Source organism: Telluria sp. AIW5, assembly GCF_056680575.1.
In genome coordinates this window covers 5,375,009-5,485,496 of the sequence record NZ_CM155289.1, presented here as the reverse complement: position 1 = coordinate 5,485,496, position 110,488 = coordinate 5,375,009, and the positions used below count along the sequence as shown (strand labels likewise).

At 64.0% G+C, this 110,488-nt stretch carries 111 protein-coding genes and 1 pseudogene (2 of these 112 cut by a window edge); 68 read left to right on the top strand and 44 right to left on the bottom strand.

Annotation, left to right across the window (positions count from 1 at the left end):
• Both AC1MEM_RS24170 and AC1MEM_RS24165 read left to right on the top strand, forming a co-directional pair.
• On the top strand, window positions 1-136 hold the 3' portion of the coding sequence (locus tag AC1MEM_RS24170; RefSeq protein ID WP_499474626.1) for a hypothetical protein. The gene continues 50 nt to the left of window position 1, outside the view; only the last 136 of its 186 coding nucleotides appear in the window; its start codon lies beyond the left edge, outside the window; its stop codon occupies window positions 134-136.
• 169 nt (window positions 137-305) lie between these two features.
• Window positions 306-497, top strand: coding sequence for a hypothetical protein (locus AC1MEM_RS24165; RefSeq protein ID WP_499474625.1), 192 nt, complete (start codon window positions 306-308; stop codon window positions 495-497).
• Between the two features lie 32 nt (window positions 498-529).
• On the opposite strand, the gene AC1MEM_RS24160 is transcribed toward AC1MEM_RS24165, so the two are convergent.
• On the bottom strand, window positions 530-1,411 hold the full coding sequence (locus tag AC1MEM_RS24160) for a LysR family transcriptional regulator (protein ID WP_499474624.1): 882 nt from the start codon (window positions 1,409-1,411) through the stop codon (window positions 530-532).
• A gap of 123 nt (window positions 1,412-1,534) precedes the next feature.
• On the opposite strand from AC1MEM_RS24160, the gene AC1MEM_RS24155 reads away from it, so the two are divergent.
• The 4 genes from AC1MEM_RS24155 to AC1MEM_RS24140 all read left to right on the top strand — a co-directional run bounded on the left by AC1MEM_RS24155 (window position 1,535) and on the right by AC1MEM_RS24140 (window position 4,530).
• The gene (locus AC1MEM_RS24155; RefSeq protein ID WP_499474623.1) at window positions 1,535-2,656 is read left to right on the top strand and encodes an NADH:flavin oxidoreductase; all 1,122 of its coding nucleotides are present in this window, start codon (window positions 1,535-1,537) and stop codon (window positions 2,654-2,656) included.
• Between the two features lie 48 nt (window positions 2,657-2,704).
• The gene (locus AC1MEM_RS24150; RefSeq protein ID WP_499474622.1) at window positions 2,705-3,379 is read left to right on the top strand and encodes a cupin domain-containing protein; all 675 of its coding nucleotides are present in this window, start codon (window positions 2,705-2,707) and stop codon (window positions 3,377-3,379) included.
• A 54-nt stretch (window positions 3,380-3,433) separates the two neighbouring features.
• Window positions 3,434-4,072: an FMN-binding negative transcriptional regulator gene (locus AC1MEM_RS24145; protein WP_499474621.1), complete on the top strand. Its 639-nt coding sequence runs from the start codon at window positions 3,434-3,436 to the stop codon at window positions 4,070-4,072.
• A 65-nt stretch (window positions 4,073-4,137) separates the two neighbouring features.
• A complete protein-coding gene (locus AC1MEM_RS24140; RefSeq protein WP_499474620.1) occupies window positions 4,138-4,530 on the top strand; it encodes a VOC family protein in 393 nt (130 codons plus the stop codon).
• A gap of 6 nt (window positions 4,531-4,536) precedes the next feature.
• On the opposite strand, the gene AC1MEM_RS24135 is transcribed toward AC1MEM_RS24140, so the two are convergent.
• The gene (locus tag AC1MEM_RS24135; protein ID WP_499474619.1) at window positions 4,537-5,274 is read right to left on the bottom strand and encodes an SDR family NAD(P)-dependent oxidoreductase; all 738 of its coding nucleotides are present in this window, start codon (window positions 5,272-5,274) and stop codon (window positions 4,537-4,539) included.
• A gap of 14 nt (window positions 5,275-5,288) precedes the next feature.
• The gene (locus AC1MEM_RS24130) at window positions 5,289-6,596 is read right to left on the bottom strand and encodes a family 1 glycosylhydrolase (protein WP_499474618.1); all 1,308 of its coding nucleotides are present in this window, start codon (window positions 6,594-6,596) and stop codon (window positions 5,289-5,291) included.
• 265 nt (window positions 6,597-6,861) lie between these two features.
• Here AC1MEM_RS24130 and AC1MEM_RS24125 point away from each other — a divergent pair, with 265 nt between their 5' ends.
• Entirely contained in the window at window positions 6,862-7,806 is a 945-nt protein-coding gene (locus AC1MEM_RS24125) for a hypothetical protein (RefSeq protein ID WP_499474617.1), read from the top strand.
• On the opposite strand, the gene AC1MEM_RS24120 is transcribed toward AC1MEM_RS24125, so the two are convergent.
• Window positions 7,803-8,720 (bottom strand): LysR substrate-binding domain-containing protein, encoded by a 918-nt coding sequence (locus AC1MEM_RS24120; RefSeq protein ID WP_499474616.1) that lies wholly within the window; start codon window positions 8,718-8,720, stop codon window positions 7,803-7,805. The two genes, AC1MEM_RS24125 and AC1MEM_RS24120, sit on opposite strands and share 4 nt — an antisense overlap.
• Before the next feature lie 96 nt (window positions 8,721-8,816).
• Here AC1MEM_RS24120 and AC1MEM_RS24115 point away from each other — a divergent pair, with 96 nt between their 5' ends.
• Window positions 8,817-9,905, top strand: a complete 1,089-nt coding sequence (locus AC1MEM_RS24115) for a tartrate dehydrogenase (RefSeq protein WP_499474615.1) — start codon at window positions 8,817-8,819, stop codon at window positions 9,903-9,905.
• Between the two features lie 137 nt (window positions 9,906-10,042).
• The gene (locus AC1MEM_RS24110; protein ID WP_499474614.1) at window positions 10,043-10,681 is read left to right on the top strand and encodes a head GIN domain-containing protein; all 639 of its coding nucleotides are present in this window, start codon (window positions 10,043-10,045) and stop codon (window positions 10,679-10,681) included.
• A gap of 167 nt (window positions 10,682-10,848) precedes the next feature.
• Here AC1MEM_RS24110 and AC1MEM_RS24105 read toward each other — a convergent pair whose 3' ends face one another.
• Window positions 10,849-11,358: a hypothetical protein gene (locus AC1MEM_RS24105; protein ID WP_499474613.1), complete on the bottom strand. Its 510-nt coding sequence runs from the start codon at window positions 11,356-11,358 to the stop codon at window positions 10,849-10,851.
• Between the two features lie 174 nt (window positions 11,359-11,532).
• Between AC1MEM_RS24105 and AC1MEM_RS24100 the strand changes: the two genes are divergently transcribed.
• Complete coding sequence (locus AC1MEM_RS24100; protein ID WP_499474612.1) at window positions 11,533-12,417, top strand: dienelactone hydrolase family protein; 885 nt, start codon at window positions 11,533-11,535, stop codon at window positions 12,415-12,417.
• Between the two features lie 182 nt (window positions 12,418-12,599).
• Window positions 12,600-13,274, top strand: coding sequence for a ZIP family metal transporter (locus AC1MEM_RS24095; RefSeq protein ID WP_499474611.1), 675 nt, complete (start codon window positions 12,600-12,602; stop codon window positions 13,272-13,274).
• 695 nt (window positions 13,275-13,969) lie between these two features.
• Here the strand turns inward: AC1MEM_RS24095 and AC1MEM_RS24090 are convergent.
• The 4 genes from AC1MEM_RS24090 to AC1MEM_RS24075 are packed head-to-tail and all read right to left on the bottom strand — an operon-like array spanning window position 13,970 to window position 17,782.
• Entirely contained in the window at window positions 13,970-14,836 is an 867-nt protein-coding gene (locus tag AC1MEM_RS24090) for a sulfurtransferase (RefSeq protein ID WP_499474610.1), read from the bottom strand.
• Between the two features lie 13 nt (window positions 14,837-14,849).
• Complete coding sequence (locus AC1MEM_RS24085) at window positions 14,850-15,773, bottom strand: DMT family transporter (RefSeq protein ID WP_499474609.1); 924 nt, start codon at window positions 15,771-15,773, stop codon at window positions 14,850-14,852.
• A gap of 7 nt (window positions 15,774-15,780) precedes the next feature.
• Window positions 15,781-16,665, bottom strand: a complete 885-nt coding sequence (locus AC1MEM_RS24080) for a DMT family transporter (RefSeq protein ID WP_499474608.1) — start codon at window positions 16,663-16,665, stop codon at window positions 15,781-15,783.
• A gap of 16 nt (window positions 16,666-16,681) precedes the next feature.
• A complete protein-coding gene (locus tag AC1MEM_RS24075) occupies window positions 16,682-17,782 on the bottom strand; it encodes an aromatic ring-hydroxylating oxygenase subunit alpha (protein ID WP_499474607.1) in 1,101 nt (366 codons plus the stop codon).
• 156 nt (window positions 17,783-17,938) lie between these two features.
• Between AC1MEM_RS24075 and AC1MEM_RS24070 the strand changes: the two genes are divergently transcribed.
• The 5 genes from AC1MEM_RS24070 (at window position 17,939) to pepA (AC1MEM_RS24050) (ending at window position 22,292) form a co-directional block, all read left to right on the top strand.
• Entirely contained in the window at window positions 17,939-18,145 is a 207-nt protein-coding gene (locus AC1MEM_RS24070; RefSeq protein WP_499474606.1) for a hypothetical protein, read from the top strand.
• A complete protein-coding gene (locus AC1MEM_RS24065; RefSeq protein ID WP_499474605.1) occupies window positions 18,135-18,395 on the top strand; it encodes an exodeoxyribonuclease VII small subunit in 261 nt (86 codons plus the stop codon). The genes AC1MEM_RS24070 and AC1MEM_RS24065 overlap by 11 nt, the downstream gene beginning before the upstream one ends.
• Window positions 18,395-19,297, top strand: coding sequence for a polyprenyl synthetase family protein (locus AC1MEM_RS24060; protein WP_499474604.1), 903 nt, complete (start codon window positions 18,395-18,397; stop codon window positions 19,295-19,297). The genes AC1MEM_RS24065 and AC1MEM_RS24060 overlap by 1 nt, the downstream gene beginning before the upstream one ends.
• Complete coding sequence (gene dxs, locus AC1MEM_RS24055; RefSeq protein ID WP_499474603.1) at window positions 19,298-21,172, top strand: 1-deoxy-D-xylulose-5-phosphate synthase; 1,875 nt, start codon at window positions 19,298-19,300, stop codon at window positions 21,170-21,172. It begins immediately after the preceding gene.
• A 262-nt stretch (window positions 21,173-21,434) separates the two neighbouring features.
• On the top strand, window positions 21,435-22,292 hold the full coding sequence (gene pepA / locus AC1MEM_RS24050) for a flocculation-associated PEP-CTERM protein PepA (RefSeq protein ID WP_499474602.1): 858 nt from the start codon (window positions 21,435-21,437) through the stop codon (window positions 22,290-22,292).
• A gap of 71 nt (window positions 22,293-22,363) precedes the next feature.
• On the opposite strand, the gene AC1MEM_RS24045 is transcribed toward pepA (AC1MEM_RS24050), so the two are convergent.
• Window positions 22,364-23,068, bottom strand: coding sequence for a 2OG-Fe(II) oxygenase (locus AC1MEM_RS24045; RefSeq protein ID WP_499474601.1), 705 nt, complete (start codon window positions 23,066-23,068; stop codon window positions 22,364-22,366).
• A 143-nt stretch (window positions 23,069-23,211) separates the two neighbouring features.
• On the opposite strand from AC1MEM_RS24045, the gene AC1MEM_RS24040 reads away from it, so the two are divergent.
• Window positions 23,212-27,342: a DUF3857 domain-containing protein gene (locus AC1MEM_RS24040; RefSeq protein ID WP_499474600.1), complete on the top strand. Its 4,131-nt coding sequence runs from the start codon at window positions 23,212-23,214 to the stop codon at window positions 27,340-27,342.
• A 47-nt stretch (window positions 27,343-27,389) separates the two neighbouring features.
• Here the strand turns inward: AC1MEM_RS24040 and AC1MEM_RS24035 are convergent, their stop codons facing one another.
• The gene (locus tag AC1MEM_RS24035) at window positions 27,390-28,286 is read right to left on the bottom strand and encodes a DMT family transporter (protein WP_499474599.1); all 897 of its coding nucleotides are present in this window, start codon (window positions 28,284-28,286) and stop codon (window positions 27,390-27,392) included.
• 96 nt (window positions 28,287-28,382) lie between these two features.
• Here AC1MEM_RS24035 and AC1MEM_RS24030 point away from each other — a divergent pair, with 96 nt between their 5' ends.
• Window positions 28,383-29,327 (top strand): LysR family transcriptional regulator, encoded by a 945-nt coding sequence (locus AC1MEM_RS24030; protein WP_499474598.1) that lies wholly within the window; start codon window positions 28,383-28,385, stop codon window positions 29,325-29,327.
• On the opposite strand, the gene AC1MEM_RS24025 is transcribed toward AC1MEM_RS24030, so the two are convergent.
• Window positions 29,314-30,813 (bottom strand): CitMHS family transporter, encoded by a 1,500-nt coding sequence (locus AC1MEM_RS24025; RefSeq protein ID WP_499477755.1) that lies wholly within the window; start codon window positions 30,811-30,813, stop codon window positions 29,314-29,316. The two genes, AC1MEM_RS24030 and AC1MEM_RS24025, sit on opposite strands and share 14 nt — an antisense overlap.
• Before the next feature lie 238 nt (window positions 30,814-31,051).
• Here AC1MEM_RS24025 and AC1MEM_RS24020 point away from each other — a divergent pair, with 238 nt between their 5' ends.
• On the top strand, window positions 31,052-32,038 hold the full coding sequence (locus tag AC1MEM_RS24020; protein ID WP_499474597.1) for a tripartite tricarboxylate transporter substrate binding protein: 987 nt from the start codon (window positions 31,052-31,054) through the stop codon (window positions 32,036-32,038).
• A gap of 48 nt (window positions 32,039-32,086) precedes the next feature.
• On the opposite strand, the gene AC1MEM_RS24015 is transcribed toward AC1MEM_RS24020, so the two are convergent.
• Window positions 32,087-32,833: a CPBP family intramembrane glutamic endopeptidase gene (locus AC1MEM_RS24015; RefSeq protein WP_499474596.1), complete on the bottom strand. Its 747-nt coding sequence runs from the start codon at window positions 32,831-32,833 to the stop codon at window positions 32,087-32,089.
• A 706-nt stretch (window positions 32,834-33,539) separates the two neighbouring features.
• Here AC1MEM_RS24015 and AC1MEM_RS24010 point away from each other — a divergent pair.
• From AC1MEM_RS24010 to AC1MEM_RS23975, 8 genes are read left to right on the top strand one after another with little or no spacing between them, the layout of a single operon-like run.
• A complete protein-coding gene (locus AC1MEM_RS24010; protein ID WP_499474595.1) occupies window positions 33,540-35,210 on the top strand; it encodes a methanol/ethanol family PQQ-dependent dehydrogenase in 1,671 nt (556 codons plus the stop codon).
• Window positions 35,191-36,207, top strand: coding sequence for a quinoprotein dehydrogenase-associated putative ABC transporter substrate-binding protein (locus AC1MEM_RS24005; protein WP_499474594.1), 1,017 nt, complete (start codon window positions 35,191-35,193; stop codon window positions 36,205-36,207). The genes AC1MEM_RS24010 and AC1MEM_RS24005 overlap by 20 nt, the downstream gene beginning before the upstream one ends.
• A complete protein-coding gene (locus AC1MEM_RS24000; RefSeq protein ID WP_499474593.1) occupies window positions 36,152-36,550 on the top strand; it encodes a c-type cytochrome in 399 nt (132 codons plus the stop codon). Before AC1MEM_RS24005 ends, AC1MEM_RS24000 begins: the two co-directional genes overlap by 56 nt.
• Window positions 36,551-36,552: 2 nt before the next feature.
• The gene (gene coxB, locus AC1MEM_RS23995; RefSeq protein ID WP_499474592.1) at window positions 36,553-37,572 is read left to right on the top strand and encodes a cytochrome c oxidase subunit II; all 1,020 of its coding nucleotides are present in this window, start codon (window positions 36,553-36,555) and stop codon (window positions 37,570-37,572) included.
• On the top strand, window positions 37,569-39,473 hold the full coding sequence (ctaD, locus tag AC1MEM_RS23990) for a cytochrome c oxidase subunit I (RefSeq protein ID WP_499474591.1): 1,905 nt from the start codon (window positions 37,569-37,571) through the stop codon (window positions 39,471-39,473). The genes coxB (AC1MEM_RS23995) and ctaD (AC1MEM_RS23990) overlap by 4 nt, the downstream gene beginning before the upstream one ends.
• Window positions 39,470-40,084, top strand: a complete 615-nt coding sequence (locus AC1MEM_RS23985; protein ID WP_499474590.1) for a cytochrome c oxidase subunit 3 — start codon at window positions 39,470-39,472, stop codon at window positions 40,082-40,084. Before ctaD (AC1MEM_RS23990) ends, AC1MEM_RS23985 begins: the two co-directional genes overlap by 4 nt.
• A gap of 18 nt (window positions 40,085-40,102) precedes the next feature.
• Complete coding sequence (locus AC1MEM_RS23980) at window positions 40,103-40,444, top strand: hypothetical protein (RefSeq protein WP_499474589.1); 342 nt, start codon at window positions 40,103-40,105, stop codon at window positions 40,442-40,444.
• The gene (locus AC1MEM_RS23975; RefSeq protein WP_499474588.1) at window positions 40,432-41,340 is read left to right on the top strand and encodes a cytochrome c oxidase assembly protein; all 909 of its coding nucleotides are present in this window, start codon (window positions 40,432-40,434) and stop codon (window positions 41,338-41,340) included. The genes AC1MEM_RS23980 and AC1MEM_RS23975 overlap by 13 nt, the downstream gene beginning before the upstream one ends.
• Window positions 41,341-41,504: 164 nt before the next feature.
• On the opposite strand, the gene AC1MEM_RS23970 is transcribed toward AC1MEM_RS23975, so the two are convergent.
• Complete coding sequence (locus AC1MEM_RS23970) at window positions 41,505-42,488, bottom strand: tripartite tricarboxylate transporter substrate binding protein (RefSeq protein ID WP_499474587.1); 984 nt, start codon at window positions 42,486-42,488, stop codon at window positions 41,505-41,507.
• Window positions 42,489-42,561: 73 nt separating this feature from the next.
• Complete coding sequence (locus AC1MEM_RS23965) at window positions 42,562-43,431, bottom strand: fumarylacetoacetate hydrolase family protein (protein ID WP_499474586.1); 870 nt, start codon at window positions 43,429-43,431, stop codon at window positions 42,562-42,564.
• A 122-nt stretch (window positions 43,432-43,553) separates the two neighbouring features.
• Here AC1MEM_RS23965 and AC1MEM_RS23960 point away from each other — a divergent pair, with 122 nt between their 5' ends.
• The 4 genes from AC1MEM_RS23960 (at window position 43,554) to AC1MEM_RS23945 (ending at window position 49,198) form a co-directional block, all read left to right on the top strand.
• The gene (locus AC1MEM_RS23960; RefSeq protein ID WP_499474585.1) at window positions 43,554-44,234 is read left to right on the top strand and encodes a FadR/GntR family transcriptional regulator; all 681 of its coding nucleotides are present in this window, start codon (window positions 43,554-43,556) and stop codon (window positions 44,232-44,234) included.
• Window positions 44,235-44,320: 86 nt separating this feature from the next.
• Window positions 44,321-44,872 (top strand): cytochrome b, encoded by a 552-nt coding sequence (locus tag AC1MEM_RS23955; protein WP_499474584.1) that lies wholly within the window; start codon window positions 44,321-44,323, stop codon window positions 44,870-44,872.
• 216 nt (window positions 44,873-45,088) lie between these two features.
• Window positions 45,089-47,497, top strand: coding sequence for a TonB-dependent receptor plug domain-containing protein (locus AC1MEM_RS23950; protein WP_499474583.1), 2,409 nt, complete (start codon window positions 45,089-45,091; stop codon window positions 47,495-47,497).
• Between the two features lie 171 nt (window positions 47,498-47,668).
• On the top strand, window positions 47,669-49,198 hold the full coding sequence (locus tag AC1MEM_RS23945; RefSeq protein ID WP_499474582.1) for a dienelactone hydrolase family protein: 1,530 nt from the start codon (window positions 47,669-47,671) through the stop codon (window positions 49,196-49,198).
• An 11-nt stretch (window positions 49,199-49,209) separates the two neighbouring features.
• On the opposite strand, the gene AC1MEM_RS23940 is transcribed toward AC1MEM_RS23945, so the two are convergent.
• The 4 genes from AC1MEM_RS23940 to AC1MEM_RS23925 form a co-directional block, all read right to left on the bottom strand.
• Window positions 49,210-49,830, bottom strand: a complete 621-nt coding sequence (locus AC1MEM_RS23940) for a TMEM175 family protein (RefSeq protein ID WP_499474581.1) — start codon at window positions 49,828-49,830, stop codon at window positions 49,210-49,212.
• The gene (locus AC1MEM_RS23935; RefSeq protein WP_499474580.1) at window positions 49,827-50,507 is read right to left on the bottom strand and encodes a YoaK family protein; all 681 of its coding nucleotides are present in this window, start codon (window positions 50,505-50,507) and stop codon (window positions 49,827-49,829) included. Before AC1MEM_RS23935 ends, AC1MEM_RS23940 begins: the two co-directional genes overlap by 4 nt.
• Before the next feature lie 2 nt (window positions 50,508-50,509).
• Window positions 50,510-52,387, bottom strand: a complete 1,878-nt coding sequence (locus AC1MEM_RS23930) for an amidohydrolase (protein WP_499474579.1) — start codon at window positions 52,385-52,387, stop codon at window positions 50,510-50,512.
• A gap of 97 nt (window positions 52,388-52,484) precedes the next feature.
• The gene (locus AC1MEM_RS23925) at window positions 52,485-53,177 is read right to left on the bottom strand and encodes a hydrolase (RefSeq protein WP_499474578.1); all 693 of its coding nucleotides are present in this window, start codon (window positions 53,175-53,177) and stop codon (window positions 52,485-52,487) included.
• Here AC1MEM_RS23925 and AC1MEM_RS23920 point away from each other — a divergent pair.
• From AC1MEM_RS23920 to pepA (AC1MEM_RS23910), 3 genes are all read left to right on the top strand, one after another.
• Window positions 53,170-53,448, top strand: coding sequence for a hypothetical protein (locus AC1MEM_RS23920; protein ID WP_499474577.1), 279 nt, complete (start codon window positions 53,170-53,172; stop codon window positions 53,446-53,448). The genes AC1MEM_RS23925 and AC1MEM_RS23920 overlap by 8 nt on opposite strands.
• A 166-nt stretch (window positions 53,449-53,614) precedes the next feature.
• On the top strand, window positions 53,615-54,475 hold the full coding sequence (gene pepA / locus AC1MEM_RS23915; RefSeq protein ID WP_499474576.1) for a flocculation-associated PEP-CTERM protein PepA: 861 nt from the start codon (window positions 53,615-53,617) through the stop codon (window positions 54,473-54,475).
• Window positions 54,476-54,672: 197 nt separating this feature from the next.
• Window positions 54,673-55,533 (top strand): flocculation-associated PEP-CTERM protein PepA, encoded by an 861-nt coding sequence (gene pepA / locus AC1MEM_RS23910; RefSeq protein WP_499474575.1) that lies wholly within the window; start codon window positions 54,673-54,675, stop codon window positions 55,531-55,533.
• 271 nt (window positions 55,534-55,804) lie between these two features.
• Here the strand turns inward: pepA (AC1MEM_RS23910) and AC1MEM_RS23905 are convergent, their stop codons facing one another.
• Window positions 55,805-56,866, bottom strand: a complete 1,062-nt coding sequence (locus tag AC1MEM_RS23905; protein ID WP_499474574.1) for a rhomboid family intramembrane serine protease — start codon at window positions 56,864-56,866, stop codon at window positions 55,805-55,807.
• A 4-nt stretch (window positions 56,867-56,870) separates the two neighbouring features.
• A complete protein-coding gene (locus tag AC1MEM_RS23900; protein WP_499474573.1) occupies window positions 56,871-57,425 on the bottom strand; it encodes a cob(I)yrinic acid a,c-diamide adenosyltransferase in 555 nt (184 codons plus the stop codon).
• 75 nt (window positions 57,426-57,500) lie between these two features.
• On the opposite strand from AC1MEM_RS23900, the gene AC1MEM_RS23895 reads away from it, so the two are divergent.
• The 5 genes from AC1MEM_RS23895 (at window position 57,501) to AC1MEM_RS23875 (ending at window position 63,105) form a co-directional block, all read left to right on the top strand.
• The gene (locus tag AC1MEM_RS23895) at window positions 57,501-58,982 is read left to right on the top strand and encodes an FAD-linked oxidase C-terminal domain-containing protein (RefSeq protein WP_499474572.1); all 1,482 of its coding nucleotides are present in this window, start codon (window positions 57,501-57,503) and stop codon (window positions 58,980-58,982) included.
• Between the two features lie 4 nt (window positions 58,983-58,986).
• Window positions 58,987-60,036 (top strand): glycolate oxidase subunit GlcE, encoded by a 1,050-nt coding sequence (gene glcE / locus AC1MEM_RS23890; RefSeq protein WP_499474571.1) that lies wholly within the window; start codon window positions 58,987-58,989, stop codon window positions 60,034-60,036.
• Between the two features lie 173 nt (window positions 60,037-60,209).
• Window positions 60,210-61,439: a glycolate oxidase subunit GlcF gene (gene glcF / locus AC1MEM_RS23885; RefSeq protein ID WP_499474570.1), complete on the top strand. Its 1,230-nt coding sequence runs from the start codon at window positions 60,210-60,212 to the stop codon at window positions 61,437-61,439.
• 642 nt (window positions 61,440-62,081) lie between these two features.
• Window positions 62,082-62,396, top strand: coding sequence for a hypothetical protein (locus tag AC1MEM_RS23880; protein WP_499474569.1), 315 nt, complete (start codon window positions 62,082-62,084; stop codon window positions 62,394-62,396).
• A gap of 22 nt (window positions 62,397-62,418) precedes the next feature.
• Entirely contained in the window at window positions 62,419-63,105 is a 687-nt protein-coding gene (locus AC1MEM_RS23875; protein WP_499474568.1) for a pentapeptide repeat-containing protein, read from the top strand.
• 25 nt (window positions 63,106-63,130) lie between these two features.
• On the opposite strand, the gene AC1MEM_RS23870 is transcribed toward AC1MEM_RS23875, so the two are convergent.
• The 4 genes from AC1MEM_RS23870 to AC1MEM_RS23855 form a co-directional block, all read right to left on the bottom strand.
• Window positions 63,131-64,129 carry a Bug family tripartite tricarboxylate transporter substrate binding protein gene (locus AC1MEM_RS23870; protein WP_499474567.1) on the bottom strand — a complete coding sequence of 333 codons (999 nt, stop codon included), beginning with the start codon at window positions 64,127-64,129 and terminating at the stop codon, window positions 63,131-63,133.
• 70 nt (window positions 64,130-64,199) lie between these two features.
• Window positions 64,200-65,177: a hydroxymethylglutaryl-CoA lyase gene (locus AC1MEM_RS23865; protein ID WP_499474566.1), complete on the bottom strand. Its 978-nt coding sequence runs from the start codon at window positions 65,175-65,177 to the stop codon at window positions 64,200-64,202.
• Window positions 65,174-66,385, bottom strand: a complete 1,212-nt coding sequence (locus AC1MEM_RS23860; RefSeq protein ID WP_499474565.1) for a CaiB/BaiF CoA transferase family protein — start codon at window positions 66,383-66,385, stop codon at window positions 65,174-65,176. The genes AC1MEM_RS23865 and AC1MEM_RS23860 overlap by 4 nt, the downstream gene beginning before the upstream one ends.
• Window positions 66,386-66,662: 277 nt before the next feature.
• The gene (locus tag AC1MEM_RS23855; RefSeq protein WP_499474564.1) at window positions 66,663-67,565 is read right to left on the bottom strand and encodes a LysR substrate-binding domain-containing protein; all 903 of its coding nucleotides are present in this window, start codon (window positions 67,563-67,565) and stop codon (window positions 66,663-66,665) included.
• A gap of 171 nt (window positions 67,566-67,736) precedes the next feature.
• On the opposite strand from AC1MEM_RS23855, the gene AC1MEM_RS23850 reads away from it, so the two are divergent.
• Both AC1MEM_RS23850 and AC1MEM_RS23845 read left to right on the top strand, forming a co-directional pair.
• Window positions 67,737-68,108 carry a hypothetical protein gene (locus AC1MEM_RS23850; RefSeq protein WP_499474563.1) on the top strand — a complete coding sequence of 124 codons (372 nt, stop codon included), beginning with the start codon at window positions 67,737-67,739 and terminating at the stop codon, window positions 68,106-68,108.
• Between the two features lie 207 nt (window positions 68,109-68,315).
• Window positions 68,316-68,864: a hypothetical protein gene (locus AC1MEM_RS23845; protein WP_499474562.1), complete on the top strand. Its 549-nt coding sequence runs from the start codon at window positions 68,316-68,318 to the stop codon at window positions 68,862-68,864.
• Between the two features lie 411 nt (window positions 68,865-69,275).
• On the opposite strand, the gene AC1MEM_RS23840 is transcribed toward AC1MEM_RS23845, so the two are convergent.
• Genes AC1MEM_RS23840 through AC1MEM_RS23830 form a run of 3 tightly spaced genes read right to left on the bottom strand, consistent with a single transcriptional unit; the run spans window position 69,276 to window position 71,990 of the window.
• Window positions 69,276-69,758: a glutathione peroxidase gene (locus AC1MEM_RS23840; RefSeq protein WP_499474561.1), complete on the bottom strand. Its 483-nt coding sequence runs from the start codon at window positions 69,756-69,758 to the stop codon at window positions 69,276-69,278.
• A gap of 33 nt (window positions 69,759-69,791) precedes the next feature.
• Window positions 69,792-70,928, bottom strand: a complete 1,137-nt coding sequence (locus tag AC1MEM_RS23835) for a PilT/PilU family type 4a pilus ATPase (protein WP_499474560.1) — start codon at window positions 70,926-70,928, stop codon at window positions 69,792-69,794.
• An 18-nt stretch (window positions 70,929-70,946) separates the two neighbouring features.
• Window positions 70,947-71,990: a type IV pilus twitching motility protein PilT gene (locus AC1MEM_RS23830; RefSeq protein WP_499474559.1), complete on the bottom strand. Its 1,044-nt coding sequence runs from the start codon at window positions 71,988-71,990 to the stop codon at window positions 70,947-70,949.
• 89 nt (window positions 71,991-72,079) lie between these two features.
• Between AC1MEM_RS23830 and AC1MEM_RS23825 the strand changes: the two genes are divergently transcribed.
• Window positions 72,080-72,781: a YggS family pyridoxal phosphate-dependent enzyme gene (locus tag AC1MEM_RS23825; RefSeq protein ID WP_499474558.1), complete on the top strand. Its 702-nt coding sequence runs from the start codon at window positions 72,080-72,082 to the stop codon at window positions 72,779-72,781.
• A gap of 9 nt (window positions 72,782-72,790) precedes the next feature.
• Window positions 72,791-73,606: a pyrroline-5-carboxylate reductase gene (gene proC, locus AC1MEM_RS23820; protein ID WP_499474557.1), complete on the top strand. Its 816-nt coding sequence runs from the start codon at window positions 72,791-72,793 to the stop codon at window positions 73,604-73,606.
• Between the two features lie 196 nt (window positions 73,607-73,802).
• Here the strand turns inward: proC and AC1MEM_RS23815 are convergent, their stop codons facing one another.
• From AC1MEM_RS23815 to AC1MEM_RS23795, 5 genes are all read right to left on the bottom strand, one after another.
• A complete protein-coding gene (locus AC1MEM_RS23815; protein WP_499474556.1) occupies window positions 73,803-74,132 on the bottom strand; it encodes a YqjK family protein in 330 nt (109 codons plus the stop codon).
• Window positions 74,125-74,502 (bottom strand): phage holin family protein, encoded by a 378-nt coding sequence (locus tag AC1MEM_RS23810; protein WP_499474555.1) that lies wholly within the window; start codon window positions 74,500-74,502, stop codon window positions 74,125-74,127. Before AC1MEM_RS23810 ends, AC1MEM_RS23815 begins: the two co-directional genes overlap by 8 nt.
• Window positions 74,503-74,511: 9 nt before the next feature.
• Window positions 74,512-74,826: an ElaB/YgaM/YqjD family protein gene (locus AC1MEM_RS23805; protein ID WP_499474554.1), complete on the bottom strand. Its 315-nt coding sequence runs from the start codon at window positions 74,824-74,826 to the stop codon at window positions 74,512-74,514.
• Between the two features lie 71 nt (window positions 74,827-74,897).
• On the bottom strand, window positions 74,898-75,752 hold the full coding sequence (gene ubiA / locus AC1MEM_RS23800) for a 4-hydroxybenzoate octaprenyltransferase (protein ID WP_499474553.1): 855 nt from the start codon (window positions 75,750-75,752) through the stop codon (window positions 74,898-74,900).
• 228 nt (window positions 75,753-75,980) lie between these two features.
• A complete protein-coding gene (locus AC1MEM_RS23795) occupies window positions 75,981-76,922 on the bottom strand; it encodes a hydrogen peroxide-inducible genes activator (RefSeq protein ID WP_499474552.1) in 942 nt (313 codons plus the stop codon).
• A 172-nt stretch (window positions 76,923-77,094) separates the two neighbouring features.
• Between AC1MEM_RS23795 and AC1MEM_RS23790 the strand changes: the two genes are divergently transcribed.
• From AC1MEM_RS23790 to AC1MEM_RS23765, 6 genes are all read left to right on the top strand, one after another.
• A complete protein-coding gene (locus AC1MEM_RS23790) occupies window positions 77,095-78,279 on the top strand; it encodes a PilT/PilU family type 4a pilus ATPase (protein ID WP_499474551.1) in 1,185 nt (394 codons plus the stop codon).
• 16 nt (window positions 78,280-78,295) lie between these two features.
• Window positions 78,296-78,772: an adenylyltransferase/cytidyltransferase family protein gene (locus AC1MEM_RS23785; protein ID WP_499474550.1), complete on the top strand. Its 477-nt coding sequence runs from the start codon at window positions 78,296-78,298 to the stop codon at window positions 78,770-78,772.
• A gap of 212 nt (window positions 78,773-78,984) precedes the next feature.
• Window positions 78,985-79,176: a hypothetical protein gene (locus tag AC1MEM_RS23780; protein ID WP_499474549.1), complete on the top strand. Its 192-nt coding sequence runs from the start codon at window positions 78,985-78,987 to the stop codon at window positions 79,174-79,176.
• A 359-nt stretch (window positions 79,177-79,535) separates the two neighbouring features.
• Entirely contained in the window at window positions 79,536-80,957 is a 1,422-nt protein-coding gene (locus tag AC1MEM_RS23775) for an oxygenase MpaB family protein (RefSeq protein ID WP_499474548.1), read from the top strand.
• Window positions 80,951-81,106, top strand: a complete 156-nt coding sequence (locus AC1MEM_RS23770; RefSeq protein WP_499474547.1) for a hypothetical protein — start codon at window positions 80,951-80,953, stop codon at window positions 81,104-81,106. Before AC1MEM_RS23775 ends, AC1MEM_RS23770 begins: the two co-directional genes overlap by 7 nt.
• Window positions 81,103-82,026: a diguanylate cyclase gene (locus AC1MEM_RS23765; RefSeq protein ID WP_499474546.1), complete on the top strand. Its 924-nt coding sequence runs from the start codon at window positions 81,103-81,105 to the stop codon at window positions 82,024-82,026. The genes AC1MEM_RS23770 and AC1MEM_RS23765 overlap by 4 nt, the downstream gene beginning before the upstream one ends.
• A 181-nt stretch (window positions 82,027-82,207) precedes the next feature.
• Here the strand turns inward: AC1MEM_RS23765 and AC1MEM_RS23760 are convergent, their stop codons facing one another.
• The 3 genes from AC1MEM_RS23760 to AC1MEM_RS23750 are packed head-to-tail and all read right to left on the bottom strand — an operon-like array spanning window position 82,208 to window position 84,312.
• The gene (locus AC1MEM_RS23760; RefSeq protein ID WP_499474545.1) at window positions 82,208-83,023 is read right to left on the bottom strand and encodes an alpha/beta hydrolase; all 816 of its coding nucleotides are present in this window, start codon (window positions 83,021-83,023) and stop codon (window positions 82,208-82,210) included.
• Between the two features lie 57 nt (window positions 83,024-83,080).
• Complete coding sequence (gene trmL, locus AC1MEM_RS23755) at window positions 83,081-83,551, bottom strand: tRNA (uridine(34)/cytosine(34)/5-carboxymethylaminomethyluridine(34)-2'-O)-methyltransferase TrmL (RefSeq protein ID WP_499474544.1); 471 nt, start codon at window positions 83,549-83,551, stop codon at window positions 83,081-83,083.
• A 14-nt stretch (window positions 83,552-83,565) separates the two neighbouring features.
• Window positions 83,566-84,312 carry a ComF family protein gene (locus AC1MEM_RS23750; RefSeq protein ID WP_499474543.1) on the bottom strand — a complete coding sequence of 249 codons (747 nt, stop codon included), beginning with the start codon at window positions 84,310-84,312 and terminating at the stop codon, window positions 83,566-83,568.
• Window positions 84,313-84,425: 113 nt separating this feature from the next.
• Here AC1MEM_RS23750 and AC1MEM_RS23745 point away from each other — a divergent pair, with 113 nt between their 5' ends.
• The 7 genes from AC1MEM_RS23745 (at window position 84,426) to AC1MEM_RS23715 (ending at window position 90,476) form a co-directional block, all read left to right on the top strand.
• Complete coding sequence (locus tag AC1MEM_RS23745) at window positions 84,426-85,316, top strand: methyltransferase domain-containing protein (protein ID WP_499474542.1); 891 nt, start codon at window positions 84,426-84,428, stop codon at window positions 85,314-85,316.
• 499 nt (window positions 85,317-85,815) lie between these two features.
• Window positions 85,816-87,003, top strand: coding sequence for a cytochrome c oxidase subunit II (gene coxB / locus AC1MEM_RS23740; protein ID WP_499474541.1), 1,188 nt, complete (start codon window positions 85,816-85,818; stop codon window positions 87,001-87,003).
• A 44-nt stretch (window positions 87,004-87,047) separates the two neighbouring features.
• Complete coding sequence (gene ctaD, locus AC1MEM_RS23735; RefSeq protein WP_499474540.1) at window positions 87,048-88,649, top strand: cytochrome c oxidase subunit I; 1,602 nt, start codon at window positions 87,048-87,050, stop codon at window positions 88,647-88,649.
• Window positions 88,649-88,753, top strand: coding sequence for a cytochrome oxidase small assembly protein (locus AC1MEM_RS23730; RefSeq protein ID WP_499474539.1), 105 nt, complete (start codon window positions 88,649-88,651; stop codon window positions 88,751-88,753). Before ctaD (AC1MEM_RS23735) ends, AC1MEM_RS23730 begins: the two co-directional genes overlap by 1 nt.
• An 87-nt stretch (window positions 88,754-88,840) precedes the next feature.
• On the top strand, window positions 88,841-89,323 hold the full coding sequence (locus AC1MEM_RS23725) for a cytochrome c oxidase assembly protein (protein WP_499477754.1): 483 nt from the start codon (window positions 88,841-88,843) through the stop codon (window positions 89,321-89,323).
• Window positions 89,324-89,548: a DUF2970 domain-containing protein gene (locus tag AC1MEM_RS23720; protein WP_499474538.1), complete on the top strand. Its 225-nt coding sequence runs from the start codon at window positions 89,324-89,326 to the stop codon at window positions 89,546-89,548.
• 70 nt (window positions 89,549-89,618) lie between these two features.
• Window positions 89,619-90,476, top strand: a complete 858-nt coding sequence (locus AC1MEM_RS23715; RefSeq protein WP_499474537.1) for a cytochrome c oxidase subunit 3 — start codon at window positions 89,619-89,621, stop codon at window positions 90,474-90,476.
• Window positions 90,477-90,543: 67 nt separating this feature from the next.
• Here AC1MEM_RS23715 and AC1MEM_RS23710 read toward each other — a convergent pair whose 3' ends face one another.
• Complete coding sequence (locus tag AC1MEM_RS23710; protein WP_499474536.1) at window positions 90,544-90,744, bottom strand: twin transmembrane helix small protein; 201 nt, start codon at window positions 90,742-90,744, stop codon at window positions 90,544-90,546.
• A gap of 36 nt (window positions 90,745-90,780) precedes the next feature.
• Between AC1MEM_RS23710 and AC1MEM_RS23705 the strand changes: the two genes are divergently transcribed.
• The 6 genes from AC1MEM_RS23705 to AC1MEM_RS23680 are packed head-to-tail and all read left to right on the top strand — an operon-like array spanning window position 90,781 to window position 95,968.
• Complete coding sequence (locus tag AC1MEM_RS23705) at window positions 90,781-91,581, top strand: SURF1 family protein (RefSeq protein WP_499474535.1); 801 nt, start codon at window positions 90,781-90,783, stop codon at window positions 91,579-91,581.
• Window positions 91,574-92,173 (top strand): SCO family protein, encoded by a 600-nt coding sequence (locus AC1MEM_RS23700; RefSeq protein ID WP_499474534.1) that lies wholly within the window; start codon window positions 91,574-91,576, stop codon window positions 92,171-92,173. Before AC1MEM_RS23705 ends, AC1MEM_RS23700 begins: the two co-directional genes overlap by 8 nt.
• 48 nt (window positions 92,174-92,221) lie before the next feature.
• Entirely contained in the window at window positions 92,222-93,337 is a 1,116-nt protein-coding gene (locus AC1MEM_RS23695; protein WP_499477753.1) for a COX15/CtaA family protein, read from the top strand.
• On the top strand, window positions 93,334-94,224 hold the full coding sequence (cyoE, locus tag AC1MEM_RS23690; RefSeq protein WP_499474533.1) for a heme o synthase: 891 nt from the start codon (window positions 93,334-93,336) through the stop codon (window positions 94,222-94,224). Before AC1MEM_RS23695 ends, cyoE begins: the two co-directional genes overlap by 4 nt.
• 15 nt (window positions 94,225-94,239) lie before the next feature.
• A complete protein-coding gene (locus AC1MEM_RS23685; protein ID WP_499474532.1) occupies window positions 94,240-94,839 on the top strand; it encodes an SCO family protein in 600 nt (199 codons plus the stop codon).
• A 58-nt stretch (window positions 94,840-94,897) separates the two neighbouring features.
• Window positions 94,898-95,968, top strand: coding sequence for an AI-2E family transporter (locus AC1MEM_RS23680; RefSeq protein ID WP_499474531.1), 1,071 nt, complete (start codon window positions 94,898-94,900; stop codon window positions 95,966-95,968).
• Window positions 95,969-97,025: 1,057 nt separating this feature from the next.
• Here AC1MEM_RS23680 and AC1MEM_RS23675 read toward each other — a convergent pair.
• The 4 genes from AC1MEM_RS23675 to nhaR all read right to left on the bottom strand — a co-directional run bounded on the left by AC1MEM_RS23675 (window position 97,026) and on the right by nhaR (window position 101,838).
• Complete coding sequence (locus tag AC1MEM_RS23675) at window positions 97,026-98,606, bottom strand: hybrid sensor histidine kinase/response regulator (protein ID WP_499474530.1); 1,581 nt, start codon at window positions 98,604-98,606, stop codon at window positions 97,026-97,028.
• Window positions 98,603-99,418, bottom strand: coding sequence for an alpha/beta fold hydrolase (locus AC1MEM_RS23670; protein WP_499474529.1), 816 nt, complete (start codon window positions 99,416-99,418; stop codon window positions 98,603-98,605). The genes AC1MEM_RS23675 and AC1MEM_RS23670 overlap by 4 nt, the downstream gene beginning before the upstream one ends.
• A 92-nt stretch (window positions 99,419-99,510) precedes the next feature.
• Window positions 99,511-100,860 (bottom strand): hemolysin family protein, encoded by a 1,350-nt coding sequence (locus AC1MEM_RS23665; protein WP_499474528.1) that lies wholly within the window; start codon window positions 100,858-100,860, stop codon window positions 99,511-99,513.
• A gap of 69 nt (window positions 100,861-100,929) precedes the next feature.
• The gene (gene nhaR / locus AC1MEM_RS23660) at window positions 100,930-101,838 is read right to left on the bottom strand and encodes a transcriptional activator NhaR (RefSeq protein WP_499474527.1); all 909 of its coding nucleotides are present in this window, start codon (window positions 101,836-101,838) and stop codon (window positions 100,930-100,932) included.
• A gap of 116 nt (window positions 101,839-101,954) precedes the next feature.
• On the opposite strand from nhaR, the gene AC1MEM_RS23655 reads away from it, so the two are divergent.
• The 4 genes from AC1MEM_RS23655 to AC1MEM_RS23640 all read left to right on the top strand — a co-directional run bounded on the left by AC1MEM_RS23655 (window position 101,955) and on the right by AC1MEM_RS23640 (window position 105,226).
• Complete coding sequence (locus tag AC1MEM_RS23655) at window positions 101,955-103,022, top strand: DUF475 domain-containing protein (RefSeq protein WP_499474526.1); 1,068 nt, start codon at window positions 101,955-101,957, stop codon at window positions 103,020-103,022.
• Window positions 103,023-103,297: 275 nt separating this feature from the next.
• A complete protein-coding gene (locus AC1MEM_RS23650) occupies window positions 103,298-103,873 on the top strand; it encodes a TerD family protein (protein WP_499474525.1) in 576 nt (191 codons plus the stop codon).
• A gap of 52 nt (window positions 103,874-103,925) precedes the next feature.
• Window positions 103,926-104,621, top strand: coding sequence for a TIGR00266 family protein (locus AC1MEM_RS23645; RefSeq protein WP_499474524.1), 696 nt, complete (start codon window positions 103,926-103,928; stop codon window positions 104,619-104,621).
• 23 nt (window positions 104,622-104,644) lie between these two features.
• Window positions 104,645-105,226: a TerD family protein gene (locus AC1MEM_RS23640; protein WP_499474523.1), complete on the top strand. Its 582-nt coding sequence runs from the start codon at window positions 104,645-104,647 to the stop codon at window positions 105,224-105,226.
• Between the two features lie 733 nt (window positions 105,227-105,959).
• On the opposite strand, the gene AC1MEM_RS23635 is transcribed toward AC1MEM_RS23640, so the two are convergent.
• Window positions 105,960-106,667, bottom strand: coding sequence for a DUF2059 domain-containing protein (locus AC1MEM_RS23635; RefSeq protein ID WP_499474522.1), 708 nt, complete (start codon window positions 106,665-106,667; stop codon window positions 105,960-105,962).
• A 481-nt stretch (window positions 106,668-107,148) separates the two neighbouring features.
• Window positions 107,149-108,576 (bottom strand): annotated as a pseudogene (locus AC1MEM_RS23630) (IS1182 family transposase); the annotation flags it as partial.
• A 353-nt stretch (window positions 108,577-108,929) separates the two neighbouring features.
• On the opposite strand from AC1MEM_RS23630, the gene AC1MEM_RS23625 reads away from it, so the two are divergent.
• The gene (locus tag AC1MEM_RS23625) at window positions 108,930-109,340 is read left to right on the top strand and encodes a hypothetical protein (RefSeq protein WP_499474521.1); all 411 of its coding nucleotides are present in this window, start codon (window positions 108,930-108,932) and stop codon (window positions 109,338-109,340) included.
• Between the two features lie 348 nt (window positions 109,341-109,688).
• Entirely contained in the window at window positions 109,689-110,069 is a 381-nt protein-coding gene (locus tag AC1MEM_RS23620) for a hypothetical protein (protein ID WP_499474520.1), read from the top strand.
• Between the two features lie 222 nt (window positions 110,070-110,291).
• On the opposite strand, the gene AC1MEM_RS23615 is transcribed toward AC1MEM_RS23620, so the two are convergent.
• Window positions 110,292-110,488: the 3' end of a hypothetical protein gene (locus AC1MEM_RS23615; RefSeq protein ID WP_499474519.1), read on the bottom strand. The gene runs 2,071 nt beyond the window's last position; the window shows 197 of its 2,268 coding nt (coding positions 2,072-2,268); its start codon lies off the right edge, out of view; its stop codon occupies window positions 110,292-110,294.

The following is a 110,488-nucleotide window of genomic DNA, read 5'->3' as shown; positions in this document are numbered from 1 at the left end:
CGCCGCCCTGCGCTCGCAGGGCATGTATGCCGCAGCGCGCATGCTGTGCGAACAGGGCGTGCCGCTCGAGACCGCCCAACGGGTGCTGCGCCAGCCGGGCGAGCGGCGCACCTACGGCGACGCCGTCATCCACTGACGCTCTGCTGCAAACCGTTCATATCCCCGCTTTGTGCGCTTCATCGCGTGTTTTCCGCACTTCGTCGCAAGCCGGTGGAGAAGCGCGGACACGATTGCTAAAGTACTCCCATCGAAAGCCCGAACGCAGCAGCGACCGGGCTAAAGCACACCACCGAAGGGAGCCTGAAATGAACGTCCTCAAACACATGGAATCGCTGTTCCTGGTCGCCGCACTCGTCGTCGGCGTCAGCACTTACGCCAGCGCCGAGAGCTACAAGGCGCAGGTGCGCGCCGATTCGATGGTCTCGGTCGGCAGCGAAAAAATGGCAACCGTGAAGGTCGTCGGCAAGCGCCTCCCGGCCGCCACCAAGTTCGCCTGATCCGCCATCGGTGCTGGCGGCCGCATAGGGTCTTACTGCCGCCGCGCCAGCTCCCGTTCCAGCGCATCGAGGAAGATTTTTACGCGCGCCGGTGCGTAGCGCCGCGTCGGGGTAAGCGCCCAGATCGACAGGTCTTCCATCGCGGCGTCTTCCAGCACAACGCTGACCAGGTCGCCATTGCGCAACTGCTCGTGCACGTCCCAGTAGGTCAGCATGGCCAGGCCCAGCCCTTGCAGGGTGGCGGTGCGTACGGCATCGACATTGCTGGTCGTGAAGCGCGCATCCACCCGCCGTCTCTGCAGCGCGCCGCCCACGATCAAGGGCCAGCGCGGCACGCTGTGCAGCACGATGCAGCGATGGTCATCCAGGTCCGCCAGCCGCGCCGGCACCCCATGACGCGCCAGGTAATGCGGCGCGGCGCAGATAATGCGCGGATTGCCGGCGATGCGCCGGGCAACCAGTTCCGAGTCTTCGAGGGTCGCGATGCGCAGCGCCAGGTCCAGGCCCTGGCCGACGATATCGAGTACCCGGTCCGACAGGTCGAGATCGATCCGCAGGTCAGGATGCTGTTCCAGCAGCGCCGGCAGGAAGGGCAGGATGATGGTCTGGCCGAATACGCTGGGGGCGGTGAGTTTCAGCGTGCCGGACGCGGCGGCGTGCGATGGGCCCAGGGCGCCGCGTGCGCTTTCCTCGGCTTCCGCCATCGTGTTCGCATATGGAAAAAACGCCTCGCCTTCGGCCGTCAGCGACACCGAGCGCGTGGTCCGGTGGAGCAACCGCACGCCGAGTTCCTGCTCGAGGACGGCGATCCGGCGCGATACCTGCATCGGCCCGACATTGAGCTGCCGCGCGGCGGCGGACAGACTGCCGGCGGCCGCCACCGTCAGGAAAATCCGTAGGTCTGCAGTCTGCATTCTTAACCTTTTTTGATAAAGCGGCTTCACGCGAGCGGAGCTGGTCCCGGCACGCCGTGCCCGGTAGGATGGTATCTGAAGCGCCCCAGTTCAGGGGTGCAAGCAGACGAAAGAGAGTCCCGCATGAACGATTTCCGCTCCGTGATTTTATCCAAACACGATATGAAGAACTTCAGCACCCGCAACCGCCTGGCCGTGGCGCCGATGACGCGGGTGACGGCCACGCCGGACGGCGTGCCGACGGCCGCCATGCGCGACTATTACGCCGGCTTCGCCCAGGGCGGTTTCGGCCTGGTGATTACCGAGGGCCTGTACACCGACAAGGCTTTTGCGCAAGGCTACCGGAACCAGCCCGGCATCGCCGACGACGAGCAGGCCCGCGCCTGGGCCGGCATCACCGCCGCGATCCACGCCCATGGCGCGTTGGCCTTCGCACAGCTCATGCATGCGGGCGCGCTCAGCCAGGATAATCCCTTCCGTTCCCATACCGCCGGGCCGTCCGCGGTGCAGCCGGCCGGCGAACAGATGGGCTTTTATCACGGCGCGGGCGCGTACCCGGTGCCGGTGCAGATGACGGAACAGGATATCGCCGAGGCGATCGATGGCTTTGTCCATTCGGCGCTGCGCGCGATGCGCGTGGCCGGCTTCGACGGCATCGAAATCCACGGCGCCAATGGCTACCTGCTGGACCAGTTCCTGACCGCCCACACCAACCTGCGCGAGGACCGCTGGGGCGGCGACGTGCATGGACGCGTGCGCCTGTTGGTGGAGGTGCTGCGGGCCGTCAAGGCGGCGGTCGGCAACGAGGTGCCGGTCGGGATTCGCATCTCGCAAGGCAAAGTCAACGACTTCAGGGCCAAGTGGCCGGGGCGCGAGCAGGACGCCGAAGTGATTTTCTCCACGCTGGCACGGGAAGGCGCCGATTTCATCCACGTCACCGAGTTCGAAGCCTGGCAACCCGCGTTCGATGGCGGTAGCGACAGCTTGCTCGCACTGGCGCGCCGCCACGCGCCGGGCGTGGCGATCATCGCCAACGGTTCGCTGCACTCGATCGAACGTAGCGCCGAAGCATTGGAACTGGGCGCGGACCTCGTCGCACTCGGCCGCGGCGCGCTGGCCAACCCGGACATGCCGAGGCTGTTCGAGCAGGGCGCCGCGCCGCGCGCCTTCGACGGTGCTATCCTTGGGCCGATTGCCGATATCAAGGACAGCGAGCTGGCATTGCGGGCCGCTGCCGCACAATAACCGTCACGGGGACCACGCTGCCATCCCCTGGCATCCGGAGCAAGGTTTATGCTGGTTAACGCCGATTTCGCGCGCGCCGTCGTCATCGTCCCGCACCAGTACGAATGGGTCGCGTCTCCGCAAGCCGGTGTCGAGCGCGTCATGCTCGACCGGGTCGGCGCCGAGCAGGCGCGCGCCACCAGCATCGTGCGCTACGCGCCGCAGTCCAGCTTCCCGCCGCACGCGCATCCGGGCGGCGAAGAAATCCTGGTCCTGTCCGGCACCTTCTCGGACGAGACCGGAGATTATCCGGAAGGCTGGTACCTGCGCAGTCCGCCGGGTTCGGCGCACCGGCCATCGAGCCGCGAAGGTGCCCTCATTTTCGTGAAGCTGCGCCAGATGGCGGATGGCGAGACCCAGCCCGTGCGGATCGACACGCGCGACTCCGCTGCCTGGCGGCAGCAGCCGGGCGGACGCGCTGTCTGCCCTTTGTTTTCGGGCGAACGCGAGCAGGTCTGCGTGCAGCGCGTCGGGCCCGGAGCAGCAGTCTTCCCCGGCCCGATCGACGGCGCCGAGCTTCTGGTGCTGGAAGGTGAGCTCATCTTCGAGGGCCAGGCCTGCGCGCGCGGCAGCTGGATCCGCCTGCCGGCCGGCTCGTATCCGGCGCTCGCCACAGGGCAAGGGGGCGCCACGTTTTATCTGAAGGCCGGGCAGCTGGCAGCCGCCGGCACGGCGACGCAATAACCGGTGCGGCAGCTACGCATCCCGATCAGCGGCCAAGGAAACACAGGAGAGCAGATGTACTTCCCACCCCATTTCGACGAATCGCGCACCGAGGTGCTGCACGACCTGATCCGGCAGCACCCCTTTGGCACCCTGGTCACGCATGGCGCGGGTGGACTCGACGCCAACCACATTCCGTTCGAACTGATCAGCGGCCAGGGTCCGCTGGGCACCCTGAGCGCCCACGTGGCGCGCGCCAATCCGGTCCGGCAGGAACTGGCCGATGGCGCCGAGGTGCTGGTCATCTTCCGCGCCGGCGACGCGTATATCTCGCCGAACTGGTATCCGTCCAAACACGAATTCCACAAGCAGGTGCCGACCTGGAACTACATGGTCGCGCACGCGCATGGGCGCATCACCGTGCGCGACGACGAGCGCTACGTGCGCGGCGTGGTCGCGCGCCTGACGCGCACCCACGAAGCATCGCAGCCGGCGCCGTGGAAGATGGGCGACAGCGCGCCGGATTTTATCGACACGCTGCTGCAGGCCATCGTCGGCGTGGAGATCGAGATCACGCGCCTGGCGGGCAAGTTGAAGCTCAGCCAGAACAAGGAGGTGCGCGATATCCGCGGTGCCGTCGAGGCGCTCCAGGCCCAGGGCGACCGTGCGATCGGCGACGCCATGCTGGCCTGTGCCGATGCCAGGCCGGGCTGACAAAGCTTGCCTTCGGCACAATACTCCTCGTACACTCGAATTCCGAAGAGACAGAGGAGATACGCATGTTCAGTCACATCATGATCGGTTCGAACGACATCGAACGCTCGAAAAAATTCTATGACGCCGTGCTCGGCACCCTGGGCGCAAGCGAACCGCATCGCAACACGGCCCCGTCCGGCCACAGCCGCCTGTTCTACCGCCACGATGGCGGCAGCTTCGGCGTCACCGAGCCGATCAACGGCGAAGCGGCGACCTTTGCCAACGGCGGCACCATCGGCTTCCGCTGCAGCTCGCCCGAGCAGGTACAACAATTCCACGACACGGCGCTTGCCCACGGCGGCACCACCGCCGAGGAGCCGCCGGGACTGCGCGAGGGCAGCATGGGCGCCCTGCACCTGGCCTATGTGCGCGACCCGGACGGCAACAAGCTGTGCGCGGTGTATCGCGTAAAGTAAGCATAACTACAGCGCGCACAGGCGCCCGCCGTCGACCAGCAAGGATGTACCCCGGATAAACGCCGCTTCGTCGGACGCAAGAAAAGCGATCGCGGCGGCCACGTCCGCCGGCTTGCCAACGTCGGCCGCGTCGATGTGTTCGGCCCCGGATTTCACTTCCGGGTTCGTCCACAGCATCGGCGTGTCGATCGCGCCGGGCAGGATGGCATTCACCCGGATCCCCTTGGGTATGCCTTCCAGCGCAGCCGAGCGGGTCAGCGAGAGCAGGGCTGCCTTGGCCGCGGCATAGGGCGCGACATTCGGTTCGGTTTCCAGGGCGTGCACGCTCGACACATTGACGACGGCGCCGCCGGGCTGCATGTGCAGGAAGGCCTGCTTGATGAAGAAGAAGGCGCCGAGCAGGTCGACCTGCAGCACGTGCATCCAGTCGGCGCCGGTGAGTTCCTGGATCGGTTTAAAAATCATCAGCCCGGCGTTGTTGACGACCACGTCCAGCCGGCCGAAGCGCGCCATGACCGCTTCGACCGCATGGGCAACGCCTGTTTCGGCGCTGACGTCGCACTCCACTTCCATCGTTTGTCCATCGCGGCAGGCGCGCAGCTTGGCCGCAGCCGCCGGCAGGGCGGCCGCGTCGCGGTCGACCAGCACCACGTTCGCGCCCTCGGCCGCAAAGCGCATGGCCGTGGCAAGGCCGATACCGCTGGCCGCGCCCGTGACGAGCACGGTTTTACCGGAAAATCGCATGGCTGCTCTCCTGTCTACTCCGTGTTCCGGGGCGCGCTGGTGGCCGTCGCAGTCTCCCCGGAAACGCGCGGGGGAGGTTCGCCGAGTTCGGGATAATCCTGGCTGAGCGCGATCGGGACCTGCAGGCAGACGCTCTGGGTCGGCAGGACGTCGGTCCAGTCTTCGATCAGCTCGCGGTAAGCATGGCCGACTGGGCGCAGCTTGCGGTCGAGGTCGGCCAGGCCCAGTGCGTTCACGCGGCCATTGTTTTCGCGCAGTCCCGTGTCCCAGTCGACCTGGTCCGTCAATGAATACCAGGTGAAGCCGACGATCGGCACGCCGTTGTTGCGGACACGAAGCACGTTCGCCCATTCCTTGTGCAGCCAGTTGACCGCTTCGTGGCCAAGCGGGCCCTCGCACAAATTGGTTTCGGTGTGCATCACGGGCAGGCGGTAGCGGTTGTAGTACTGGTGCGTCAGCACTGCGTAGCCGAAAATTTCGCCGGACGCCCTGGTCGAGCCGTCGGCCGAGACCCGGTGTTCGTTGGTCTGGTAATAATCGTTGCCCATGATGCAGTGATGCTTCAGGTTGTTATTCAGGAAAAAATGGTAGTCGTCGCGGGCCATGCCGTTGTCCATCAGGTATTCGTACATGGTGGAGTCCACGCGGCGGCCGTAGTTCAGGTCGAGCGACAGGAAACGGCGCGCATTCATCGTCTCGGCCGGACCGATTGCCGCCGGCGTCTTGGCATGGAAATATTCGGTCGATTCGCTCTGGATGAAGAGCGCGTCCGGGCGCACTTCGAGGATGGCGCGCATGGCGAGCAGGTTGGCCTTGACCAGGTGTTTCAGGGCCGTGACGAAGGCCTTGTCGCTGTGTTGCTGCTCGTTCCACCAGCCGTAGAGGGCGGAAAACAGGGCGCAGATCGACATCTCGTTGACCGGCGTGTAGAGCTGGATCCAGGGATAGCGCTGCGCGAACGCGCGGGCGTAATCGGCGAAGATCGCGGGGAAGTCCGGGTTCTGGAAGTCGCCGAGAAAATCCGGCAGGCCGAAATGGCAGAGGTCGACAATCGCGACCAGGCCGCGGCGGCGCAAGTCCGGGAAGGTCTCGTCGGCAAAGGACCAGTCGTAGCGCCGGGGGCCGAGCAGGGTCGTGTGCAGCGGCGGGCCGTAGCGCAGGAAGCGGATGCCGATTTCCTGCACCAGGTCGAAGTCGCGCCGCCAGTGCCGGTAGTGGCCGCACTTTTCCATCTCGTCCATGCGCACCCGGCCGCCATCGATGGTGGGGATGCTGTTTTCGATGCCGGTTGCAAAGATAAAGCCTGTCTGGTTCTGAACCATGTGCCGCCCCCTTCGCCGCGTGCCACCGAATACAGCAGGATAGGAAGCGGCAGCGGTTTTCACCGTGCACTGGATAACATAGTTGCGATCCGCAGCCCGGGTGCAAAGATGAATCCCGGGAAGTTTCCTTTTTATATTTATTGCTTTTGCATAATTCAGGGAATATATTTACGCGGGTTGCAGTCGATCGTTTTTTCTTGTCTGCCTTCGTTCAGTCGTCAGCCTCGTGGTTCAATTCGCTGTTCATTCGCTCGACGGAGGATGTGTGAAGTACATTCGGGTAAATTCGCCCCTGGACCGCAAGGTTCCGCGACTGTCGCTGTACTACCTGCAACGCGTGATCACGCGGCCACTACTCCGGTCTGCGGCAATTTCCTTGCTGAGATGCTGCGTTGCCATCAGAACAGGGCGCTATCGGAAGGCCGCGGCGGACCAGGGCCAGGTGCTGGCGGCATTGCGCTCGGAGGGCATTGCGCCGCTTGGACAGGTCCTGTCGGACGAACAGTGCGGGGACGTGCTGCGCTATTTGGCGGAAAAGCCCGTCTCGGCCAGGCGAGCGGGGACATTTACCGTCGATGCCAGGCCCGCGGATATCGCGTTCGCAAATTATGCGCCGGCTGACCTGGTCGCTTGCCCGCATATACTGGCACTGGCTAACAGTCCTGCCATCCTTGCGCTGGCGAGAAATTATCTCGGGTGTACCCCAACGCTTTCCGGACTGAGTGCGCGCTGGTCCTTCCCGGCTGAATCGAGCAGCGAAGTCGTTCAGAAATTTCACCGCGATTCAGAGGATTGGCTGTCATTCCGGTTGATGGTCTACCTGACCCGGGTCGATGAGGCTTCCGGTCCCCACGTTTACGTCACGGGTACCCACCTGGACCGGCGGACGGCGCGTCTTGCGGTACTCGAAGACGATCTGGTTCGCCAACAATTCGGCATCAAGATCGTCAGGCAAAGCGGCGCGCAGGGCTTCGGGTTCGCAGTCGATACCGCAGGGCTGCACAAAGGCGAGGTTCCGAAGGACGCAGCACGCCTCCTGCTGTCCTTTCAATATTCGATTCTTCCCTGTTTCCTGTACGAGTACGAACCCGAACCGGTCGCCGAGCTTCTCCATGATCCCTATATCAATCGCCTGATCGTCAAACGCCAGCGGGATATCGGCGCGATGCAGGCGGAAGAGCCGGCGCTGGATGCGCCGGGCCTGGGCTAAGGGCTGGCGCCCGCCGCCTGGCGCGGCAGCGCCAGCTGCTCATCGAGGAATTCCACGCACACCCGCAGCCGCGCCGACCCGGCCAGGCGCTGCGGATACACGGCCCACACGTTCGCTTCCTGCGTGTATTCCGGCAGCACCACGACCAGGGTGCCGGCGTCCAGGTAGGGCTGGGCATCCCAACGCGAACGCAGTACGATGCCCGCGCCGTCCAGCGCCCAGCGCAGGGCGATCTCGCCGTGGTTGGTCGACAGCGCGCCCGACACCTTCACCGTTTCTTCGCCATTTTTCCCGCGCAGGCGCCAGACGCCGAAGGGGTGGTCGCGCTCCTTGATCGGCAGGCACTGGTGGCCGGCGAGGTCTTGCAAACTTTTCGGCGTGCCGTGGCGCGCGAGGTAAGCGGGCGCTGCGCACAGGATGCGCCCGTTCGAGCGCAGGCGGCGCGCGATCATGTTCGGGGCGATCTCGTCGCCGACCCGCACGTCGAGATCAAAACCTTCGGCCACGGTGTCGACCAGGCGGTCGAAGACTTCGAAGCGGATGTTCAGGCCGGGGCAGGCCGCCACCAGCTTGGCGATCGCCGGCGCCACCAGCTTGCGCCCGAAGCCGAAGCTGCTGCAGATGCGCAACTGGCCGGTCGGCGCGCGGCGCCGTTCGGAGACCTCGTCGATCAAATCGTCCAGGTTCTCGAGGATGGCCTGGGCGCGCGCATAGACCTGCTCGCCGTCGTCGGTGATGACGACGCGGCGGGTCGTCCGCTGGAACAGCCGCACGGCGAGGATGCCCTCGAGGACGCCAATGCGCTTGCTGACATAGGCCGGCGACATGCCGAGTTCCTCGGCCGCCGCCGCGAAGCTCCCCTTGCGCACGACGGTGACGAATACGCGCAAGTCCTCGTTTTGCAGATTATTCACGATTCGTGTCCTTTGCGATCACACCAGAGCTCATTATAAACGCGACGTAATGGGTTAAGCTGTCGTTATTCCAATTTCCCTACGAAGGAGCGCTCCATGAAAACTCATAAAATCGCCGTGATCGCCGGCGACGGCATCGGCAAGGAAGTGATGCCGGAAGGCCTGCGCGCACTCGAAGCCACCGCCCGGCGTTTCGACATCAAGCTCGAATTCACGACCTTCGAATGGGCCGATTGCGAGTACTACGCCAGGCACGGCAAGATGATGCCCGACGACTGGAAGGCGCAACTGTCCGGCTTCGAGGCGATTTATTTCGGCGCGGTCGGCTGGCCCGACACGGTGCCCGACCACATTTCGCTGTGGGGCTCGCTGCTGAAATTCCGCCGCGAATTCGACCAGTACGTGAACCTGCGCCCGGTGCGCCTGATGCCGGGCGTGCCGTGCCCGCTGGCGAACAAGAAGCCGGGCGACATCGATTTTTATGTGGTGCGCGAAAACACCGAAGGCGAGTACTCGTCGGTCGGCGGCCGCATGTTCGAAGGCACCGAGCGCGAACTGGTGCTGCAGGAAGCCGTCTTCACCCGCCACGGCACCGACCGCATCCTGAAATATGCCTTCGAGCTGGCCCAGCGCCGCCCGAAAAAACACCTGACCGCCGCCACCAAGTCGAACGGCATCGCGATCTCGATGCCGTACTGGGACGAGCGCGTCGCCGCCATGGGCGAGCAGTACGGCGACGTCAAATGGGACAAGTACCACGTCGACATCCTGGCTGCGCGCTTCGTGCTGTCGCCTGAGCGTTTTGACGTCGTCGTCGCCTCGAACCTGTTCGGCGACATCCTGTCCGACCTGGGCCCGGCCTGCGCCGGCACGATCGGCATCGCACCGTCGGCCAACCTGAACCCGGAGCGGTCGTTCCCGTCGCTGTTCGAGCCGGTCCACGGTTCGGCGCCCGACATCTACGGCAAGAACATCGCCAACCCGATCGCGATGATCTGGTCGGGCGCGATGATGTTCGAGTTCCTGGGGCAGGGCGATGCGAAGTACACGGCGGCCCACGACGCCATCGTGCAGGCGATGGAAACCTGCCTGACCCAGGGCCCGCGCACGCCGGACATGGGCGGCACGGCGAATACGACGCAAGTGGGCGAAGCGATCGCGGAATACCTGCGCACGCAGGCGTAAGCCAGGCTGCCCGCCCGGCTGCGCAGCCCGTTTCGAGCAGCGCAGCCGGTCAATCGTGCAGCCTGTCGCAAAACCGTCGCTTGTGGCGGCGCTTCGATTTACGATGGTTTCACTCTTCAACGAAACAGGAAATCATCATGCGCGCGTTTCCAACCGATCTTGCCCTCGTCCTTGCCCTTTCCCTCGCTGCGACCGCCGCAACTGCCGGCGACCAGGTCCGCAATGCCGCGCCGTTCACCTCGATCAATGTGCAGGGGCCGATCAGCGTCACCGTCGACGCCAGTGCGGCGAAGCAGTCGCTGATGGTGCGCGGCAGCGACAAGTTTCTCGACAACGTGACCAGCGAAGTCGTCAACGGCGAACTGCGCCTGCGCGCGCGCGACAAGAACTTCAGCACGAACAAGGGCGACCAGCGCGTCATCATCGCCATGCCGCAGCTGCGCGCCTTCGACGGCGAGGGCGCGGGCGAGACCATGCTGAATAACGTGCGCGTCGAGCGCCTCGACGTCAACTACCGCGGCGCCGGCCGGATGGAAATCAACGGCAAGGTCAAAACGCTCAGGATCAGCGCCGAGGGCGTGGGCGAGGTCGATACCAAAGCCCTGATCGCCGACGATGTCGATATCCGTTTCCGCGGCATCGGCGACGTCAAGGTATATGCCAAAGAGCGGCTCGACGCGAAAGTGCAGGGCATGGGCAACCTCAGCTATTACGGCAAGCCGCGCACCGTCAACAAATCGGTGGCGGGCATCGGCTCGGTCAACGCCGGGGATTGACCAAAACCTGGGGTCAGGTCTGACATTTAGACACGGCCTCAACGGTACCAGCCCGAGTATGGCAGAGGTCGTGTCCGAATGTCAGACCTGACCCCAGCTCTCGCGAAAACCCCAGCTCTCGCCCGATCGAGCGGCTGCGCGCCGGCCGGCAGCTGCCCTGACGGCCCTCAGGCCGCGGGTTCCTCGTCGGCCGGAAAGCCGTAGTCGGGCGCCCGGTTCACGGGAATCCAGGGCCGCTCGAAAGGCCGCGCGATGCTGTGCCATGCCGCCTGAAACTGCTGGTCGGTCAGGAAGACGCCGGCCAGGTCGTTGCCGGCGTAGAGCGCGTAGAAGCGGTGGGTGGCGTGCGCCAGGCCGGCATTGACGATCTCGAAAAAGGCGATCGTCGCGAGTATCCAGGGGTCTTCTTCGATGCCCTCGCCATGGATGTCGTAGCGCCTTTCGTCGGCGAACACCGTGTACGCGGCGCCGTCGGCGTCGACTTCCTCGGCGATGTCGACTTCCTCGGACGCGTATTGCCGCAACTGCGGGTGCAGCTGTTCGTAGGCCTCGAGGATGCCGCCTTCGGCCAGCTCTTCGGCATCGAGCAGGACGATGTCGTCCTCGTCGAAGGGCGCCGGGTCGGCGGAGTCGGGCCCGCTGTCGTGGGCGAACAAGTGCTTGAAGCTTTCGAACATGGCGGACCTTTTCTGCCGGCGTGAATGGATGAGTCGCCGGCACGGTCGATTTTCATCCCATCCCCTGGCCTTGGCAATCGAATTCTGCGCCCCCGCGCATCCGTGCTCCCATGCGCGAGCCCGTGTGTCGCTGTAAGATAGTCAACATTACAAACACCGAGCGGAAGGATGCACATGAAGGATCTCGTACAAGACGGCGACAGCCTCGTTGGCGCCAGCAGCTTCGAAGAGGGCGTCGATCGCCGCGTGTTCCTGAAAGCGGCAGTGGGGACGGGCTTCGCCGCCGCCACGCTCCCGGTCGCGGCGCAGACCCTGGTGCAGACCGACACCGCGGGACTGTCCGTCGGCGACCACATCATCGCCATCGACGGCCAGGACGTGCCGGTCTACCGCGCCCAGCCCGAAGGCAAGGCCAACCCGCCGGTCATCCTCGTCATCTCCGAAATCTTCGGCGTCCACGAGTACATCAAGGACCTGGCGCGCCGCTTCGCGAAACAGGGTTACATGGCCGTCGCACCGGACCTGTTCGTGCGCGCGGGCGACGCGGGCAAGGTCGCCAACATCGCCGACCTGATGAAGGACATCGTCGGCAAGACGCCGGATGCGCAGGTCATGTCCGACCTCGATACCGTCGTCACCTGGGCGAAGCAGCGGGGCGGCGATACCGGACGCCTCGGCATCACCGGTTTCTGCTGGGGCGGGCGCATCACCTGGCTGTATTCAAGCCACAACCCGAACGTGAAAGCCGGCGTGGCCTGGTATGGCCGCCTGGCCGGCGACGCGACGCCCAACTCGCCGAAGCACCCGATCGACATCGCCCCGAACCTCAAGACGCCGGTGCTGGGCCTGTACGGCGCCAAGGACACCGGCATCCCGCTCGAGTCGGTGGAGCGTATGCGCGCCGCGCTGGACAAGGGCAACAGCGGGTCGACGTTCCACGTCTACCCGGATGCGGGACACGCCTTCCATGCGGACTACCGTCCGAGTTTCAATGAGGCCGATGCGAAGGACGGCTGGCGCCGCGCCCTGGACTGGTTCCGCAGCCACGGCGTGGTGTAAGCGGCACGCCGTAAGCGTACGCAAGCAAGCCGGGAGCGGTACAATGCCCGGCTTGCCACGCCCAGTAAAACAAGAGGCTTCACATCGACCCGATTCTCGTATCCATCCTGCTGGCGACCCTGATCGCCGGCGTCGTCAGCATCTCGGCCGCGGCCATCTTTTCGTTCACGCTGCTCTCCAAAATGGTGGAGAGGCTGGTCAGCCTGTCGGTCGGCATCATGCTCTCGACCTCGCTGCTGCACGCGCTGCCCGAGGCCTTCGAGTCGGACGCCAGCCCGCATAAACTGTTTGCGACCCTGCTCGCCGGCCTGCTCGCTTTCTTCCTGCTCGAGAAGCTGGCGCTGCTGCGCCACTCGCACCATCACGAGGGAGACGGCCACCACCACGGCCACGGCCACGACGCGCGCGAGGCCGGCAAATCGGGCTGGATGATCCTGATCGGCGACGGCATGCACAATTTCACGGACGGCATCCTGATCGCGGCTGCCTTCCTGGCGAACCCGGAGCTGGGCATCGTCACCGCGCTGGCGATCGTCGCCCACGAAATTCCGACCGAGATCGGCGATTTCATCGTCCTGCTCAATGCCGGTTTCTCGCGCATGCGCGCCTACGTGTTCAACCTGCTGTGCAGCCTGTTGGCGGTGGCGGGGGGCTTGTTGGGGTATTACACGCTGGACCGGGCCAGCGGCCTGATTCCCTACGTGCTGGTGTTCGCGTCGTCCGGTTTCATCTATATCGCGGTGAGCGACCTGATGCCGCAGATGCAGAGGCGGGCGACCGTGAAGGAATCGATTCCGCAGGTGCTGTTGATCGGCCTGGGCGTGGTGATCGTGTTGTTCTTGACCGCCGGGCATTAACGTAGGGTGGGCCGGGCCGCGATCGGACTCGTGCCCACGCGGTACACAATTCGATCAATCGAAATCCCGCCCCGAGACCGCCAACATTGGCTCCGCGAGGCCGTCGGGTAGGCACCGGCACGAACGCGTGGACTCGGGAGTCCACCCTACGTATCGCGGGTTTCGAAAGCCACGGTTGAAGCGATGGTTGGCCGTCCATACGCCGCGATCGTAGGGTGGACTCCGTCCACGCGTTGACAAGGTTCGACCGATCGACACCTCCCCGCGAGACCGCCAACATTGGCTCCGCGAGGCCGTCGGGTACGCACCGACACGAACGCGTGGACTCGGGAGTCCACCCTACGTATCGCGGGTTTCGAAAGTCACGGTTGAAGCGATGGTTGGCCGTCCGTACGCCGCGACCGTAGGGTGGACTCCGTCCACGCGTTGACAAGGTTCGACCGATCGACACCTCCCCGCGAGACCGCCAACATTGGCTCCGCGAGGCCGTCGGGTAGGCACCGGCACGAACGCGTGGGCACGAGTGCCCACCCTACGTATCTGCAACGGTGGTGCACCGTAGGGTGGGCTCTCGAGCCCACGCGGTACATCATTCGATCAATCGAAATCCCACCGCGAGACCGCCAACATTGGCTCCGCGAGGCCGTCGGGTACGCAAGGGCACGAACGCGTGGGCACGAGTGTTCACCCTACGGTTAAGCTTTCGCTACCGGCCGTGCGGGATCCGCGCTCCACTCGCTCCATGACCCCGGATACAAGGCTGCTCCCGGCAAGCCCGCCACCTCCAGCGCCAGCAGGTTGTGACAGGCCGTCACCCCCGAGCCGCACTGCATGATCGCGTCCTTTGGATCGTCGATCACGCTTGAGAACTCCGCGCGCAGCTGCTCCGGCGCCTTGAAGCGCCCGTCGTTGTGCAGGTTGTCCTTGAAGAAGCGGTTCTTCGCGCCCGGGATATGCCCACCCACCGGATCGACCGTCTCGTTCTCGCCGCGGAAGCGGTCGGCCGCGCGCGCATCGACCACGGTGCGTCGCTTTTCGAGCTGATTCGTGCTCTCGATATTCTCCAGCACCTCCGCCACGGTCACCGTCGGCACGAACGGTGCGCGCACGGCGATGCTGCCGGACCTGCGAGGCTCCGGCGGATCGGACGATAAAGGCTGGCCCAGCGCCTGCCAGGCCGGCAGGCCGCCATCGAGCACCGCCACTGTCTCGTGCCCGATCCAGCGCAGCAGCCACCACAAGCGCGCCGCGTACATGCCGCCGTGGGCATCGTAGGCCACGACCTGGGTCGTGTGATCGACGCCCCAGCGCCGTAGCGTTGCGGCCAGCGCTTCCTTCTCCGGCAGCGGATGGCGCCCGCGGAACACGCCGTCCTCGCCCCGTTTCACACCCGACAGTTCGGTCTCCATGTCCGCGAACACGGCATGGGGCAGGTGGCCGGCCGCATAGGCTTCGCGGCCGAAGGACAGGTTCACGAGGTCGTGCCGGCAATCGACGATGACCCAGTCCGGGTGGTCGATGTGCGCAGCCAGATCTGCAGCGGAAATCAGGGTCGTGTACATGGGCTGGAGCTCCTTACAGTTCGCTTGCGATCGGGTCGGTCTCTTTGATGACGGCGCCTTTCGGCGTCTTCCTCGTATTGTAGAACGTCGCCGCGATGCCGGACGCAAGGATCACGCCGATGCCGAGCCAGACATGCCAGTCGAAACGGTCCCCCCAGAGCGCCAGGCCCCACAGGCTGGAAAACACGATGCCGGTGTACTGCAAATTCGCCACCACCAGCACCTTGCCGACCCGGTAGGCGCGCGTCATCGCCATCTGCGCCATCAGGGCGGCCGCGCCGATCCCCAGCAGCAGCACCGCGCCGCCCGTCGTGTGGCCGTGGAAGGGCAGGGCGCCATGGGCGCCGTCGCCCGCCAGCACGCCGACCAGGCCGGCCACCGCGGTCGTCAGCGAAAAATAGAACACGACCCGGTATTCGGGTTCGCCCATCTGCCCCAGTTTGCGCACCTGCATATAGGCCATCGCCGAGATGACGGAAGAGCAGATGCCGGCCAGGCCGCCCAGCCACTGGTGCGACTCGACCGCCGGCTGCAGCACCAGGGTCACGCCGAAGAAGCTGGCGCCGACCGCGACGATCAGCGGCCACTCGACCGTATTGGTGCGCGACCACCAGCCGGCCAGGAACAGGCCGGCGGCGATCCAGATCGGCGCCATGTAGTTCAGCGTCATGGCGGTGGCCAGCGGCAGTTTGCCGATCGCGAAGAACCAGAGCCAGAGCGAAGTCACGCCCACGGCGCTGCGGAACAGGTGCTCGCGCGGGAACACCGTGCGGAAAGTGAGGCCCTGGTGGCGCACGACCGCGAACAGGATCGCGGAGCCGATCAGGCCGCGGTAGAACAGCAGTTCGGAGGTGGTGTAGAACTCGGAAGCCAGCTTGACGCCGGCCCCCATGGCGGCGAACGCGAAGCTCGCAAATAACATCCAGAGAGAAGCCATGACTGCCTTATGCCTTTGAAGCGGATTTCAAAACGGTGGCGGCCGTCGGTGCGGCGCGCAGGTTGTAATAGCTCGCTGCGATGCAGGAGCCGAAGATGACGCCCATTCCGAGCAGCACCTGGCCGTCGAGACGGTCGCCCCAGACCAGGATGCCGAGGACGCTGGAGAACACGATGCCGCTGTACTGCAGGTTGGCGACGACCAGCGTGCGGCCCAGGCGATAGGCCCGCGTCAGCGCGACTTGCCCGGCCGTGCCGCTGATGCCGACGCCGACCAGCAGGGCCGCGCCCTGCCAGCTGTGGGCGTGCCAGCCGCCGCCCGGCGCCAGCATCACCAGCAGCCCCGCCGCCACGTTCACCAGCGAAAAATTGAAGACGATCCGGTCTTCCGGTTCGCCCATGCGGCTCAGGCGCCGCACCAGGATGTAGGCGACTGCGGCCAGCATGCCGGAAGCGAGCGCCATCAGGCCGCCGGCCCAGGCATCGGCGGCAAATGCGGGCCGCAGCACCAGCACGACGCCGATAAAACTGACCAGGATGGCGGCCAGCGGCTGCCAGGGCGTGCGCCGTGCTCCATGCCACCAGGCCGCGCCGATGACAATCGCCGCGGTCCAGATCGGGGACATGTAGTTCAGGGTGACGGCGGTGGCGAGCGGCAGGCGTGCGATCGCCGCGAACCAGAACCAGAGGGAAGCAACGCCGAGGGCGCCGCGCCAGAGATGGGCCGCCGGGGTGGCGGTGCGCAGGCTGCGTCCGCTCGCGCGGGCCATCAGGAACAGGACCAGCACGCCGACCAGGCCGCGGTAGAACACGATTTCGGCAATCGAATAGTGGAGCGCCGCCAGCTTGACGCACGCGCCCATCAGGGCGAATGCGAAGCTGGCGAACAACATCCACAACGCCGGCACCTCAGAGCTCTATCTTGCTGCGATACCACTCGTGGAAGTGCTGCATCCCGTCTTCCATCGGCGACTGGTAAGGTCCGACTTCATTGACGCCGCGGTCGACCAGGATCTTGCGGCCGGCATCCATGCGCTGGGCGATCTCGTCGTCCTCGACGCAGGTTTCCATGTAGGCGGCGCGCTCGGCCTCGACCAGTTCGCGTTCGAACAGGGCGATCTCTTCCGGATAATAGAACTCGACCACGTTGCGCGTCTTCTGCGGACCCAGCGGCCACAGGGTCGACACGACCAGCACGTTCGGATACCACTCGACCATGATGTTCGGGTACAGCGTCAGCCAGATCGCGCCCTGTTTCGGCTCCTGGCCGCCGTTAAACTTCAGCACCTGCTCCTGCCACTTTTTATACGTCGGCGAGCCGGCCTTCTGCAGGCCGCGGTTCACGCCCACGGTCTGCACGCTGTAGTCGCGGCCGAAATCCCATGTCAGGTCTTCGCAGGACACGAAATTGCCCAGGCCCGGATGGAAGGGCTCGACGTGGTAATCCTCCAGGTAGACTTCAATAAACGTCTTCCAGTTATAGTCGACGTCGTGGATCTCGACGTGGTCGAACAGGTAGCCGGAGAAATCCAGGTCTTTCGAGACCGACATGCTTTTGAGCTTGTCCATCACGTCGTAGCCGTTCTGCTCGAACAGCAGGCCGTTCCAGCTTTGCAGCGGTGACCTGGACAAATTCAGGCAGGGCGTCTCCGCGAAATGCGGGGCGCCGATCAGCTCTCCCTTGAGGTCGTAGGTCCAGCGGTGCAGCGGGCAGACAATGGTGTTGGCGTTGCCGCGGCCATTGAACATCAGCGCCTGGCGGTGACGGCAGACGTTGGACAGCACCTCGATGCCGTTGGCATTGCGCACGAGCATGCGGCCTTCGTTTTCGGAAGGCAGGGTCGCGAAATCACCGGTTTCCGGCACCATGAGTTCATGGCCGACATAGCGCGGTCCCTTCTGGAACAGCTGCTCGATTTCGCGCTGTAGCAGCGCATTGTCAAAATAAACATTTACCGGAAGCTGAGCGCAGGAGCGCGCCAGCTTGGCGTGGGTAGCCAGATCGGACATCCCAACCCCCCTTTATAAAAGCATCACCTCAAAGAGAAGAAAGAATCCAAAGACCAGTATTTTTAAGTAATGAAATACGGTATTTCGGACAGAACCGGAGATTATAACTTGGAACGAACTCTACCGTCCGGGTCCGTCGCGAGATTGTGGGGAGGAATGGCACAGAAAATGCCGGAAGGGCATGGTTTTCATGAATGTGCAGGCGGGCATGCCGAAAAAAAATTCCTGAAAGGAAACTCAGCGTTCGTGCAGGCCACCCCAAGGGTGTGGATTGTTTTAAAATACGCGATTCAATTCCCGCGCGGCGCACCCGATGCGCATGGCGGGATCGCCGGCCCAACAAGAAGACACTATGGCAATTAATTCAAACGCGGAAGCGACGACGGCGCCAGGCTCCTTCGAGGAAGCAATGGCCGAGCTGGCCCAGCTCGTTACCCAGATGGAAGGCGGCCAATTGCCGCTGGAAGCCTCGGTCGCGGCCTATGCGCGCGGCTCGGAACTGGTCAAGTATTGCGCGGCCCAGCTCGAGAAAGTGGAAGCCCAGGTCAAGGTGCTCGAAGGCGACATGCTGAAACCGTTCAGCGCCGATGGCGCGGGCGAGGGCGCGCAGTGATGCAGGCCAAGGAGACGCTGCCGTTCGCAGCCTGGATGGCCGGCGTGCAGGCCGAGGTCGAGGACGCACTCTCCGACTTCCTGCCGGCGGCCCACCTGGTGCCGACCAAGCTGCATGAGGCGATGCGCTACACCGTGCTCGGCGGCGGCAAGCGCGTACGTCCGCTGCTGGTCTACGCCAGCGGCGCGCTGTTCGGCGCAGACCCGAAGGCGCTGGCGCGCGCCGCCTGCGCGCTGGAGATGATCCATGCCTACTCGCTGGTGCACGACGACATGCCCTGCATGGACGACGACGCCCTGCGCCGCGGCAAGCCAACCGTGCACGTGGCCTATGATGAAGCGACTGCGCTGCTGGTCGGCGACGCGCTGCAGGCGCAAGCCTTCGAGGTGCTGGCATCGAGTGATTCGCTGCCGCCGGCGCGCCTGGTCGGCATGCTGCGCCTGCTGGCCGCGGCGGCCGGATCGGGCGGCATGTGCGGCGGCCAGGCGATCGACCTGGACAGCGTCGGCATCGCGCTCAATCTCGAGCAGCTCGAGCGCATGCACCAGCTGAAAACCGGCGCCCTGCTGCGCGCCTCCGTGCTTCTCGGCGCCCTGTGTGGCAAGGAGCTGGGCGCGGACGAACTGGAAAGCTTGAAAGCCTATTCGAAGGCGGTCGGCCTGGCCTTCCAGGTGGTCGACGACGTGCTCGATGCGACGGCCGATTCGGCCACGCTCGGTAAAACCGCCGGCAAGGATGCGGCCGATAACAAGCCGACCTATGTGTCGATCCTGGGCCTGGAAGAATCAAAAGCATTGGCGCAGCAATTGCGGCGCGAGGCGCACGCTGCGCTGGCGCCATTTGGAGAACAAGCACTGCGGCTGCGCGAACTCGCGGACCTGATCGTGCAGCGGAAAGCCTAAATGAAACTGCTAGAAACCATCAACGACCCGTCGGACCTGCGCCTCCTGCCGCGCACGCAACTGACGCCACTCGCCAACGAGCTGCGCCAGTTCCTGCTGCACTCGGTCGCGAAAACGGGCGGCCACCTGTCCTCCAATCTCGGCACGGTGGAGCTGACCATCGCGCTGCATTACGTGTTCGAGACCCCGCACGACCGCATCGTCTGGGACGTCGGCCATCAAACCTATTCGCACAAGATCCTTACCGGCCGCCGCGAGCGCATGAACACGCTGCGCCAGCTGAACGGCCTGTCGGGCTTCCCGAAGCGCGACGAAAGCGAATACGACACCTTCGGCACCGCGCACTCCTCGACCTCCATCTCCGCTGCGCTCGGCATGGCCGCCGCAGCGAAACTGAAGGGCGAACACCGCCACGCGATCGCCGTCATCGGCGACGGCTCGATGACGGCCGGTATGGCCTTCGAAGCCCTGAACAATGCGGGCGTCGAGGAAGACTGCAACCTGCTCGTCGTCCTGAACGACAACGACATGTCGATTTCGCCGCCGGTGGGCGCTCTGAACCGCTATCTCGCGCGTTTGATGAGCGGCCAGTTCTATGCCGCCGCCAAGACGGTCGGCAAAAGCGTGCTGCCCGGTCCCGTGCTCGATCTCGCGCGCAAGATCGAAGAACACGCGAAAGGCATGGTGGTCCCGGCCACGATGTTCGAGGAATTCGGTTTCAATTACATCGGCCCGATCGACGGCCACGACCTCGACTCGCTGATCCCGACGCTGGAAAACATCAAGAAGCTCAAGGGCCCGCAGTTCCTGCACGTGGTCACGAAAAAGGGGCAGGGCTACAAGCTGGCCGAGGCCGAGCCGATCCTGTACCACGGCACCGGCAAGTTCAATCCGACCGAAGGCATCAAGCCGGCCACGGCGCCGGCCAAGATGACCTACACCGAAGTCTTCGGCAACTGGCTGTGCGACATGGCGGCGATCGACCCGCGCCTGGTCGGCATCACGCCGGCGATGCGCGAGGGTTCGGGCATGGTGCGCTTCCACGCGCAATACCCGGAGCGTTATTTCGACGTCGGCATCGCCGAGCAGCACTCGGTCACTTTCGCCGGCGGCCTCGCGACCGAAGGCATGAAGCCGGTCGTGGCCATCTACTCGACCTTCCTGCAGCGCGCCTACGACCAGCTGATCCACGACGTGGCGCTGCAAAACCTGGACGTGACCTTCGCGCTGGACCGCGCAGGCCTGGTCGGCGCCGACGGCGCGACCCACGCCGGCAACTACGACCTCTCCTTCCTGCGCTGCATCCCGAACATGGTGGTCATGGCGCCGTCCGACGAGAACGAGTGCCGGCAGATGCTGACCTCCGCTTACCACTATCCGGGTCCGGCGGCGGTGCGCTACCCGCGCGGCGCCGGCATCGGCGCGGCCATGTCGGAAGAGCTGACCTCGATCGAGATCGGCAAGGGCGAGATCAAGCGCCAGGGCGAGAAGGTCGCCATCCTCGCCTTCGGTTCGATGGTGGCGCCGAGCATGGGCGCAGCAAGCGACCTGAACGCGACGGTCGCCAACATGCGCTTCGTGAAGCCGCTCGACGTCGAGCTGGTGAAGCAGCTGGCGCTCGAGCACGACCTGCTGGTGACGGTGGAAGAGGGCGCGACCATGGGCGGCGCAGGCAGCGCCGTGGCCGAGGCGCTGGCGGCCGCCGGCATCGTCAAGCCGCTGCTGATCCTGGGCCTGCCCGACAAATTCATCGACCAGGGCGATCCGGCGGCGCTGCTGGCTTCCGTCGGGCTGGATGCGACGGGCATTGCCGCATCGATCCGCGCGCGCCTGGGCGCGGCGGGGGAGCCCCGGCTGGTGGTGAACAACACCTGAGGCTGTCGGTGTTGAACGAAGAAGCGGCGCTGATGCGCCGCTTTTTTTTGGTTTCGTGGTACATACAAGGTTTAGTTCCAATTAGAAATTATAAATTCCAAATAGAACGATAATAGAAAAAATTAATCGGAATTCTTTACAGTTGGGTTCGCTTGTATCCAAGCGCATGAGCTAAGTTGCTGATTCTAAAGGAATACGTATAGCTGGCACGGCTATTGCTTATAGGTGAGTACTAATCAACTGAAAACGAAAACTACTTATCATGAAATTCCTGAAAAAAATTGCTTTTGCCGCAGCTGTTGCCATGACCGTCGCCGGTGCCGCTAACGCAGCGACCGTGCTGAACGACTGGCGCTTCAACCCAACCGGCGGTGGCTTCAGCGGTGCCCAGAACGTCAACGAATACCTGGACGTGAACGGCAATGCCTTCATCCAGATCAACCCAACCGGTGGTTCCAGCTTCTCGTTCGCCGAGCACGCGGTGTTCAACATCTCGCAGGCTGACAGCAACGGCCAGCTGTTCCCAGTGACCTTCCCAGGCGGCAACATCACCGCAACCTTCGAGGCAACTGGCTCGGGTAACTTCAGCGGCGCCTTCACCTTCGCCGGCGGCACCATCAACATGTACCAGAATCCAACCGCTGGCCAGTACGGCACGACGGCTGGCACCTACGGCGCCGACCTGGGCAACCAGATCGCCCACTTCACCGTGATGGCTGGCGGCGGCGGCACCGTCGATGCGAGCGGTTCGCCAGTCAACAACGGTCAAGTCACCGTGTTCGCCAAAGCTGAAGCCGGCGCGCTGGATTCGGGCTACTTCTTCCGCGAAAACGGCACGGACCTGTCGACCGAGTCGATCATGGCCTTCGCCTTCACCAACGCCAACACCATTTCCAGCCCAACCGGCACCCTGGTCAGCGAAGTCGCTTGCGAATACGCTCACTTCACCGGCGCTGGTTGCAACGGCACGGCATACGCCAACACCCCAGGCTATTTCTTCGTTGGCAACAACGGCCAGTTCAAACTGGCTGAAGTGCCAGAGCCAGGTTCGCTGGCCCTGTTCGGTATCGCCATGCTGGGCGCCGGCGTCGTCAGCCGCAAGCGCGCCAAGAAGGCGTAATAACGTTTCATGTTTGAACAGAGCCCGCTGAATAGCGGGCTTTTTTGCAGGGTGGGCCGCCGAGGCCCACTCTACGTCGCCGCTTTCCCGAACAACTCCTCCGCGCGCCTGAACAAAATCCACGAGGTGGCAATGTATTTGTCCCCGCTCGCCGGCACATGCCCCTTGTGCGTATGCGTGAACCCCGCCGGCGCGATGATCAATCGGCCCTTGCGTGCTTCCACCCTGCGACCCTGGTATAAAAACTCGGTCTCGCCGCCTTCATCCACGTCGTTCAGGTAAAACTGGAACAGCAGCACCCGATGCAGCGTCTCGCAGCTGGCATTCTGCGGATAGATCTCGGAATGCCAGTGGTGATACCCACCCGTCCCCCGCAGATACTTCTGCAGGTTGACCGGCCCGCAGCGGTACATCGACTGCAGCAGCGCGGGCAAGTGCGGCTTGCCGCATTCGTCGAAATTCTCCAGCGACAGCGCCACCGGCTCGCCGGACGTCGGATGCGCCACCGTCGGCGCCAGTGCGCCCAGCACCAGTGCGCGGTACTGGTCGATATACGAGGCCAGGTGCTGCGCTACCGCCCCCATCATCAGGTTGCCGACGTCATGCCATTCCTTGTGCGGGCCGATGGTCAAATCCCAGCTGTCCTTCTTGCTGGTCTCGACGCCGTTGCCGGTGCGCCCGCGCACGACCTTGTCGCTGGCCTCGAAACGGGCGACGATGGCGTCGCATTGCTGGGGCGTGAGGGCGTTGTCGTAGATGCCGATGAAGTCGCTCAAGGTCGATCCTGTTCGTTGTGGTTGAGATGCGAATACCAGTGTACCTGCGACGGGCGTCGCGCAGCATTGCGAAGGAGGAAAGTAATTGCCATTTAGAAAATAAGACGCGTACAATTCAAAAAGTTGTGTTCTTGGAATTAATCATGGCGCTACGTCTCTTGTTACTACTACTGGTGATGTGCTTTGGACCTTCCGCCCTGGCAGCGGGCCAGTCGCAGTTGGCACGAGACACCGCGCTGCCTGGCTGGATACTCCCACTGGCGGCAGCGGGGCCGACCACCCACAACGATCCAGTGGTCATTCGACTCGCGGAAAGCCAGGTATTTCTCGGCAGTCGCACGACCTTGCTGGTCCATCGCGTCGTACAGGTCAACGAAAAAGCATCGCTGGGCGAGATCGGCCAGTACCGCATGTCGTTCAATCCCGCTTTTCAAAAGCTGGTCGTGCATCGCATCGTCTTGCACCGCGCTCAGCAGAAGCTCGATCGCACCAGCGCCACCAAAATCAGGCTGATCGACAGGGAAGAAGAGCTGGAAGCGGGTGTCCTCGGCGGTCGCGTGACGGCCCAGATCCTGCTCGACGATGTCCGCGTTGGCGACAGCCTGGATATCGTCTATTCGATTGAGGGCACAAACCCGGTATTCGGTGATCGCTGGTCAGACTCGTTCGGTCTGGACGACAAGGCGCCAACGGAGCGCCGCCGGATCGTCGTGAACCATCCGCAGGACCGTCCGGTCCAGTGGCGGCAGTTGGGCGACCACCGGCGCAATCCGGTCAACGCAAGCGTCGAGCCGGCAGGCGCGCGCGCGCGGCTTGTCCTCGAAGCACAGAATCTGGACGGCGTACAGTTCGAGCCCTCCATTCCGTCCAGCTTCCTTCCGCTCCAGCTCATCCAGATTACCGAATACAAGAGCTGGAACGAGGTTGCGCAATGGGCGGCGCGCCTGTTCCCGAACAAGCGCCCGGGTCCGGCCGTGCAGGCGCTTGCCAAGCAGTTTGCGAAGTCGGGTTCGACGATCACGCAGGCGAGCGCGGCTCTCCATTGGGTCCAGGAACAGATTCGCTACCTGAGCGTATCGGTCGGGGAAAATTCGCATCGGCCGCAAACGCCCGATGAGGTACTGCGACGGCGCTACGGCGACTGCAAGGACAAGACGAACCTGTATCTTGCGATCCTGGCAGCGCTCGGAATCGAGGGTGAACCGGTGCTCGTCGCTTCCAGCTGGCCGACATTGCCGGGGCGAATACTCCCTGGCCCGGACTGGTTCGATCACGTTATCGCCCGGGTCCACCTGAACGGAACACCCTATCTGGTCGATCCGACCCGGACTGACGAACTTGGCGCCTTGCCTGCGCTCGTGAGCGCATTCCCGGGGGCGCATGTCTTGCCGGCGTCGATGAACACCGAGTCGCTGCAGGTACTCCCGGTTGCGCAGCCCGGTTTGCCCGCGCTCGAGCGGGAGGCAACCTGGACCATCGAACAATTCGATGGCGATGCCATCCTCGAACTCCGCCAGCGCTGGCGTGCGCTTCACGCCCTGGCCGCACGGGGTGCCTGGGCGCGCGCGTCCGGGAGCGAGCGCAAGGATATCCTGCTGGCCGACCTGGAGAAGCATTATCCCGGCATCCGCCTCCTTGGCGAAGCGGGCATCGACAACCTCGAGGATGGCGCCGTATTCTCGCTGAGCGCACGATTTGCAGTGCCGGCCCCGCTGACTCTGCGCGACGGCCGCTATGAGCTTCCCTTCCACAGCGGGATCGTCGACGGAACCATCGGCATCCCCGACAAGTTGTCGCGCAGCTTCCCGTTTGCGCTCGCGGGCCGCAGCTTTCATGGGCGCTACCTGTCCCATGTGCGGTGGCCGAAGCATGCACGCGTATCGATGAAGTCGTCGGCAAAGCACGTCGACAACGCGTTTTTCGCTGTGCACACCGAAGTGGCCCAGCAGGGCAACGCGCTGGAATTCGTGTTCGACTACCGGCTCAAGAGGGCCGAAGTCGGCAAGGAAGAAATGGTTTCCCTGCAGCGGGAAGCGACGGCGATAGCCGAGCTGATGGATGGTACATTCGGCTTCCAGAAAGAGTGGGCATCCGATCCCGAACTTGGCGCCGCATCTTATCGCGAAGTCGAGACGATGAACCTGCTGGCCGCCGCGGGCGAGCAGTGGCGGCTGCTGAAAATACCGACATGGGACGACAGTCAGACGGCGCTCGCTTGCGGCGGCGCGGTTCTCTACATGAATGCCGAAGCAATCCCGCAGGCCCGGGAACTCAGTGATGCACTCACGGCGCGGCTCGCGCGCATGACCGAGTCACCGACAGCGCAATCATGCGTTGCCGGACTGGCGTTCCTTGACGGCGACCCCCAGCGTGCATTGCAGTTATTGGGTGGCCGTGAGCTTGCGGTGGGTCCGAGCCTGCCTTTTCGGGCAGAAGTGTTGCTGGCACTCGGGAAGCCGGATGCAGCCCGTGCAAGTTTGTTGCAGGAAGCGGACAAGCGACGCTCGGATGGCACGCTCAGCCAACTCGATGCCGTGAGGTTGCTCGCATTCCTGCAGCGTACCGGCGGGCCATTGCCAACGGAACTGGTCGATTACGTCGCGCCAGGCATTGACCCGACCTGGCCCAGGCCGATCGCCAGCATGCTGCTCGACCGTTTGCCGGAAGACGCGCTGATTCGGCTTGTTGAACAGGACGATGGCGATTTGAAGGCGGCCCGCCTCGCCGAGGCTTGGTATTACGTGGGACAGCACCGGCTGGCCCGACAGGACAAAACTGGCGCGATCGCTGCGTTCAGCTGGCATCGTGCGAACGGATTGAGGACGCAGCCGGAGACCACGTTTGCACTGGCCGAGCTGAGGCGGCTCACCGAAAACGATGCCGACTACCGGACGGGCCTGGAGTTGGCCGACGCGGGCAAGTTCGATGCAGCCTACGCCCATTACGGGTCTGCCGCGCAGCGTGGCACCGTGGAGGCGGAATACAGGCTGGGCCTGCTCTATGCCGACATCAGGCACGACTACCCGAATGCGATCGAGTGGTTGAGCAAGGCCCTCGCTCACGGCAGCGCCGGCGCAGCGAACGAACTCGGGATCATCCATGACGACGGCCTGGGCGTTGCCAAGGACGAGAAGCGCGCCGGCGAGTTCTACGCGCAAGCCGCCCGGATGGGCCACAAGCATGGGGCGTTCAACCTGGGAAATCGACGGGAGTTCGGGAACGGCGGCTCCGAGCGCGACCTGGCCCAAGCTTTCCTGTTGTATCGCGATGCAGCCCTCCTGGGACACGCAGAGTCGATGGCAAAGGTGGCGGAATTCTATCGCAGCGCTGACGGCGTCTCGAAAAACTTCCGATTGAGCGCGTTCTGGTCCACGCTCGGCATGCTCAACGGTAGCATGAAGGCGCAAGCCGACCTGGCCTTCCTGTACAAATGGGGATATGGCGTCAAACAGGACCAGGCCAAGGCGGTCGAGCTCTACCGTGAAGCCGCGAAGCACGATATCGAATCGGCGCAGGTCCAGCTCGGGCACTCCTACGAGTATGGACACGGTGTTGCAAAAGATGAGGCGGAAGCGATCAAGTGGTACAGGATGGCGGCCGGGCACGGCAATACCTATGCCCAAGCCAGCGGGGCCATGCTGACACTGGCGCGCAAACCGAATCCTGCCGAGGCTGAAGGGGCGATCCGCGTGCTGGAACAGCAGTTGGATAACGGGGATCTGGACCGTGCGTTCGATCTCGGGCGCGTGTACAAATTGGGCATCGGGGTCACCCAGGATATTCCGCGGGCAAACAGGTATTACAAGCTGGCCGCCGACCAGGGGAATCCGCAAGCGCAAGCATTGCTGGCGGATTATTACTATCTCGGGTCGCCGGCGGCGCGCGATTGTGACGCCGCGCTGGTCTTGTATCAGAAAGCTGCCGATGCGAATTATCCTTATGCAATCAACAATTTGGGCGACATGTACGAGAATGGTTGCGGCGTGGTCGCCGATGTCGGCCGCGCGCGCGCGCTGTACGCCAGGGCGGCAAAAATGGCACATCCGATTGCGTTTGCCAGCCTTGGGTCGCTCTACGATCGGGGGCTCGGAATGCAGCACTCACCGCTGCAGGCCTATCTTTACTATCGCATTGCGGCTCGCCTTGGGTTCACGACGGGGAACGCAGACGCGAAGCGCTTGCGCGGTACGATAGCGGAGGACCAGTTGACTGAAGCGGATGCGAAAGCGGCGGCGTGGCAAGAAGGGGATCCGCTTCCCGGCTTGGTGGATTGATTGCATGGTCTGTCTTCAAGCTCGTGCACCGGCTTCTTCGCCCGCCCTTACCGCGAGCGCGTGCAGAACCAGACCGCGGCCCCGGTGGCGGCGAAGCCCGCCAGCGACAGCATGTTCAGGGTTTCGCCCAGCACCGCAAAGGCGATGAGCACCGTCACGCCCGGGATCAGGTAGAACAGGCTGGCCACCTGGCTCGCGCGCCCATCGCGCATCAGGACGAACAGCAGGCTGCTCGCGCCGATCGAGTTCACGACCGAGAGCCAGGCGGAGGCAAACACCATCGCCGGCGTCCACCGCACGTCGAAACCTTCCAGGCCGAGCGACAGCGGCAGCGCCACCAGCGTGGCGACCAGCAGCTGCACGAAGCCGCCGGTGCGCACGTCCATCCCGGCGCAGTATTTTTTCTGGTAGAGCGTTCCCAGGGTAATGCCGATCAATGCCACCACCGCGGCGGCGTAGGCGCCGACGCCTGCGGTACCGGTCCCCAGCTTGTGCCACACCACCAGCAGCACGCCGAGCGTGCCGCCCGCCATGCCGAGCCACTGCTTCGCACCGGTGCGCTCGCCCAGCATCAGCGCCGCGCCCAGCGCCGTGAACACCGGCATGGTGCCGACAATCAGCGCCGATTCGCCGGCCGTCACGCCCAGTTTCAGGGCCGTGTACAAGCCCGAGAATTGCAGCGCCTGGATCAGCAGGCCGACCACGAGCAGGTGCCCGAGCGCTTTCCAGCTCCTGGGCCAGGGCGCGCGCCAGGCCAGCGACACGATCAACAGCAGCAGCGCGCCCAGACCGAAGCGCAGCGTCAGCAGCGTGAACGGCGCCGCATAGGGCACGGCCAGTTTGCCGACCACATAGCCCGAACTCCACATCGCAATAAAGAGCAGGGGCAGGGCGACGCTTTTTGCGCTGGTGGCCGCGGGGGCGGGAAGGCTGATGGTCGTCATCGGTTTCTCCTGTTGGAATGTGCAACCAGCTTAGGTCCGATACAACCGGGATACAATCCATCAAACCTAGAACTGATTGTTTCCAAGGGCGATACGATGAGCGAGATGCAGCCACGCGATTTTTCCGATATCTGGGCCTTTGTCCGCGTCGTGGAGACTGGTTCCTTTTCCGAGGCCGCGCGCCAGATGGGCACGACCAAGGCCAACATCAGCAAGCAGGTCGCGCGCCTCGAAAAGACGCTGCACGCCAAACTCCTGAACCGTTCGACCCGCAAACTCGGCCTCACCGAAGCCGGCGCCGCGATTTTCCAGAACGCGCTGCGCATGCTGGAAGAAGCGCGCGCGCTCGAGGCCACGGCCGCCGGCCTGCAGGCGGGGCCGGGCGGCACGCTGCGTGTCAGCGCCTCGCTCGCTTTCGGAAATACGTATCTGGGCGGCCTGCTGCCCGAATTCATGGAGCGCTATCCGGACATCCGCGTCGTCCTCTCGATGACCGACCGCTATGTCGACCTGGTCGAGGAAAACATCGACGTCGCCCTGCGCATGGCCCCGCGCATCGACATGCTGAGCGCGGTGGCGCGGCCGATCGCGCCGATCCATTACGTGCTCGCCGCCTCCAAGGCTTACCTGGAAAAGTACGGTACACCGGCGGGCATCGAGGAGCTGGCAAAGCACCGCTGCCTCACCTTCGGCAGCACCGGTGCGCCGGTGACCTGGCAGTTCGAACGGGGAGGAGAAAAAGAGAGCGTGAAGGTGAACAGCGCGATGTGCGCCAACAGCAGCCCGGCGCTACGCCTGGCGATGCTGCGTGGCGGCGGCATCGCGCTGCTGCCGACCTATGTCGTGGGGGAAGATATCCGGAGGGGGGAGGCGCTGCGGGTGCTGCCGGAGAGCGTGCCGGTGGGGGCCTTCGGCGACCGGCTGTATGCGGTCTATCTGGAGAACCGCTTCCTGCCGCCGAAGGTCCGGGTATTCATCGACTATCTCATCGAGAAGGTCGGCGAGCGCCCGGACTGGGATACTGCTGTTAGTGGCCCATGAAAGGAATCACGCCGAAGACCAGCGCCGCGGCCAGCATCACCAGCGAGGCCGAGATCGACCAGACCAGGGTGTAGCGCTGGTGGTCGCCGAACTCGATCTCCGACATGCCGACCAGCAGATAGGTGGAGGCCACCAGTGGGCTGAGCAGGTGGACCGGCTGGCCGATGAGGGAGGCGCGGCCGATTTCGGCGGCGCTGATGCCGTACACCGAGGCCGCCTTGGCCAGGATCGGCACGATGCCGAAGTAGAAGGCGTCGTTCGAAATCAGGAAGGTGAACGGGATGCTCAGCACGCCCGTGACGATCGCGAGATAGGGGCCCATCCAGCCCGGCACGCCGGCGATGACACTGGCGGCGATGGCGTCGACCATCTTGGTGCCCTGCAGGATGCCGACGAAGATACCGGCGGCGAAGATCAGCGAGACGACCGGCAGCACGTTGGCCGCATGGTGGGCGATGCGCTCTTTCTGGTCCTGCAGCTTCGGATAGTTGATCGTGATGGCGATCGCGAAGAAGATCATGAACAGCGCCGGCAGCGGCAGGGCGCCCTTGATCAGGAGGCCCATCAGGACGACGGTCAGCGCCAGATTCACCCAGATCAGTTTTGGACGTGCGATGCGCGGATCCGAGGAGGCGCTGACGTCCGCTGCGCTGGCGCTGGTGACGCTGGTGGCGCTGGCAGTCGCGGTGGCGCCTGCTGCAGCCTGGCCGCCCTGGAAGAAGCCCGCATTGCCGGCTGGTGCGGCGGCGTGCGCCATCCACTGGCCGGTGGTGCCGTCTTTCTGGCCCGCGACTGCAAGCTCGGCGGCAACCGGTTTGAGGATGCTGTCGTTCGCTGCCACCGGTGCGTTGGCCTTGGCTTCCATCTGCAGGGTGCCGAGGCGCTTGCGCTCGCGCTTGCCCAGCACGTAGGCGACGAACAGGACCCAGGAAGCGGTGATGGCCATCGGCAGGATCATCGGCACGAAGATTTCGCCGACGTCCACGCCCAGTGCGCTGGCAGCGCGCGCGGTCGGCCCGCCCCATGGCAGGATGTTGAACACGCCGCCGGCCAGCATGATGACGCAGGCGAGGATCAGGCGGCTCATGCCGAGGCGTTTATACAGCGGCAGCATGGCCGACACGGTGATCATGTAGGTGGTGGCGCCGTCGCCGTCGAGCGAGACGAACATCGCCAGCGCCGCGGTGCCGACCACGATCTTCATCGGGTCGCCTTTGACCAGCGCGAGGATGCGGCGGATGACCGGATCGAACAGGCCGGCATCGATCATGACGCCGAAATACAGGATGGCGAACATCAGCATGACGCCGGTCGGCGCCAGGTTCTTGATACCAGTGAGCATCATCGGGCCGAGTTCCGGACCGAAGCCGCTGATCAGCCCGAAGGCGATGGGCACGACGATCAGGGCCACCAGGGCAGGCAGGCGCTTGGTCATGATCAGGAACATGAACACGACGATCATTGAATAGGCCAGCACGGTTAACATCTTCATCTCCTCACAAACGCCGTCTCCCCCAAGCGAGGGCAGGCCGGAATCTGAAACAGTTTTTTACACGGGAATGTTGCGGTTCGAGCGTTATCACGGTTGTGTATCGCCCATATTTGCGCCAACTATATGCGCGCCCGGCTTTCAATCGGCTTTCAGCGCACCACGCATGTGCAAGTGTTGGTGCACGCGCACACCAGCCCTGCACCAAGCCGGCCCCAGGGGCTATGATGGCGCCGTGAACATCCTGCGTACTTTCCTGCTGTCGATCCGGCTGTCGATCCCGACCCTGGCCTGCCTGCCCGCCGCTGCTGCCCAGCCCGCCACCCCCGAATGCCTTGTGCCCTCCAAGCCTGGCGGGGCCATGGACCTGACCTGCAAGCTTGCCCGGCAAGCCCTGTTGAAGACACCTGGCGCCGCGCCCCTCAAGCTGAGCTATTTGCCCGGCGGCATCGGCGCCGTGGCCTGGCATACCCTCGTGTCGCAACGGCGCGCCGAACCCGATACCCTGGTCGCGTTTTCCGGCGGCTCGGTGCTGAACCTGGCGCGCGGAAAATTCGGCAAGGCCGACGTCGGCGACGTACGCTGGGTCGCCGCCTTTGCCACCGACTACGGCATGATCGCCGTCCCGAGCAACTCTCCCTACCGCACGCTGGGCGAGTTCGTTACCGCAGTGAAGCGCGATCCGAAGCGCGTCCTGATCGGCATGTCCGGCACCATCGGCAGCCAGGACTGGATGAAGATGGCGCTGCTGGTGCGCCAGGCCGGCATGGATCCGCGCAAGATGCGTTTCGTGGCGCTGGAGGGCGGCGGCGAGCAGTTCGTGGCCATGGACGCGGGTTACATACAGGCGATTTCCGGCGACGCCTCGGAGGCCCTGCTGAACGCCGGTTCCGGCAAGGTGCGGGTGCTGGCCGTGCTGTCCGAACACCGCCTGCCGGGCGCGCTGGCTGCAGTGCCGACCGCGCGCGAACAGGGGTATGACGTGGTGTGGCCGGTGATCCGCGGCGTGTGGATGGGGCCGGACGTGCCGGAAGCGGACTACCGGCGCTGGGTCGCCGCCTTTGCCGGCATGGAGGCGGACCCGGCATTCGCGAAGATGCGCGCGCAGGCCGGACTGTATCCGTTTGCGCTCACGGGGGATGCGTTGACGCGTTATGCGCGGCAAGCGATTGCGGATTACAACGCGCAGGCGATGCAGTTCAACCTGGTGCGGGTGCACTAAACCGGACCGGCAGCCCGATCGATCAGCGTTGCTTGCTTGGCCTTGTTCTCAGATACCGCCGATTCCGTGCAGCACGCCATCGGCAAGGAAATGGGCGACCATCGCATGCGCCAGCCCACGCCGCCAGTACAGCCAGCCGAAGACGATACCGCCGGCGGCATTCAAGGCCACGATGCGCACGACCACCATGGCCGTCAGCGGCGACAGTGCCGCAGCGGCAGGCAGGTGACCCAGGCCGAACAGGAGGGCGGCGCCGACGATGCCGATCCATGCCGCCGCTGGAGTAGCCGCCTCGCTACGCCTCACGCACCGCCGGGCCAGCCACACCAGCAGGCTCATCAGAAATAAGCGGCACATGAGTTCTTCCGCGATGCCGCCATACAACGACGCCGCAAGCCGCTTCCACAATGCGATGCCTGACAAGGCAACGCCGGTCATGGCGGGCATGAACGGTTCGGTCAGCTTGGCCAGGACCAGCAGCGCCAGGCCGGTCAGTAGCCCGGCCGCGATCGACGTTGCCAGGCCGGCGCGCGGGGGATACTGGACCGACGCCATCAGGCCGGCCGCCTTCGCCAGCCGGATTCCCATCCAGCCCAGGAGCGTGAACAGGACCAGCGCCTGCAAGAACTGCATGCCGAGAAATACGGGCAAAGGAAAGCGGATGCGGGCGAGCAGTCCCGGCGACAACGCGGTCGCATAGGGCAGGACGGCCATCGAGGCAAACGCCCCTGCGATGCCGGCCGCGATGGCAGCACGCCTGACATCCGGAGTTGATGTTGCAGCTGATATGAACATGCTTGACCTATCTATCGACGTGGAAGGAATGGGGTTGATTGGCCCTCGAACCGCGCGACGGCGGCCGGCATGCGCGTCGCAGCCTCATGCGCGTGGCGTACCCAGATGACGGGCTGCAATCACATCTTCTTCGTCGAAATTTCTGGGGCGGGCCATCGAGATCGCAGGGTTGTTATGGAATGTTTGTTCAATAACTCCACCTTAGGCGTTATGGAACGATCAGTCAAGAATAACTGAAGCTTGAACTGACAATGAACGAGGCCGTGTTGTTGGGGCGGATGCATGTCTTATGCCGCGAATGTCCGCTCCCGGCCACGCATGATACGGTGGGCCGTCAAGCCAGGCAGGCGATCGCGGGCTACGACAAGCAGGCGATGCATTTCAACGGAGTGCGCGCGCACCAGCAAAACGAGCCCCCAACGACGCCAGTACCGAAGCAAACGCCGTCGTCAATATCATGCCGAATATCGTGCTCCCCACGCCGATAGGAAACCTACATTTCATCTGCAACTTTACGTTTCGCAGCGTTAGGTAACGCACAAAACTCATCCATACATTTCATTACAATTTCCATATTCGCATCTTCGCCGGTCGACCGACAAGGTAGTCAATGAAAGCGTATCTTGCAACCCTCACTCTCCTGGCTGGCGTTGGGGCGCCAGCACTGGCAGCCGACCCGACCTCGACTCCCGATGGCGAATGGCCCATGGCAGCCCGCGATTACGCCAACACGCGCTTCAGTCCGCTAGGGGAGATCACCCCGGCCAATCTCGGTAAACTCAGCCTCGCGTTCACCTTCTCGACCGGCGTGCTGCGCGGCCATGAAGCGGCGCCGGTAGTGGCGGACAACACCATGTTCATCGTCACGCCCTACCCGAACCTGGTCTACGCGCTCGACCTGACGAAACCCGGGGCGCCGCAGAAATGGAAATACGATCCCAAGCCGCGTGCCAGCGCGCAGGGCGTGGCCTGCTGCGACGTCGTCAACCGCGGCCTCGTCTACGCCGACGGCAAGATCTTCTTCAATACGCTCGACACCGACACGATCGCGCTCGACGCGAAGACCGGCAAGGAACTCTGGCGCACGCGGCTGGGCAGCATCGATAAGGGCGAAACCGTCACCATGGCGCCGATCGTGGTCAAGGGCAAGGTCCTCGTCGGTAACAGCGGCGGCGAACTGGGCGTGCGCGGCTGGCTCACGGCGCTCGACGCCGAGACCGGCAAGATCGCCTGGCGCGCCTACAGCACCGGCCCCGACAACGAAGTGCTGATCGGTCCCTCCTTCAAACCCTTCTATGCGCAGGACCGCGGCAAGGACCTGGGCAAGAAAAGCTGGCCGGGCGACAGCTGGAAGATCGGCGGCGGCACGGTCTGGGGTTTTTTGACCTACGATCCCCAGACTGACCTGATCTATTACGGCACCGGTAATCCTGGTCCATGGAACCCGGAGCAGCGGCCCGGCGACAACAAGTGGACCTCGGGCATTTTCGCGCGCAAGCCGGACACCGGCGAGGCCGTCTGGTACTACCAGTGGAGCCCGCACGACCTGCACGACTACGACGGCGTCAACGAGAACGTGCTGGCCGAAATCCCGATCGCGGGCAAGCAGCACAAGGTGATCCTGCACCCGGACCGCAACGGCTACCTGTATGCGCTCGACCGCGCAAGTGGCCAGGTATTGTCGGCTAGCCCCTACGCCACCATCACCACCAGCACCCGGGTCGACCTCCAGACCGGCAAGCTGGTCTACAACGCGGCCAAGGATCCGCAAGCCGGCAAGGCGGTGCGCGATATCTGCCCGGCCTCCTCGGGCGCCAAGGACTGGCAGCCATCGGCCTGGTCGCCGCGCACGAAACTGCTCTACCTGCCGATGCAAAACATCTGCCAGGATGCCGAGACTTACGAAACCAGCTATATCTCCGGCACGCCCTATGTCGGCGCCAGCATCAGGCAATATGCCGGCCCGGGCGGCAACCGCGGCGAGTTTGCGGCCTGGGACCCGGTCGCGCGTAAAAAAGTGTGGTCGATCAAGGAAAGCTTCCCGGTCTGGAGCGGGGCGCTTGCCACCGCCGGCGACGTCGTCTTCTACGGCACCATGGACGGCTGGTTCAAGGGCCTCGACGGCAAGACCGGCAAGCTGTTGTGGCAGTACAAGGTCGGCTCGGGCATCATCGGCCAGCCCGTGTCCTACCGCGGACCGGACGGCAAGCAGTACATCGCCGTGCTGTCGGGCATCGGCGGCTGGGCCGGCACCATCGTCGCCGGCGAGATCGATCCGCGCGACGGCACCGCCGCGACCGGCATGATCAACCTGACGAAGGATTTGCCGAAGTACACCAGCAAGGGAGGGATGCTGTATGTCTTCGCTCTCCCGTAAATGCTTGCTGGCGGCGCTGGCCCTTGGCGCTGCGGCGGCGCATGCGGACGAGCGCGTACTGCGCGTCTGCTCCGATCCGGACAACCTGCCGTATTCGAACCAGGCCGGCGCCGGCTTCGAGAACAGGATCGCCGAACTGATCGCCCAGGACCTGCACGCCACGCTGCAGTACGACTGGTGGCCGCAACGCCGCGGTTTCGTGCGCCGTACGCTGGGCGCGGACTATTGCGACGTGCTGATCGGCGTGCCCGCGGACTTCGACCGCGTCAGCACCACGCGGCCGTATTACCGCTCCAGTTATGTGTTCGTGACGCGCGCAAGCGAACCCGTGCCGGACTTCGGCGGCGCCGCCATCCGCCAGCGCCGCATCGGCGTGCAACTGATCGGCAACGACATGGCGGCCACGCCGGCCGGGCACGTGCTGGCGCGCGCCGGGGCCACCGCCAACGTCACCGGTTTTACGATTTTCGGCGACGGCCCGGCCGCGGGGCGGATGGTCGACGCGGTCGACGCCGGCCAGATCGACGCCGCCCTGATGTGGGGTCCGCAGGCCGGCTATTTCGCCGCGCGCAGTCACGTCCCTTTACAGGTCAGCATCGCCAGGCCGCCGGCCGGCACGCCCGAGCCCTTCGAATTTTCCGTGGCGCTCGGCGTCAAGCGCGGCAACAAGGCGCTGCTGGCGGAACTCGACGGCGTCCTCGCGCGCCGGCAGCATGAGATCGACACCATTCTGGCGGCTTATCACGTGCCGCGCACCGATGCAGTGACAGGGGGGATAGATGACGCCGACGACACAATGGCTGCGTGCCGCAGCGGCGCTGGCCCTGCTGGCCGGCGTGGCGGGCTGCTACCGCGAGGAGCGTCCGACCCCGGTGCCGCCGGCCGCGCCGACGGAATCGAACGTGCGCCAGAGCGAGATCGAGCCGGGCCAGAAGCGCCCCGTGGCCGCGGTCTCCGACCAGTACGAAGAGAACGCCTACGCGATGTCGCAAGGTAAATCGCTGTTCCGCAAATTTAACTGCAGCGGCTGTCATGGACAGGGCGGCGGTGGCATGGGCCCGGCGCTGATGGACGACAAGTGGAGCTATGGCAGCGAGCCGGCGAACATCTACGCGACCATCGTGCAGGGCAGGCCGAACGGGATGCCGGCCTTTGGCGGGCACCTGACCAATGAGCAGGTGTGGCAGCTGGTCGCCTATGTGCGCTCGATGAGCGGGCAGGTGCGCGAAGACGCGGCGCCCTCGCGCAGCGACGAGTTCCAGACCGCGCCGCCCGAAGGCCGGCGCGAGAAGGCCGAGCCGAAAGACGCCGCCGACGCTGCCGCCACGCCGAAGGGATGAGCATGCGCGCTCTTGCATCCTTCCTGCTGCTGGCTGGGTCGAACCTCGCCCTTGCCGCCGTCCCTGCGCAAAGCGCGCTGCAGCCGCACGGCATCCAGGCCGTCGAGATCCACGACCTGTGGCGCCTGACGCTGCTCATTTGCACGCTGGTCTTCGCCGCCGTCTTCGCCGCCTTTTTGTACGCCATCTGGCGCGCACCGCACAGCAAGGTGCAGCTGGCGGCGGACGTGTCGTCGCTCGATCAACCCGAGCCGCGCCTGAAGCGGCCGGTCGTCATCGGCGTCGCAATCTCCATCGCCTTGTTGATCGTGCTGATCGTGGCCGACTTCGTCACCGAACGCCGCCTGGCGCACCTGCCCCTGAAAGACGCGGTGCGCATCGAGGTGACGGGACACATGTGGTGGTGGGGCGCGCGCTACCTCGACGACGAGCCCGCGCAGATGTTCGACGCCGCCAACGAGGTGCATGTCCCGGCCGGCAAACCCGTCATCCTCAAACTCGGCAGCGCCGACGTGATCCACAGCTTCTGGGCGCCCAGCCTGCACGGCAAGAAGGACCTGATCCCCGGCCGCACCTCGCTGCTGCACTTCCGTGTGGATAAACCCGGCGTCTACCGCGGTCAGTGCGCCGAGTTCTGCGGCTTCGAGCACGCGCTGATGGCGTTTACGATTGTCGCCGACCCGCCCGCGCAGTACGAAGCCTGGGCCGCGCGCCAGCGCGCGCCCGCGCCCGCGCCAGCAACCGACCTGCAAAAGGCCGGCCTGGCCGTCTTCATGCGCAGCACCTGCGCCATGTGCCATGCCATCGCCGGTACCGACGCCGGTGCAAAGCTCGGCCCGGACCTGACCCACCTCGCCAGCCGCAGCATGCTCGCCTCCGGCACCTTGCCCAACACGCCGCAGTACCTGGCGGCCTGGATCCTCGACCCGCAACGCTTCAAGAAAGGGGCGAACATGCCCGCCACGCCGCTGTCCGCCAATGACCTGAACGCGCTGATGGCTTACCTGGAGACGCTCAAATGACGCCCAACCAGGCACTCGAAACCCGTAACCCAGTGCTTGACCGCACTTGGAGCGATCCGCCTGGCCCCATCGGCTGGCTCTCCGCGATCAACCACAAGACCATCGCCATCCGCTTCATGCTCACCACCTTCGGCTTCTTCGCCGCCGGCGGCGTGCTGGCCATGTTGATCCGCCTGCAGCTGGCGCAGCCCGAAAACAAACTGATCGGCCCGGACTTCTACAACCAGCTGTTCACGATGCACGGCACCACGATGATGTTCCTGTTCGCCGTGCCGGTGATGCAGGCGGTAGCGACCTTCCTCGTGCCCCTGATGATCGGCGCGCGCGGCATCGCCTTCCCGCGCATGAACGCCTTCGCTTACTGGATTTTCCTGTTCGGCGGCCTGATGCTGTACGCCGCCTTCATCCTCGACATCGGCCCCGACGCCGGCTGGTTCGCCTATCCGCCGCTGGCCGGCCCCGAATATTCGCCCGGCAAACGGATGGACTTCTGGGCCCAGCTGATCACGTTTACGGAACTCTCCGGCCTGCTCGAGGCGGTGATCCTGATCACCACCATTTTTAAGATGCGCGCGCCCGGCATGACCCTGAACCGCATGCCGCTGTTCGTGTGGACCATGCTGGTGACCTCCTTTATGGTCATGTTCGCCATGCCCTCGGTGATGCTGGCCAGTACCGCGCTGATCACCGACCGCCTGGTCGGCACCCACTTCTACAACCCGGCCGAAGGCGGCGACGTCGTGCTGTGGCAGCACCTGTTCTGGTTCTTCGGCCACCCCGAGGTCTACCTGATTTTCATACCGCCGCTGGGCTTCATGTCCTCGATCATCGCCACGTTTGCGCGGCGCCCGATCTATGGCTATCCGGTGATGGTACTGGCGATCATCGCCACCGCCTTCCTCGCCTTCAGCCTGTGGGTGCACCACATGTTCGCCACCGACGTGCCGGAACTGGGCAAGAGCTTCTTCACCGCTGCCAGCGCCATGATCGCCATCCCGACCGCGGCGCAGATCTTCTGCTGGATCGCCACGCTCTCGGCGGGCAAGCTGAACTTCCGCACGCCGATGCTGTTCGCGCTCTCCTTCTTCTTCATCCTGCTGATCGGCGGCCTGACCGGCGTGATGCTGGCCTCCGTCTCGCTCGACCTGCAGGTGCACGATACCTTCTTCGTCGTCGCCCACCTGCATTACGTGCTCATTGGCGGGGCGGTGTTCCCGCTCTTCGGCGCTTTCTATTACTGGTTCCCGAAGTTCACCGGCCGCCTGATGGGCGAGCGCCTCGGCAAGTGGAACTTCTGGCTGATGTTCGTCGGCTTCAATGTCGCCTTCTTCCCGATGCACATCGCCGGCCTGCGCGGCATGCCGCGCCGCGTCTATACCTATCCGGCCGAAATGGGATGGGGCATGCTGAACCTCATTTCCACCATCGGCGCCGTCATCCTGGCCGTCGGCATCCTGCTGTTCGTCGTCAACGTCCTGCTGAGCCGGCGCGGCGGCGAGGTCGCCGGCGCCGATCCATGGTCGGCCGGTACGCTCGAGTGGGCCACGTCGTCACCGCCGGCGCCCGGTAACTTCGTGCGTCCGCCGGTGGTGGCCTCGCGCTTCCCGCTGTGGAGCGCGGGCGGCGTGGCCGGTACCGTGGCCGGCCTGGCCGACGACCGCCGCGAAGTGCTGGTCACGAGCGTGCTCGATGCCGTGCCCGACCACCGCGCGGTGATGCCCGAATCGAGTATCTGGCCGTTTGTTTCGGCGCTGACGGTGACGGTGCTGTTCGTCGGCTCGATCTTCACGCCCTGGGCCATCGTCTGGGGCGCCGTACTGTGCACGCCGCCGCTGGTGATCTGGTTCTGGCCGAAGCGCGCGTCGACCAACATGAACATCGAACGCGAGGTCAAGCCATGAGCAATCTTGATGCAGTCATTCCCGCGCAGGACATCGACGTGGCCCGGCTGCCGACCTATGTCTACGGTGCGCGCAGCATGATGTGGTGGGGGACGATGGGGCTGATGCTGATCGAAGGCACCGTTTTCGCCATCACCATAGTCGTGTATTTTTACTTGCGCAGCCACTCGCAGACCTGGCCGATCAACCGCGCGCCCGAGCTGTTCTGGGGCGGCCTGAATACCGCCATCATGCTGGGCAGCCTGCTGCCGAACTGGCTGGCCAAGCGCGCCGCCGAGCGCGAGGACAGGCAGGGCGCGCGCTGGTGGCTGGTGGCCTGCCTGCTGTTCGCGCTGGCCTTCCTGGTGGTGCGCGTGTTCGAATTCGGCGGCCTGAATACGCGCTGGGATTCGAACGCCTATGGCTCGGTCGTCTGGATGCTGCTGGCGCTGCACACGACCCACCTGGTCACCGACACCATCGACACCAGCGTGTTGGCCGTGCTGATGTTCACCGGGCCGCTCGAGGGTAAACGGTTTGTCGACGTCAGCGAGAACGCCATGTACTGGTATTTCGTCGTCGGCAGCTGGCTGCCGATCTATGCCGTCATTTACTGGGGAGCGCGCCTGTAAGCGGCGCGCGAAGTGACCATGAAGATTATGCCGAACTGGCCCGCACTGCTGCTCGCACCCTCGATCGCCCTTGCCAACGCGGGCATCGCCTATGCGCTGGTCTCGCCCAGCTGCTCGCACCAGGAAAACAGCACGCTGCACGTGCTGTCGATCTGCAGCCTGCTGGCCTGCCTGCTCGTCACCTGGGGCGCGGCGCTGAACTGGCAGGGCGCCCGTGCGCTGGCCGGACCGGCGGAGCTGCCCACCGAATCGCGCCATCGCTTCCTGAGCCAGGTGGCGACCTTGTGCGGACTGCTGTCGGCATTGGTGGTGCTGGCCGAGTGGCTGCCGGTCTGGATGGTGTCGCCATGCGGCGGCTAGCCTGCGCCGCGTTCGCGCTGCTCTTTGCCGGCGCAGCGTGCGCGCACGATGTCGCTGCGCCGGTGGCGCCAACACTTCGTTGGACCTTCGAACCCTGGGTCGTGATCTGCCTTGGCGTGAGTGCGCTCTTGTACGGCGTCGGCCTCGCGCGCCTGTGGAAAAAATCCGGGGAAGGGCGCGCGCAGTTGCGTCTTCAAGCCTGTGCGTTTTTCGCCGGCTGGCTGGCGCTGGCCGCGGCGCTGGTGTCTCCGCTGGACGCGCTCGGCAGCCAGCTGTTCTCGGCCCACATGCTGCAGCACGAAGCGATGATGATCGTCGCCGCGCCGCTGTTTGTGCTGGGGCGTCCGTTTGCGTTCTGGATGTGGGGCCTGCCGCCAGGCTGGCGCCGCCCGGTCGGCGCGGCCGTGCGCGGGGGTGCGGTACAAACCTGCTGGACCCTGCTGACCTGGCCCGTGTTCGCCTGGCTGCTGCACGCGGCCGTGGTGTGGCTGTGGCATGCGCCGCTGCTGTTCGAGGCGGCGCTGCACAGCAACGGCATCCACACGCTGCAGCACGTGAGCTTCCTCGGCTCGGCGCTCCTGTTCTGGTGGGCGGTGCTGGGCGACGGCACGTTCAGGCCGCAGCGCGGGCTGTCGATGCTGTACATCTTCACGACCATGGCGCACACGGGTGCACTGGGCGCGCTGCTGACCTGGTCGGGCGTGATCTGGTATCCCAGCTATATCGGCGCCGGCGAGGCCTTCGGCATGGAGGCGCTGGAAGACCAGCAGCTCGGCGGCCTGATCATGTGGGTGCCGGGCGGGCTGGCCTATTTGATTGCCGGGCTGGCGCTGGCGTCGAAGTGGCTCGGGCACAACACGCCGCATGATCTCGCCCCCCGCACCCGCACACCGTAGAAAAGCTGGGGTCAGGTCTGACATTTAGACACGGCCTCAACGATACCAGGTCGAGTAAGGCAGAGGTCGTGTCCGAATGTCAGACCTGACCCCAGCTCGCTTCGCGTGGGCTTGCCCACCCTACGGTGCGCCGCGGTCCCGGCGAGATCATGCGGCCTGGCTAACTACTCGACCTTGCCGATCTTCTGCACGGCTTCCTTCAGCTTCTTCGAGTCCTCGGCAATATACGCCTGGAACTCCGGCGTGTCCTGGTACTGCAGCGGGCTGCCTGCAGCGACCATGATCTGACGAACGTGGGGATCGTTGGCGGCGACGCGCGCGGCCTCGCGCAGCCGGGCGACCACCGCATCCGGCGTGTCGCTTGGCACGAACAAGCCGGACCATTGCGCGAACTCGACCGGATGGCCCGCTTCCTTCAGGCTCGGCACGCCCGGGAAGGCGGCCAGCGGCTCGCTGCCCCAGTGCGCCAGCACGCGCAGCTTGCCGGCCTTGACGTGCTGCGCCACGCTGGCCGGCCCGGTCGACAAAGCCGTCACCTGGCCGCTGAGCAGGGCCATCACGGCCGGCGCCGCGCCGGTGTAGGGAACGTGCAGCAGGTGGATGCCCGCCTCGTGTTTCAGCATTTCCATCGGCACGTGCATGGTCCCGTAGTTGCCCGAGGAGCCGAAACTGTATTCGCCTGGTTTGCTGCGCGCGGCTGCGATGAACTCGGCGGCCGTTTTCCACGGACTGTCGGCGCGCACCACCAGCACGGTCGGGTCGGCGGTGAAGCGGGCGATTGGTTTCAATTGCGCCAGCTGGTACAAGGGTTTGCGCCCGGTGAGCCTGTCCGCTTCCGGGATAATCGAAATCGAGGACAGCGCCATCAATATCGTGTAGCCGTCCGGCGTGGCCCGCGCCACTTGCCCCATGCCGATCGCGCCGCCGGCGCCGCCCTTGTTTTCGATGATGATGCTGCCCTTCAGTTGCCGTTCCATGGCCGCCGCCACCGGACGCGCGACGGTGTCGGCGACGCCGCCGGGCGGGAAGGGAACGACCATCGTGATGACTTTGTTCGGATAGGTATCGGCTGCGCCGGCCAGGCCGGACAAGGCACTGCAAATGAAGCCGGCGACCAGGACTGGCGTTTTCAGGAAGTGCATGTTCATCGTGCTCTCACATTGGATTCGGTGGATGCAGCCCGGCCACGCCGGGCGACAGGAAGGTCAAGCGGCGACAGGCTTACCGGACCGTGTTCTCGATCGTGCCGATGCCTTCGATCGATATGCGCACCTCGTCCCCGGCCTGCAGGAATTTCGGCGGCTTGAAGCCGATGCCGACGCCGACCGGCGTGCCGGTGACGATGACGTCGCCCGGCCGCAGCTCGATGCCGGCGGAGATGGTGGCGATCAGGGTCGGGATGTCGAAGATCAGGTCGGCCGTATTCGCATCCTGGCGCAGTTCGCCGTTGACCCAGCACTGGACCCGGGTGTTTTCCGGATCGATCGCATCGGCGCTGACGATCCACGGGCCCATCGGGCAGAAGGTGTCCAGCGATTTACCGAGGAACCACTGGCTGTGCAGCTTTTGCAGGTCGCGCGCGGTGACGTCGTTGACGACCGTATAGCCCCAGATGTGCGAATAGGCGTCTTCCTTGCGGATGCCGCGGCCGCCTTTGCCGATGATCACGGCCAGTTCGGCCTCGTAATCCATCTGCTGCGTCACTTCGGGATGCGAGTCGATATCGTCATGCGGCCCGACGATCGTGCTCGCCGGTTTGGTAAAGATATTCGGCGCCGACGGCACGGCCTGGGCGGACGTGTCGAAACCGGAACCGCTGAATTCCTTCGCATGCTCGTGGTAGTTTTTACCTACCAGGAAGAGGTTGCGATCGGTCCGGCTCAGCGGCGCCTTGATGCGGATGCCGGCGAGCGGCTGTCCCGGCCCGACGGTTTTCAGCTGGCTTGCCGGTTCCGGCATGGCCTTGATCAGGTCGAGCATATCGCCCGTGAATCCCGGCACCACGTCCGCGATATCCCAGTAATGTTCGCCGGCGTTGTCGACGATGACGACGCGTGCCGCGTCATTGACTTCGATTGTTGCGATGCGCATTGCTACCCTTCTTTTGGTTTTAAATGGTTTGTCTCTAAAACCAATTTACAGCAATTAATCGCACTCAGTCAAAGACAAAATTGGTTTAGAATCCAACCAATTCCACGTGTAAAGCAGACTTGATGAAAAACCCGAATGGCGCCCTTGCGCTGCGTACGGCCTTGCTGGCGAACATGCGCTCAGGCCACTGGAGCGCCGGCGAAAAGCTCCCCACCGAACGCGAGTTGAGCGAGACCTGGGGGATCGGCCGTGCGGCGGTGCGCCAGGTACTCGCGGAGGCGAAGGCGCGCGGTTTGATCACGCAGACCGTGGGCAGCGGCACCTATGTGTCGAAGGAAGCGGGTACGCTGCTGGAGGCCATCGACACCGAGGCGCCCGGCATGCACACCAGCCCCGCGGAATTGATGGAAGCGCGCATGGTGATCGAACCGATGATCGCGCAGCTGGTGGTGCGCAACGGGACCAGCGCCGATTTCCTGCGCATGGAAGAGTGCTGCACGCGGGCCGAGCACGCCGGCTCGATGCAGGAATTCGAAGTCTGGGACGGGGCGCTGCACCAGGCCATTGCCGACGCCACCCATAACACCTTCATCAAGGAGGTCTTCCATTTGATGAACAAGGTGCGCGAGCAGGGCGACTGGGGCTCGCTGAAAATGAAGAGCCTGACGCCGGAGCGGAGACACGCGTATGAACTGGAACACCGCGCGCTGGTCAATGCGCTGAAGGACCGCGACGAGGAGCGCGCGCGGCGCTTGCTCATGGAGCACCTGGTGCGTATCCGGCATAACCTGCTGGGGTATTAGGCCGGGCCCGCTCCGGACGCTATCGAACAGTCGGCAGATTCCTGCCCTGATATTGTGAACGTATCGTCATCTGAAACGGAGGAACAATGAAAGCCGGCACCAGCGCACACGCTTACTCTCCCGCGGCGAAAGGCCTGCACTGGCTGATTGTCCTGTTGCTGGCGGTGCAGTTTGTAACGGCATTCCTGCTTCCGCACATCGGACGCGATACGCGCCCGACGACCGTGATCAACCTGCACTTTTCATTCGGCGTGCTGATCCTGCTTGTCATGGCAGTGCGTTTTGTCCACCGGCTGATGCATCCGGTTCCGCTGGAAGCGCACGATGCCGCGCCATGGGAACGCTTCCTCGCCCGCAGCACGCACCGCTTGTTCTATCTGATTTTGCTCGTTTCCCCGGTGCTCGGCTGGGCCTCCGCTTCGGCACACAGCCTTCCGGTCAGCCTGTTCGGCATCGTCCCCCTGCCGGCCATCGCCCCTCCGGGAGCAAGCTGGGCGCATACCGCCGGCGATGTGCACGCCACCGCGATGTGGGTATTGTTGTGGCTGGTCGGCCTGCATGCCGCGGCCGCATTGTTTCACCACTTCGTGCGGCGCGACGGCACGCTGCGACGGATGTTGCCGTCTGCCGGTCGCTGAAAGGGAGTGGGGTCAGGCCTGGCATCTGACGTGAGCTCGACCGTACATCGAGGACGTCGAGTAGCAGGTACGCATGCCAGGTCCTGCCCATCCGCCGCATAAGCATAAGCGTATTCGTTATTGGTGCCGCAATCCCGCGCCTGTTAAGCTTGCTTCCCTCCGGCAGCCGAAGCGCCGCCGCAACCCATGCAAGAAGCAAGAACACAGAGAAAACCCATGAGCTGCAAACATTCCCACGCCAATCCGGCGCGCGCCGTCCTCATCCTCGGCCTGATCGCCGCGCTGGCCCCGCCGGCCGCGCTCGCCCAGGACACGCAACAACAAGATTCCGCCGCGCAACAGCAGACGGTCGTGGTCACCGGCACCCGCTCGCTGACCCGCCGTACGCTCGATTCGGAGTCGCCCGTCGACGTTATCGGCAGCAAGGAATTGCTGAGCACCGGCTCCGGCGAGCTGGCGACCGTGCTGTCGCGCCTGCTGCCATCGATGAACTTCCCACGCCCGAGCGGCGCCGATGCCAGCGACGCGGTGCGCCCGGCGCAATTGCGCGGCCTGTCGCCGGACCAGACGCTGGTGCTGGTCAACGGCAAGCGCCGCCATACGTCCGCCGTCGTCAACGTCAACGGCACCCTCGGCCGCGGCTCGGCACCGGTCGACCTGAATGCGATCCCGCTGGCGGCGATCGACCGCATCGAAGTGCTGCGCGACGGCGCCGCTGCGCAATACGGCTCGGATGCCATCGCCGGCGTCGTCAACATCATCCTCAAGAAGGGCGCGCAGGGCGGCGAAGCGGAAGTGGTCTACGGCCAGTATGACAAGGGCGACGGCGAGCAGGCCACCGTGCGCGGCTCGGCCGGCTTCAAGCTGGGCCAGGATGGCTGGGTGCGCGTGGCCGTCGAAGCGGCCGACCGCAATGCCACCAACCGTGCATTCGCCGATCCGCGTGCTTCCGCCGGTCCGCGCCAGGGCACCGTGACCCAGCGTTACGGCGATCCGGACAGCCGTCCGCGCGCGCTGTTCGTCAACAGCCAGGTCAAGGTCAACGACGACATCGACTGGTACGCCTTCGCCAGCTATGGCGAGCGCAAGACCTCCTCGGCTGCGACCTTCCGCACCGCCTACACCGACAACAACCGCACGACGCTGCGTTCCAGCCTGTATCCGGAAGGCTTCCAGCCGCTGCTCGACAGTAAATCCGTCGACGCCTCGCTGGTGACCGGCCTGCGCGGGATGCTTTCCGGCTGGCGCTGGGATGCGAGCCTGAACCATGGCCGCAACCGCTTTTCGCTGGATGTCGACAATACGGTCAACTACAGCCTGGGCGCCGCCAGCCCGACCGGTTTTTATGCCGGCGAGCTGACCTCGACGCAGAGCCTGGCCAACCTGGACGTGGCGCGCGACATTCCGGTGTCGTTCATGAGCGGTCCGTTGACGGTGGCCCTCGGCCTCGAGGCGCGCCACGAATCGTATGAGATCGGCGCGGGCGAAACGAATTCGTACTTTGGCTCCGGCGCGCAAGGCTACTCGGGCTTCCGGCTTGAAAACGCCGGCAAGAACAGCCGCAACAACCAGTCGCTGTACCTGAACCTGGAAGGCGACATCACGAAGGAATTGTCCGGCGCCCTCGCGCTGCGCCATGAGCATTACAGCGATTTCGGCAGCACCGACTCGGCCAAGGCATCGGCACGGTATGCGTTCACGCCGACGTTCGCACTGCGCGCAACGGCATCGAACGGCTTCCGCGCGCCCTCGCTGGCGCAATCGTTCTACACGATCACGACGACCAATTCGCTGCTCGTCAACGGCACCAGCGCCCTCGTCGAAACGGGCACCTTCCCGGTCGCCAGCGCCGCCGCCAGGGCGCTCGGCGCCCAGCCGCTGCAAGCGGAAAAGGCACGCAACCTGAGCATCGGCGCGCAATGGCAGCCGACCCGCAACTGGACCACGACCGTCGACCTGTACCGCATCGACATCGACGACCGCATCGTCTTCTCGTCGAACCTGCAACTGGCGAATGCGCCGGCCCTGGCCAGCGCACTGGCCGCGCAGGGCGTGTACGTCGGCGCCGCGCGCTATTTCACCAATGCGGTCGACACCCGCACGAAAGGCGTGGACATCGTCAGCACGTATCGCCTGAACCTGCAGCAGGGCGCGCGCGCCGACCTCACGCTGGCGTACAACCACAACGACAACGAAGTGCAGCACGTGGCGGATACGCCGGCCGTGCTGTCGGCACAGAAGCTGTTACTGGTCGACCGCCAGAGCGTCAACCGCCTGACCGTCGGTTCGCCGAAGGACAAGCTGAGCCTGTCAGGCGATTACACGCGCGGCGCCTGGAATGGCCGCGCCGTCGTCACGCGCTACGGCAAATTCACGGTACCGCAGAACGATGCGGCGCTGGACCAGAACTACGATCCGCAATGGGTGCTCGACCTGGCCGCCAGCGTGCGCGTCGCCCGCCAGTGGCGCTTGAGCGCCGGCATCGACAACGTCACCAACCGCTATCCGGCGCAGGTGACTTCGCTCGCCAACCTGAACGTGAACGGCACCCAGCCGTACAGCGTGTGGGCGCCGAACGGGTTCAATGGGCGCTACTTCTACCTGAAGGCCGGCTACACCTGGTAAGACAAAAAAGGCCGGGGTCAGGTCTGACATTCAGACACGGCCTCGACCGTACAGCGACGACGTCGAACCGCGCGCTTCATCCCCGTGTTTCGACAGTTCGTCGCACGGCCCGGTCAGCCGCGGAGTCTGGAGCTTACTGTTGGGCATCGACACCAACGACAGGACAGCCCCATGACCCTCCGCCCCTTTCTGGTCCTCTTCGCGTTCGCCGGCGCTGCCCACGCAGCCCTTCCAGCGGCCAGTTCACCCGACATCATTCCCGAAGCGGGCCCCCACGCCGTCGGCCTGCGCATCGTGCAGCAATACGACTACAGCCGCGTGCTGGAAGCCCCGGTCGATGCCTTCGGCAAGACCGGCAAGGCCGCGCCCGGGCGTCCGATCCAGACCCTCGTCTGGTATCCGGCCAGGAAGACCAATACGCCGCCGATGCAGGTGGCCGACTATCGCCAGGCCAGCCTGAGCGAGGTCGACTTCAGCTTGCCCGCCGCCGAGACGGCGAAGCAGCGGGCAGGGTGGATGGCGGGGCCACAGAAAGCGCAATATGGCGCATCGACCCTGGCCGTACGCGATGCCGCGCCCGCGGACGGCCGCTATCCGGTGGTGATCTACGCCCCCAGCTTCGCCTCCTTCGCGCACGAAAACCTGGACCTGTGCGAATACCTGGCCAGCCATGGCTACGTGGTGATCGCCAGCCGCAGCCTCGGTGCGCGCTCGGCCATGATGACCGACGACATCGACGGCATCGAGGCGCAGGCGGCCGATATCGCCTTCCTCGCCAACTATGCGCAAACGCTGCCGCAGGCCGACATCAACAACATGGCGGCCGCCGGTTTCAGCTGGGGCGGCATGGCCAATGTGTTCGCGGCGGCGCGCTCAAGCCGCTTCAGGGCGCTGGTGAGCCTGGACGGCTCGATCCGCTTCCACCCGAAGATCTGGAGCGCCGCCACTTATGTGCGGCCGGCGCGCACTGCCGTGCCGCTGCTGTTCCTGGGTGCCCGCGCGCCGACGGCCGAAGCGATGGAGCGCGACGACAAACTGGGCGCGAACTACCTCAACACCATGAAATACTCGGACGTCTACGTCACCACGGCGCCGCCGATGACACACCCGGACTTCAGCTCGTGGCAGCTGCGTTTTGCCCGGGACGGCGCATTCGGCGACTACCAGCGTGCCGAGGTGCTGCAGGCCTACCGCGGCGTCGCGCTGTACGTACGCGAGTTCCTGGACGCCTATCTGAAGAACGATGCCAGGGCATTGGCCTTCCTGATGCAGTCGCCGGCGCGCAACGGCATCGGTCCGCAAGTGATGTCGATGGAGTTCCACCCCGCCAGCGCCGCGGTCCTGGGCGAAGGAGACTTCCTGCGCGCGTTCTCGAAAGCCGGCTACAGGAATGCGCAGTCGATTTATACCGGGATGAGCGCGCAGTCTCCCGAGTTCAAGCTCAGTCCCGTGAACCTGAACACCCTGGGCTACCAGCTGCTGGGTGCGAAGAACGCGCGCGGCGCCGTGGAGTTGTTCAAGCTGGCTACCACCATCGAGCCGAAATATGGCAATGCCTTCGACAGCGAGGGCGAAGCCTACGAGGCGCTTGGCGAACCTGCGCTGGCCATCGCGGCCTATGAAAAGGCGGTCGCGGTGGACAAGAACCAGGCCAATGCCATTGCGCGGATCAAGTACCTGCAGTCGGGTGCTGCAAAATAAGTGTAGCCAGGTCAGCGGCGTGATGCGTCCGCCGACCTGGACGCTTCCTCCTGTTCTTCCTCCACCACCTTGCGCTCGATACGGCGATCCGGGATCAGCCACATCACCGCGACGCCGACATAGAGCAGGAAGCCCAGCCAGGCCGCGAACCAGGCCAGCGCGATACCGGCCAGGTACAGCACGATCGATATCTTGCCCTTGCGGTCGTCGCCGATCGCTTCCGCCAGGGCCGCGTTCTTGTCATGATGGGCGATCAGCCTGCGCACCAATAATGAATATGCCGTTGCGCACATGAAGAGCACAAAGCCGTAGGCAACGGTCGGCGCGGGCTGGAAATGGTTCTCGCCCATCCAGGCGGTGACGAAGGGAATCAGCGACAGCCAGAACAGCAGATGCAGGTTTGCCCACAGCACACCGCCGCTCACCTCTTTCACGGCATGCATGAGGTGATGGTGATTGTTCCAGTAAATGCCGATGTAAATGAAGCTGAGCACATAGCTCATGAAGACGGGCCACAGCGGCAGCAGGGCGCTGAAGTCCGGGCTGTGCGGGACTTTCAGTTCCAGCACCATGATCGTGATGAGGATGGCGATGACGCCGTCGCTGAAGGCCTCCAGGCGGTTCTTGTTCATGCGGCCTCCGCTTCAGGCAAGCACAGGTGCCAGCACAGGATTACGACCGGCACCGCCAGCGCGACGAAGCCGACAGCGCGGAAGGCAAAGGCGGCAGCCGCGCAGCCCAGCGCAAACGCCAGCACGGGCCAGAAGAACTTGGCACAACGCGCACGGGTGGCGGCGTCGGCACCGCCGCGCAGGCGGTCGACCGTGTCGATCACGAGCTGGGTCACGTTCCCGGTCATCATCGAGGTCGGCGCCAGGTTCGTCAGCAACAGTTTGCTGGCCGCGCTGTGCGCACCCATGGCGGCCGCGCCCGAGAGGCCCGCGGCAAAGGCCAGCGGCCCGATGTGGCGGCCCACCGGCTCGCCCAGCATCCCGCAGACCATGAAGCCCAGCAGCAGGACCAGCTGCAGCAGGTAGACCGGTTTGACGGCCGGCGCGCCGCGCCGCTCGCAGTTCGCCACCAGCATCCGGGCCGCGGCCACGCCGAGAATGAAGGCCGGGAAGGCCAGCAGTTTCAGGAGCGAGGGCGTCTGCGCCGGGTCGGCCAGCGCCGCCGCGATCAAGACGAAGTTGCCGGTGACGTGGGCGGTAAAAAGACCGAACAGGGCGATGAAGCCGAGGGTGTCGACATAGCCGGCCAGGAAGCCCATGCCTACGCCTTGCAGGCGCTGGAATTGAGTCGTCGTCATGATCAGAACGCGAAGCAGCTGCAGCCGAGGGCACCCCAGAAGCCGCCGTGGCTCGCCACCGGCACGGTCGACTTGCGAGCCCGGTCGTGGCTGTGGGCGTGCACGCCGCAGGGACCAGAGCACTGATGGGGCAGTGCAGTAGGCAACTGCGGAGGCTGTGGTGCCGCACGGCGCCAGTGACCCGCCACCTTCTGCACCGGCGACCACTCCGGCAAGACCGGGATCGGCGGCGGCCCCAGGCTGGTAAATTCGGCGGCGCCGTACACGACATTCCCACCCACCACCGTCAGCACCGATTCGATCGATTTGATGGCTTCCTCGTCGACACTGAAAAAATCCTGCGACAGCACCGCCAGGTCGGCCAGCATGCCTTCCTGGATCTTGCCCTTGCGGCCACCCTCGTTCGAGAACCAGGCGCTGCCCGAGGTCCACAGTTCGAGTGCGACATCGCGCGGCAGCAGGCCCTTGTCTCCGTACAGCGGCAGGCCGCCGACGGTGCGTCCCGACACCAGCCAGTACAGGGCGGTCCACGGGTTGTAGCTGGCCACGCGGGTGGCGTCGGTACCGGCGCCGACCGGCACGCTTGAGGCCAGCATCTGCTTCACCGGCGGCGTGGCGCTCGCGGCTTGCGCGCCGTAGCGGTCGACGAAATACTCGCCCTGGAAGGCCATGCGGTGCTGGATCGCGATGCCGCCGCCCAGCACTTTCACGCGCTCGATATTGCGCTCGCTGATGGTCTCGCAATGGTCGAACATCCAGTGCAAGCCATTGAAGGGGATGTCGCGGTTGACCTTTTCGAAGACGTCGAGCATGCGTGTGATCGATTCGTCGTAGGTCGCGTGCAGGCGGAAGGGCCAGCGGTTTTCCACCAGGTGGCGCACCACTTTTTCGAGTTCGTCTTCCATGCCGGCGGCCAGTTCGGGCCGCGGCTCCAGGAAGTCTTCGAAGTCGGCCGCCGAGAACACCAGCATCTCGCCCGCGCCGTTGTGGCGGTAGTAATCGCTGCCTTCGCCCGGTTTCACCATGCCGGTCCAGCGCTGGAAGTCTTCCAGCTCCTGCCCCTTGTTCTGGGTGAACAGGTTGTAGGCGACGCGGATGGTCAGCTGTTTATTCCGGTCGAGTTCTTCGATGACGGCGTAATCGTCCGGGTAGTTCTGGAAGCCGCCGCCGGCGTCGATCGCGCTCGTCAGGCCGAGGCGGTTCAATTCGCGCATGAACTGGCGGGTCGAGTTGACTTGCAAGTCGTAGGGCAGGGTCGGGCCCTTGGCCAGGGTCGCGTACAGGATCATCGCGTTGGGGCGGGCGATCAGCATGCCGGTCGGGTTGCCGGCGGCGTCACGCTGGATTTCGCCGCCGGGCGGGTTCGGCGCGTCCTTCGTGTAGCCGACGGCGCGCAGGGCGGCGCGGTTGAGCAGGGCGCGGTCGTACAGGTGCAGGATGAATACCGGGGTGTCGGGGGCGGCGGCGTTGATCTCCTCGAGCGTCGGCATGCGCCGTTCGGCGAACTGGAATTCGCTCCAGCCGCCGACCACGCGCACCCACTGCGGATTCGGCGTGCGGTCGGCCTGGTCCTTCAGCATGCGCAGCGCGTCGGCCAGCGAGGGAACCCCTTCCCAGCGCAGCTCGAGGTTGTAGTTCAGCCCACCGCGGATCAGGTGGATATGCGAATCGTTCAGGCCCGGAATGACGGTGCGGCCGTTCAGGTCGATGACCTCGGTGCCGGCATCGCGGTGGCGCATCACGTGCTCGACGTCGCCGACGGCAAGGAAGCGGCCGTCGCGCATCGCCACCGCGCTGGCGTACGGATGCGCGCGGTCGAGAGTGGCGAACTTGCCGTTGGTGAGGATGCGCGTCGCGCCCGGGGTGGCCTGTGCTTGCATGGTGTGCTCCTGAATGATTCGCTGATTCGCCCGTGTTCCGGCGCGCTGCTGCTGATGGTAAGCGGTCCGTCGCCACGGCGGACCTTGTGTCGGGCTTTTAGCCGACCGGGGCCGGCACCGGGGCCAGCACTTCGTTCTCGCCCTGGTTACGGGCAGCGGCCTTGTGGACCATCGTGTAGGCGTAGTCGACACCCATGCCGTAGGCGCCCGAGTGCTCGGTGACGATCTTCATCACGGCATCATAGGTGTTGCGGTGCGCCCAGTCGCGCTGCCATTCGAGCAGCACCTGCTGCCAGGTCACCGGGACGACGCCCGCCTGCACCATGCGCTGCATGGCGAAATCGTGCGCGTCTTTCGAGGTGCCGCCCGAGGCATCGGCCACCATGTAGATTTCGTACTCGCCTTCCAGCATGGCGCACAGCGCAAAGGTGGTGTTGCACACTTCCGTCCACAGGCCGGCGACGATGATCTTCTGGCGTCCGTTTGCAGCAAGGGCGTCGCGCACTTTCTGGTCGTCCCAGGAGTTCATCGAGGTGCGCTCGAGGATCGGGTGGCCAGGGAATACGTCCAGGATTTCAGGGTAGGTCTTGCCCGAGAAGGATTCGCTCTCGACGGTGGTGATGACGGTCGGGATGCCGAAGGCCCTGGCCGCCTTGGCGAGACCCACCACATTGTTCTTGAGGGTCTGGCGGTCGATCGATTGCACGCCGAAAGCCATTTGCGGCTGGTGGTCGATGATGATCAGCTGCGAGTTTTGCGGGGTCAGGACTTCGAGTTTCGGGTTGTTCATGATGTACTCCTGTCGTCATTGGCCGCGCACGCCGCGGCGGACCATCGAAGGCGTCGAAGCTTCCCAGCAGCGTTCGCTGCCCCGGTTGTTCGTCATCGTCGATGCGATGGCGCCATTATGCGTGGCCTTGAGCGATGTGAAAAACGGAATATTTACGGATATGCAATCGAAATTTTCGATGACTGAAGGGCGGCATGAAGCGGGCTGCCGCGCGCATGCACCGGTCGATTACTTCCGGGGAATTTATGCACGTAACATACTGAAAGGCTAAAATCCGCAGTAACCAATCGTCAACTTTCTTTACATTTTTGTAAATTCTGAGTTAACGATAATCTGTAAGTGCTTGATTTGTATGGTCGTCAATACGCTGGTACGGCAGTTGCTAGTAATGAAATGCTGTGCTAACCCTGATCAACCACGTGATGAGGATAACGATCATGAAATTTCTGAAGAAACTGGCCTGCGCTGCAGCCGTTGCAATGTCCGTCGCGGGAGGCGCAAACGCTGCCACCGTGATGAACAACTGGGTGTTCAATCCAAATGGAGGGGGCTACGCGAGCGGGCAGGAAATCAACGAGTACCTGGACGTGAACGGCAATGCCTTCATTCAGCTCACCCGAACCGGCAGCACCAGCTTCTCGTTTGCCGAGCACGCTGTGTTCAACATTGCCCAGGCTGACAGCAACGGCAAGCTGTTCCCGGTGAGCTACCCAGGCGGCAATATCACCGCAACCTTCGAGGCGAACGGCACCGGCAACTTCAGCGGCAACTTCACGTTCAGCGGCGGCACCATCCGCATGTACCAGAATCCCGTCGCCGGCCAGTACGGCTCGACGACCGGCACCTACGGCGCCGACCTGGGCAACAAGATCGCCGAGTTCAGCGTGGTGGCGGGCGGCGGCGGCATGGTCGATGCGAACGGCTCGCCCACCTCCAACGGCCGGGTCACCGTACTCGCACGTGCCGAGACCGGCATGCTGGACGCCGGCTACTTCTTCCGCGAAAACGGCCAGGACCTGTCGACCGAGGCCATCATGGCCTTTGCCTTCACCAACGCCAACACCGTTGGCAATCCGACCGCCACCCTGGTCAGCGAAGTCGCTTGCGAATACGCCAACTTCACCGGCGCCGGCTGCAACGGCACGGCGTACGCGAACGCACCTGGCCAGTACTTCTTCATCGGAAGCAACGGTCAGCTCAAGTTGGCGGACGTTCCGGAGCCGGGTTCGCTGGCGCTGTTCGGCATCGCGATGCTGGGTGCGGGATGTGTGGCTCGCAAGCGTGCCACCAGGGTGTGATCGCGTTGGCGTGAAAAGAGCGGCTGGTCCGCTCTTTTTCTTTGGTGGCGGCGTCGATTTTCTTTACATTTTCTCTACTGTTGAGTTAACAATATTCTCCAAGTGATTGATTTTTAACGGCGTAAATACGCTGGTACGGTGATTGCTAGTACTGAAGTGCTGTGCCAACGCCGATCAACCACGTGAGGATGACGATCATGAAACTGCTGAAGAAACTGGCTTGTGCTACTGCTGTTGCAATTTCCTTCGCTGGTAGTGCCAGCGCCGCTACTGTCCTGAACGACTGGGTATTCAATCCGACTGGCGGCGGTTTCGCCACCGGCCAGTCGATCAACGAATACCTGGACGTGAACGGCAATGCCTTCATCCAGCTCAACCCGACCGGCGGCACGAGCTTCTCGTTCTCCGAGCATGGCGTGTTCAATATTTCCCAAGCCGACAGCAACGGCAAACTGTTCCCGCAGAACTACCCAGGCGGCAACATCACCGCGACCTTCCTGGCAGATGGGACGGGTACCCTGGGCGGCGGCTTTAGCTTCACCGGCGGCACCATCCGCATTTATCAGAACCCAACCCCGGGCCAGTACGCTACCGCTACGGGTACGTATGGCGCCGACCTGGGCAACTTGATCGCCGAGTTCGACGTGATGGCAGGCGGCGGCGGTACGGTCGATGCAAGCGGCTCGCCAACCAATAACGGCCAGGTCACGGTGTTCGCCCGCGCAGACGTAGGCAGCCTGGATGCGGGCTATTTCTTCCGCGAAAACGGCAAGGACCTGTCGACCGAGGACATCCTGGCCTTTGCGTTCACCAACGCAAATACGATCTCCAATCCGACGGCGCTGCTGGTCGACGAAGTTGCTTGCCAGTTTTCCGGCTTCACGGGCGCAGGTTGCAACGGGTCGCCTTACGCGAACGCACCCGGCCAGTACTTCTTCATCGGAGGAAACGGGCAGCTGAAGCTGGCGGAAGTGCCGGAGCCAGGTTCGCTGGCGCTGTTCGGCATCGCCATGCTGGGTGCAGGATTTGCCACCCGCAAGCGCGCTGCGAAGCCGTGACTGGATAGGGGTGGATTGACAAAGAGCGGGCTGGTCCGTGATGCCGTTCAGTCAAGAAGGCCGCTTCGATTCACATCGGAGCGGCCTTTGTTCTGGACGTCGATGCGTGGGCATGCCCGCCCTGGGTTACACAGCGGTCTCGACCAACAATGACGACGGTGGCGCACCGTACGGGGTCATCGAGGCCAATGGCCTCGATGACGGGTTCACTGGGCATGCCCGCGCGTTATGCTGGCCCGGTCTTTTTCGTTTTGGCGGCGGCTTGCGGACTTTATGCCAGCCGCTGCTCCGGCAAGTGAATCGACCGCGCCAGCAAGTGACCGGCCAGCCATCCTCCAATGAGCCCGCCGATATGCGCCGCGTTGTCCGTATGCGGGTACACGAAGCCCATCCACAAACTGAACAGCAGGAAGGGCACGAGCGAAGAACGCAATTCGCTCACGACCGTCGGCGGCACGCCGCTGTTCGGGCGGCCGAGGAAGGCGAGCAGGCCGCCGATGATGCCGAAGATCGCGCCCGAGGCGCCGACGCTGTTGACGTGCGGGTTCCACAGCACGCTGGCCAGGCTGCCGGAGATACCGGCCAGGAAGTACAGCGCGACGAAACGCGTGCTGCCGAAGATGCGCTCGGTCAGGCGGCCGACCTGCCACAGCGCCACCATGTTGAAGCCGATGTGCCAGATGCTCCCGTGCAGGAACATCGAGCTGACGAGGCGCCACCATTGGCCGCCGCGCGTCAGGCGGCCGACGTTCGAGCCCCATTCGACCAGCTGCTGCGCCTGCAGCATGGCCGAGACGTTCGGATGCAGCGCGAACAGCTGGCGCAGCGGTCCCTCCAGCGCCGCCTGGTACTTCTGGCGCGCCAGCCACATCAGGGCAAAGATGCCGATGTTCGCCGCCAGCAGGCCCCAGATCACCGGCGTCGACGGGCTCCAGTAGTCGATCCGGTCGTGGAAAACTTCGTTTTCGGCGTGCTCCTGCACGAATTGTTCGGTCTGGCGCGTCGGAAGCAGGGCGACGATACGCGCGGCCGTCTCGCGGTCGGCGACGGCAAAGCCGATCCGCATGTCGCCCTTCACGCCGAGCACGTCGAACCAGACATCCTGGCCGTTGGCATAGGCGTTGACGATGTCGACGCGGCGCAGCTTGTGCTCCTCGCGCCGCGGCATGCGGAACGAGCGCTGGCGGGTTGCGCGCACGAACACGAAGTCGGTCTCGATCGCGAACACACCTTCGCCGCGAAAACCGAAGGGATTGGTCGGCCACTTGGCCCCGGCCGAGTAGAAACGGACTTTGAATTCCGTACTACCCGTCATCGGCACGCTTTCAGCCATGCGTTCAGCCACGCTTGCGGTCGTGGTGCCAGAGCACGTCGGTGCCGCCCGCGAAGCGGTTCAGGACGCGCGCGAGCACGAACATCAGGTCCGACAGCCGGTTCACGTACTGGCGCGGCTGCGGGTTGATGGTGTCGTCTTTCGAGAGCGCGACGATGGCGCGCTCGGCGCGGCGGCAGACGGTGCGGCAGACGTGGGCAGTGGAGGCGGCGCGCGAGCCGGCCGGCAGGATGAATTCCCGCAGGACCGGCAGATCGGCGTTGTACTTCTCGAGCAGGCCGTCCAGGCGCGCGACGTGTTCGTCCTTGATCATCTGGTAGCCGGGGATGCACAATTCTCCGCCGAGGTCGAACAGGTCGTGCTGGATCGAGACCAGTTCTTCGCGCAGCTCGGGTGGCATGTCTTCGCACAGCAGCAGGCCGACGAAGGAATTGAGTTCGTCGACTTCGCCCAAGGCGTGGATGCGGGCGCTGTCCTTGCGGGTACGGCTGCCGTCGCCGAGGCCGGTGCTGCCGTCGTCGCCGGTGCGCGTGGCGATTTTGGAAAGTCGATTACCCATGATGATGTCCTGCCTTCAAAAAAAGATAGCCCGAGGATACGACAAATCGATGTGATTGTGGCTACAATCGAACGCATGTCCGCCCCTCTCCACGTCCCTCCCGAACGCCGCCGGCAGGTTGCCGCCGCCCTGCGCGCCCGCCTCCCCGAAGGCGCCGTCCTGTCCGATCCGGAGGACACCCGGCCCTACGAATGCGACGGCCTGGCGGCTTACCGCCAGCTGCCGATGATCGTCACCCTGCCGACGAACGAAGAACAGGTGCTGGCGATCCTGGGCGTCTGCCGCGAGCTCGAGGTGCCGATCGTGCCGCGCGGCGCCGGTACGGGCTTGTCGGGCGGGGCCTTGCCCATCCATGACGGCGTGGTGCTGTCCACGGCGCGCCTGAACCGCATCGTCCGTGTCGACGATTATGCGCGCACCGCCGTGGTCCAGCCGGGCGTGCGCAATCTCGCCATCTCGGAGGCCGCGGCCCAGTACGGCCTGTACTACGCGCCGGACCCGTCCTCGCAGATCGCCTGCACCATCGGCGGCAACGTGGCGGAGAATTCGGGCGGCGTGCACTGCCTCAAATACGGCCTGACCGTCCACAACGTGCTGCGCGTGCGCGTGGCCACCATCGACGGCGAGATCATCGAACTGGGCAGCGAGGCGCTCGACGCCCCCGGCCTGGACCTGCTGGCCGTCTTCATCGGCTCGGAAGGCATGCTGGGCATCGTGACCGAAGTGACGGTCAAACTGGTGCCGAAGCCGGCCGCGGCCCAGGTGATCATGGCCAGTTTTAACGACGTCGTCACCGGCGGCAATGCGGTGGCCAGCGTGATCGCGGCCGGCATCATCCCGGCCGGCCTGGAGATGATGGACCGCACCTCGGCGCGCATGGTCGAGCCCTTTGTCCACGCCGGCTACGACACCGACGCGGCCGCGATTTTGCTGTGCGAGGCCGACGGCACGCCCCTGGAAGTGGCGGAAGAGATCGAGCGCATGACGGCCGTGCTGCAGGAAGCCGGCGCCAGCGCGATCGCGATCTCGCAGAACGAAGCGGAGCGGATGAAGTTCTGGTCGGGCCGCAAGAATGCGTTCCCGGCGGCGGGGCGCATCTCGCCTGACTACTACTGCATGGATGGCACCATTCCGCGCAAGCAGCTAGCCCATGTACTCACCAACATCGAGCAGATGGAAACCACGTACGGGCTGCGCTGCGCGAACGTGTTCCACGCAGGCGACGGCAACATGCATCCGCTGATCCTCTTCGATGCGAACCAGCCGGGCGAATTCGACCGCGCCGAAGCCTTTGGTGCGGCCATCCTGGCGCTGTGCGTGGAAGTGGGCGGCACGATCACGGGCGAACACGGCGTGGGCATGGAGAAGATCAATTCGATGTGCGTGCAGTTCGAGCGCGCGGAGCTCGATGCCTTCTTCGCCGTCAAGCGCGCCTTCGATGTGCCGATGCTGCTCAACCCCGACAAGGCCATTCCGACGCCGCACCGCTGCGCCGAATTCGGCAAGCTGCACGTGCACGGCGGCGCCGTGCCGTTTCCCGACCTTCCGCGCTTCTGACTCAATGACGATGATTGAACAATTCAGGGAGCAGGTAGCAGCGGCCGCTGCTCGGCAACAGCCGCTGCGGATTCGCGGCGGCGGGACGAAAGACTGGTATGGCGGGGCGCTGCAAGGCGAGATCCTCGATACGCGCGGCCACGCCGGCATCGTCGACTACGAGCCGACGGAACTGGTGATCACCGCGCGTTGCGGCACGCCGCTTGCCGAGATCGAAGCGACGCTCGCGGCGCAGAACCAGATGCTGGCTTTCGAGCCGCCGCATTTCGGTGACGGCGCGACCTTTGGCGGCGCGATCGTCGCCGGCCTGTCCGGTCCGCGCCGCGCCAACAGCGGCGGCGTGCGTGACTTCGTGCTGGGCGCCCAGCTGATGGACGGGAAGGGAGAACTCCTGAACTTCGGCGGCCAGGTCATGAAGAACGTGGCCGGCTACGACGTCTCGCGCCTGCTGGCCGGGTCGCTCGGCACGCTGGGGCTGATCACCGAGCTCTCCGTGAAAGTGCTGCCGCGGACGGTGGCGGAGACGACGCTGCGCTTCGAGGCCAGCGAGATCGAGGCGATCCGCATGCTCAACGCCTGGGGCGGCCAGCCCTTGCCGGTCTCGGCGAGTTGCTGGCACGGCGGCGTGCTGACGTTGCGCCTGTCGGGCGCGCGGGCGGCGGTGGACGCGGCGGTGAACGCGCTGGGCGGGCAGGTGATGCCTGACGCCGCCGGCTTCTGGACCGAGCTGCGCGAACAGCGCCATGCCTTCTTTGCTGGAGAGGCGCCGCTGTGGCGCCTCTCGGTGCCGTCGACAACGGGCGCCATCGTATTGAACGGCGAACAGCTGGTCGAATGGGGCGGGGCGCAGCGCTGGCTGCGCGCGGCGTCAAGCGACGCCGGGACCATCCGCAGCGCCGTGCGCGCGGTCGGCGGTCACGCGACCCTGTTCCGCGGCGGCGACAAGTCAGCCGGCGTGTTCCAGCCGCTGGCGCCCGCCGTGGCGCGCATCCACGAGCGCCTGAAAACGGCCTTCGACCCTTCGCATATTTTCAATCCCGGACGGATGTTCTGAATCTATTCCAGTAGGGAAGGAGGAAGTTGATGACGATGGCTGGGAAGCGCGCGCAAGGCGCGAGGAGGCCGGATGGCGAGCCACGAATTTATGAAACTCGCGACGAGCAACGCAGCGCCCGCTTGCCAGGCGCGTCAGCAACGACTCATTCACTACTGGGATAGATTCTAAGCATGCAAACCAACCTGGCCGACTTCATCAAGGGCACCGCGGACGGCATTGAAGCCGAAGCGATCCTGCGCGCCTGCGTGCACTGCGGCTTTTGTACCGCCACCTGCCCGACCTATCAACTGCTGGGCGATGAACTCGATGGCCCGCGTGGGCGCATCTACCTGATCAAGCAGGTCCTGGAAGGGGTCGAGCCGACGCGCAAGACGCAGCTGCACCTCGACCGCTGCCTCACCTGCCGCAACTGCGAATCGACCTGTCCCTCGGGCGTCAAATACGGACGCCTGGTCGACATCGGCCGCCGCGTGGTCGAGGAGCGCGTGCCGCGTCCCGCATCGGACCGCATCAAGCGCACCATGCTCAAGGAATTCCTGCCGCGTACAAGCCTGTTCAAGCCGGCATATGGCGTCGGCACCGCGCTGCGGCCGCTGTTGTCGAAAGAGATGCAGGACAAAGTGCAACGCCCGCGCCCGGCCGGCCACTGGCCGACGCGCCAGCACGCGCGCAAGATGCTGGTGCTGGACGGCTGCGTGCAGCCGGCGATGGCGCCGAACATCAACGCGGCCACCGCACGCGTACTCGATGCGCTCGGCGTGCAGTTGATGGTCGCGCCGAAGGCCGGCTGCTGCGGCGCCGTGCGCTATCACCTGAACGACCAGGCGGCGGGGCTGGACGACATGCGCCGCAATATCGACGCCTGGTGGCCGTATGTGGAACGCGAAGAAGTCGAGGCGATCGTGATGACCGCCTCGGGCTGCGGCGTCACGGTCAAGGAATACGGCCACCTGCTGGCGCACGATCCTGCGTATGCCGCCAAGGCGGGGCGCATCTCGATGCTCACGCGCGACCTGTCGGAAATCATGGCGGGACTGCAGGAGGAGCTGGCAACGGCGATGGGCGGCAAGATCAGCGAGCGCGTGGCCTTCCACCCGCCGTGCACGCTGCAGCATGGCCAGCAAATCCGCGGCAAGGTCGAAGGCGTGCTGCGCGCGGCGGGCGTCGACGTCATGCTGTGCGCCGACAGCCACCTGTGCTGCGGTTCGGCCGGCACCTATTCGGTGCTGCATCCGGAGATCGCGCACGAGCTGCGCGACCGCAAGCTGGCGAACCTGGAGGCGACCGGGGCGACGGAGATCGTCTCGGCGAATATCGGGTGCATGGCGCATTTGCAGTCGGGGACGGAGACGCCGGTGACGCATTGGATCGAATTGGTGGATCGTGCATTGCGGGGGTGATGTGGCGGTCGGGTAGGTTGGGGCACGAAAACGCGTGGGCATGCCCACCCTACGGTGCGCAACCGTCCGTGGCGGACGCGTAACGTAGGGTGGGCTCTCGAGCCCACGCGTTTTTCGTGCCCATGAATACCCGCACGCCACCGCAGAGCACACGCTTGCCGCACCCGTGCTAGCAGCGCGTGGGCATGCCCACCCTACGGTGCGCAACTGTCCGTGGCGGACGCGTAACGTAGGGTGGGCTCTCGAGCCCACGCGTTTTTCGTGCCCATGAATACCCGCACGCCACCGCAGAGCACACGCTTGCCGCACCCGTGCTAGCAGCGCGTGGGCATGCCCACCCTACGGTGCGCAACTGTCCGTGGCGGACGCGTAACGTAGGGTGGGCTCTCGAGCCCACGCGTTTTTCGTGCCCATGAATACCCGCACGCCACCGCAGACCACACGCTTGCCGCACCCGTGCTAGCAGCGCGTGGGCATGCCCACCCTACGGTGCGCAACTGTCCGTGGCGGACGCGTAACGTAGGGTGGGCTCTCGAGCCCACGCGTTTTTCGTGCCCATGAATACCCGCACGCCACCGCAGACCACACGCTTGCCGCACCCGTGCTAGCATTCCGTCCCACCCCAATCGACGAGAGAGAGCAATGAGTTCCGTATTCCGCCTCGTGCGCGACGAAGGAGGCCCCGAGCCGGTCGTCGTCTTCGAGGACTCCACCACGCCCGGTTTCGTCCCCCTGTGGGAGGAAGTCGGTGTCTACGAGGCCCTCTACAACAGCGACGGGCGCCAGGGCCGCGACGTCTCGCGCGCGCTTGCCTATGGCCTCGACCGCGTGGCGAGCGAGCCCGGATTGAACCGCCTGGTGCCATCCTCGGCATCGATGGCCGAAGCGATCCGCTTCCTCGAAAACATCAACCGCGGCTGCGTGATCCACGCCTCGGCCGAGATCCAGACCCGCTGATTCGCTTCACAGCATCGATTCCATGCCACGCCCAACCATCACCCTCAGCGGCGAATCCGTCGACCGCGCCCGCATCGAACAACTGCTGCAGGAGGGCGCGCTGCTGGTCTTCGAGGACTGCGATCTGTCCGGCGCCGACCTCTCGCGCCTCGACCTGCAGGACAGCGTCTTCAACAACTGCGCGCTGCTCGACACCTCGTTCTACGCGTCCAACCTGTCGCGCACGCGCTGGCAGCGCTGCCGCGCGGGCCACGCCGATTTCGAGTCCGCCGACCTGGTCGACGCCCACTTCGCATCCTCGGACCTGAACAACAGCAAGTGGCGCCGCGCCAGGCTGGCCTCGTGCAGCTACCGCAGCTGCAAGCTGACCGGCGCCGCCTTCGAAGAGGTGACCTATCTCGGCCTGTCCTTTGAAGACAGCCTGCTGTGCGGCGCCGACCTGCGCCGCATGTCGTTCAGGAAGATGACCTTGATTGGACTGGACTTCGCCGACGCCGATTTGTCCGGCTGCGACTTCCGCGAAGCCGTGTTCGTGGGCGGCAGCCTGCGCGAGGCCCACATCAAGGACACGCGTTTCGATGGCGCCGATTTGCGCGAGGTGGATTTGGGCGGGGTGAAACTGGTGAACGCGAAGCTGTTCGTCGGCGCGACGATCTCGCCGCGCCAGGCGGCGGAGATCGTACGGGAGATGGGTTTGAATGTAGCCTGAAGGTGAGACGTTTGCCTAGGGTGCGTCAGTCGGCCGTGATTTTCGCGTCCTTCACGAACTTGCCCCAGGTCTGCAGTTCCTTGCTGGTATGGGCGGCCAGTTCCTCGGGCGTCATGTAGACCGCATACGCACCTTGCGCTTCCGCCTTGCTCTTGAATTCCGCCGTCGCCATGATCTTTTTGATCTCGCTACTGAGCCTGTCGATGATCGGCTTGGGCGTGCCCGCGGGCGCATACACGGCAAACCACGAGCTGACGTCGAGCTTCTCGAATCCTTTGATGGTCGAGGTGGTCGGCACGTTCGGCAGGCTCGGCAAGGCGACATTGCCGGTGATGGCCAGCGCGCGCAGCTTGCCGGTCTTGATGTGGCCGAGCAGCGGAGGCGCGGTGGTGAAGGTCATGTCGACCGTGCCGCCCAGCATATCGGTCAGGGCCGGGCCGGTTCCCTTGTAGGCGACGTGGGTGAGGTTGACGCCGGTGAGCTGGTTGATCATCTCGCCGGTCACGTGCTGCAGCGAGCCGTTGCCCGACGACGCATACGACAGTTTGCCGGGATGCGCCTTGGCATAGCTGATCAGTTCAGGCAGGGTCTTGACCGGCAGGTCGGGACGGACCACGATGACTTGCGGGGCGACGATGAGATTGGCCACCGGCGCAAAATCCTTGACCGGGTCGAACGGCACCTTGATCACGTGCGGGGTAATGACCTGGTAGCCGGAGTATTGCACCATCAGGGTGTAGCCGTCCGGTTTCGCGCGCTTGACCGCCGAGGCGGCGATGACGCCCGCAGCACCCGGCCGGTTGTCGACGACCACCGGTTTGCCCAGTGCCTTCGACAGCGGCTCGGAAATCATGCGCGCCGCCAGGTCGGTCGTGCCGCCCGGCGCAGCCGATACCAGCAGCGTCACCGCTTGCGTGGGGGAGGGGTCCTGCGCATGCGCGCCCGTGGCGGTCAGCGCCGTTGCGAGCGACAGGGCACAGGTGCGTAACAGGACAGAATCGAGGACGGAATTAATCGGTTTCATGGTGTCTCCTTATTTCATCAAGAATGATGGTTGTTTTATGTTGCTGCATGCTTGCTACTGTCGGCCCGGGTCAGTCGGCACGCGCATGCGCGCGCTCCCTGATCGATTCGAAATCCTTCGGCGGCGGGTGCAGGTCGAGCCGGCGTCCGGCCCTGGTGACCTGGCTCGGCGTCTCGTGTCCGATCAGGCCCGGCAGGCGCTTCGAGGCCGCCAGCAACTGTTCCAGGTCGATGCCGGTGTCATAGCCCATCAGCTGCAGGGCATGTACCACGTCTTCGGTGCAGACGTTGCCGGACGCGCCAGGCGCATACGGGCAGCCGCCGATCCCGCCGAGCGAGGCGTCGAAGCGGTCGGCGCCCGCATCGATGCCGGCCAGTACATTCGCCAGTCCCATGCCGCGGGTGTTGTGGAAGTGGAGGCTCAGTTCGATATCGGGCCAGGCCGCGCGGAAGCGCCGGGTTAATGAGGCCACCTGCGTCGGAAACGCCATGCCCGTGGTGTCGCACAGGGTAATCCCGCCGGCACCAAGCTCGCCGATGAAGCGCGCGCACCAGGCCAGTACGGTGTCCTCCGCCACATCGCCTTCCATCGGGCAGCCGAAGGAGCAGGACAAGGAGATGTTCACCGCACGCGACGCTTCCCTGGCCAGGGCCGCTACCTCGCACAGGGCGCTGAACGACTGCTCGCGCGTCATGCGCAAATTCGACAGGTTATGGCTTTCGCTGGCCGACATCACGAGGTTGAGTTCATCGACCCCGCTCTCGATGGCGCGCTCGGCGCCGCGCACGTTCGGGACCAGCGCACTATAGATCACGCCCGGTACCCGTTCGATGCCGCGCATGACTTCCTGCGCGTCGGCCAGGGCGGGAATCGCCTTGGGCGAGACGAAGGCGGTCACCTCGATCTTCGCCATGCCGGCCCGCGACAGGCTGTCGACCAGGGCAATCTTCTCAGCCGTCGGCACGAATACGGATTCGGCCTGCAAGCCGTCCCGCGTGCCCACTTCCTGCATATAAATGCGGCGCCCGGCGCCATTCCAGCTCGTCATGCCACCACTCCTTTGCTGCGCAAGGCAGCGATTTGTTCTTCGGTCAATCCAATGTCCCGCAGTACCCCGTCGGTGTCGTCACCGAGACCGGGCGCGGAGGAGCGCACGGTGCCCGGTGTGCCCATCAGCTTGGGCACCACGCCCGGCACCTCCAGTTCATAGCCGTCGCGGGTGGACTGGGACAGGATCATGTCGCGCGCCCGGTAGTGCGGGTCCTCCGCGATGTCTTTGGCTGTGTAGACTTTACCCGCCGGTACCCGTGCCTGTCCGAGGACCTCGAGCACCTCGCCTGCAGCACGGGTGGCGGTCCAGACCCCGATGGCGGCATCGAGTTCCGCGGCCCGCGCGGCGCGGCCCGCGTTGTTGGCCAGGTCCGGAGCGCTAGCCAGGTCGTCGCGGCCGATCACGCCCATCAGGCGCTTGAAAATGCTGTCGCCATTGCCGGCGATGAGCACGTAGCCATCGCTGCAGCGGTAGGCATTCGACGGCGCGATGCCCGGCAAGGCGCTGCCCGCGGCTTCGCGCACGGCGCCAAAGGCGCTGTATTCCGGGATCAGGCTTTCCATGACGTTGAACACTGCCTCATGCAGCGCGACGTCGATGACTTGCCCTTTGCCGCCGTTGACCTTGCGGTGGTACAGGGCCGTCAGGATGCCGATGGTGCCGTGCAGGGCGGCCAGGGTGTCGCCGATCGAGACGCCGCAGCGGACCGGCACGCGGTCCGGTTCCCCGGTCAGGTGGCGCAGCCCGCCCATGGCTTCGCCGATCGCCCCGAAGCCGGGCAGGTCGCGGTAAGGACCGGTCTGGCCGTAGCCCGAGATGCGCAACATGACCAGCCCGGGATTGAGTGCCGACAGGGCCTCGTAGCCCATGCCCCAGGCTTCCAGGGTGCCGGGGCGGAAATTCTCGATCAGCACATCGGCTTCGGCAATGAGCTTGCGGGCGATGTCCTGGCCCTCGGGGCTGCGCAGGTCGAGCGCGATCGAGCGTTTGTTGCGCGATTGAACCTGCCACCAGACCGAGGTGCCTTCCTTGATCATGCGCCAGTTGCGCAGCGGGTCGCCGCTGCCGGGGGCCTCGATCTTGATGACATCGGCGCCGAACTCGCCGAGCGTCTTGCCGGCGAACGGTCCGGCGATGAGCTGCCCCATTTCGATGACGCGCACGCCGCGCAAGGCGCCTTCCGGGATGTTCTGACCTGCCTGCATGATGGACCTTTACTCGATTGGTAATGCGTTAAGGTATTTTGATCCGCCGCCGCGGATGACAGAAGCGAAAAGGGGAGAAGCCAGCTTTCGCAAACCGCGAAAGCTGGAATAGGCGCATTGTCGGCTTCGGACCTGATACCGGCATGCCGTAGGGTGGGCATGCCCACGCGTTACGTGCGTGGATCTCGCTTATGTGCGTCGACGCGTCGCCACGATGCACCATGTGCGATACCTACAGCGCCAATACGAGGCGTGCTTCCGCGTGGGCATGCCCACCCTACGATACCGGCGGCTGCTGCAGGTGTTCCAGCAGCAGCCGAACGTGGCGCGACACAGCCCTGGCGTCGCGCAGGCCGATCAGCAGGCTGCGTTCGGCCCAGGGATCGTCGAGGACAATCTGGCGCAGGTCGAGCGAGCGTACCAGTTCCTGCACCGCGCCGGACGGCAGCACGGCGATGCCCATGCCGGCCGCCACCATCTTGCACATGGCATCGAAGCTGCGCACGCGGATGCGCAGTTTCAGGTTGCGTCCCAGCGCCTCGGTCTCGGCCTGCAGCCGCTGCGCGAGCGACGTGCCGGCGGAGAGGCTGACGAAGTCATAATCGAGCACGTCCCTGAAATACAGGCTGCGCATGCCGGCCAGGGCATGCTCGCGCGGTACGACCAGGCTCAGGCGGTCGTTGCGGTAGGGCACAAGGTCCAGGCCCAGCGCCGGCGTCCGGTCGGCGAAGATGCCCAGGTCGGCCCGGCCATCGAGCACCGCGACGACGATTTCCCGGCTGTCGCCTTCTTCGAATTCGATCCGGATGCCGGGGTTGGCCGCAGTGAAGGCGGCAAGGTCCTGCGGCAGGAACTGGGTGACGGCCGAGGTATTCGCCCACAGGCGCACGACGCCGACCAGGCCCGAGGCGTAATCCGACAGGTCGGCCGTCAGCAAATCGACATCGGCCAATATGCGCTGCGCATGGCGATGCAGCGCCTCGCCGGCGACGGTGAGGCTCACCCCGCGCGAATGCCGCACCAGGAGGAGGGTGCCGGTCATGGTTTCCAGGTCGGAGATGCGCCTGCTGGCGGCGCCGACCGCGAGATTGGCCAGTGCCGCACCCTTGCTGATGCTCCCGGTACGCACGACCAGCGCAAACAGGGAAAGGGAAACCAGGTCGAGGCGGTGGAGGTTCATGGTGTGGGCAGTCGGGTAAGGTGGGGCATTGTGCGCTGGTGCCGAGTTGTAAGCAAATGCCAGCGATGTAAGGGATTGTTAAACCCGTCAACAGCACCCAGGGGTGCTTCGTTTAAGGCTCAGTGACATGTGAAACGTGCACTGACAAGACAACCCACTAGGAGCCGCACCATGAAGAAAATCATCGCCACCCTGATCGCCGGTCTGTTCGCAAGCGCCGCATTCGCCCAAACCACCACCCCTGTGACCACCACCACCGCGCCCGTTGCCACCAAGGCCGAAGTGAAGGCGGACACCAAGGAAGCGAAAGCTGACGTGAAGGCCGACACCAAGGAAGCCAAGGCGACCCTGAAGGCCGATACGAAGAAATCGAAGAAAGCGATCAAGGCCGACTCCAAGGCAGCCAAGGCGGCCGTGAAAGCCGATGCCAAGGATGCGAAGACCGCCGTCAAATCGGACGTGAAGCCGCCAGCCGAGGCGAGCACCCAGGTCCACGCGGGCACGCACGGCGCCGATGTCGCCGCCACCGCCAAGACCAAGTAAGCGCAAGTCATCCAATCGAGCCCGCGCCTTGCGCGGGCTTTTTTCGCCCGTGTCCTCTCCCGGCAACAAATCTTGCATCACCTGTAAGCAAATGCCAAGGATGTAAGCGATTGTTAAACCGGTCAACAGTCTTTCGACCTGTCGCGTTCTTAGCCCAGTGACATTGAAACTAACGTGCACTACACGACAACCACAAGGAGCCGCACCATGAAGAAAATCATCGCCACCCTGATCGCCGGTCTGTTCGCAAGCGCCGCCTTCGCACAAACCCCAGCTACGCCTGTTGCGAAGGTCCACGCAGCAAAAGCCGACACGAAAACGGCCGTGCTGGTGGACAACAAGGATGTCAAGGCAACCCTGAACGCCGGCGCCAAGGACAGCACGGCGACCGCGCAGGCCGACACCAAGACCGAAGCCAAGCCTGCCGCCAAGGCGACCACCACGAAGGCGAAGAAAACCGCCAAGGCCAAGTCGAAGCACAAGGTTGCGAAGCACACGGCGAAGACCGATGCTGCCGACACCCAGGGTTCGACCACCTCCCAGGGCTCGACGGGCGCCCAGGGCGATACCGGTAGCGCAGCAGGTTCGACCTCGACCTCGACTGCGACCGGCACTGCGGCCGATAGCGGCATGACGTCGACCACGACGACGACGGCCCCGGCCTCGACCCCGGTCAGCGCACCAGTCGATACCGGCACCGCACCGGCTTCGACCGGCACGCAAGCCATGCCTGCCGCGGCCCCGATCTCGAAATAAGCCCGGGCACGCAGTAAGGAAGCCCGCGCCTGCGCGGTAATACCGTTCAGTCAAGAAGGCCGCTTCGATGCATATCGGAGCGGCCTTTGTTGTCGATGGAGCGCCGCTCCTGGCGTCGGCGCGCGGGCATGCCCGCCCTACGTTGCGCAGCGGTCTCGACCAGGAACGAGGAGGGTGGTGCGCGGTGGTTGGCGCGCGGGCATGCCCGCCCGACGTTGCGCAGCGGTCTCGACCAGGAACGAGGACGGTGGCGCGTCGTGGCCGGCGCGCGGGCATGCCCGCCCTGGGTTTCGCAGCGGCCTCGACCAAAAGCGATGGCGGTGGCGTACCGTAGGGCGGGCATGCCCGCGCGTTATGCGTGCCCGCCTGCGCGGGCTTTTTATGTGCCAAAGGACGGGCGGCCATGCGGGCTCACGCCGCGAGCAGGGCCTCGATATCGCCGAGGATTTTGTCGGGCGCGGTGTTCGGCGCGTAGCGTTTGACCACGCGGCCGTCGCGCGCGACCAGGAACTTGGTGAAGTTCCATTTGATGGATTGCGTGCCCAGCACCCCGCGCGCTGCGCGCTTGAGGTGGCGGAACAGCGGGTGCGCATTGGCGCCGTTGACGTCGATCTTGGCGAACAGCGGGAAGCTGACCCCGTAGTTCTTTTCGCAAAAGGCGCCGATCTCCGCCGCGCTGCCTGGCTCCTGCTCACGGAACTGGTTGCAGGGAAACCCGAGCACTTCGACGCCGCGTTCGTGAAAGCGACGACAGATCTCTTCCAGTCCTTTGTACTGCGGCGTGAAGGCGCAGGCGCTGGCCGTGTTGACGATCAGGAGCACCTTGCCGCGGTAACGCGACAGGTCGATGGGGGTGCCGTCCAGTAGAGCGGCCTGGAAGTCGAAAACGTTCATGCCGGGATGATACGCCATCACCCCGCGCGCGGCTCAGACCAGTCCTAGGTGCTCGGTCCCCGCCGAGAAATCGCGGTCCTTCGAATTCTTGCTGTTCAATTTGATATTCAGGCGCAGGTCATTCACCGAATCGGCATTGCGCAGCGCGTCTTCATACGAAATCTTGTCCGCCTCGTACAGGTCGAACAGCGCCTGGTCGAAGGTCTGCATGCCCAGCTCGCGCGACTTCTTCATGATCTCCTTGATCTCGTGGACTTCTCCCTTGAAGATCAGGTCCGAGATCAGCGGCGAATTGAGCATGATTTCCATCGCCACTACGCGGCCCTTGTCTTCCTTCTTCGGGATCAGGCGCTGCGAGACCAGGCCGCGCAAATTCAGCGACAAATCCATCAACAGCTGCTGGCGGCGCTCCTCGGGGAAGAAGTTGATGATGCGGTCGAGCGCCTGGTTGGCGCTGTTGGCGTGCAGCGTGGCCAGGCACAGGTGGCCGGTTTCCGCGAAGGCGATCGCGTGTTCCATCGTCTCGCGGTCGCGGATTTCCCCGATCTGGATCACGTCCGGCGCCTGGCGCAGCGAGTTTTTCAGGGCCGCTTCGAAGCTGTCGGTGTCGACGCCCACTTCGCGCTGCGTGATCACGCAGTTGCGGTGCGGGTGGACGAATTCGACCGGATCCTCGATCGTGATGATGTGGCCGTAGCTGTTCTCGTTGCGGTAGCCGACCATCGCGGCCAGCGTCGTCGATTTGCCCGAACCGGTCGCGCCGACCATGATCACGAGACCCCGCTTGGACATGACGACGTCCTTCAGCACCACGGGCAAGGCCAGGTCTTCGAATTTCGGGATTTGCGTCGTGATCGTGCGCAGCACCATACCCACGCTGCTCATCTGGACGAAAGCCGACACACGGAAGCGGCCAAGGTCACCCGGGCTGATGGCGAAGTTCGCTTCCTTCGTCAGTTCGAAGCCGGCGGTCTGCTTGTCGTTCATGATCGACCGCGCCAGGTCGGCCGTGTGCGCGGCCGTCAATGGCTGGCTCGAGACCGGCGTCATCTTGCCGTCGATCTTGATCGCGGGCGGGAAGCCGGCGGTGATGAAAAGGTCCGAGCCGCCCTTGCTGACCATCAGGCGCAGCAGGTCGAACATGAATTTTGAGGCCTGGTCGCGTTCCATGATTGTCCTTGACCGAGCTTAACCCGGGAAGTTTTCGGGGATCTTTGCTGCCGAACGTGCTGCAGCGCTGGAGATCACGTTGCGGCGCACGAGGTCCGTCAGGTTCTGGTCCAGCGTCTGCATGCCGACATTGCTGCCGGTCTGGATCGACGAATACATCTGGGCGATCTTCGCTTCGCGGATCAGGTTGCGGATGGCCGGGGTGCCGAGCATGATCTCGTGCGCGGCGACGCGGCCCGAGCCATCCTTGGTTTTCAGCAGGGTCTGCGAAATCACGGCCTGCAGGGATTCGGACAGCATGGCGCGCACCATCTCTTTTTCTTCGGCCGGGAACACGTCGACGATACGGTCGATGGTTTTCGCGGCCGACGAGGTGTGCAGGGTGCCGAACACGAGGTGGCCGGTTTCGGCGGCTGACAAAGCGAGACGGATCGTCTCGAGGTCGCGCAACTCGCCGACGAGGATGGCGTCCGGGTCTTCGCGCAGCGCGGAACGCAGCGAATTACTGAACGAGAGCGTGTGCGGGCCGACTTCGCGCTGGTTGATCAGGCATTTCTTCGAGTCGTGCACGAATTCGATCGGGTCCTCGATGGTGAGGATGTGGCCGTATTCGGTTTCGTTCAGGTGGTTGATCATCGCCGCCAGCGTGGTCGATTTGCCGGAGCCGGTCGGGCCGGTGACCAGCACCAGGCCGCGCGGTTTCAAGGCCAGTTCGCCGAAGATCTTCGGTGCATTCAGCTCTTCGAGCGACAGGATCTTCGAGGGAATTGTACGCAGCACGGCGGCCGCGCCACGCTCCTGGTTGAAGGCGTTGACGCGGAAACGGGCGAGGCCGGGAATCGCGAACGAGAAGTCGCACTCGAGCATTTCTTCGTACTGCTTGCGCTGGCCGTCGTTCATGATGTCATAGATCATGGCGTGCACGTCCTTGTGCTCGAGCGGCGGCAGGTTAATACGGCGTACGTCGCCATGCACGCGGATCATCGGCGGCAGGCCGGCCGAGAGGTGCAGGTCGGAGGCTTTGTTCTTCACCGAGAAGGCGAGTAGTTCTGAGATGTCCATTTATAATCCTGTGCGGTGGAGCGCTCTGAGGGAGCAGCTTCGGCGTACGTCTTGAGTACCTGCGCGAAAATTTCCTATAGAAAACAATTATGTCCACAATCGCTGCCAACTTGCAAGCTGTCGAAGCGACAATCGCCGCCGCGACGCAGGCCGCCAAGCGGCCCCTGTCCAGCGTTAAATTGCTCGCCGTTTCGAAGACCTTCCCGATGGAAGCCGTGCTCGAAGCGGTCGCCGCCGGGCAGCGCGCCTTCGGTGAAAACTATCTGCAGGAAGGCATCGAAAAGATCGCCGCCGTGGCGCGCGCGCAACCGGATACGGCACTTGAATGGCATTTCATCGGCCCGATCCAGAGCAACAAGACGCGCCCGATCGCCACCAACTTCCATTGGGTCCACACGGTCGAGCGTTTGAAAATCGCGCAGCGCCTGTCCGAACAGCGTCCGCCCGAGCTGGGACCGCTGAACATCTGCCTGCAGGTGAACATCAGCGGCGAGGCGACCAAGAGCGGCGCCACTGCCGCCGAACTCCCGGAGCTGGCGCGCGCGGTGGCGGCGCTGCCGAACCTGAAGCTGCGCGGCCTGATGGCGATCCCCGAACCGCAAACCGACCCGGCCTTGCAGCGCGCGGCCTTCGCCACACTGCGCCAGCTGGCCGACGGCCTGCGCGCCGGCGGCCTGGACATCGACACGCTGTCGATGGGCATGTCGGGCGACATGGAATCGGCCATTCTCGAAGGCGCGACCATCGTGCGCGTCGGCAGCGCGATTTTCGGCTCACGCAACTATGATTAAAGGACATTTATGAAGATCGCTTTCATCGGCGGCGGGAACATGGCGACCGCCTTGATCGCCGGATTAGTGAAGAATGCCGGCGCGGGAACGCAGGTGCACGTGGTCGATCCGAATCCCGAAGCACGCGAGCGGCTCGCCGCACAGTATGGCGCGACGACGGCTGGCAGCATCGACGCGGCCGTGGCTTCGGCTGACGTGATCGTGCTGGCGGTGAAGCCGCAGCAGATGCGCGAAGTGGCTGGGGCGCTCATGCCCCATTTGACGGGCGCGCCGCTGGTGCTGTCGATCGCGGCCGGTATCCGCGGCGTGGACTTGTCGCGCTGGCTGGGCGGCTATGGCGCCATCGTGCGTGCAATGCCGAATACGCCGGCACTGATCGGCATGGGCGTCACCGGCCTGGTGGCGCTGGCCGGCGTCAGCGCAGAGCAGCGCAACGCCGCCGACGCCGTGCTGCGCGCGGTCGGCCAGACCGTGTGGCTCGATGACGAAGCGCTGATCGATCCGGTGACGGCGGTCTCCGGGAGCGGGCCGGCGTATGTGTTTTATTTTCTGGAAGCGATGGTGGCCGCGGCAGCCGAGATGGGGCTGAGCGCGCAGCAGGGCAGGGAGCTGGCACTGGCGACCTTTGCCGGCGCGACGCAGCTGGCGGCGCAATCAAGCGAAACGCTGGACGTATTACGCCAGCGCGTGACCTCGAAAGGCGGGACGACGCATGCGGCCATTACCAGCATGGAGGCGGCGGGCGTGAAGGTGGCGATTGTCGAGGCGATGCAGGCGGCGGCGGCGCGTGGGCGCGAGTTGGGGGATGAGTTGGGAGCAGGTTAAGGCGCGTTCGTGTGCGTGTCCACGATGGGGTTGTACCGCGTGGGCACGGGGCGCCCGCCCTACAAGAAGCGCAAGCCCGGCGTGTCGAAATATGAGGGCGTAACAGGTAGGGTGGGCGCCCCGCGCCCACGCGGTACGCGCATCAAGCCAGGCTAGCGGCCAACAAATCGTCGCCCGCCAGCCCGTCCGCAGTCGGTTACCCCAAATGCCCGCCAATCCGCGATCTTACAATCGGCAGCACCCGCTGCACGACCGGCATCATCTTCTGCGCAAGCTGCCACAGCGACGCACCCGCCGCCACGACACCGAACACCGGCTTCGGCCGCGCAATCATCACGCCCACCGCCACACCGGCACCAGCGAGCAAGGAAATGCGATGATCGCGCATGAACCCTGCCGCGCCATGGATGCGTTCAACCGGCGCCTTGAGCACATTGAGCTCGTCCGCCAAATCCCCACGCTGGCGCGCGCATTCGGCGATCAGATGCGCGCGCCTTATCGCCAGTGGTGTCTTCTCGCTATTCATGCACCGCTCCCGTGCCCTGGATGAAGGCAATGTCCTTGCCCAGCTCCGCGCGCGTCGCCGCCAGCATCGGGCCGCGCGCGGCAAAGCCGGCACGCACCTTCGCCAGAATCAGCAGCGCGGCCAGCGCAAACACGCCGGCCATGGCGCCGATCGCCAGCAGCCGGTGCTCATCCCAGAACAGCACGATGACGAACAGCGCGACCAGCATGAACGCAAAGGCGCCGAGGAAGGCGGCCAGCAGCGTCCAGGCGGCGTAGCCGAGCAGCGAGCGCGCTTCTTCCTGCGCCTCGACGGCGGCCAGCTCCAGGCGCGTGCGCGCCATGGAGACCCCGGTCGTGCCGATCCGCTTGAGCGTCTCTGTGAAGACCATCAACGCGCCTTAACGGCGGTTGATCAGCATGCCCAGCACGACGCCGGCAGCGGCGCCGATGCCGACCGCTTTCCACGGATTGTCCTTGACGTAGGTGTCCGTGGCCTTGGCGGCGGCTTTCGATTTTTCGATGACTTCCATGTTCGCCAGGCCGTCCTTGGCGCTGGTGATGGCGCTTTCGAACTTGGCTTTCGCGTTTTTCAGTTCTTCGCCGGTCAGCGAGCTGCCGTGGCGCAGCCAGGCTTCGGCGTCCTGGAGGACGGTTTTCAGGTCGGCCATCAGTTGATCGCGGGCGCCGGTCTGGGTCGGGATTTTTTCCATCATGGGGTGGTCCTCTTCATGTCAATGTGAATGCGGCCTTGTACACCGCAACAGGTCGTGCAATTCGGACAATATTATCCTAATGCATAGTCTAACGCGACACCGATGAAAAGTGCCGCACCCAACCAATTGTTGTGCCGGAAGGCGGCGAAGCAGCGCATGCGGTCGCGGTCGCGGATCAGGGTGTAGTGGTAGAGCGCCATCCCGGCCGCGACAACCACGCCGCCGACGAACCACCAGCGCAGGCCCAGCATCCAGCCGCACACCAGGTCGATCGCCAGCGCCACGCCGTAGCACAGCATCACGGCAAGCACGTCGAAGCGCCCGAAGGTGATGGCGGAAGTGCGGATGCCGATTTTGAGGTCGTCGTCGCGGTCGACCATCGCGTATTCGGTGTCGTAGGCCACGGCCCAGAACACGTTCGCCAGCAGCAGCCACCAGGCCAGGGCGGGCACGCTGCCCTGGACAGCGGCGAAGGCCATCGGGATGCCGAAGCCGAAGGCGATGCCGAGATAGGCCTGCGGGATCGCGAAGAAGCGTTTGAAATACGGATAGGAGCCGGCGACGATCAGGGCCAGTACCGACAGCTCTTTGGTCAGGGTATTGAGCGGCAGGATCAGCACGAAGGAGATAATGGCCAGTACGGCGGCGACCATCACTGCTTCCCAGCCCTTGATGCGGCCACTGGTGAGGGGCCGGTCGACGGTGCGCTTGACGTGCTTGTCGAAATCGCGGTCCGCGTAATCGTTGATGGCGCAGCCGGCCGAGCGCATCAGGGCGGTGCCGAGCACGAAGATCACGACGACGGTCGGATCGGGCTTGCCGCCGGATGCCATCCAGAGTGCCCAGAGGGTGGGCCAGAGCAGGAGGAGGATGCCGATCGGCTTGTCAGCGCGGACCAGGCGGAAATAGAGCGCCAGCTTGTTCATGATTCGCTTCTTGTCGCGCAAGAATTATTGTGTACAAGACAGGGATTTTACCGGATACGTAGGGTGGGCTCCGCCCACGCGGTGATACGCGCCGGCTCCGATGTCGTATTCGACGATCTTGAGGTCAGGTATCACTGGCTCCGATGTCGTATTCGACGATCTTGAGGTCAGGTATCACCGCGTGGGCGGAGCCCACCCTACGTCCCACCAGATGCGTTACCGGTATTTTTACGCGGCCTTGTCCAGCCCCAGCATATCCACCCCCGGCAAATCGCACTGCGCCACCGCATTGCACACCGCCTCGATCGCCGCCCGCCTCGTAAAACTCTTGCGCCAGACAATGACCACGCGCCGCGATGGCGCCGGCGCCGAGAAGGGCACGAAGGACAGCATCCCGTTCGGATCCTCCATGTCGCGCACCGAAGCGCGCGGCAGCACCGTCAGGCCAATCCCGCTGGCCACCATGTGCCGGATCGTCTCCAGCGACGAGCCTTCGAAGGTACGCTGCATGCCGTTCCCCGGCGACGAAAAGCGCGCCATTTCCGGGCACACTTCCAGCACCTGGTCCCGGAAGCAGTGGCCGCTGCCCAGCAGCAGCATCGTTTCCGCCTTCAGGTCGTCGGCCGGGATCTCGCGCCGGCGCGACCACGGATGGGTGCGCGGCGTGGCGACGACGAACGGTTCGTCGTACAGCGTCTGCATCAGCATGCCGTGGTCGGGCAGCGGCAGCGCCATGACGGCGGCGTCGAGCTCGCCCTGGCGCAGCAGTTCCAGCAGTTTGACCGTAAAATTTTCCTGCAACACGAGCGGCATCTGCGGCACGTTGTCGATCAGGTTTTTTACCAAAGGCGGCAGCAAATACGGGCCGATGGTGTAGATCACGCCCAGGCGCAGGGGGCCGGCCAGCGGGTCCTTGTTCTGCTTGGCCAGTTCCTTGATCGCCGCGGTCTGCTCGAGCACGCGCTCGGCCTGGGCCACGATCTGGGCCCCGACCGGCGTCACCGACACTTCCGAACCGCCGCGCTCGAACAGGGTAACGCCGAGCTCGTCTTCGAGCTTCTTGATGGCGACCGAGAGGGTGGGTTGCGCGACGAAACACGACTCGGCCGCGTGGCCGAAGTGTTTGGCGCGCGCAACGGCGACGATGTATTTCAGCTCGGTGAGTGTCATAGGAGTATGGTCAGACGCATTGCAGAGATGCAATAATAAACCTGCCATGGCCCGGCGTGGTCAGCCGGGGAAAGTATTTTAACGAGATAGTAGTCGATATAATGCACCGTGGGTGGGATCGATGGTCAATCTCGCCCGGCGACTGTTCGCGACGCTCAGAAAGGCACCCCGCATGTCCTCCACGTTCGGCCCTGCCGAAGCCCTGGCCTATATCCAGAAACTGCTCACCGTCATGTACCAGCAGGGCGGCTCGGACCTCTTCATTTCCGCCGATTTTCCGCCCAGCATGAAGCAGCAGGGCACGATGAAGCCGATGAGCCAGCAGCGCCTGACCGGCGAAGTCACGCGCGCGCTGGCGCTGTCGCTGATGAACGAGCGCCAGCGCGCCGAATTCGAAGCGCAAATGGAATGCAATTTCGCGATCTCGCTGCCGAACGTCTGCCGCTTCCGCGTGAACGTCTTCGTGCAGCAGCAAAGCGTGAGCATGGTGGTGCGGACCATCGCCTCGGAAATCCCGAATTTCGAAAAACTCGAACTGCCCGAAGTACTCAAGGACGTCGTCATGACCAAGCGCGGCCTGGTGCTGGTGGTCGGCGGTACCGGTTCCGGCAAGTCGACGACGCTGGCCGCGATGATCGACTACCGCAACAGCAACTCGGCCGGCCACATCATCACGGTCGAAGATCCGGTCGAATACGTCCACAAGAACAAGAACTGCCTGGTCACGCACAGGGAGGTCGGCGTCGACACCCTCTCCTGGCACAACGCCCTGAAGAACACGCTGCGCCAGGCGCCGGACGTGATCCTGATCGGAGAAATTCGCGACACCGAGACGATGGAACACGCGATCGCCTTTGCCGAGACGGGCCACCTGTGCCTCGGCACCCTGCACGCGAACAATGCGAACCAGACCATGGACCGCATCATCAACTTCTTCCCGGAAGAGCGCCGCAACCAGCTGTTGATGGATTTGTCCGCCAACCTGCGCGCGATCGTCTCGCAGCGCCTGGTGCGCACCGAGGACGGCAAAGGCCGGAAAGCCGCCATCGAGATTTTGTTGAACACGCCGACCATCGGCGAGATGATCCTGAAGGGGAACTTCCACAGCATCAAGGAGATCATGCACAAGTCGCGCGAACTGGGCATGTGCACCTTCGACCAGGCGCTGTACGAGCTCTATAACAAGGGCCATATCAGCTACGACGAGGCGATCCGCAATGCCGACTCGGCCAACGGCCTGCGCCTGCAGATCAAGCTGTCGGGCGAACGACGCGAGCTTGATGCGGGCGCCGGCACGGCCTCGCCGCTGTCGATGATGCTCGAAGAAGAACCGCAAGACCCTGCAAACCCAAGCTGAACGCACTTCACACCTTATGCCGAATTTTGAATCGAAGATCTGCTCGCGCGCCGAGCTCAAGGCGCGCGTCGCCGCCCTGCCAAAACCCGTCGTGCTGACCAACGGCGTGTTCGACATCCTGCACCGCGGCCACGTCACTTACCTGGCGCAGGCGCGCGAACTGGGCGCCTCGCTGGTCGTCGCGGCGAACACCGACGCCTCGGTGAAACGCCTCGGCAAAGGCGATGACCGCCCCCTGAACACGCTGGCCGACCGCATGGCCGTGCTGGCGGCACTGGAGTCGGTCAGCCTGGTGGTGGAATTCGACGAGGACACGGCGCTGGAGACCGTGCTCGAAGCGCGTCCCGACATCTACGCCAAGGGTGGCGACTACGAGATGAGCGCGATTCCCGAAGGGCAGGCGGTGCTGGCCTATGGCGGCCAGGCGATCGCCATCGATTTCGAACACGACCGCTCGACCACGAAGCTGCTGACGAAAGTGCGCGCCGGCTGAACGGAAACGCAGTTCGGTAGGGTGGACGGCTCTGCCGTCCACGCGTTACGACAGCCGCCCAGGAGCCGTCCCATGCAAAAGACCCTGAGCGTCATCCTCCTGCTGGCCATCGCCGCCTACGCCGCCGCCTGTCTTGCCCTGTTCCTCCTGCAGCGCTCCTTCATCTATTTCCCTCCAGCGCAGGCCGCAGTCCGAGCCCCCACATCTCGACCATGCCGGTCCCGGGCGCGCCGACCCTGGTCCTCGCGGCGGCGCACGACGAAGTGATCCCCGCCTGGAGCACGGCGCGCCTGCTGTCGCGTTTCGGACACGGGGTGGCGACGCACAAGGTGCTCAGGGGCGCCGGCCATAATTCGATTTCCGATGGCGCCGCGTATCCCGCGGCGCTGGAATGGGCCAGGTAGGCCTGCCAACCGCGCCGGCCCGGACGGATATGCCATGCGCATGGTGGCGGCGCCGTTTCGTCCTTCGTTGCAAATTTAGATGCTGAACAGTTGTTGCCCGCCCACGGTATAGCCTCAAGGCACTGTTTCCTAATTGCACTAACTGATAGACTGATCTAACTCAAGCCCAACAAAAAAATGTGTTGATTTAACTCAAACACACAATGGGCAGACGCCCTTTGAAAGCGGCGTCAGCGTCTATATCAGGAAATCAGGGGAATGCATGTCCAACCGTCGGGTTCGTCCGAATCGCAGGCTGCCGGCGCCCGCCGCCGCAGCGGCAGCGCCGCGCATCGGCTCCCGTTTGTGACGAGGCCGGCATGAGCGCAGACATGATCGAACCGGCCGCCGGCGACCCGCGCCTGCGCGCCGACCCGCTGGCCGACGACACCATCGACCGCATCTTCGGCGACTGGACCGGCGGCACGCCGCCGCTCTCGCGCTGGGAAGCGATCGCGGTACTCGAACGCGCGCTGGCGAGTTGGGAGACCAATGGCACGCTCGCCACCTGGCAAGCCGACGCCGCCACGCCGGCACCGATTGCCGCGGCGCTGGAAGACTACGTCCGGCAAGCGCGCGCCTTGCCGGCCTGGCTGGACGCCGGGAAGATCGGTTGCGCCGAAGCGGTATTCGCCGGCGCCGGCATGCTGTCGTTCACGCTGCTGGCCTGCGCCGGCCTGCCCGAAGCCGCTATCGCCGTCGACCCGCTCGCAGAACAGTTGGAAGACCGGGTGCGCTCGGCGGCGGCGCTGCAGTGTGCGGCGCTGCTGCCCGGCGGCCTGCTTGAGCCCGGCGGCGCCGGCGTGGCCGAGGTACTCAGGCTGCGCCTGACAAATGCGCTGCTGCGCCACCTGGTCGTGCGCGGCAATCCGGCCGAGGCGCTCGCGCACGGCGCCGCGATTCCCGCGCTGCTGCCCGAAGGCCCGGAGCGCTACCGGACGCTGTTCGCGCGCGGCTGGGACGTGCGCGCCAACGGCCTGCCGCGCAACCAGGAAGAGCTGGCCAGTGCGCTGCTGAGTTCTCATTACGTGTTCCTGCGCAGCCTGCGCCGCCTCGGCCTGCGCCTGCGTAAAGAGGAGGAGGGCGCCTGGCTGCACGCCTGGAACGTGGTGGGCCACCTGCTCGGCATCGAGCAGGCGCTGCTGCCCGCGACGATGAAGGAGGCTGCGGCGCTGTTCGCGCACCTGCAGCACAAGGCCCATGCCGCCGCCGGCGCCAGGTATGCGGGGGGCGGCCCCAGGAACGGCCGCAAGAACGGGGCAGCGGCCGGAAGAGCCGCCGACCCGCATCCCGCGCTGGCCGTGGCCATGATGCGTGCGATGGCCGAGGAGATCGGGTCGCGCGCCCGGAAACGGTTCCCCGTGCTGCTGGCGCGGCGCCTGTGCGGCCGCGACACCAGCGTCGCCCTGGGGCTGGACGACCAGGTGTCCTTGTTCGCGCGTGCGGCGTTCGCGTTCGGGATGGCTGCGGCGCGCACCGCCGATACGCTGGCGCGGCTGCTGTATCCCCGGCTCTCGATCGCAGGCCTGGGGGCGCGCATCCTTGGCCGGCGCCTGGCGCTGCGCTTCGTGGCCGACGCGGTCCGGCCCCCCGCCTTGTCCGAGGCGCTGCTGCGCCAGGTCGATGCCGCCCTGCGCGACTGGGACGCCAACCCGGCGGCGCCCGGCTGGGTGAACGCCATCGAACGCCGCTTCAGGCGGCAGCGCACCCGGCACAGCGGCCGCGAGGCGGCCGCGTGCTGACAGCGGCGTCCTCCCGGCAGTGCGCGGCGCGCGCCCCGTATTTGCTGGCGCTGCTGCCGGTATTGCCCTTGGGCGCCTCGGCTTCCGGCCCGCTGGTGTTGGCCGGGCTGGCGGGCCTGCCCGGCCTGAACCTGGAGGAAACCGCATGACGCCCGTCGAAGCGCAGAAAGTGCTGGTCGCCGACGACGACCCGATCAACCGCGACGTCCTGTGCGAGCTGCTGCAGCCCGAGTACACGGTGCTGCTGGCGAAGAACGGCGTCCAGGCCCTGGAGCGTGCGGCGCGCCACGTGCCGGACCTGATCCTGCTCGACGTGATGATGCCGGACCTGAGCGGCTTCGAGGTGCTGCGCCGCCTGCGCGCGACGCACCAGCTCGAACACGTCTCGGTGATCTTCATTTCGGGCCTGGACCGCCCGGAAGACGAGGCGGCCGGCCTCAGGATGGGCGCCTCCGACTACATCGCCAAACCCTTCAATGCGACGGTGGTACTGGCGCGCGTGGCGCTGCACCTGCAGCTGGTGCGCCAGCGGCGCCTGTTGGAACATCTGGCCCACGTCGACGGCCTGACCGAACTGGCCAACCGGCGCCGCTTCGACGACGTCTACGACCTCGAATGGCAGCGCGCGCGCCGCAGCGGCAAGCCGCTGTCGCTGGCCCTGCTCGATATCGACTCTTTTAAACAGTTCAACGATTTATATGGCCACCCGGCGGGCGACCGGGCATTGCATGCCGTGGCGCGCCTGGCCGGCGCCCACATGCGCCGTCCGGCCGACCTGGCCGCGCGCTACGGCGGCGAAGAACTCGTGCTCCTGATGCCGGAAACCGATGCCGCCCAGGCGCTGCAGATCGCGCACATCCTGCGCGAAGCGGTGGCGCAGCTGATGATCGCGCACGCCGGTTCGGCGGCGGCATCGTGCATCACGGTGAGCATCGGCGGCGCCAGCCTCGATCCGGCGCATCCGGAAAGCTCGGCGGCGCTGTTCGAGGCGGCGGACGTGCAGCTGTACCGGGCGAAGCAGGGCGGGCGCAATCGGGTGATGTGGCGGATGGAGAGAGCGCTGGCGTGAATCGCCGGTCAGCATGGACGCTGCGATTCCCGTACGGGGTCATTGAGGGCAGTGCCCTCAATGACGGTTTCACCGGGCATGCCCACGCGGAACATGGCCTCATGTTGGCCGTATTTGGACCGGCGGCGTCACCGCGATCAAACGGTAACGCGATTCAAACGTCCGCGTGGGCATGCCCACCCTACGTGAATACCGTCCGGAAAGCGCGCAACGCGGCGGGATGGTAGATCGTGCGGTGCGTTTCATCGGGAAAGGCGGCGAGCTCGAAGCGCAGTCCGGGCGTGGCGGCGCTGTCGAATACCTGTTTGAGCCTGCCCGCCAGCTTGGGCATGCCCGGCTCGCCGCTGGCGGCGACGTACAGCGTTTTGCCGGCATGGCGCCGCGTGCGCAGCTGCGCCGCGCCCGTTTTCAACAGGCTTTCATGATTCCACCACACGCTCGGATCGACGGCGATACAGGTGTCGAACATCTCGGGCGCGACAAAGAAAGTTTCCATGATAAAGAGGCCCGCCAGCGATTCTCCGATGATGGCGGTTTCACCCGTCGTCCGGTAACGCGCCTTGATCGCCGGCATCAACTCATCGCGGAGGAAGCTGCGAAAGGCCTGGGCGCCGCCGATGACCGGGGCGATTTTGCGGTCTTCCGGGTCCTCGCTGGGACCGGTCATGTCGCGGCGGCGTTGCGTGTTTTCGATACCGACGAGCATGAAGGGGCGCATCGTGCCGCTGGCGATCGAGATTTGCAGCAAGCCCGCGATGTGCAGGAAATCCTCTTCCAGGCCGCCGTCGGGCATGTACAGCACGGGCAGCGGGCCGGCGTCCCTGGCGGGCGCATTGTAGACATTGATGCGCCGGTTTTCGCCGAGCACGGTCGATGGCAGCGTGAAGGTTTCGCCGATGGCCAGCGGGCCAGCTGCCGCCTGGGCGCCGGCGCGTCCGCAAGCGGCGAGGGCTGCCAGCGCCGCCGCGGCCTGTAATACGGATCGTCTGTTGCTCACTGCCGCTCCTCTGCTGTATGGATTGCGGAACAGTGTGCCTGCGCGCGGCGCGCGGGGTCAAGCCCCGCCGGCGTACCCATTCTGGCGCCAGGCCTCGTACACCACCACCGCCACCGTGTTCGACAAATTCAGGCTGCGGTTGTCGGGCATCATCGGCAGGCGGATGCGCTGGTTGGTGGGGAAGCTGTTGCGCAGCGCCGGGTCGAGGCCGCGCGATTCAGGACCAAAGACGAAGAAGTCGCCTGGCTTGAAGGCGGCGTCGGCAAACGGGGCCGAACCGTGGGTGGTCAGCGCGAACATGCGCGCAGGATCGGGCTGCGCGTCCGCCAGGAAAGCTTCCCAGTTCTTGTGCACCTTCATCGTCGCGTAGTCGTGGTAGTCGAGGCCGGCGCGGCGCATTTTTGCGTCGTCGAGCGGAAAGCCGAGCGGCTCGATCAGGTGCAGTTGCACGCCGGTGTTGGCGCACAGGCGGATGACGTTGCCCGTGTTGGGCGGGATTTCGGGTTCGACTAAAACGACGTGAAACAATTCTTGCTCCCTATTTAATGTGGTGGCGTGCGCGCGAACACCAGGTTCGACACGCGCGCCGCGCCGGCTGCCTTCAGGGCGGCGGCCAGTTCGTTCAGTGTGTGGCCGCTGGTCATGACGTCGTCGACGACGCCGATGTGGCGACCTTGTATCTGCTCGGCCATGTCTGGGGCGATGGCGAAGGCGCCGCGGATGTTATTCGCCCGTTCGCGCGGCCTTACGCCCGACTGCGCTACCGTCTCGACGGCGCGCGTCGCCAGGCGCGGCTGCAACGTCACGCCGAGCGCGGCAGCCAGGGGCCGGGCAATCTCGAGCGCCTGGTTGAAACCGCGCTCCCGCAAGCGGCGCGGTCCCAGCGGTACCGGGCACAGCAAATCCGGCAGCGGCCAGCCGGGCCGGGCCAGCGCGGCCTCGACCAGCAGGTTCGCGCACCAGGGCGCCAGCGGCAGCCGGGCGCCGAATTTCAGGCCGAGTACCAGGCCGTCGAGCGGGGCCGCGTAATCGACGGCCACGACCGTGGCATCATAAGCCGGCTCGTCGGCAAGGCAGGCGCCGCAGGCTTGCCCGGAGGGCTCGCCGGATGCGAGCGGGTTGGCGCAGCAGCGGCAGCGCGGCCCGCCGGGCATGGCGTAGCGCAGCGTGCAGGGTGCGCACACGGCCCCAGGCGCCCGTTCCCCGCACAGTGCGCAGGAACCGGGCAGCAGCGAACTGGCCAGGACGTGCGCCAGGGCACGCGGCCAGCGCATGTAAAAAGGATGCATACGCGGATGCATACGCTCGCCCATCGGCTCGACCCTCCGCAAACCTGTACACTCCCGCCATTATCTCATTTGAACGCAACAGAACCATGGCTTCTCCTTCGTCCCCATCGAAAATGAGCGCACCGATTGACCAGTCGCGTGTGCGTGCGCTGTTCGCGGAACCCCAGCGCGTGGCCGCGGCCGATTTCCTGCGCCGCGAGATCGCGGCACGCATGCACGAGCGGCTGAGTCTTGTAAAAATCGTGCCGCAGCGCGTGCTCGACGCCGGCTGCGGCACCGGGCCGGACCTCGGCACCCTGCAAAAAACCTATCCGGCGGCCCAGATCGTCGGCATGGACGCCTCGAGCGCCATGCTGGCCGAAGCCAAAACGCCGGCGCCGGCCATGCGCTCGCTGAACCAGATGCTCAGCCGCCTGATGCCGGCCAAAGCCGGCGTCGATCTTCTTTGCGGCGATTTCGGGTCGCTGCCATTCGGCCCGAACTCGATCGACCTGGTGTGGTCGAACCTGGCGTTGCACTGGCATCCCCAGCCCGACCGCGTGTTCGCCGAATGGCGCCGCGTGCTGCGCGTCGACGGCTTGCTGATGTTCTCGAATTTCGGGCCAGACACCTTCAAGGAGCTGCGCGCCGCGTTTGCCGCGCTCGACGAAACGCCGCATACACTGCCGTTCGTGGACATGCACGACTTCGGTGACCAGCTGGTCGAAGCGGGCTTTTCGACGCCGGTGATGGATGCCGAGCGCATCACGGTCACGTATGGCACGGTCGAGGCGCTGCTGGCGGACGTGCGGGCGATTGGCGGCAATCCGCTGGCGACGCGCCGGCGCGGGCTGATCGGGCGTGCGGCCTGGCAGCGCATGGTCGACGCGCTCGAGGCGCAGCGCGGGGCGGACGGCAAGATCCCGCTGAGTTTCGAGGTGATTTATGGACACGCGTTCCGGCCGGTGCCGAAGACGACGGCGGCGGGGGAGGCGATTGTGCAGTTCCGGCCGCGCAAGCAGTAAGCAGCGCGGCGTACGCACGGATCAGCGATCGTGACCCTGATGGCGGCGTACCGCGTGGGCACGGGATGCCCACCCTACGAGGAGCTGGCATTAATAACGAACGCGTTAGCACGATCCGCCCCCACCGGCAAGGCCCCTAGGGCAACGATCGATGCCATAACGCACGAAATAACCCAGCCATGACAAGGATTTTCCTTGAATAAAAATTAGCGATTTGAGTATAATCAATAACTATTTTTTCGCCCTGTGCCCCGTTATACGTTGCAAAACATGGCGTCAAGGTGGAAGAATTAGAAAATTGAAAAAAGCAACATCGCAAGTTTCGCGCCCGTCAGTGTGTTTTGCAGTTGCTGGTGGACGCGTTGGTTCAAGCCGTTATGCGTCCACACGCCATGCCGCCCGGAACCAGCTTGCACCTGGTTTCGGAGCGGCGGCGGTTCGTTCATGGAATTGCTGACCGTTTAAAAATATTCTTATATTTGGTGGTTGGGGACAATACATGACATATGCAAAGCGACTTCACGCCTTGATGCTCGGTCTCGCCGTATGGACCAGTATTCCGGCACTGGCAGCCCCTGAAATCACGGGGCGGCCGGTGGAATACCAGTTGAACATGCAAACTCCGGTAACTGGGATCGGCGCGGACATCTACAGCTTGCACAACTGGATGATGCTGGTCTGCCTCATCATCTTCCTCGGCGTCTTCGGCGTCATGTTCTACTCGGTGTTCAAGCACCGCAAATCCCGCGGCCACAAGCCGGCCACCTTCCACGAATCGACCACCGTCGAGATCGCCTGGACCGTCGTTCCCTTCCTGATCGTCATCGGCATGGCCCTGCCTGCCACAAAGACCGTCATCGCGCTGAAAGACACCTCGAACGCCGATTTGACCATCAAGGCCACCGGCATGCAGTGGAAATGGGGCTACGATTACCTGAAAGGCGAAGGCGAGGGCATCAGCTTCCTGTCGAACCTGTCGACCCCGCGCACCCAGATCGGCGAGCCGGGCATCGCGCCGACCGAAGCGCGCACCGAAAACTACCTGCTCGAAGTCGACAGGGAAATGGTCGTCCCGGTCGGCAAGAAGGTCCGCATGGTCCTCACCGCCAACGACGTGATCCATGCCTGGACGATTCCGGCCTTTGCCATCAAGCAGGATGCGATCCCCGGTTTCGTGCGCGACGCCTGGTTCAAGGCCGACAAGGTCGGCATCTACCGCGGCAATTGCGTCGAGCTGTGCGGCAAGGACCACGCCTTCATGCCGATCGTGGTGCGGGTCGTCTCGGCCGAGGATTACACGGCCTGGGTCGCCGGCGAGAAAAAGAAAATGGCCGCGCTGGCCGACGATCCGACCAAGGTCTGGACCATCGACGAACTGAAAACCAAGGGCGAAGGTATCTACGCCGCCAACTGCGTGGCCTGCCACCAGGCCAGCGGCAAGGGGGTGCCGAACGCGTTTGCCTCGCTCGACGGTTCGCCGGTCGTGAACGGCCCGAAGGCGGAGCAGATCCACATCGTCCTGAATGGCCTGCACAGCGGTAAATTCCCGTCGGCGATGCCGGCCTGGAAGCAGCTGTCGGACTCCGACATCGCCTCGGTCATCACCTATACGCGCAACACGTGGTCGAACAAGGCCGCGGAAAACATCGTTCAACCGGCCGAGGTTCTGGCTGCACGTGGCAAATAACGCAGTAACTAATTTTGCAAGTGATGAGTTCCCAGGATACTGACATGACTACCAGCACTCTCGACCATACGCACGACGACCACCACGGCCACGACCACGCGCACGACACGCCCACCGGCGCCCGCCGCTGGCTGTTCGCCACCAACCACAAGGACATCGGCACCCTGTACCTGTGGTTCGCCTTCACCATGCTGCTCTCGGGCGGCGTGCTGGCGCTGATGATCCGCACCGAGCTGTTCCATCCCGGCCTGCAGTTCTTCCGCCCGGAGTTCTTCAACCAGCTGACCACCATGCACGGCATCGTGATGGTGTTCGGCGCGATCATGCCGGCCTTCGTCGGCTTCGCCAACTGGATGATCCCGCTGCAGGTGGGCGCGTCCGACATGGCCTTCGCGCGCATGAACAACTTCTCGTTCTGGCTGCTGCCGCCGGCCGCGATCCTGCTCGCTTCCTCGTTCTTCGTGCCGGGCGGCGCCACCGCCGCCGGCTGGACGCTGTATGCGCCGCTGTCGACCCAGATGGGGCCGGGCATGGACATGGCGATCTTCGCCCTGCACATCATGGGCGCCTCGTCGATCATGGGCTCGATTAACATCATCGTCACCATCCTCAACATGCGCGCGCCCGGCATGACCCTGATGAAGATGCCGATGTTCTGCTGGACCTGGCTGATCACCGCCTTCCTGCTGATCGCCGTGATGCCGGTTCTGGCTGGCGCGATCACCATGACCCTGACCGACCGCCACTTCGGCACCTCGTTCTTCAACGCCGCCGGCGGCGGCGACCCGGTCATGTACCAGCACATCTTCTGGTTCTTCGGCCACCCCGAGGTCTACATCATGATCCTGCCGGCCTTCGGTATCGTCTCGCAGATCATCCCGGCCTTTGCACGTAAGCCCTTGTTCGGCTACGCCTCGATGGTCTACGCGACCGCCTCGATCGCCGTGCTCTCGTTCATCGTCTGGGCCCACCACATGTTCACCACCGGCATGCCGGTGACGTCGCAGCTGTTCTTCATGTACGCCACCATGCTGATCGCGGTACCGACCGGCGTGAAGGTGTTCAACTGGGTTGCCACGATGTGGAAGGGTTCGATGACCTTCGAAACCCCGATGCTGTTCGCGGTCGGCTTCCTGTTCGTGTTCACCATGGGCGGCTTCACCGGCCTGATCCTGGCCGTGACCCCGATCGACATCCAGGTGCAGGACACCTATTACGTCGTGGCCCACTTCCACTACGTGCTGGTCGCCGGCTCGCTGTTCGCGCTGTTCGCCGGCTTCTACTACTGGGCGCCGAAGTGGACCGGCCACATGTATCCGGAAGGCCGCGGCAAGATCCACTTCTGGAACTCGCTGGTCTGGTTCAACGTGACCTTCTTCCCGATGCACTTCCTGGGCCTGGCCGGCATGCCGCGCCGCTACGCCGACTACGCGGTCCAGTTCACCGACTTCAACATGCTCGTCTCGGTGGGCGCCTTCGGTTTCGGCCTGTCGCAGGTCTACTTCCTGCTCTTCGTGGTGCTGCCGACGATCAAGGGCGGCCCGAAAGCCGACGCCAAGCCATGGGAAGGCGCGGAAGGCCTGGAGTGGACCGTGCCGAGCCCGGCGCCGTTCCACACTTTTGAAAACCCGCCGCTGGTGAAGTAATGAACGCGCCAAAGAAGCCGAGTAACCTGAAAACGGCGCTGGTGCTGGCCGGGATCGCCGCGTTCTTCTTCGTGGCGGTCATCCTGCAACATCTCTGGCACTGACGTGAGCTATACATCGTGACTTACAGCGCCCTGGAACGCCTGCGCCTGAACCGCTCCACCTTCGGCAAGCTGGTGGTGGTGGCGGTGATGATGTTCGGCTTCGGCTATGCGCTGGTGCCGATCTACCGCCAGGTCTGCGAGGTGCTCGGCATTAATGTGCTGACCCAGCAGGACGGCACCGTCGAGCGCCCGGCGAACACGCAGGTCGACGCTAGTCGCACGATCACGGTGGAACTCGATGGCAATGCGCAGGGACCGTGGCGCTTCCGTCCGACCACGCGCAGCATCGCCGTGCATCCGGGCGAGCTGGCGACCGTCATGTATGAAGTCGTCAACACGCAGGCGCGTACCGTGAAGGCGCAGGCCATCCCGAGTTACGCGCCGCAGTCGGCGACGCCGCATTTCAAGAAGGTCGAATGCTTCTGCTTCCGCGAGCAGACCCTGGGACCGAACGAGGCGCGCCAGATGCCGGTGGTATTCTTCATCGACCCGAAGCTGCCGCGCGAAGTGAAGAACATCACGCTGTCGTACACCTTCTTCGAGGTGTCCGGCACGGTGGCGGTGAAGTAGATGGAACCGATCGAGCCGCCGCGCAGGAAGGCGTCGGGGTCAGCCTCATTTTCGGCATCGATGAAGGCTGTCTTCTGGTCCTTCTTTGGTGTGCGCAAGCGGAAGGACTACGAGCATGATGCGGAGAACCTGAATCCGGTTCACGTGATCGTGGCGGCGCTGCTGGGAGCAGCGATTTTTATCGGCGTGCTGTTGTTAGTGGTGAGAATGGCGGTCGCGAAGTAAGAGGCGCAGTGAAGTTTGTATCGCGTTTTTCAGTAATCCAATTCAAAGAAAATTGATTCAGGAGATGAAGATGAGTGTGTCAAAGACCGCGCCGCATTATTTCGTGCCGGGCCCGTCCAGGTGGCCGATGGCCGGCGGCTTCTCGATGCTGGTGACCATGCTCGGCGCGTCCGGCTGGGTCAACGGCGCCGCGTGGGGACCGGCCGTCTGCCTGGCCGGCATCGCCTCGATGCTGGTCGTGCTCTACTTCTGGTTCGGCGACGCCATCGGCGAGTCGGAATCGGGCCAGTACAACCAGCGCATCGATTCCTCCTTCCGCTGGTCGATGAGCTGGTTCATCTTCTCCGAAGTCATGTTCTTCGCCGCCTTCTTCGGCGCGCTGTTCTATGCCCGCGCGATCTCCATGCCCTGGCTGGCCGATCTCGACCACAAGATGCTGTGGCCCGACTTCGCCGCCCAGTGGGGCAATACCGGCCCGGCCGGCACGGTCGAAGGCTTCAGCACCATGGGACCGTTCCCGATCCCGACCATCAACACCGCCTTGCTGCTGACGTCGGGCGTGACGCTGACGATCGCCCACCACGCGCTGCGCGCCGGCCACCGCCGCAATACGGCCGTGTTCCTGTTCTTCACGATCCTGCTGGGCGCGATCTTCATGGGCTTCCAGGCCTACGAATACATCCACGCCTACCATGAACTGAACCTGAAACTGACCTCGGGCATCTACGGTTCGACCTTCTTCATGCTGACCGGTTTCCACGGCTTCCACGTGACGATGGGCGCGATCATGCTGTCGGTGGTGCTGTACCGCGTGTTGAAGGGGCATTTCACGGCGGATCACCACTTTGGGTTCGAAGGCGCGGCCTGGTACTGGCACTTCGTCGACGTGGTGTGGCTCGGGCTCTACGTCGTGGTCTACTGGCTGTAATCAGGACGCAGGCTGGTATAACAAGGGACAGCCGCTGGCTGTCCCTTGTCGTATCTGAAGGTGGGGATCAGTGGATGCCGGTCGGATGGATCCAGCCCATCTTGTAGGAGGCGAGCACGATCAGGAACAGCGTGATCGACAGCCCGACGCGCATCGCCAGCGCCTGCACCGTGCGGTTGCTGCGGCCCTTGTCCTTCATCAGGAAGAACAGCGCCGAGCCGAGGCTGGCGATGATCAGGATGAAGGCGATGGCGATGAAGGTTTTCATGGTCGGGCCAGTTGTGTGGAGTAAAGGTTAATTGTAATGCGTTTGGCATTCAGGTTTAGGGTCATTCCGTTCGTGGTGACGGTCGCCTTGGTCGTACTCGGGATCGTGCTGGGGAACTGGCAGGCGAGGAGGGCGGAGGAGAAGCTGGGCATTGCAGCGCGGCTGGCGGAGAGGTCTGCGGCGCCGCCCGTGGTGCTGGGGGGCGGTGGTGGTGCGCATGGGGACGAACGCGTGGGCACGAGTGCCCACCCTACGGTGCACCAGGGGCCAACAATGGCGGGGAGCGCAGGCGGAACGGATATCGAATATCGAAGGGTGCGCCTCACCGGTCAATGGGTTGCAGGGTGGCCGCTGTTCCTCGATAACCGGCCGCTGAATGGGCGGGCCGGGTTCGTACTGGCGATGCCGTTTAAAATAGCGCGTTCGAACCAGCATGTGCTGGTGCTGCGCGGCTGGTTGCCGCGCGATGCGGCCGATTATGCGCGGCTGCCGGATTTCAAAACGCCAACGGGCATCGTCACGATCGAGGGTGTCGCCACGCTGAGCGCGGGACACGTCATGCAGCTCGGCAGCGCGGGTGTACTCAAGCCCGGCATGCGCGTGCAGAACCTCGATCTTGCGACGGTAGCGCGGGCTGGCGGCCTGAGCCTTGAACCCTTCTTCGTCGAGCAGGCGGGCGCGGGGCAGGAGGAGGGCCTGGTGCGCGACTGGCCGGCGCCCTCGCTCGGCATCGACAAGCACCGCGGCTACGCCTTCCAGTGGTATGCGCTGGCGGCGATGGCTGCCTTATTTTTCGTGATTACAGGATTTCGAAGTGGAAGAAAACAAGGTGTCTGAGCAAGCGTCAACCAAGGCCCGCCGGGACGGCCGCCTGAAACTCTTTGTCCTGCTGTTTGTGTGCGCGGCGCCGATCATCGCCTCGTATGTGACCTTTTACATCATCAAGCCGAGCGGGCGCACGAATTATGGCGCCTTCATCGACCAGCGCACCCACCTGATGCCGAAGCTGTCCAGCACGACCCTCGACGGCCGCCCGGAAACGCTGGAGAACTACGCCGGCAAATGGATCATGGTGAAAGTCGGCGGCGGCGTGTGCGACGAAGCCTGCAATAAGCAGCTGTTCGCGATGCGCCAGCTGCGCACCATGCAGGGCAAGAACATGGACCGCGTCGAGCGCGTCTGGCTGATCACGGACCAGGAGCCGGTCGACACGGTGCTGATCCGCCAGTACGACGACATGCACATGCTGCGCGTCCCGGCCGCGGAATTGAGCAAATGGCTGCCGGTGGAGCAGGGTGGCAAGCTCGAAGACCACATCTTCCTGATCGACCCGCGCAGCAACCTCATGATGCGCTTCCCGAAAGATCCGGACCCGCGCAAGGTGAACAAGGACCTGGCCAAGCTGCTCAAAGCGTCGGCGATCGGATAATCGGAGCAAATGAGCGTGCATTCATCGACCCTGCTGCAGCTGGCCCTGATGGGCCTGTTCGTCGCCAGCATCCCCCTGACCATGGTCTGGCTCTCGTCCGACGCCAACAAATACCGCAAGCTGGTCTGGGTGATGGCCTTCCTCACCTTCGACCTGATCGTGTTCGGCGGGTTTACGCGCTTGACGGATTCCGGCCTCGGCTGCCCCGACTGGCCGGGCTGCTATGGCGCGGCCAATCCCTTCATCGCGCACGAACAGATCGCCGCGGCCGAGGCGCTGATGCCGACCGGGCCGGTCACGAAACTCAAAGCGTGGATCGAGATGATCCACCGCTATCTGGCGATGGGCATCGGCGTGCTGATCATGGCCTTGATGTTCCAGGCCATCCGCCAGTGGCGCAAAACGCACCAGCAGGCCTTCGCCCCGGCGCTGCCGGTCGCCCTGTTCCTGTTCGTCTGCGTGCAGGGGGCCTTTGGCGCCTGGACCGTGACCATGAAGCTGCAGCCGGTGATCGTCAGCATCCACCTGCTGCTGGGCATGACGCTGCTGGCGATGCTGGTCTGGCTGGGCGGGCGCGAGGATTATCTGCTCAAGCCGCCCGCGCCCAGCGGCGACCTGGCCGGCGTGCGCGCGCTGCGTACGCTCGCGCTGGTGGCCGCTGCCGTGCTGGTGCTGCAGATCGCGCTCGGCGGGTGGGTGAGTACTAACTACGCCACGCTCGCCTGCGATGAATTTCCTTTCTGCGACGGCAAGCTGATCCCGGACATGGACTTCGAGCACGGTTTTACCCTGTGGCGCGAACTGGGCAAGACGGCGGCCGGGCACTACCTGCAGTTCTCGGCCCTGGTTGCAATCCACTGGGTGCACCGCAATTTTGCCGTCGTGGTGGCGCTCGTGCTGGGACTGGCGGCCTGGCGTGCGTCGCGCCAGCCGGCGCTGCGCAGGACGGCCACGCTGATCGCGGTAGTCCTGGTTGTGCAACTGTTCACGGGCATCGCCACGGTCTTCTTTTCGTTCCCGCTGGCCATTGCCGTGTTGCATAACGCAGGGGCGGCTCTCCTCGTCCTGCTGGTGACCATGTTAAACTACAAGGTCAAGCACCTGCTCGACGTGTCGCAGCGCACCCCCGCGAATGCCGACGTTCCTGCGAACTCGTATCGATGACCACCCAGACCGCCCTCCATCCGACCAGCCGCATCTCCCAGTACTGGCAGCTGACCAAGCCCCGGGTGACCCAGCTCGCCGTTTTTTGCGCCATTATCGGCATGTTCCTCGCCACCGACGGCTTCCCCGGCTGGCGTGTGCTGGTGGCCGGCACGATCGGCATCTGGCTGCTGGCCGGCGCCGCCTTTGCCGTGAACTGCCTGATCGAAGCCGAGATCGACTCGCGCATGGCCCGTACCGCCCGCCGCGCCACCGCGCGCGGCGAACTGACGCGCAACCAGACGCTCGTGTTCTCCGCCATCATCGGCGGCCTCGGCATGTTCGTGCTGTACGCCTTCGTCAATGCGCTGACGATGTGGCTGACCTTCGTCACTTTCGTGGGATATGCGGTCGTCTACACCATCTACCTGAAACCGGCGACGCCGCAGAACATCGTCATCGGCGGCCTGTCCGGCGCGATGCCGCCGGCGCTGGGCTGGGCGGCGGTCGCGAACGACGTGCCGATGCAGGCCTGGCTGCTGGTGCTGATCATTTTCGTCTGGACCCCGCCGCATTTCTGGGCGCTGGCCATGTACCGGCGCGACGATTACGCGCGCTCGGGCCTGCCGATGCTGCCGATCACCCACGGCATGGACTACACCGGCCAGCAGGTCTGGCTGTATTCGCTGGCGCTGGCCGCGACGACCCTGCTGCCATTCGCCGTGCGCATGAGCGGCCTGATCTACCTGGCGGCGGCGATTGTGTTGAATGCCCTGTTCCTGCGCCACAGCTGGCGCGTGCACAAGCACTACAGCGACCAGACGGCGCGCAAGGCGTTTGCCTATTCGATCGTGTACCTGTCGCTGCTGTTCGCGGCACTGCTGGTCGACCATTACTTTCGGTTTTAATTCGCAGGTCCTGACATGAAACGACTGATTACCGCGTTTGCAACTGCGGGCATGCTCGCGCTGGCACTCCTGGCCGCCGGCTGCGACAAGCTGGCATCGAAAACGCCCGCCTTCCAGAACACGGACCTGACCGGGCTCGATTATGCGAAAGGCTTTTCGCTGACCGACCACAACGGCAAAGCGCGCACGCTGGCCGACTTCAAGGGCAAGGTCGTCGTGCTGTTCTTCGGCTACACCCAGTGCCCGGACGTCTGCCCGACCACGATGGCCGAGATGGCTGCCGTGATGAAGGAACTGGGGCCTTCCGCCGACGAGGTGCAGGTGCTGTTCGTCACGCTCGACCCGGAACGCGATACCCAGCAGCTGTTGGCCGCCTACGTGCCGGCCTTCGACAAGCGCTTCCTCGGCCTGCGCGGCACGCCCGAGCAGACGGCGGCAACGGCCAAGGAATTCAAGGTCTTCGTGGCGAAAGTGCCGGGCAAGGAGCCGGGCAGCTATACGGTCGACCATACGGCCGGCAGCTATGTGTTCGACAAGGAAGGGCGCGTGCGTTTGTTCCTGCGTCATGGACAGGGTCCGGCGCCGATCGTGCACGACCTGCGCCAACTGCTGTAAGGGTGTCGAAGGGGCGCCTGCTGCTATGATGACGTAAAGACTACGCATCAGGGACCGCATGCAACCCAGCTCCGGCAGAAACTACACCCGCATCGCCACGGTCGTCCTGCTCACGCTGGGCTGCCTGTACGTATTAAAACCCTTCCTGCCGGCGATCCTGTTCGCGGCGGCCGTCGTCATCTCTTCCTGGCCCCTGTACCTGCGCCTGCTGCGCGCGATGCGGGGCCGCCGCTCGCTGGCGGCGCTGACGATGACGCTCTCGCTGACCCTGCTCGTCATCATCCCGCTGGCGATCGTCGCCTACAACCTAGCCGACGACGTCGCCACCACCTTCGGCCAGCTGCGCAACAGCATCGAGCATGGCGCGCTGGTGCCGCCGGGCTGGGTGCGCGACCTGCCCTTCATCGGCGGCACCCTCGACGTTTACTTGCGCGAGCTGGTCGCCAGCCGCGACCAGATGCTGGCGCTGGCCCAGCGCATGCTCGAACCGGCGCGCCACTACCTGATGGCCGGCGGCCTGATGCTCGGCACCGGCGTGGTGCAGATGAGCCTTGCCGCTTTCGTCAGCTTCTTCCTGTACCGCGACGGCCAGGCGCTGATCGCGGTGACATCGAGCATGATGGCCAAGGTGATGGGCGAGGGCGCGCAATCGGTGTCGGACATCATCAGCCAGACCACGCGCGGCGTCATGTACGGCCTGCTCGGCACGGCGTTGGCGCAGGCGCTGGTGGCGGCGATCGGTTTTTCGATGGCCGGTGTGCCGGCTGTGCCGCTGCTGTCGGTGCTGGTCTTCGTCACTTCGCTGGTGCCCTTCGGCCCGCCGCTGATCTGGGGCAGCGCCGCATTGTGGCTGTTCGGGCAGGGCAACACCGGCTGGGGCATCTTCATGGTGATCTGGGGGACCTTCCTGATCAGCGGCGTCGACAACGTCGTGCGGCCGATGCTGATCAGCCGGGGGACCAGTTTGCCGTTCCTGCTGACTTTATTGGGCGTGCTGGGAGGCGTGATCGCCTTCGGGTTTGTCGGGATGTTCATCGGGCCCGTTCTGCTGGCGGTGGGCTACTCGCTGATGAGCGAGTGGACCGGGACGCGCGATCCGATCGTGAAGCAGAAGGACGAAGTGGCGTAGGCAGCCGCGTCCCGTGTGACGCGTTTCGATTGCGCGAGTTACGTACCGCGTGGGCATGCCCACCCTACGTTACGCAGCTGCTGCCGATTTCCAGTCGAGACCGATGTGCACCGTAGGGTGGGCATGCCCACGCGCAGCGGCATATCCGCAATCGAAACGTGCGACGACGGCCAAAAATTGTCCGCGGCGGTTGCGTAACGCAGGGTGGGCATGCCCACGCGGAGCGGCATGTCCGCAATCGCAACGTGTGACGCCGGCCAAAAATGGTCCGCAGCGGTTGCGTTACGCAGGGTGGGCATGCCCACGCGGAGCGGCATGTCCGCAATCGAAACGTTGTGACGCCGGCCAAAAATGATCCGCGGCGGTTGCGTTACGTAGGGTGGGCATGCCCACGCGGAGCGGCATGTCCGCAATCGAAACGTGCGACGCCGTCCAAAAATGGTCCGCGGCGGTTGCGTAACGCAGGGTGGGCATGCCCACGCGGAGCGGCATGTCCGCAATCGAAACGTGTGACGCCGTCCAAAAATGGTCCGCGGCGGTTGCGTAACGCAGGGTGAGCATGCCCACGCGGAGCGGCATGTCCGCAATCGAAACGTGCGACGCCGTCCAAAAATGGTCCGCGGCGGTTGCGTAACGCAGGGTGGACATGCCCACGCGGAGCGGCATGTCCGCAATCGAAACGTTGTGACGCCGTCCAAAAATGGTCCGCGGCGGTTGCGTAACGTAGGGTGGGCATGCCCACGCGGAGCGGCATGTCCGCAATCGAAACGTGCGACGCCGTCCAAAAATGGTCCGCGGCGGTTGCGTAACGCAGGGTGGGCATGCCCACGCGGAGCGGCATGTCCGCAATCGAAACGTGCGACGCCGTCCAAAAATGGTCCGCGGCGGTTGCGTAACGCAGGGTGGGCATGCCCACGCGGAGCGGCATGTCCGCAATCGAAACGTGCGACGCCGGCCAAAATTGTCCGCGGCGGTTGCGTAACGTAGGGTGGGCATGCCCACGCGGAGCGGCATGTCCGCAATCGAAACGTGCGACGCCGGCCCGCGGCCGTCGCAATCAACCCGCCGTTATTGACGCCCGCGGCGGCGCCAGCAAGGCCCGCAACTTGTCGAAATCAATCGGCTTGGTCAGGTGGTGATCGAAGCCCGCATCGAAGGCGAGCTGCTTGTCGGCTTCCTGCCCCCAGCCGGTGGCGGCAATCAGCAGCAGGTCGCCGCCGCCCGGCAGCTGGCGCACGCGGCGTGCCAGTTCGTAGCCGTTCATGTCGGGCAGGCCGATGTCGAACAGGGCCACTTGCGGCCTGAATTGCTCGAACACGTTCAGGGCCTCGGCGGCACTGTGGGCGACGCGCGCCACGCAGCCGGAGAGTTCGAGGAACATCTGCAGGGTCTCGGCCGCGTCGACATTGTCGTCCACTACCAGCACGGTGCAAGCATTGACAGTATCGGGCGCGGCGTCGAGCGAGGCCGGCGTGGCCTGCACCCGCGCCAGCGGCAGGCGCACGGTGAAGGTGCTGCCGCGGCCTTCGCCTTCGCTGTCGGCCTCGATGCTGCCGCCGTGCAGCGCGAGGATGCCGCGCACCAGCGCGAGACCAATGCCGAGGCCTCCCTTCGAGCGGTCGAGCGCGGGTTTCAGTTGCGAGAACATGTCGAACACGGTGCCCAGCGCGTGCGCCGGGATGCCGATGCCGTTGTCGCGCACGACGATCAGCGCTTCCTGGCCCTCGGCCCGCAACGCGAGTGCGATCGCGCCGCCGTCCGGGGTGTATTTGCCCGCGTTCGTCAGCAGGTTGACCACGACCTGGAACAGCCGCGTCCGATCGGCGTCGACCACGGCGCCCGGCGCCTCGATCGATACGTCCAGGGTATGCCCGGCCACGCGCAGCATGGCGGCGACATCCTCGACCGCGCCGCGCACGATATCGGCCAGCAGCACGGGCTCGCGCCGCAGCTCCATGCGGCCCTGGGTGATGCGCGAGACTTCCATCAGGTCGTCGACCAGGTGGGTCAGGTGATGCAGCTGGCGGTCGAACACGTCGATCAGGGGGCGTTTTTCCGCGCCGGCGCCATGTTCGAGCTTCAGCACTTCGAGCGCGCTGCGCATCGGCGCCAGCGGATTGCGCAGTTCGTGCGACAGGGTGGCGAGGAATTCATCCTTGCGGCGGTCGGCGTCGGACAGGGCATCGTTGAGCGCGCGCAGCTGGGCTTCGGCCTCGAGCCGCGCCTCGAGCGCCTGCTCGGCGCTTTTGCGCGCCGCCAGCAGCTCGCGCTCGTAGGAGCGCCGTTCGTTCACCGCGAACAGGGCCCATTCGTCGAATACGTCGCCATCGACCGTGCGCCGCACGATATTCACCAGCACCGGCGTGCGCTGGCCGGCGCTGTCGCGGATCTCGACCTGCAATTGCGTCACCGAACCCTGCACCTGCAACAGCGGCAGGCAGTGGGTCTGGAGGAACAGGCGCGCACCCACCGGCAGGCGGTCCTGGATGCGTACCTTGCCAAGCAGTGCGCCCGCCGAACAGCCGAGCCAGCGGCACACGGTCGCGTTCGCACGCAGGATCAGGCCGGCGCCGTCGGTGAGCAGCAGGCCGCAGGGGGCGTGCTGGTACAGCGCGTCGTCGCTCGGCAGCTCACTCAAGCCGGCTGCCCCAGCGCGTCGAGGAAGGCATCGATCAGGCGCGCGCATTCCTGCGGCGCGCTCATGTGCGGGCAATGGCCGACGTTCTGCACCTGCTCCAGCCGGCTGCCGGCCAGCTTGCGGTGCAGGTAATCGCCCACTTCCAGCCGCGCGATCAGGTCGTCGCTGCATTGCAGGATCAGGGTCGGCACGGTGGCGTGTTCGAGGTCGGCGCGGTGGTCGGCGAGGAAGGTTACGCGGCCGAAGTGGCGGGCGATGTCCGGATCGTTGCGGCAGAAGCTGTTGGTCAGTTCGATGCCCAGCTGCGGCAGGTTGGGCGCGCCCATGATCACCGGCGCCATCGAGCTCGACCAGCCGAGGTAGTTCGCATCCATTGTCGCGAGCAGTTCGTCGATGTCGCCGCGCGAGAAGCCCCCGCGGTAGCCGTCGCCATCGCCATCGTCGATAAAGCAGGGGGAAGGGGCGATCATGACCTGGGCCAGGAAACGTTCGGGCGCCTTGATCCCGGCCAGCAGGCCGATCATGGCGCTGACCGAATGGCCGACGTACACCACCGGGCCGCCGATATCGTCGATGATCTCGAGCAGGTCGTCGGCATAGCCGTGCAGCGTGCCGTGGCGCCGGCGGTCGTGCGCGGATAAATCGGAGTTGCCGCTGCCGGTCAGGTCGAAGGTAACCACGCGGTAGCGGTCCTCGAAGGCGGGCGCCATGAAGCGCCAGACGACCTGGTCGCAGCCAAAGCCGTGGGCGAAGAGCAGGGTGACGGGGCCGGTGCCGGAGACGGTTACGTTGTTACGAAGACGTACGCTCATACGGACTCACTGTGAACTGAAGGTTTTACCAACGAAACATTATACGCATGCGAACGGCGGTCTGGACCGCCGGTTTGTAACGCGCATGTTGCTTAAAGTTCGTCCTGGTCCTCGCCGCGCTCCAGGCGCGGGAACACCTTGATCAGCAGGATGCGCGGACCGTTGGTTTTTTTCACGACCACGTCGAATTTCGGGAATTCGATGCGCTGCCCCTGTTTCGGGATGTCGCCCAGCTTCGCCATCAACAGGCCGCCCACCGATTCGACGTCGTCCAGCCCCATCTCCTCGTTGTCGATGTCGATGCCGAGCAGGCGTTCGAGCGAATAGATCGGCAGCGAGGCCTTGCCGATATAGGTGCCGTCCGACTGCGGCAGCCAGTCGTTTTCGTTCATCCGGAATTCGTCGCGGATCTCGCCCACCATCGCGCCCAGCAGGTTATCGAGCGTAATAAAACCGACCGGGCGCTTGCCCTTTTCGCCGATCAGGGCGAAGTGCGGCGCGCCGGTACGGAAGCGGCGGAAGATATCCTGGGCCGGCGTGCGCGCCGAAATCGTTTCCACCGGGCGCAGGTATTGCGACAAATCGCTGATGTCCTTCCCCGACTGCTGGGCGAAGAACAGGTCCTTTAAATGGATCACGCCCAGTACCTCTTCGCCTTCTTCGTCGAAATACGGGTAGCGCGAGAAACGGTTGCGGCGCACCGTATCCAGGTTTTCCTCGATCGACAGGTCTTCGTGCAGCGCGATCACCTCGTTGATCGGACGCATCAGGTCGGACACGGCCATTTCGGAAAATTCGAGCGACTGCGCCAGGATGTGGCGCTCGTCGTGGGTAAATTTTTCCTTGCCGGTGCTGGTGCTGGTGTTGGTGCGCAGGATGAGCTTCAGTTCGTCGGTCGAATAATGCGTTTCATGGCTGCCGGTGCCGGCCAGGCCGGCAATACGCAGCACGCCATTCGCGCTCGCATTCAGCAGCCAGATCGCCGGGTACATGCTCCAGTAGAAACCGTAGAGCGGCAGCGCGCACCACATCGCGACCACTTCGGGAATGCGGATCGCGAGCGATTTCGGCGCCAGTTCGCCGACCACGATGTGCAGGAAAGAGATGACGCTGAAGGCGACGACGAACGAGACGCCGTGGATGATTTGCGGCGAGGTCACCCCAAGCAGGCCGAACACCGGTTCGAGCAGGCTGGCAAAGGCCGGTTCGCCGACCCAGCCGAGACCGAGCGAGGCAAGGGTGATGCCGAGCTGGCAGGCGGAAAGATATTCGTCGAGCTGGCCGTGGACCTTGGCCAGGATACGGCCGCGCAGGCCCGAAGTTTTGGCGATGGCGCGCACGCGGGTTTTACGTAACGTGACGATGCCGAATTCCGCCGCCACGAAGAAGCCGTTCAGGACCACCAGCAGGAGGGCCAGGACGACAAATAGAATATTTTCCATAGAAAGGGTGAGTTAATAAAGGGTAAAGCTGATGCCCATTGTACAAGGTTCCCCCTTAACTCAACTTCGTCAACCGCCACTCTGGCCTCGTTGATGCATGGAAGCAAGGATCGCCTCGACCGCCGGATGCTGGATTTTCCGCTCGTTCGAGATCGCATAAAACTGCTCGCGCACCTCGGGCACCCGGCCCACCAGCACCGCCTGCAGTTGCTCGAGCAGGTCGCTCGCCAGCGCCGCCGGCGCGAAGAACAGGCCCAGGCCGCGCCGGCCGAAGGTGTTCAACAAGGCGTTGTCCTCGAACTCGCCCACCACGTCCGGATGCACGCCCTGCAGCTCGAACCACTCGTCGATCTTGAGCCGTAAAGCATTATTCCTTGTCGGCAGCAGGAAAGGCGCGCCATTCAGGTTTTTCGGGAAATCCTGCGACCAGGCCTGCGCCAGCGCCTCGGTGCCGACCACCGTCATTTCGCTTTCGAACAGCAGGTGGCTGAACACGCGCAAGGTGCTGCCGGTCGGCAGCGCGCGGTCGGTCAGCACCACGTCGAGCTTGTGCAGGGCGAGGTCGGCCAGCAGCGCCTCGTACTGGTCCTCGTAGCAGACCAGGCGTACGGGCGTCGGGAGCTGGGTGGTCGCCTCCAGCAGGCGGAAGGCGGTGAGCTTCGGCAGCGAATCGGAAATCCCGACGGACAGCCGCGTGCGCAGCGTCGAGGACTGGTCGAGCGCGTCCTGCATCTGCTCGCCCAGCAGGAAAATCTGGTCGGCATAGGTGCGCGCCATTTCGCCGGCGTCGCTCAGCACCAGGCGCCGGCCCTGCTGGTTGAACAGCGACTTGCCGAGCGCCTGCTCGAGCAGGGCGATCTGGCTGCTGACGGTCTGCACCGCGAGGCCCAGGCGCTCGGCCGCGCGCGTGATGCTGCCCTCCTTGGCAACGACCCAGAAATAGTACAGATGGCGAAAATTGGTGCCCGCGTTTCTCATCTCGGCCTCGATATCTTCCGTTTTTACGAAGTAATACTTCGATTATCTTCGCTTTTTCAATAGATCGCCAGACCTTACACTGCAACCCGTCAACAACAACATTGAAGGAAATCAATATGAAGCACTTTAGGGGATCTTTCCTCGTCGCGATCGTCTGCCTTGCGTTAGCGGGCTGGTGGGGCTACGAGCATGCCGGCCTGTCCGGCGCGCTGACGGCCATCGGCGTGGCGGCGATTTTGTCGATCATGGAGGTGTCGCTCTCCTTCGATAACGCCGTGGTCAACGCCTCGGTCCTGAAAAACTGGAACGAATTCTGGCTGAAATTGTTCCTGGGCCTGGGCATGATCATCGCCGTGTTCGGCATGCGCCTGGTGTTCCCGCTGGTGATCGTCGCGGTCGCGGCTGACCTGGGGATGACCGAGGTGTGGAACCTGGCATTGAGTGATCCAAAGGGATTCTCGTCGCACCTGACGGCGCACCACGCTGAAGTGGCGGCTTTCGGCGGCATGTTCCTGCTGCTGGTCTTCCTGAACTTCCTGCTGGACGCGGACAAGGAAACCCACTGGCTCGGTAACTTCGAGAAGAAGCTCGGCTCCCTGGGCAAGGTGTCTTCGATCGCGGTGATGATCGCGCTGGCTTCGCTGCTGTTCTCGATGACCTTCGTTGATGCCGGTACGAAAATGGTTGTGTTGACAGCCGGTATCTGGGGCATTCTGGTCTACGTCGGTGTCGACATGATCAGCAGCCTGCTGGAGAAGGAAGAAGAAGAGGGCGGCAACGTCGGCGACATGGTCAAGAAGGGCGGTATCGGCGGCTTCCTGTACCTCGAAGTGCTGGATGCATCGTTCAGCTTCGATGGCGTGATCGGCGCCTTTGCGATCACCACCGACGTCGTGATCATCATGCTGGGCCTGGCCATCGGCGCGATGTTCGTGCGTTCGATGACGGTCTACCTGGTCAAGAAGGGCACGCTGGATGAGTTCGTGTACCTGGAGCACGGTGCGCACTACGCGATCGGTATCCTGGCTGTGATCATGCTGGCAAGTATGAAGTTCCACGTGCCGGAGATCGTGACTGGCTTGACGGGTGTGGCGTTTATCGCGGCTTCGCTGTGGTCGTCGATGCAGCACAAGAAGAAGCATGCTGCTCTTGAAGCACGTGAAGGTGTGAAAGAGCTGGCGTAAGCGGTAGCGGGACGGTGGTGGTTGTTTGCCACCGTCCCGGATGCGGAAACGGTGTACCGCGTGGGCATGCCCACCCTACGGTGCACCACCGTTAGCGGACGCGTAATGTAGGGTGGGCATGCCCACGCGTTACACAGCAAGAACAGCAATACAGAATTTCGCGAGAGCGCCATAAAGCTCCGCAAACGAACCGCACGGCGAGTGGCAGAACACCAGCTCGCTGCGCGTATTACCCCGGTGTTCACACTCGTAGTATCACTCAGGAGATATACATCATGGCAATCAGTCTGCAAAAAGGCGGCAACGTCAACCTGTCGAAAGAAGCCCCAGGCCTGGTCAACCTCAAGGTCGGCCTCGGCTGGGACACGCGCGCCACCGACGGCGCAGCCTTCGACCTCGACGGCGCCGTTTTCATGCTCAATGCATCGGGCAAGGTGCGCTCGGACGCCGACTTCATCTTCTACAACAACCTCAAATCGACCGACGGCTCGGTCGTCCACTCGGGCGACAACCGCACCGGCGAAGGTGCAGGCGATGACGAAACCGTCAACGTCGACCTCTCCAGGGTCCCGGCCGACGTCGACAAGATCGTGCTGGCCGTGACCATCCACGACGGCGAAACCCGCCGCCAGAACTTCGGCATGGTCGGTAAGGCCTTCATTCGCTGCATCAACGCCAATGGCGACAGCGAAATTGCCCGTTACGATTTGTCGGAAGATGGCTCGACGGAAGCTGCGATGATCTTCGGCGAGGTGTATCGTAACGGCGCCGACTGGAAATTCCGCGCCATTGGCCAGGGTTTCCAGGGCGGCCTCGGGCCACTCGCCAAGAACTACGGCGTCAACGTTTAATTAACAGGTTCGCGGTCCCCATGATCGGGGGCCGCCTTTCATAGGAAGCCAAATGCCTACTTTTACCGTGACCGGGGATGTCGATCCCTTCCTGCATGTGTCGATGCGTCAGGGCGAAACCATCTATTGCGAATCGGATGCAATGGTGATGATGGAATCGACCCTCGACCTGAAAGGCAAGATGCGGGGCGGGCTCGGCAGCGCGCTGATGCGCACCTTCGCCAATGGCGAGTCCTTCTTCCAGCAGCACATCGAAGCGACGCGCGGAGGCGGCGACTGCCTGCTCTCGCCGACGCTGCCCGGTGCCATGCAGGTTGTCGACGTCGGCCCGAACAACTACATCATCAGCGACGGCGCCTTCGTCGCGGCCTCGTCCAGCGTCGGCCTGAACGTGCGCACCCAGAGCATCGGCAATGCGCTCTTCGCCAACAGCGGCGGCTTCTTCGTCACCGAGACGAGTGGCCAGGGGCAGGTGGTGGTGTCGGGTTTCGGGTCGATGTCGATGCTCGACGTCGAGCCGGGCAAGGATGCGATCATCGACAACTCGCACGTCGTGTGCTGGGACAGCACGCTGCGCTACGAGATCTCGATCACGACCGGCACCAGCGGCGGCTTCCTGGGTAACCTGATCAACAGCCAAACCAGCGGCGAGGGCATGGTCCTGCGCTTTTCGGGCAAGGGCAAGGTCTACGTGTGTTCGCGTAACCGTGCCGCCTTCAAAGCCTGGATGCAAACGCCCGCCAAGTAAGTCATCTCATAAGGAGAAATGCAATGACAGTCAACCTGCAAAAAGGCCAGAAAATCTCGCTCTCGAAAGAGGGCGGCGGGGCACTCACCCGCGTGACGATGGGCCTGGGCTGGGACGCCATCAAGACCAAGGGCTTCCTCGGTTTCGGCGCGAAGACCGAAAGCGTCGACCTCGACGCCTCGGTCGTCATGTTCGACGAAGCGAACCGCCTGGTCGACACGGTCTGGTTCCGCCAGCTGAAAAGCAAGGACGGCAGTATCGTCCACACCGGCGACAACCGCACCGGCGCCGGCGACGGCGACGACGAGCAGATCAACGTCGACCTGTCCGCCGTGCCGGGCAACGTGCGCTCGCTCGTGTTCACCGTGAACAGCTTTACGGGCCAGAACTTCTCGCAAGTGCAAAACGCCTACTGCCGCCTGCTGGATGCGACCGGCAACAAGGAAGTGGCGCGCTACGACCTGTCGGTGCAGGGCGCCCACACGGCGCAGGTGATGGCCAAGCTGTACCGTCACAACGGCGAGTGGAAGATGCATGCGATTGGCGAGAATGCCAGCGGCCGCACCTTCGATGATTTGATGCCGGCGATTACGCCGCATTTGTAATTGGTCGTTTGTAGCAGTCGACGAAACCGGGGATACGTCTCCGGTTTTTTTTCGTTTCGATGGGCAGCGGGTAGAAGTTTTTTGCTTGTTATTAAGGAAACAAAGCCCGTACACTGAGTTTTTGGTGAGAGGCTGCTTTCGGCCAACAGCAGACAGTGAGATTGAATGAAAACTAGTGGTAGCTAACCGATAGGCTATGACATGACCCTTCGCTTCCGACGTGCGCCTATCTGGATCGCGCTCAACTTGATTGGTATGGCAGGATACCTTCGCTTAGGTTCAGACCTCTGGACGATCCCAAGTGATGAAGGACTGCCGGGTGGGCCGGGCGATGCGTTTTACTGGTTCTTTTTGATGGTTCCTGTGCTCCTGGCCTACGTGGTCCTTAACTTGGTTTCGCTATCCGCGATCGTTCAGCGAATGCGGCAAACGGGGCGATTAAAGTCGTTATACATCTGGGTTGCCATAGCTGCCCTTTGGATCTTGGCCTTCCGATACGACAACCTGCGCTCGTTCCGTGTTATCTGTCCAGAGCTAGGCTGTTAGTTCTCATTTTCTTAGCCTGACGAACGCTGAATGTCTGCAATGGGGTCGTAAGCGGACGCTACAATACGTCCGCTGTCGGCCAAAAGCGGACATAGCCGGCGGGCCAAAATATACGGAGATAATTTCAACTTCCACGGCCTGACCGGAGTGTTTTTGTAGCGTGGGCCCGCGAGTCGACGCTGCTTACCTATTCGCTTAATGCCTTCTGAAATTTTTCCCGCATTAATAATCCATATTTGTGCGCGACCTCGTCGACGTCCTTGCTGGTTCTGCTAAACAGGTACATTTGCGCCTCTTTTGTGAAAGCGGAACCGACTCGTTGCAGCTTGCGGCCGGTTGCAGAATTGTTAAACGCTACCATCGACGCGGTTTCGCTTTGGGTTAACTGGCCTACATATTTTGAAAACAATGCATCTGCATTCCGTCCGGTACGTGCGCTTTCTTCCTGTGACAGAAGCTGGAAGCGCGCCACTTTGGGGAATACGGATCCGCTATAAAAGCGTGCCATTTCCTCGATTTCCGAAGGGGTGAAATATTTGGGGTAAACCGCATATGCCATCTCGGTGAATAAGGCTTTTACCGGGATCTTTCGATGGAGCGCGTCGATTGCAACTGCCATCTGAGGCGTGGTTTCTTCAATGATGGCGCGCGCTTTTGCGCGTTGGGCCGCGGTCAGGTCTCCATTCTTGTCGATAGCTTCCCTAGCGCCGAGCGCGATTTGTTGGGCCCCGTCCTTTGAGGAAGTTTCAATGATCATGGGCCACATCTGGGCAAGGTTTTGCGACTCGACCAGTTTGTCGACTGCTCTCTTCAGCTGCGGGCTTGGCTCTGCCGCCTGGGCTGGCGAATAAGCAGAACAGACGGACAGCAGAAAGAGGAGCAAGAATTTAGCCATGACATTTCCGATTAGAAAAATTAAATTGTACATGCTTCTTTGGCAGCTCTGACGCAAAATGCGTTTGAAACGAGCTTAGTTCTGAATCACGTTGCTCCTATGGATACCAGCGATTGTGCGTCCTGATCCTTAGTCGGCTGACTTCAGTAGCACGCCGCGCACGCTGCGCCGCCAGACGTCGAGCGGCGTCACCGTATCGTCTACCAATGGTGTATGCGGTTCATCGGAGAAGGAACCATGAGAGAAGTCATCAATCCGGTGCTCTGTCTTCAGGCTTAACCGCACCTCTTCGAGCGGCCGCTTTGGGTCCAGGCTGTGTAAAAACTCAAACCGACGAACTGCAAGCCGAATTGTGCGGGCCTGGGCTGATTCTGGAAGATAGAGACGCGTTCGAGGCCTTGTAATCCCACTTGAGCATTTTCAGCAAGGCCATTAAGGAAAACGCTTCAAGCAGGCCTTGGCGGGTCAGAAAATGGGCGTACGCCCTGATTGCAGCCAGCATTCCCTGCATGCCAAGTAACGACATCAAGCGCCTGAAGTTATAGGCAAGCACGTGCAGGCTCATCTCGGCCTTGACGCGCTCCAGTCCTTTCGTCAGGAAGTGCGTCGCCCCCATCCACGCCTTGATCGTCGCGTACGGATGCTCGACAGTCGAACGCCGGATTCGCATTGCGTCCGGCGTCTGTTCCAGACGCGCCTGCATTTCATCGAGCACGTCTTGATGTTCCCAGCGGGTCACCCGCCGCTGCGAACTCGGCGTGCACTGGTTTTTGAGCGAACAGCCCTTGCAGTTCGAGCTCCAATAGCGGTGGTTCGTCATTCCTTTCTCGACACTCGAGAAGCGCCAAATCAGAGATTCGCCTGCCGGACAGCGGTATTCGTTCTTTTGCGGGTCGTAAATGAAGTCAGCCTTGTCGAATCGACCGTCGGCCTTGGCTCCGGAGGTTTTCGTAGGTGGCACCAAAGCTGAGATGCCCGCCTCATGACAGGCCAGGATTTCTTCGCCCTTGAAGTAGCCGCGGTCGGCAATTGCCGTCAGTGTCGTCGTGCCGATGGCAGCACGGGCTTTCTTGGCCATGCCAGACAACTGGTCGCGGTCGCTGCCGTTATTTGTGACCTCGTGTTCGACAATCAAATGATGTTTAGCGTCGACTGCAGTTTGCACGTTATAGCCAACGATGCCTGAGCCGCGCGTCATCATCGAGCGCGAGTCCGGATCAGTGAGTGAGATCTGCGTTTCCCCAGTCTCCATCAGCTTCGCTTCGATTTCCTTGAGCGTTGCCATTTGCGATTTCATCGCCGCGATCTTGTCGTTCAGACGAGCGGTTTTCGACTTTGCAGTGGCTGGTTCCTGACGGTCAGCCGTATCAAGTTCTGCCAGGTAGCGACCGATATTCGCTTCGATCTCCGCCATCCTGCGCTTGAGTTTGGCATCGGTAAAATTGCGGTCGCTGCTGTTGACGGCCTTGAACTTGCTGCCGTCGATCGCGACGACCGCATCCGAGAAAAGATCCAACTGCTGACACAGAACGACGAACTGCCGGCAGACTTTACCAATTGCCTTACCGTTATCTTTCCGGAAGTTCGCTATCGTCTTGAAGTCGGGCGCCAGGCGTCCGGTGAGCCACATCAGCTCGACGTTGCGCTGGGCCTCGCGCTCAAGCCTTCGGCTCGATTGAATCCGATTGAGGTAGCCGTAAATGTACAGCTTGAGCAGCACGGCGGGATGGTAGGCCGGCCGACCCGTCTTCGCCGGCGCCACCCGAGCAAAACCCAGGTTGGCGAGATCAAGCTCGTCGACGAACACATCGACTACACGAACCGGATTATCGTCGGCCACGTAGTCGTCCAGGTGTTCGGGCAGCAGCGTGCCTTGTCCGCGGTCTTCGCCCTCAATAAAGCGCTTCATTTAGCACCCGAAGTGATGAGATACTGGCTTAACGTTTACTACACTGGCGCCGTTTACACGACCTACGTTTTTACACAGGCTGGGTCGAAAGCGGACGCTACAATAGGTCCGCAATCGGCCAAAAGCTGCCATTTACCATTCTTCACGGAGTTTAGATGAGTGCCTGTACGAACAAGCAGTTCGCCCGGTTCTGCCTTTTGATGATCTGTCTACTCATCGGACAGCGTGGAATGTGCGCGGGGAATGTCTCGATCCGATTGGCGCATGGTGGTCCACGCGAAGCAGAGACAAGAGATCAACTTGCTCGTCTTCTTGACGCTTACGATACGTCGAGGTGGACGTTTACGAGAGAAGTGATAGTCGATGAAGATGCCATTCCTCATAGCCACCCCATCCTTACTGTTCATACGCGTCATAGGAAGGACGATGATCTACTGCTGTCTACATACGTTCACGAACAGTTGCATTGGTTCGTTGCTGCTCACCCTCGTGAGGCGAAAGCCGCAATCGCCCGTCTCAAAAAAATTTATCCGCACGTACCGCTTGGCTATCCCCAAGGCTCGGGAGACCAGGAAGGCAACTATGAGCACCTGATCGTTTGCTACTTGGAATACAGGGCGGATCAACGTCTAATGGGGGAGCTAAGGGCAAGAGAGGTATTGGATTTCTGGTCACATGATCACTACACTTGGATCTACCAGGAAGTGCAAACGCACCCTGAGGAGATAGGCGCTGTAGTCAAAGAAGCGGGCCTCATTCCTTAGTCATGAAGTCGTTTTACCAAGAGCTGAACCACCCCGTCCGAGCCTTTGTCGCGCAGGCGGTGAACTGCATCTTTTCGAACGGTTGATAGACCGCTTTGGGTCGAAAGCGGACGCTACAATAGGTCCGCAATCGGCCAAAATCGGACGGTCCCATGTGTGCGCCAAAGCAGACGCTGATGCAGCGTCCGAACCACCAATTGCAAGTTCACAACTTTTCCCTTAAGCCCAAAAGGGTAATGGGCTGTCTGCCTTTCCCGGTTTTTATTTGAGACTTCAATGACTAGATTGATCTTGTTCTGAACCACCATATTGCTTGTTGCGCCCAATGCCTTTGCTGCGTGCGCTAGCATGGCAGACACATGGTTTTCCTGTAAAACTAAAGCAGATAAGCAAATTCAACTGTGTAATGAAAAAACAAAGGTTCGGTACACATACGGTCCGATAAATGGCAAGTCAGAGATAGCTCTGTCGGTTCCAAAAGAAAAGGCTTCGACCAGTCAACCAGACGGGCAAGGACGTTGGTATAGCTATGCAGTCGATATTCCTAACGGAAAAACGATCTACACTGTTTTTTGGGGGTACGACCGACGTTCAGAAGAACACGATGTAGAGGCTGGTGTTCATGTCACGACTCCTAAGGGACATCTCGCAACGGTGTACTGCCGAGCCGGTGACGATATTACGAACAACTTGGATAGCGTTGATTTACAGTCCACACCTATCGAATGAACGTCTGCTTTTTGATTGATGCTACTTCCGCTGTGGGTCGTTAGCGGATGCTACGATAGGTCCGCAGACGGCCAAGAACGGACATCATGCTGCAGGTCGGAAGCGGAAATACCCTCAAATCATAAATTCCGGTATTCCGTCACTCACGCCGTTGCTCGCGCTGCATACGCGGTTACGACCATCACGGTTTTAGAATTTTTTCTTAGGAGCTCAGACTCATCTTTATGGTGGAGTGCCTGTGTCAGAAACAAGACGTATCTCACCCGTTGAATAGTTAACCGAAAACTCATCGAGAAAGTTCGATTTACCAATTGCTTTTAGCTGATTTTTTATAAATGACGACTTTTTCCTGTCAATAAAACCTTGGAACAAGTGCAGAGGCACAGACCCAAACGATGCTACCGCAAAGAGGGCGGTGA

What these genes read in the sequence shown, in the direction of transcription:
- cyoE (WP_499474533.1), top strand. Translation starts at nt 93,334, where the DNA reads ATGACCACCCAGACCGCCCTCCATCCGACCAGCCGCATCTCCCAGTAC.
- AC1MEM_RS24150 (WP_499474622.1), top strand. Translation starts at nt 2,705, where the DNA reads ATGCTGGTTAACGCCGATTTCGCGCGCGCCGTCGTCATCGTCCCGCAC.
- AC1MEM_RS23860 (WP_499474565.1), bottom strand. Translation starts at nt 66,385, where the DNA reads ATGCAGGCAGGTCAGAACATCCCGGAAGGCGCCTTGCGCGGCGTGCGC.
- AC1MEM_RS24100 (WP_499474612.1), top strand. Translation starts at nt 11,533, where the DNA reads ATGAAGGATCTCGTACAAGACGGCGACAGCCTCGTTGGCGCCAGCAGC.
- AC1MEM_RS23900 (WP_499474573.1), bottom strand. Translation starts at nt 57,425, where the DNA reads ATGGGTAATCGACTTTCCAAAATCGCCACGCGCACCGGCGACGACGGC.
- glcE (WP_499474571.1), top strand. Translation starts at nt 58,987, where the DNA reads ATGACGATGATTGAACAATTCAGGGAGCAGGTAGCAGCGGCCGCTGCT.
- AC1MEM_RS24040 (WP_499474600.1), top strand. Translation starts at nt 23,212, where the DNA reads ATGGCGCTACGTCTCTTGTTACTACTACTGGTGATGTGCTTTGGACCT.
- AC1MEM_RS24070 (WP_499474606.1), top strand. Translation starts at nt 17,939, where the DNA reads ATGGCACAGAAAATGCCGGAAGGGCATGGTTTTCATGAATGTGCAGGC.
- AC1MEM_RS24080 (WP_499474608.1), bottom strand. Translation starts at nt 16,665, where the DNA reads ATGTTGTTCGCCAGCTTCGCATTCGCCCTGATGGGCGCGTGCGTCAAG.
- AC1MEM_RS23945 (WP_499474582.1), top strand. Translation starts at nt 47,669, where the DNA reads ATGACCCTCCGCCCCTTTCTGGTCCTCTTCGCGTTCGCCGGCGCTGCC.
- AC1MEM_RS23855 (WP_499474564.1), bottom strand. Translation starts at nt 67,565, where the DNA reads ATGAACCTCCACCGCCTCGACCTGGTTTCCCTTTCCCTGTTTGCGCTG.
- AC1MEM_RS23930 (WP_499474579.1), bottom strand. Translation starts at nt 52,387, where the DNA reads ATGCAAGCACAGGCCACCCCGGGCGCGACGCGCATCCTCACCAACGGC.
- AC1MEM_RS24135 (WP_499474619.1), bottom strand. Translation starts at nt 5,274, where the DNA reads ATGCGATTTTCCGGTAAAACCGTGCTCGTCACGGGCGCGGCCAGCGGT.
- AC1MEM_RS24060 (WP_499474604.1), top strand. Translation starts at nt 18,395, where the DNA reads ATGCAGGCCAAGGAGACGCTGCCGTTCGCAGCCTGGATGGCCGGCGTG.
- AC1MEM_RS23840 (WP_499474561.1), bottom strand. Translation starts at nt 69,758, where the DNA reads ATGAACGTTTTCGACTTCCAGGCCGCTCTACTGGACGGCACCCCCATC.
- AC1MEM_RS24105 (WP_499474613.1), bottom strand. Translation starts at nt 11,358, where the DNA reads ATGTTCGAAAGCTTCAAGCACTTGTTCGCCCACGACAGCGGGCCCGAC.
- AC1MEM_RS23870 (WP_499474567.1), bottom strand. Translation starts at nt 64,129, where the DNA reads ATGAAACCGATTAATTCCGTCCTCGATTCTGTCCTGTTACGCACCTGT.
- AC1MEM_RS24115 (WP_499474615.1), top strand. Translation starts at nt 8,817, where the DNA reads ATGAAAACTCATAAAATCGCCGTGATCGCCGGCGACGGCATCGGCAAG.
- AC1MEM_RS24010 (WP_499474595.1), top strand. Translation starts at nt 33,540, where the DNA reads ATGGCAGCCCGCGATTACGCCAACACGCGCTTCAGTCCGCTAGGGGAG.
- AC1MEM_RS23685 (WP_499474532.1), top strand. Translation starts at nt 94,240, where the DNA reads ATGAAACGACTGATTACCGCGTTTGCAACTGCGGGCATGCTCGCGCTG.
- AC1MEM_RS23710 (WP_499474536.1), bottom strand. Translation starts at nt 90,744, where the DNA reads ATGAAAACCTTCATCGCCATCGCCTTCATCCTGATCATCGCCAGCCTC.
- AC1MEM_RS23780 (WP_499474549.1), top strand. Translation starts at nt 78,985, where the DNA reads ATGCCGGTCCCGGGCGCGCCGACCCTGGTCCTCGCGGCGGCGCACGAC.
- AC1MEM_RS23805 (WP_499474554.1), bottom strand. Translation starts at nt 74,826, where the DNA reads ATGATGGAAAAAATCCCGACCCAGACCGGCGCCCGCGATCAACTGATG.
- AC1MEM_RS23955 (WP_499474584.1), top strand. Translation starts at nt 44,321, where the DNA reads ATGAAAGCCGGCACCAGCGCACACGCTTACTCTCCCGCGGCGAAAGGC.
- AC1MEM_RS23720 (WP_499474538.1), top strand. Translation starts at nt 89,324, where the DNA reads ATGGAACCGATCGAGCCGCCGCGCAGGAAGGCGTCGGGGTCAGCCTCA.
- AC1MEM_RS23880 (WP_499474569.1), top strand. Translation starts at nt 62,082, where the DNA reads ATGAGTTCCGTATTCCGCCTCGTGCGCGACGAAGGAGGCCCCGAGCCG.
- AC1MEM_RS23645 (WP_499474524.1), top strand. Translation starts at nt 103,926, where the DNA reads ATGCCTACTTTTACCGTGACCGGGGATGTCGATCCCTTCCTGCATGTG.
- AC1MEM_RS23965 (WP_499474586.1), bottom strand. Translation starts at nt 43,431, where the DNA reads ATGCGCATCGCAACAATCGAAGTCAATGACGCGGCACGCGTCGTCATC.
- pepA (WP_499474602.1), top strand. Translation starts at nt 21,435, where the DNA reads ATGAAATTCCTGAAAAAAATTGCTTTTGCCGCAGCTGTTGCCATGACC.
- AC1MEM_RS23750 (WP_499474543.1), bottom strand. Translation starts at nt 84,312, where the DNA reads ATGCATCCTTTTTACATGCGCTGGCCGCGTGCCCTGGCGCACGTCCTG.
- ubiA (WP_499474553.1), bottom strand. Translation starts at nt 75,752, where the DNA reads ATGAACAAGCTGGCGCTCTATTTCCGCCTGGTCCGCGCTGACAAGCCG.
- AC1MEM_RS23875 (WP_499474568.1), top strand. Translation starts at nt 62,419, where the DNA reads ATGCCACGCCCAACCATCACCCTCAGCGGCGAATCCGTCGACCGCGCC.
- AC1MEM_RS24130 (WP_499474618.1), bottom strand. Translation starts at nt 6,596, where the DNA reads ATGGTTCAGAACCAGACAGGCTTTATCTTTGCAACCGGCATCGAAAAC.
- AC1MEM_RS23745 (WP_499474542.1), top strand. Translation starts at nt 84,426, where the DNA reads ATGAGCGCACCGATTGACCAGTCGCGTGTGCGTGCGCTGTTCGCGGAA.
- nhaR (WP_499474527.1), bottom strand. Translation starts at nt 101,838, where the DNA reads ATGAGAAACGCGGGCACCAATTTTCGCCATCTGTACTATTTCTGGGTC.
- AC1MEM_RS23845 (WP_499474562.1), top strand. Translation starts at nt 68,316, where the DNA reads ATGAAGAAAATCATCGCCACCCTGATCGCCGGTCTGTTCGCAAGCGCC.
- AC1MEM_RS24165 (WP_499474625.1), top strand. Translation starts at nt 306, where the DNA reads ATGAACGTCCTCAAACACATGGAATCGCTGTTCCTGGTCGCCGCACTC.
- AC1MEM_RS23795 (WP_499474552.1), bottom strand. Translation starts at nt 76,922, where the DNA reads ATGACACTCACCGAGCTGAAATACATCGTCGCCGTTGCGCGCGCCAAA.
- AC1MEM_RS23925 (WP_499474578.1), bottom strand. Translation starts at nt 53,177, where the DNA reads ATGAACAACCCGAAACTCGAAGTCCTGACCCCGCAAAACTCGCAGCTG.
- AC1MEM_RS23765 (WP_499474546.1), top strand. Translation starts at nt 81,103, where the DNA reads ATGACGCCCGTCGAAGCGCAGAAAGTGCTGGTCGCCGACGACGACCCG.
- AC1MEM_RS23985 (WP_499474590.1), top strand. Translation starts at nt 39,470, where the DNA reads ATGAGCAATCTTGATGCAGTCATTCCCGCGCAGGACATCGACGTGGCC.
- AC1MEM_RS24155 (WP_499474623.1), top strand. Translation starts at nt 1,535, where the DNA reads ATGAACGATTTCCGCTCCGTGATTTTATCCAAACACGATATGAAGAAC.
- AC1MEM_RS24065 (WP_499474605.1), top strand. Translation starts at nt 18,135, where the DNA reads ATGGCAATTAATTCAAACGCGGAAGCGACGACGGCGCCAGGCTCCTTC.
- pepA (WP_499474576.1), top strand. Translation starts at nt 53,615, where the DNA reads ATGAAATTTCTGAAGAAACTGGCCTGCGCTGCAGCCGTTGCAATGTCC.
- coxB (WP_499474592.1), top strand. Translation starts at nt 36,553, where the DNA reads ATGCGCGCTCTTGCATCCTTCCTGCTGCTGGCTGGGTCGAACCTCGCC.
- AC1MEM_RS23670 (WP_499474529.1), bottom strand. Translation starts at nt 99,418, where the DNA reads ATGAGCGTACGTCTTCGTAACAACGTAACCGTCTCCGGCACCGGCCCC.
- AC1MEM_RS23935 (WP_499474580.1), bottom strand. Translation starts at nt 50,507, where the DNA reads ATGACGACGACTCAATTCCAGCGCCTGCAAGGCGTAGGCATGGGCTTC.
- AC1MEM_RS23940 (WP_499474581.1), bottom strand. Translation starts at nt 49,830, where the DNA reads ATGAACAAGAACCGCCTGGAGGCCTTCAGCGACGGCGTCATCGCCATC.
- AC1MEM_RS24035 (WP_499474599.1), bottom strand. Translation starts at nt 28,286, where the DNA reads ATGACGACCATCAGCCTTCCCGCCCCCGCGGCCACCAGCGCAAAAAGC.
- AC1MEM_RS23665 (WP_499474528.1), bottom strand. Translation starts at nt 100,860, where the DNA reads ATGGAAAATATTCTATTTGTCGTCCTGGCCCTCCTGCTGGTGGTCCTG.
- AC1MEM_RS23640 (WP_499474523.1), top strand. Translation starts at nt 104,645, where the DNA reads ATGACAGTCAACCTGCAAAAAGGCCAGAAAATCTCGCTCTCGAAAGAG.
- AC1MEM_RS24015 (WP_499474596.1), bottom strand. Translation starts at nt 32,833, where the DNA reads ATGTTCATATCAGCTGCAACATCAACTCCGGATGTCAGGCGTGCTGCC.
- AC1MEM_RS23975 (WP_499474588.1), top strand. Translation starts at nt 40,432, where the DNA reads ATGCGGCGGCTAGCCTGCGCCGCGTTCGCGCTGCTCTTTGCCGGCGCA.
- proC (WP_499474557.1), top strand. Translation starts at nt 72,791, where the DNA reads ATGAAGATCGCTTTCATCGGCGGCGGGAACATGGCGACCGCCTTGATC.
- AC1MEM_RS24160 (WP_499474624.1), bottom strand. Translation starts at nt 1,411, where the DNA reads ATGCAGACTGCAGACCTACGGATTTTCCTGACGGTGGCGGCCGCCGGC.
- AC1MEM_RS23655 (WP_499474526.1), top strand. Translation starts at nt 101,955, where the DNA reads ATGAAGCACTTTAGGGGATCTTTCCTCGTCGCGATCGTCTGCCTTGCG.
- dxs (WP_499474603.1), top strand. Translation starts at nt 19,298, where the DNA reads ATGAAACTGCTAGAAACCATCAACGACCCGTCGGACCTGCGCCTCCTG.
- AC1MEM_RS23810 (WP_499474555.1), bottom strand. Translation starts at nt 74,502, where the DNA reads ATGGTCTTCACAGAGACGCTCAAGCGGATCGGCACGACCGGGGTCTCC.
- AC1MEM_RS24030 (WP_499474598.1), top strand. Translation starts at nt 28,383, where the DNA reads ATGAGCGAGATGCAGCCACGCGATTTTTCCGATATCTGGGCCTTTGTC.
- AC1MEM_RS23785 (WP_499474550.1), top strand. Translation starts at nt 78,296, where the DNA reads ATGCCGAATTTTGAATCGAAGATCTGCTCGCGCGCCGAGCTCAAGGCG.
- AC1MEM_RS24145 (WP_499474621.1), top strand. Translation starts at nt 3,434, where the DNA reads ATGTACTTCCCACCCCATTTCGACGAATCGCGCACCGAGGTGCTGCAC.
- AC1MEM_RS23950 (WP_499474583.1), top strand. Translation starts at nt 45,089, where the DNA reads ATGAGCTGCAAACATTCCCACGCCAATCCGGCGCGCGCCGTCCTCATC.
- AC1MEM_RS23635 (WP_499474522.1), bottom strand. Translation starts at nt 106,667, where the DNA reads ATGGCTAAATTCTTGCTCCTCTTTCTGCTGTCCGTCTGTTCTGCTTAT.
- AC1MEM_RS23790 (WP_499474551.1), top strand. Translation starts at nt 77,095, where the DNA reads ATGTCCTCCACGTTCGGCCCTGCCGAAGCCCTGGCCTATATCCAGAAA.
- AC1MEM_RS24085 (WP_499474609.1), bottom strand. Translation starts at nt 15,773, where the DNA reads ATGGCTTCTCTCTGGATGTTATTTGCGAGCTTCGCGTTCGCCGCCATG.
- AC1MEM_RS24090 (WP_499474610.1), bottom strand. Translation starts at nt 14,836, where the DNA reads ATGTACACGACCCTGATTTCCGCTGCAGATCTGGCTGCGCACATCGAC.
- AC1MEM_RS23705 (WP_499474535.1), top strand. Translation starts at nt 90,781, where the DNA reads ATGCGTTTGGCATTCAGGTTTAGGGTCATTCCGTTCGTGGTGACGGTC.
- AC1MEM_RS23695 (WP_499477753.1), top strand. Translation starts at nt 92,222, where the DNA reads ATGGGCCTGTTCGTCGCCAGCATCCCCCTGACCATGGTCTGGCTCTCG.
- AC1MEM_RS23620 (WP_499474520.1), top strand. Translation starts at nt 109,689, where the DNA reads ATGGCAGACACATGGTTTTCCTGTAAAACTAAAGCAGATAAGCAAATT.
- AC1MEM_RS23715 (WP_499474537.1), top strand. Translation starts at nt 89,619, where the DNA reads ATGAGTGTGTCAAAGACCGCGCCGCATTATTTCGTGCCGGGCCCGTCC.
- AC1MEM_RS24140 (WP_499474620.1), top strand. Translation starts at nt 4,138, where the DNA reads ATGTTCAGTCACATCATGATCGGTTCGAACGACATCGAACGCTCGAAA.
- AC1MEM_RS24075 (WP_499474607.1), bottom strand. Translation starts at nt 17,782, where the DNA reads ATGTCCGATCTGGCTACCCACGCCAAGCTGGCGCGCTCCTGCGCTCAG.
- AC1MEM_RS23970 (WP_499474587.1), bottom strand. Translation starts at nt 42,488, where the DNA reads ATGAACATGCACTTCCTGAAAACGCCAGTCCTGGTCGCCGGCTTCATT.
- AC1MEM_RS23850 (WP_499474563.1), top strand. Translation starts at nt 67,737, where the DNA reads ATGAAGAAAATCATCGCCACCCTGATCGCCGGTCTGTTCGCAAGCGCC.
- AC1MEM_RS23905 (WP_499474574.1), bottom strand. Translation starts at nt 56,866, where the DNA reads ATGGCTGAAAGCGTGCCGATGACGGGTAGTACGGAATTCAAAGTCCGT.
- AC1MEM_RS23830 (WP_499474559.1), bottom strand. Translation starts at nt 71,990, where the DNA reads ATGGACATCTCAGAACTACTCGCCTTCTCGGTGAAGAACAAAGCCTCC.
- AC1MEM_RS23895 (WP_499474572.1), top strand. Translation starts at nt 57,501, where the DNA reads ATGTCCGCCCCTCTCCACGTCCCTCCCGAACGCCGCCGGCAGGTTGCC.
- AC1MEM_RS23680 (WP_499474531.1), top strand. Translation starts at nt 94,898, where the DNA reads ATGCAACCCAGCTCCGGCAGAAACTACACCCGCATCGCCACGGTCGTC.
- coxB (WP_499474541.1), top strand. Translation starts at nt 85,816, where the DNA reads ATGACATATGCAAAGCGACTTCACGCCTTGATGCTCGGTCTCGCCGTA.
- AC1MEM_RS23730 (WP_499474539.1), top strand. Translation starts at nt 88,649, where the DNA reads ATGAACGCGCCAAAGAAGCCGAGTAACCTGAAAACGGCGCTGGTGCTG.
- ctaD (WP_499474591.1), top strand. Translation starts at nt 37,569, where the DNA reads ATGACGCCCAACCAGGCACTCGAAACCCGTAACCCAGTGCTTGACCGC.
- ctaD (WP_499474540.1), top strand. Translation starts at nt 87,048, where the DNA reads ATGACTACCAGCACTCTCGACCATACGCACGACGACCACCACGGCCAC.
- glcF (WP_499474570.1), top strand. Translation starts at nt 60,210, where the DNA reads ATGCAAACCAACCTGGCCGACTTCATCAAGGGCACCGCGGACGGCATT.
- AC1MEM_RS23980 (WP_499474589.1), top strand. Translation starts at nt 40,103, where the DNA reads ATGAAGATTATGCCGAACTGGCCCGCACTGCTGCTCGCACCCTCGATC.
- AC1MEM_RS24095 (WP_499474611.1), top strand. Translation starts at nt 12,600, where the DNA reads ATGGTGGAGAGGCTGGTCAGCCTGTCGGTCGGCATCATGCTCTCGACC.
- AC1MEM_RS24005 (WP_499474594.1), top strand. Translation starts at nt 35,191, where the DNA reads ATGTCTTCGCTCTCCCGTAAATGCTTGCTGGCGGCGCTGGCCCTTGGC.
- AC1MEM_RS23825 (WP_499474558.1), top strand. Translation starts at nt 72,080, where the DNA reads ATGTCCACAATCGCTGCCAACTTGCAAGCTGTCGAAGCGACAATCGCC.
- AC1MEM_RS24110 (WP_499474614.1), top strand. Translation starts at nt 10,043, where the DNA reads ATGCGCGCGTTTCCAACCGATCTTGCCCTCGTCCTTGCCCTTTCCCTC.
- AC1MEM_RS23815 (WP_499474556.1), bottom strand. Translation starts at nt 74,132, where the DNA reads ATGAATAGCGAGAAGACACCACTGGCGATAAGGCGCGCGCATCTGATC.
- AC1MEM_RS24025 (WP_499477755.1), bottom strand. Translation starts at nt 30,813, where the DNA reads ATGTTAACCGTGCTGGCCTATTCAATGATCGTCGTGTTCATGTTCCTG.
- AC1MEM_RS23960 (WP_499474585.1), top strand. Translation starts at nt 43,554, where the DNA reads ATGAAAAACCCGAATGGCGCCCTTGCGCTGCGTACGGCCTTGCTGGCG.
- pepA (WP_499474575.1), top strand. Translation starts at nt 54,673, where the DNA reads ATGAAACTGCTGAAGAAACTGGCTTGTGCTACTGCTGTTGCAATTTCC.
- AC1MEM_RS23835 (WP_499474560.1), bottom strand. Translation starts at nt 70,928, where the DNA reads ATGGAACGCGACCAGGCCTCAAAATTCATGTTCGACCTGCTGCGCCTG.
- AC1MEM_RS23865 (WP_499474566.1), bottom strand. Translation starts at nt 65,177, where the DNA reads ATGACGAGCTGGAATGGCGCCGGGCGCCGCATTTATATGCAGGAAGTG.
- AC1MEM_RS23725 (WP_499477754.1), top strand. Translation starts at nt 88,841, where the DNA reads ATGATGTTCGGCTTCGGCTATGCGCTGGTGCCGATCTACCGCCAGGTC.
- AC1MEM_RS23775 (WP_499474548.1), top strand. Translation starts at nt 79,536, where the DNA reads ATGAGCGCAGACATGATCGAACCGGCCGCCGGCGACCCGCGCCTGCGC.
- AC1MEM_RS23650 (WP_499474525.1), top strand. Translation starts at nt 103,298, where the DNA reads ATGGCAATCAGTCTGCAAAAAGGCGGCAACGTCAACCTGTCGAAAGAA.